Source organism: Halomonas sp. KAO (genome assembly GCF_015595025.1).
GTDB lineage: Bacteria > Pseudomonadota > Gammaproteobacteria > Pseudomonadales > Halomonadaceae > Halomonas.
Genome location: NZ_JADNRL010000019.1, coordinates 148,225 through 263,567, shown reverse-complemented (window position 1 = coordinate 263,567; position 115,343 = coordinate 148,225). Strand labels below are relative to the sequence as shown.

The following is a 115,343-nucleotide window of genomic DNA, read 5'->3' as shown; positions in this document are numbered from 1 at the left end:
GGACGTTCCGCCGCTCAAGGATGCCTTCGACCTCGACGCGCTCAAAGCGCTGGATGTGGTCGTCACCTGTCAGGGCGGCGATTACACCAAGAAGGTCTATGCCGATCTTCGTCAGGGTGGCTGGAAGGGCTACTGGATCGATGCCGCCAGCACCCTGCGCATGGAGGGCGAGGCCACCGTCGTGCTCGACCCGGTCAACCGTGGCGTCATCGACGCACAGCTGGCCAAGGGCGCCAAGACCTTCGTCGGCGGCAACTGCACCGTCAGCCTGATGCTGATGGGCCTCGGCGGGCTGTTCGAGGCCGACCTGATCGAGTGGATGACCTCCATGACCTATCAGGCGGCGTCCGGCTCCGGTGCCAAGCATATGCGTGAACTGCTCAACCAGATGGGCAGTCTGCGTGACAGCGTGTCCGGCGAGCTGGCCGACCCGGCCAGTGCCATCCTCGATATCGATCGCAAGGTCACCGCGGCCATGCGTTCCGGCGACTTCCCCACCGATAACTTCGGCGCGCCGCTGGCCGGCAGCCTGCTGCCGTGGATCGACAGCAAGCTCGACAACGGCCAGAGCCGCGAGGAGTGGAAGGGCTCCGTGGAGACCAACAAGATCCTCGGCCTCCAGGACAACCCCATTCCCATCGATGGGCTCTGCGTGCGTATCGGCGCGATGCGCTCCCACAGTCAGGCCTTCACCATCAAGCTGAAGAAGGATGTGCCCCTCGACGAGATCGAGGACCGTCTCGCCAGGCATAATGAGTGGGTCAAGGTGGTGCCCAACGAGAAGGAGGCGACCATTCGTGACCTGACGCCGGCCGCCGCCACCGGCACCCTGAGCGTGCCGGTGGGGCGCCTGCGCAAGCTGGCCATGGGCGGTGAGTATCTTTCCGCCTTCAGCGTCGGGGACCAGCTGCTGTGGGGGGCCGCCGAGCCGCTCAAGCGGATGCTGATGATCCTCAAGCAACAGTAACGCCTCGCGGTACCGCACTTGTGCGATGCGGGGAGTCTCGAGAGAGACTCCCCGCTTTTCTTGGTTCTTTGCCGGTGGCTTGTCAAGGCCCAAAGGTTGATGCGGCGGGACGCATAGGTATCAGGTTTGTGGTACACAGACAGTAATGGTATCTGGCATAACGGCTCTGCCTCACTGATACGACGCATTCGATTCTGCCGTCGTTGGTAAGGGAAGCACATGAAACGCAAGCTGACACTCGCCATGCTGCTATCGCTCTCCGCCACCAGCCCCATGGCGCTGGCGCTTGGGCTGGGAGAGGTAGTCGTGCGTTCGACTCTCAATACGCCGTTGCGAGCCTCGGTGCCTCTGGTGGATGCCGTCGGCATCCAGCCAGGATTGCTCAATGTCTCCGTGGCCGGCGAGCGGGCCTATGATGCGGCAGGCCTGGCTCGTACCTCACTTGCCGCCAGTGTGGGGCTCAGCGTCGAGCGTCGTCAGGGACGGCTGTATGTCGACTTCACTACCGAACGCCCGGTGCGTGAACCCTGGCTGGACCTGCTGCTGCAGCTGGAGTGGCCGTCGGGTCAGATGGTGCGTGAGGTGACGATGCTGCTCGACCCCCCCAACTACGCCGAGATGCCGGCACTGGTGACCGGTAACTCGCGCAGCGTGGCGGCTTCCACGCCGACCCCGGGAGATCGCCGGCCGGAGTCCTCGACTCCATCTTCGGGGGTAGCCCGGTCGGCCGCTTCCACAAGCAGGGAGCCTGCCTGGGTACGCAGCGGCGATACCCTCTGGGGGGTGGCGGGTCGCCTGAGGCCGGACAGCGGCATCAGCATGAAGCAGATGATGGTGGCGCTGGTGGCGGCGAACCCCGAGGCCTTCCCTTCAGGCAATATCAACGCGATGCGCGCGGGTGTCACCCTGTCGGTGCCCGGTCGCGCCGCGATCGTTTCACGCTCACCGGCGGAGGCGGAGCGTGTCGTCAGTGCCATGAATCAGGCCTGGGCCAATCGCGGCAGGGGAGCCCCGGCGCGGGTGCCTCTGGACGCCACCCGAGGCGTCGCCGAGCGTGCCGTCGCCGCCACCCAGGAGGCACCCCGTCAGACCGAGGTCTCCTCTGTGGAGGGGGGTGAGTCAGCGGCGAACGCTGATGTGTCTGCCACCGATGCGCCTGCCACCGATGCTTCTGCCACTGACGTCGCCCAGGCTGAACCCACAGCAGCCGAAGAGAGCGCTTCGGTCGACGAGAGCGCCGAGCCTCGCCTGACCCTGCTCACCGACGCCCAGGTGGCGGCGGAGCAGGGCGCCAGCGAGACGGACGACACGGCAGTATCGACCGAGAACGGTGGCGACGGTGCGGCCGAAAACCCGGCACCGGCCCTGGCCGAGGCTGACGCCTCGTCGCCGTTCGATATCGACCCCGAGCTCTCCGAGGCGCTCCATGCCGAGGGGGGGCTTACCGAGGATCAACGCCTGGTGCGCCTGGAAGAGCGTTGGCGGCAGAGCCAGGCTCAGCTGGAAGCGGTACAGGCGGAGCGTAATGCGCTGGAGGATGAGCTCGGCGACATGCGTGACGAGCTGGCGACGTTGCGCGATCAGCTGGCCGCGTTGACGGCCGATGGAACGGGCGTTCAGGGGCCGGGCGCCGTAGGAGGCCTGGATGCTGCCTCCGTCAATGAACAGGAGATGCCCTGGTGGGGTGGTTTCTACCCGGGCGAGTGGGATCGCAACCTGGTGCTGGGTGGGGCCGGCCTGGCCGCTCTTCTGGCGCTGTGGCTAGTGCTGCGACGCCGGCGCGCCGGTGGAGAGGGGCGCTCTTCGGAAGCCGGCGTGATTCGTGTTGCCACCCCGGGTGCCGCCTCTCCAACCCAGGCGACCTCGCCGACGATAGCCGCGGCCAATGAAAGCACGATGAGCGCCAATCTTCTCCAGGCCGAGGCCGTCAACGAGGCCGATATCTATATTGCCTATGGTCGTTATGATCAGGCCCGTGAGCTGCTGGAGGACAATCTCGAGCGTGAGCCCGAGCGCGATGACCTGCGCTTCAAGCTGCTGGGGGTCTATCTGGAGCTCGGCAGTTATCAGGCGGCCGAGCGCCAGGCAGAAAAGCTGATGGTGGTCGGCACCCCCGCGATGGCCGAGGAGGCCGAGCGCCTGATGGCGCAATATGGCCTTGCCGCGGCATCGAGGGGCGAGGTGCCGGCTGGCGAGGATCGAGGGGAGCCCGCCGACTTCGGTGAGGCGGCGGCGTTGCCGCCGAGGCTCTTCGACCAGCCGCCCGGCGATGGGGCGGCGGAGACCGAGACACCGCCCCTGGCGACCGATAATGAATCGCCCCCACCGGTCAGCGAGTCCCTGCCCGATGAACGCCCGGAAAGCACTGGCAGTCCTGGGCCCGCAGGGGCAGGGATGGCGTCCCCGGTCGGGGAGGAGGCGCCTTCAGAGCCCGCGGCTGAGCCTGAGAAAGGCCCTGGCCCGGAATCCGAGCGTCAGTCAGGGGCCGAGCGAGCGCCCGTAGCCGGGAGAGGGCAGGAGACAGAGCCAGAGTCCGTATCGAAGCCTGTTGCCGCCGAGCCCGAGGAGTCATCGTCGTCGCTCGGTGTGACCAGCCGTCGCCTCGATAACGACCACGAGATGCTCGACTACCGTCCGCCGGCCCTCGACTCGCCAGCCCCCTCTCGCGAGGAGACCTCCATGCAGCCCAGCGTCGAGTTCACTACCGAGGGGCTTGGTGTAGCCGAAAAGGACTCGGGCTTCGAGAGGGGGGAGAACCTGGGCCGTGGTGATGTCGGGACGCCGGCCGATCGGGCATTTGCCGATAATTGGGAGGTGGAAGAGGTTTCCTTCCCGCCGCTTCAGACGGATAATAGTCAATTTTCCATCAGCGCCGCCCAGCGCCTGCTCGATACCGGTGAAGCGGGTCGGGCCCGTGAGCTGCTCGACGAGCTGAGTCGCAATGGCGACCCGGCGACCCGTGCAGATGCCCTGGCGCTGCTTAGACGACTGGATGCCTGATCACCGCATGACCCTCTTCCAACGCCTCGACGAACGTATCCCCATGACCGGACGCCTGGCCATGGGGGTCGAATATGACGGTAGCGCCTACTGTGGCTGGCAACGCCTCAAGCACGCTGCCTCGGTGCAGGCCTCGCTCGAGGATGCGCTGGGCAGGGTCGCAAGCCACCGGGTCAAGGTGCATGCCAGCGGGCGCACCGACTCGGGCGTCCATGCCACCCGTCAGATTATCCACTTTGATGCGCCGGTGCCGCGCTCCCAGAAGGCCTGGGTGTTCGGCACCAATGCCAACCTGCCGCGAGACATCGCCGTGCGTTGGGTCACCGAAGTGCCCGATGAGTTTCATTCACGCTTCAAGGCCTTGGCGCGCCGCTATCGCTACGTGCTGCTCAATCAGCCGAGCCGCCCGGTGCTGGAGCGTGCCAACGTGACCTGGTGCCGCGACCCGCTGGATGCCGATGCCATGCATCGTGCCGCCCAGGCTCTGGTGGGCGAGCATGACTTCTCGAGCTTTCGTGCCGCCGGCTGTCAGTCCAAGACCCCCTGGCGGCATCTGCATTTTATCGAGGTACACCGCCACGGCCCCCTGGTGGTGGTCGATGTCCAGGGCAACGCCTTCCTGCATCATATGATCCGCAATATCGTCGGTGCCCTGGTGACGGTGGGGCGTGGCGAACGTGGCGATGACTACCTGGCCGAGCTGATGGCGCTGAAGGATCGCAGCCTTGCCGATGTGACGGCGCCGGCCTGCGGCCTGCACTTCGTGGACTCGCTCTATGACGAGCAGTGGGGGCTGCCCAGGGAGCCGCTGGGGCCGAACCTGCTGGCCTTTCTTGGGGAGTGGAGCGGCGAACGTGCGCTTCCGGACTGCCCCATGGTGGCGTTTCGTCGCGGCCGCCCCCTGGCGCTCGAACAGGAGGCGACATGATGCATCGGACCCGGGTGAAGTTCTGCGGCATGACTCGCATCGAGGATGTGGAAGCCGCGGTGGCGGCGGGTGCCGATGCCCTCGGCTTCGTGCTCTGGCCCGGCAGCAGGCGTGCCATCGATGAGAGTCGTCTGGGCGAGCTCGCCGCTCGGGTGCCGGCCTTCGTCACCCGAGTGGGGCTGTTCGTCGATGCCGAGCCCGAGTGGGTCGCGCGCTGTGCCCCCCATCTCGACCTGCTGCAGTTCCATGGCAATGAAACGCCCGAGCAGTGTGCCGCCGCGCCGCTGCCCTGGATCAAGGCGCTGCGCATGCGCGAGGACCTCGATCTGGTCGCTGCCGCCGAGGCCTACGCCGGGGCGCGGGCGCTGCTGCTCGATGCCTATCGACCGGGTGTGCCGGGGGGAACCGGGGAGACCTTCGACTGGTCGCGGATCCCCTCAAGCCTGGCAAAACCTGTTATTCTCGCCGGAGGCTTGAGTGCCGCCAATGCCGCCGAGGCGATCGCGGCGGTCGCCCCCTTCGCGCTGGATGTTTCCGGCGGTATCGAGGCCGCTCCGGGCGTCAAGGAGGTGTCGCGCATGGCGGCCTTCATGGGCGCGGTCCTCGATGGCGACGGCCGATGCTGAGTGCCGCGAGCTCGATTTGCCGACAATCGATTTTCTGTAACCTCAAGCTTCTGTAATCCCAAGTCCCTATAACCCCAAGCCCCTATAAACCTAAGCCCAATGGCGACCTGTGAGGTGTCTTTCGTGAGCAAGTTCAGTGACCTGACCCGACTGCCGGATGCCCGTGGCCACTTTGGCCCCTATGGCGGCCGGTTCGTCTCGGAGACCCTGAGCTTCGCCCTGGATGAGCTGGAGAAGACCTACCTGAGTCTTCGTGATGATCCGGCGTTCCTGGCGGAATTCGACTACGACCTGGCCCACTATGTAGGCCGGCCCTCTCCGCTCTATCATGCCGAGCGGTGGTCGAAGCAGCTCGGTGGGGCACAGATCTGGCTCAAGCGTGAAGACCTCAACCACACCGGCGCCCACAAGGTGAACAACACCATCGGTCAGGCGCTGCTCGCCAAGAAGAGCGGCAAGCCGCGGGTCATCGCCGAGACCGGTGCCGGTCAGCACGGCGTGGCCACCGCGACCGTGGCGGCTCGTCTGGGGCTCGAGTGCGATGTCTACATGGGGGCCGAGGACGTGCAGCGTCAGAAGCTCAATGTCTATCGCATGCGCCTGCTGGGGGCCAATGTCATCTCGGTGGAGTCCGGCACGCGCACCCTCAAGGACGCCATGAACGAGGCGCTGCGGGACTGGGTCACCAACGTCGACAATACCTTCTATATCATCGGCACCGTGGCCGGCCCGCACCCCTATCCGATGCTGGTCCGCGACTTCAATGCCGTGGTCGGTCGCGAGGCGCGCCGCCAATCCTTCGAGGAGTTCGGCGCCCTGCCCGATGCCCTGATCGCCTGCGTGGGCGGTGGCTCCAATGCCATGGGGCTGTTCTATCCCTTCGTGGAGGATGATGGCGTCGTCATGTATGGCGTGGAGGCCGGTGGGGATGGTGTCGAGACCGGGCGTCACGCGGCACCGCTCTCTTCCGGGGCGCCACGCGGGGTGCTCCATGGCAATCGTACCTATCTGATGTCCGACGAGGGCGGGCAGGTCTCGGACACCCACTCCGTCTCGGCGGGCCTGGACTATCCGGGCGTCGGCCCCGAGCATGCGCTCTGGAAGGACGTCGGGCGCGTCAACTACGTGGCCGCCAACGACAACGAGGTGCTCGAGGCGTTTCGCGAGCTGACCCACGTCGAGGGCATCATGCCGGCCCTGGAGTCGGCCCACGCCCTGGCCTATGCCAAGAAACTCGCCCCCACCCTGCGCCCCGACCAGCATATTGTCGTCAACCTCTCGGGGCGCGGCGACAAGGACATCATGACGGTGGCAAACCTCGACGGGATTGAATTCTAGATGACGGGCCAGACCATGAATCGTATCGACCAACGCTTCGCCGAACTCAAGTCCCAGGGGCGCCGTGCGCTGATTCCCTTTATCACCGCCGGCGACCCCGGTCCCGAGCACACCCTGGGCTTCATGCATGCCCTGGTGGAGGCGGGGGCCGATATCATCGAGCTGGGGGTGCCGTTCTCCGACCCCATGGCCGACGGGCCGGTGATCCAGAAGGCCTGTGAGCGCGCGCTCAAGCGTGGCGTGCGTCTCTCTCACCTCTTCGAGATCGTGCAGGAGTTTCGCCAGAGCGACACCACGACCCCGGTCGTGTTGATGGGCTACCTGAATCCCATGGAGCGTATCGGTCTGGAAGCCTTCGCCGACCAGGCCGCCGCGGCTGGCATCGATGGCGTGCTGACGGTGGACATGCCGCCGGAGGAGGCCGAGGAGCTGGGGCCGCTGTTGAAATCTCGCGGCCTCGCCTCGATTTTCCTGGTCGCACCTACCACTTCCGAGGAGCGGGCCGCTACAATATGCGCCCATGGGGAGGGATATCTCTACTACGTCTCCCTCAAGGGCGTTACCGGGTCTGCCATCCTCAATGCCACGGATGTGGCCGACCATCTGGCGCCGCTGCGCCGCATGACCGATCTGCCGCTGTGCGTGGGCTTCGGTATCCGTGACGGCGCCTCCGCGGCCGAGGTGGGCAAGGTGGCCGACGGGGTCATCGTCGGTTCGGCACTGGTCAGCCGCATCGCCGCGAATGCCGACACCCCCGAGGCGATTCCCGCCGAGCTCAAGGCGGTACTCGGCGAGATGCGTCAGGCCCTGGACGCCCTGAGCGCCTAATTAAGTAGTGGCAACACGAATCGATTCACGCGCCTGGGGCCTTCCCGGGCGCCGACACGAACACGGACCCTTTCTGACATGAGCTGGCTAGACAAGATCGTGCCCTCCATTGGGCGTATCCAGCGCCAAGACCGCCGTGCAAGCGTGCCCGACGGGCTGTGGCGCAAGTGTCCCAAGTGCGAGTCGGTGCTTTACCTTCCCGAACTCGAGAAACAGCACAACGTCTGCCCCAAGTGTGATCATCACCTGCGGTTGACCGCCCGCAAGCGCCTCGACTGGTTCCTCGACAAGGAGGGACGAGAGGAGATCGCCGCGGAGGTCGAGCCCGTCGACCGCCTCAAGTTCCGTGACTCCAAGAAGTATCGGGACCGCCTGGCGGCGGCCCAGAAGGAGACCGGCGAGAAGGATGCCCTGATCGCCATGCGCGGTACCCTGGATGGCTTGCCGGTGGTAACCGTGGCCTTCGAGTTCTCCTTTATGGGGGGCTCCATGGGGGCGGTGGTCGGCGAGAAGTTTGTACGCGCCGCGACCCTGGCTCGAGAGGAGGAGATCCCGCTGATCTGTTTCTCCGCCTCCGGCGGCGCCCGCATGCAGGAGGCGCTGTTCTCGCTGATGCAGATGGCCAAGACATCGGCGGCGCTGGAGAAGCTCAAGGAAGCCGGGGTGCCCTATATCTCGGTGCTGACCGATCCGGTCTTCGGCGGGGTCTCGGCATCCCTGGCCATGCTCGGCGACCTCAACGTGGCCGAACCCAACGCCCTTATCGGCTTCGCCGGTCCGCGGGTCATCGAACAGACGGTACGCGAGAAGCTGCCGGAAGGCTTCCAGCGCAGCGAGTTCCTGCTCGAGCACGGCACCGTGGACATGATCGTTCACCGTCGTGATATCCGTCATCGCCTGGGCCGGGTGCTGCGCAAGCTGACCCATCAGCCCGCCATCGGAGAGCCCGAGCTGGCGGTCGGTCCGACCCCCGACCTGCTGGAAGAGGCCGGGCAGGGCGAGTCTCTCGCTGACGCCGAATCGGCGGTCGTCGACACTCAGGCCGAGGTGCCGGAAACCGGTGCCGATGACGCCTCGTCAGCGAGTGATGATGCACCCGCCGACGAGCGGCGCTGACACCCCATGAGCGAGGCGCTGCCCACCACTCTGGACGCCTGGCTGGCGCGTCTCGAGGCCGCCCACCCCGTGGGGATCGATCTTGGCCTCGAGCGCGTGGCCGAGGTCGCCCGACGCCTGCATCTGCTGGATGGCCCCCTGGCCAGGCGTGTGATCACCGTGGCCGGCACCAATGGCAAGGGCTCCACGGTGGCCATGCTGGAGGCCCTGGCACGCGCCCATGGCCTGACCACGGCGACCTACACCTCCCCTCATCTGGTTCGCTACAACGAGCGGCTGCGTCTCGATGGCGAGGAGGCGGATGACGCGACACTGATCGCGGGGTTCGAGGCGGTGGAACAGGCGCGTCAGGCGGGGGAGCCGATCAGCCTGACCTACTTCGAGGTGGGGACGCTGGGGGCCCTATGGGCCATCTCCCGTCGCCCCCCCGATCTTGCCATTCTCGAGGTGGGCCTCGGAGGACGGCTCGATGCGGTCAATATCATCGACCCCGATGTGGCGGTGGTGACCACCGTGGCTCAGGATCATGCCGCCTTTCTCGGCACCGATCTCGAGCAGATCGGCCGTGAGAAGGCCGGGATCATGCGTACCGGACGCCCCGCGGTGCTGGGCAGTCGCACCCTGCCGTCCAGCGTGCGCGAGACCGCCGACCGGATCGGTGCCCCTATTCACGCGCTGGGTGAGTCGTTTGTCCGCGAGGGTGAGGGCGAGGGGTGGTGCTGGAGGGGAGTGCCAGTCGGGTTGCCAGCGGGGTCAGACCCCAGGGGCTCTGGGTCTGACCCCGCCGCCTTCCTGAGTGATCTCCCGGATCCTGGCCTGCCCCTGGATAACGCCGCCACCGCGCTACAGGCCCTCGGCCTGGCCGACGTGACCCTGGAGCCCGATGCATGCCGCCAGGCACTGGCGAGCGTTCGATTGCCCGGGCGCATGCAGTGGTGGGGCCGGTGGTGCCTGGATGTGGGCCATAATCCGCATGCCGCCACCTATCTGGCCAGGCGGCTCCAGGCTCGCCCCTGTGGTGGGCGTACCCTGGCGCTGCTGGCGATGCTGGGCGACAAGGATGCCGATGGCGTGATCGCCGCCCTGGCGCCGGTGGTGGATGGCTGGGTGCCGGCGAGCCTCGAGGGGGAGCGCGCCCGCAGTGCCGATGAACTGGCCAAACGGCTCGCCGCCCAGGGCGAATCCGTGCTGCATCGCGCCCTGTCTCCCGGCGAGGCCGTGGAGTGGCTGTCGACGCGGCTGGGTGACGAGGACCGTGTGCTGGTATGTGGCTCCTTCCTGACGGTAGGTGAGGTGTTGCAGCGGCTGGCGAGTCTCGAGCAATCGGTACAGACAGACACGGACCAGAGCTCCAGGGAGGTAGCCCCGTGAAGTATGGTATGCGTGAGCGCCTGAGTGGCGCGGTGATCCTGATCGCCCTGGCGGTAATCTTCGTGCCCATGCTGTTCGATGAGCCGGCGCCGCGTGACGGACGCCCCGAGCCGTCGATTAGCATCGAGGCACCCATCGAGGTCGAACGCCACGATGTGGCCGACCCCAAGCCGCCGGCCAGCCTGTCGGGCGGCGAGACCTCTATCGAGATTCCAGCTCCCACCCCCCGTCTCCTGCCCGACGACGGTACGCCTTCCTCCCGAATCGCCTCGACAGAGGCGTCGGGGCAGAACGAGGCGGCATCCAGCGAACAGGTCCCCGGCGGGCAGGCCTCTAGCGAGCCGTCGTCCGCCGAGCAGGCCTCTACTCAGGAGCCGACCGATACCGCGCCTGCCGTCGACCCCATCGCCGAACTGGCGCGGGCGGCCGACCAACGCATGGCCGAGCGCCCCTCGACCTCCAGCGAGTCGGTGGAGCAGGCCGTGGCGCAGGGCGAGTGGGCCGTTCAGGTCGGCAGCTTCGGCAAGCAATCCAACGTCGAGAGGCTGCTGGCCCAGCTGCGTGACGAGGGCTTCAATGCCTACAGCCGCCCACGGGGCAACGATCTCACGACCGTCTATGTGGGCCCCTTTGCCACCTCGGAAGCCGGTGAGCGAGCGGTCACCGAGGTCAAGTCGCGGGTCAACCTACAGGGCCTGCTGGTCCGGGTGAAGGAGTGACATGACCCTGACCTGGCTCGACTGGATCTTTATCGCGCTGCTTGCGGTGACCGGCATTACCGGCCTGCTGCGTGGCCTGGTGCGTGAAGCGCTGGGCCTGGGGGCCTGGGTCGTGGCGCTGCTGGCGGCACGGATGTTCGCACAGCCGGTGGCCGATCTGCTGGCGGGTGTCATCGACAGTCCCGATGGTCGCCTGGTGCTGGCCTTCGTGCTGGTCATCCTCGGTGTTGTCCTGGCCTGCGGCATCATCATTCGTTTGGTGCAGGCCGCCGTGGAGTGGGTCGGCATGGGTCTGGTCAACCGTCTGCTGGGGGCGGCCTTCGGGGTGGCCAAGGGGGCCGCTATCCTGGTGCTGGTGACCATCGTGATCGGCCTGACCCCACTGGCCAGGCTCGAGGCCTGGCAGGACGCGGTATTGCGCCCCCATCTCGAGCAGTTGCGCGACTGGGCGGTGAGCCACTTCGAGGCCTGGGATGGCCGCATCCCCGAAGCGCCGACATCGCTCGATGAGCTGTCCCTGCCGGGTGGTGACGCCACCACGCAGAGAGTCACGACGTCCCCCGAGAGTTAATTTTTCCGCGGCGCCCTCAGGGCCTTCCGCGGTTCTAAATAGCAGTTACCCATCCAGGACTATTGCAGTTACACAAAGCAAGGGGCGCTGGGGGTAAGCCGAAGAGGAGGTCCTACGCCATGGATGGCGTCGGTAGCGCCCAGGGAAGGGTTCACAGCGCCTCCTCGTCGGTCCGGCGCTCCGGGGCTTGCCACCAGACCAAGCCCCGAGCTACATGCGATAGCCTGGCTACCAGTCAAGGCAAGTTCCAGGAAAGCGAGGTAAGGTGGAATGTGCGGTATTGTGGGCCTGATGGCCAAGCAGGCGGTGAACCAGGGCATCTATGATGCCCTGACGGTGCTACAGCATCGCGGACAGGACGCCGCCGGCATGATGACCTGGCACGAGGGCCGCTTCCTGTTGCGCAAGAGCAATGGACTGGTACGCGATGTCTTCCATACCCGCCATATGGCGCGTCTGAAGGGCAACCTCGGCATCGGCCATGTTCGCTACCCCACCGCAGGCTCCTCCAGCGAGGCGGAGTCCCAGCCGTTCTACGTGAACTCCCCCTACGGCATCGCGCTTGCCCATAACGGCAACCTGACCAACTCCGACCAGCTCAAGCAGGAGCTGTTCTCCTCCGATCTGCGCCATATCAATACCAGCTCCGACTCCGAGGTGCTGCTCAACGTCTTCGCCCATGAACTGGGCAAGCAGGGGCTGCACCTGGGGGCGGGTGATGTCTTCGACGCGGTGCGCCGCGTCCATCGACGCTGTCGGGGTGGCTATGCGGCGGTATCGATCATCAATGGCGTGGGCCTGGTGGCCTTCCGCGATCCCCATGGCATCCGCCCGGTGGTGTTCGGTACCCGTGACGAGGGGGCCGGCCAGGAGGTGATGATCGCCTCCGAGTCGGTGGCACTGGACGTGGGGGGCTTCGAGCTGCAACGGGACCTGGCCCCGGGCGAGGCGATCTTCGTCGACATGCAGGGCAAGATCTATACCCAGCAGTGCGCGGATGCTCCCCAGCTGACCTCCTGCATCTTCGAGCATGTCTATCTGGCGCGTCCCGACTCGATCCTCGACGGCGCCTATGTCTACGGTACCCGCATGCATATGGGCCGCAAGCTGGGGGATCGCATCCAGAGCGAGTGGCCGGAGCATGATATCGATGTGGTGATCCCGATTCCGGACACCTCACGCACCTCGGCGCTGGAGCTCGCCCAGCACCTGGGGGTGACCTACCGCGAGGGCTTCATGAAGAACCGCTATATCGGGCGGACCTTCATCATGCCGGGCCAGACCCAGCGACGTAAGTCGGTGCGACAGAAGCTCAATGCCATCGGCGTCGAGTTCAAGGACAAGAACGTGCTGCTGGTGGATGACTCCATCGTGCGGGGGACCACCTGCAAGCAGATCATCCAGATGGCGCGTGAGGCCGGCGCCCGCAAGGTCTACTTCGCCTCCGCGGCGCCGCCGGTGCGCTATCCCAATGTCTACGGCATCGATATGCCCTCGGCCGGTGAGCTGATCGCCCATGGGCGCAGCGAGGCCGAAGTGGGAGAGCTGATCGGCGCCGATCGCATCTTCTACCAGAACCTGGACGATCTGAAGGCCGCCTGCCGCGAGGCCAACCCGGCCCTGGATGCCTTCGACTGTTCGGTGTTCGATGGCAACTACGTGACCGGTGATATCGACGATGTCTACCTGGCCGCGCTCGAGGCCTCGCGCAACGATGATGCCAAGCAGCAGAGCGCGGGTGACCACGCCCTGGTCGGTACCCACAACCTCGACGATGACATCGACGACTGAGGCTGATCCGCATGCATGACGAACACGATAGCGCCTCACCCTGGGCGCTGGAGACCCTGGCGATCCGTACCGGCCACGACCGTACCGGCGAGCAGGAACACAGCGAGCCGATCTTCCCTACCTCGAGCTTCGTCTATGGCAGCGCCGCCGAGGCGGCGCGCAAGTTCGGAGGCGAGGAGCCCGGCAATATCTATTCGCGCTTCACCAACCCCACGGTGCGTACCTTCGAGCGCCGCCTGGCGGCACTGGAGGGGGGGGAGCGCTGCGTGGCGACCAGTTCCGGCATGGCGGCGATCCTCTCCACGGCCCTGGCGCTGCTCTCGGCCGGTGACGAGATCGTTGCCTCGCGCTCACTGTTCGGCTCGTCGGTGAGCCTGTTCGACAAGTACCTGGGCAAGCTGGGTATCACCACCCACTATGTGGAGCTGTCGAACCTCGAGGCCTGGGAGGCGGCGATGACGCCCGCGACTAGGCTGCTGTTCGCCGAGACCCCCTCCAACCCGCTCTCCGAGGTGGTGGATATCGCCGCGCTGGCCGAGATCGCCCATCGTCACGGGGCCCTGCTGGCCATCGACAACTGCTTCCTGACTCCGGCGCTGCAGCGTCCCCTGACCCTGGGGGCCGATCTGGTGATCCACTCCGCCACCAAGTACCTGGACGGACAGGGCAGGGCGGTCGGTGGCGCCGTGGTGGGGCGTGATCAGGAACTGGAGGAGGTATTCGGAGTGGTGCGGACCTGCGGTCCCTGCCTGAGTCCGTTCAATGCCTGGATCTTCACCAAGGGGCTCGAGACCCTGGAGCTGCGCATGCGGGCCCACTGCCAGAGCGCTCAGCTCCTGGCCGAGTGGCTGGCATCGCACCCGGCGGTGAGTCGCGTGCATTACAGCGGCCTCGCCAGTCATGCCCAGCATGCCCTGGCCGCACGCCAGCAGCGGGGCTTCGGCGCCGTGCTTGGGTTCGAGGTCGCGGGGGGGAGGGAGGCCGCCTGGTCGGTGATCGATGCGACCCGTCTGCTCTCCATCACCGGTAACCTGGGGGATGTAAAGAGCACCATCACCCATCCCGCCACCACCACTCATGCTCGCCTCAGCGACGCCCAGAAGTCGGCGGCGGGTATCGCCGAAGGGTTGATTCGGGTCGCGGTGGGGCTCGAGGCCCTCGATGATATTCGGGCCGATCTGTCCCGTGGGCTCGACGCCTTGGTCTGATTCCGACTGTCGTTCTGACGCCCGTGCCGGGAGATTCGGCACGGGCGTCTTCGTCTACGCCATACGCCAAAGCAACACTTTTTTCGAATGCAGCATTTGGGTTTATTCAGCGGACTCGAACGATTGCCTCGGGTAAGCTGTCTCATATCAAGTATGGGGCGGAGGGGCCATGTGGCGTAATACCAATGATGGCTGGGGGATGGTCAGCATCCTGCTGCACTGGACGCTGGCCATCCTCATCATCGGACTCTTTATCCTGGGGTGGTGGATGACCGGCCTGGGTTACTACGATCCCTGGTACAACCTGGGCCCCTGGTGGCATCGTTCGCTGGGCATGTTGGTGCTCTTTGCCACCCTGCTGCGCCTGGGGTGGCGTCTGGTAAATCCGACGCCTCGCGCACCGGGTGGGCCGCTGGAGCGGGCGATAGCCCATCTGGGGCACCTGGGCCTCTATGTGCTGATGTTGGTGGTGCTGGTCAGTGGTTATCTGATCTCCACCGCCGATGGCAAGGGCATCGCCATATTCGACTGGTTCACGGTGCCGGCGGTGATCAGTGGTCTGCCCAACCAGGCCAGCGTGGCCGGTGAGGTGCACTGGTATGCCGCCTTGGCGTTGATGATCCTGTCCGCCGGTCACGCCGCCGCGGCCCTCAAGCACCACCTGGTCGACCGCAACGCGGTGCTTCGCCGGATGATCGACCCCCGGCTGGGGCGGCGCTGATCGATTTCGTTTCGTGAGAAGTATTCCTCAACGTGTCTTGTACCAACAGGAGTGAATATCAATGTTCAAGAAGAGTGCCATTGCCGCCGCGCTGAGCGCTACCGCCCTGATGGGTGTCAGTCAGGCCCAGGCCGCCGACTACGCCATCGACAGCGAAGGGCAGCATGCCTTTATCCAGTTCAAGATCAGCCATCTGGGCTACTCCTATATCCTCGGCAGCTTCGAGGAGTTCAGCGGCAGCTTCCAGTACGACCCCGAGAATCTCGAGTCCGCGAGTGCTCAGCTCGAGGTGCAGGTTGCCAGCCTGAACAGCAATCACGCCGAGCGTGACAAGCATATCAAGAGCGATGATTTCCTGAATGTCGGTGAGTACCCCACCGCCACCTTCAGCTCCACCGGCTTCGAGCCGAGCGGTGAGGGTGAAGGGGTGCTGACTGGCGAGCTGACCCTGCATGGCGAGACACGAGAGATCGAGATGCCGGTCACCCTGCTGGGTGAGGGAGAGGATCCCTGGGGCGGCTACCGTGCCGGTTTCGAGGGCAGCACCACCCTGGAGCTTGCCGATTATGGCATCGATATGGGGGACTTCCCCGAGGTGATGCATGAGCTCGAGCTCTACGTCACCTTCGAGGGCGTGCGCCAGTGAGCCGCATTTTGCCGTCCTGCGTGAGACAGTTGCGTTAGCTAGCAGCGCGAGACATACCGCGTGGAAAGGAACCGCCCCCGGCCTCGGCCGGGGGCGGTTCTTGCGTCAAGGGGAAGCGAGTTCCCCTGCGGGATAGGCCGCTCGGCCTGCTCTCGGCTACTCCTTCTTCCAGCTACTATCCGCGCGGCGAATGCAGCACCGCCTCGGGGAAGTGACGCCGCAGGATGCGATTCTGGAACTCATCCACGAAGCGACTGTTGATGATGATGATGAAACGCTCGAAGGGGCGCGTCTCATCGAGCTGGCGGATGCCATCCACGCTGTGATAGATGCGATCATCTCGCAGATGCAGCACTTCGCCAGGGGCCAGAGTGGTATGCGCGATCGGGTGTTGGCCGGCCTTGTCGAGATAGAGATGATTCTCGGCTCCGGTGACGTTCTCGCGGTTGACCACCATGATGCTCAGCGCCTTGCAGCCATCGGCGTGGATCCCCTGGCCCTGCAGGGGGTCAACCTGACCCTTGCCGCGTACGCCGGTGATCTGCATCAGGATGGGCTCGCCCGCCCCTAGGTTCCAGAGTCCCGCCCAGCCGCGGACAAAGGCCTTGACGTCCGGTCGTGAGAGGAACGCGTCGGTCAGCGGCGCATAGTAGCGCAGTTTGTCGGCCATGCTCTCGGCATCATTGAACGCGCCGCCCTGGGCCATGGGACATTCACCCAGGCTTGTCACGTCTCCGGATGCTGTCAGGGCCAGCCATGACATGCGCTTCCAGCGTTGGTTGACATAGGGGTCCCGTGGCAGGTCATCAACGAACCCCTGCCAGGCCGCCAGGTCGATCTGCTCGCTGATGTCGGCCTGGCACCAGTCCTGCTGGGCAAGCGACTCATGCACTGCACGGGACCAGAAGTCGGCCTGCGCGGGGTGAGGGTGTGTGCCGGTGATGTGGCTGGACTTGAGGATGTCATGTTTCATGTTGTCTCTCCTGAGATATTTGGCTCTATGGCCTGAAATGCCGGTCATGCTGCCGGCGGACGTGAATCGCCGCGGGTCGTGCGTACTCTCTCGAGTGGCGCGGCCACCGCGACGAGCGGGCAGTGTAAGTTTGTCCGTCTGCGGCCGGTGAAGCTGGCATTGGGCAGGAGGGTGGGGATGAGATATTCTCATTCTGAAATGAGAGGACCTCCCCGATACCGCCCTGACCGTCTAGTGTCAGGGGCAACGCGATAACGAGAGCCGGAATGAGTGGACTCCAATCACGCCTCAAGCAATGGTTGAGACGCCGGCGAGCAGCTCGTCACCACCGGGGCTCTCGCTTGGCAGACCAGGTCGCGGCCTCGGTGGATGAGGCCAGCCGGGTCCGTCGTCAGTATCTGGAGAGTGAGCAGCGCTTTCGTGCCCTGCTGGAGAGCCTTCCCAAGGTGGCGGTACAGGGTTATGACCGACATCGCCGAGTGATCTACTGGAATGAGGCCAGCACTCATCTGTATGGCTATACCGCCGAGGAAGTCTGCGGGCGGGCCCTGGAGGAGCTGATCATTCCCGACGACATGCGCGATGGCCTGATCGCGGCCCATCGCGCCTGGATCGAGGAGGGACAGGAGATTCCCGCCGAAGAGCTGGAGCTTCGTCACCGCAGTGGTGAGCTCGTGCCCGTCTTCTCGCACCATGTGATGCTCAACGAGCACACCGATGAGCCGTTGATGTTCTGTGTCGACGTGGACCTGTCGGAGCAGAAGCAGGCCCACCGTGAGCTGGACTTCGCCAGACGCTTCGATCGCCTGACTCAGCTGCCCAACCGCGAATATTTCGAGGAGCAGCTGGCCGCGGCGGTGAAGGACGCCCAGGCACAAGGCATGCTGTTGGTGCTGGTCTATCTCGATATTGACCGGTTCGTGGAGGTCAACGACACCCTGGGTTACCAGGAGGGCGACCGGCTGCTGCTGCAGCTGGCCACCCGGCTCGACCAGGGGCTACGTTGCACGGACCTCATGTCTCGCGCCTCCGGCGATGAGTTCCTGCTGGCATTCCCCGGTATTGCCGGCGAAGAGGATATCCCGCGGCTGGTGCTCAAGGTCCAGCAGGTGCTGCGCTCCCCCTTTGCGCTGGAGGAGGCATCGCGCAAGTTGACCGCCTGTCTGGGGGTGAGTGTCTTCCCCACCAATGGCGAGAGTGCCGCTGAACTGATCCGCAGCGCCGATGTGGCCAAGAACCGCGCCAAGCTGAAGGGGCGCGGAGAGGTGGTCTACTTCGACCAACGCCTTCACGACGAGCTGCTCTACCAGCACCGTCTCTCCGATCGGCTCGAGCGGGCTGTGGAGGCAGGCGAGCTGATGCTGCACTACCAGCCTCAGGTCTCGGCGGCGAGTGGTCGGCTCGAGAACCTCGAGGCGTTGCTGCGCTGGTACCCCGCCGATGGGCCGCCGGTATCACCGACCGAGTTCATCCCTCTGGCGGAGCGGTCCGGCTTGATTCACCGTATCGGTGACTGGGTCATGGAGGAGGCTTGTCGTCAACGCGCGGCATGGCGTAAGGCCGGCCTGGAGGTGGGGCGCATCGATATCAACTTCTCCGGCAGCCAGATGAACAGCCCGGATCTGTTCGCGCGGCTGGATGAGTGTCTCGAGCGCTTCGCCCTTGGCCCCCGGGACATAGGCCTGGAGTTGACGGAGAATGTGTTGATCGACGCCGATCAGCGCGTTCTCGAGGGGTTGCAGCGGCTCTACCATCGTGGCTTTCGTATCGCCATCGATGACTTCGGCACCGGCTACTCATCGCTCAGCTATCTCAAGCGTTTTCCGGTGACGGCACTGAAGATCGATCGTGCCTTCGTGCGTGACGCTCCGACCCAGCCCGAGGATCGTGCCATCATGGAGGCCACCGTTTTCATCGGCCATCGGCTGGGCCTCGAGGTGGTCGCCGAGGGGGTCGAGGATCTCGAGCAGCTGACCCTGATCCGCGAGATGCGCTGCGACCTGGTGCAGGGCTTCTATTTCTTCGCACCGATGGCGCCAGGGGAGATAGAGCGCCTGGTGATCGGCATGTCCGCTACTCCCTCGGGCCTTTCCAGCTGAGGGGCAAGCCATTCTGGCGTAGAATCCTGCCCCCCATCCCTCGATCCGGAGCCCGTGTGACTCGAACCGACTCTTCCCCATCTTCTGTCTCTTCTGGCTCTCCTAACTCGCTCGGCGTGACCCTGTGGCGCCAGACCTGGCCCATGGCCATCGGTGCGCTCTCGCTACTCGGCTTCCAGTTGGTCGACAGCGCCTTTATCGCGCGGCTGGGTACCGCGCCGCTGGCGGCTCAGTCCTTCACCTTCCCGCTCAGTTTCTTGATCATCGGTGTTCAGGTGGGCATGGGGATCGCGATCGCCGCACAGATCTCGCGCTCCCTCGGCGCCGGCGACGCCGCCCGTGCACGACGCCTGGGGAGCCTGGTGCTGGTGGTCGGCACGGTGGTCATCGGGCTGCTGGCGCTGGCCTTGTGGACCCTTCAGGAGCCGATATTCCTGCGGCTGGGAGCCGATGCCTCAGCGCTCGAGCTGATTCGCGACTACTGGGCGCCTCAGTTGCTGGCCGCCTGGCTGGGGGCGGCCATCTATTTCGGCTATAGCCTGTTTCGGGCCCACGGCAATACGCGCCTGCCGGGCAGCATGATGGTGATGACCAGCCTGGTGAACCTGCTCCTCGACCCCTTGCTGATCTTTGGCATCGGCTCCTGGGAGGGGCTGGGGCTGCCGGGTGCCGCCTGGGCCACGGTGATCGCCTTCGGCACCGGCCTGCTGGTGCTGGGGTGGCAGGTTGGCCGCACGGACTGGCTGAGCCGGGAGGGTCTTCTCGAGGAGCTGCGTGTCTCGGCGAGACCCTTCGCCGGCATCGCCGGGCCGGCCATGGTCAGCCAGCTGATGCCGCCACTGGCGGCAATGCTGGCGATCGCCGTGGTGGCGAGCCAGGGGGAGGCTCAGGTGGCCGCCTGGGGCCTGGCCAGCCGCCTGGAGACCCTGTCGCTGATGGTGGTGCTGGCCATGACCATGTCGCTGCCGCCCTGGCTGGGGCGTTGCTATGGTGCCGGGGACTGGTGCCAGATACACCGTCTGATGCGTCTGGCGCTGCGGGTCATTGTCGTCTGGCAGCTGGTGCTTGGCCTGCTGATGGCCGCGGCCGCCCCCTGGGTGGCGCTGGCCCTGTCCGGCAACCCCGAGGTGCGCGATGACCTGGCGTTGCTGATCCGCTTCCTGCTGCCCAGCTATGCGGCCCTTGGCGTCTGCATGATCGTGGTCTCGGCGGGCAATGCCCTGGGCTGGCCGCTGCGTGCCATGCTGATGTCGGGGGCGCGGCTGTTCGTCTTCTATCTGCCCTGCCTGGCGCTGGGGGCCTGGCTGGGTGGGTTCCTCGGGCTTGCCGCCGGGGCCGCCATCGGCAATCTGATGGCTGGCTTCGCCGCCTGGTGCGTACTAAGGCGCGTCCTGGCCAGCCCCCGGCGTCGCCCACGGGCGGCGTAAGCCTTATGCGTGGTGTACTTCATACATGATGGGTTTCCTGGCCGCCATCCGAGAAGCCGGGCGGGGTGTTGGCGCTGACGATCACGCACTCCTCCTCGCTCAGGTTGCGGAAACGGTGGGGGAGACGGGACTCGAAATAGTAGCCGTCGCCCGCCCCGAGAACCCTGCTCTCACCATTGACGGTGATCTCGATTTCGCCCGAGATGATAACGCCCCCCTCCTCACCTTCATGCTCCAGCATCTCCTCACCTGTATCGGCCCCCGGGGGGTAGCGCTCATGGATGATCGAGAGCTGTCGCTCGGGTCGGCGTGCCGCGACCAGGCGGAATGACAGGTGGCCGTCACCGATCTCGGTAAGCTCCTCGGCGCGGTAGAACATCTGGGTGGCACCAGGCTCGTCGCCGGCGAAGAAGGTACTGATCGATACCGGCAGGGCGTCTAGTATTTTCTTCAGTGAACTGACCGAGGGGCTAACGCTGTTCTGCTCGATCAATGAGATGGTGCTGTTGGTCACGCCGGCACGCTTGGCCAGTTCACGTTGCGAGAGGCCGTTTACCAGTCGTAGCTGGCGAAGGCGTCCGCCCACATCGAATCCGCTTTCCGCTTGCATGAGGCATCCTGTCAAGAAAACTGCACATATGATAGCGGTTAACGCCCTCGTCGATAAGGGGCGTCCGACGATGCTGACCCAGGCGCAGTGAGGTGATTTTGATGCCCGTCAAGACAATGACTTGCGCCACGCTTCGACATGGCGTCCGGGTCCGGGGTCAGGCATCATGGTGGATGGATGAGGAGGCCTTCGATGACCCCGTTACACGACCTTACCGGATTGATCCTGGCCGGTGGCCAGGGACGCCGCATGGGTGGCGTCGACAAGGGATTGGTGCCTTTCGCCGGTCGACCGCTGGTCGCCCATGTGCGCGATCGCCTGGCGGGCCGGGTGGCCGAGCTGCTGGTCAATGCCAACCGCAGCCTTGCTGACTATGACGACTTCGCCGACCGCGTTATCGAGGACGCCGAGGATGGCTATCAGGGGCCATTGATGGGCATCTACAGTGGCCTGCGGGCGGCGCGTACCCCCTGGCTGCTGGTGGTGCCCTGCGATACTCCGAGACTGCCCGATGATCTGGTGGACCGCCTGGTGACCGGTATCGGCGAGGCCGATATCGCCGTGGCCGGCGATGGCCAGCGCCTGCACCCCGTGGTGGCGCTGATACGCACATCCCTGGCCGACGACCTGGCCGCGGCACTGGCTGCCGGCGAGCGCAAGATCGACCGCTGGTATGCTCGCCATGATTGGGTGCAGGTGGATTTCGCCGAGGGGGCAGAAGCGTTCGCCAATCTGAATACCCAAGAGGAAAAGCGCCGCCTGGAGCTGGCGCTTGTCGAGGAGCCGGCCAAGCGATGAGCGAGCCTGTTGACACCCTGATCCTGGACGAACATCTGCCGCTGCTGGGCATCGCCGCCTGGAGCGGTACCGGCAAGACCACCCTGCTCGAGGCGCTGCTGCCACGCCTGAGTGAGCGGGGGCTGCGCGTGGCGGTGGTCAAGCACGCGCATCACACCTTTGATGTCGACCAGCCCGGCAAGGACAGCCACCGGCTGCGCCAGGCCGGTGCCAGCCCGATGCTGGTGGCCTCCAGGGAGCGACTGGCGCTGATGATGGAAACCCCGAACCAGGAGGAGGCGGATCTTCAGGCGCTGCTCGCCATGGTGGCAACCCAGCGGCCCGACCTGGTGCTGGTGGAGGGCTTCAAGGCCTGGCCGCTGCCCAAGCTTGAGCTGCATCGCCCGGCCCTGGGAAAGTCCTTGCGGGTGAACGAGGATCCCTGGGTGCGTGCCGTGGCCACGGATGCCCCGCTGGCGTTGCCCGATGGAGTCGAGCAGCTCGACCTCAACGACCTACCAGCCCTGACCGAGTGGATCGCCGCCTGGCCGGCGCGCTGGCCCGCCGAGCGCGAGCCGCGGACGCTGGGGGAGGTAACGCCGACATGACCCTTTCCTGCTTCGAGCTGGGCGAGCGCATGCTGGCCGCGGAGGAGGCCCGTGAGGCGGTAGTGGCGCTGGCTTCGGGACCGCTGCCCGCCGAGCGAGTGGCGCTCGCGTCACTGCGTGGCCGGGTGCTGGCCGAGTCGCTGCTGGCCCCCATCGATGTGCCCCAGAACACCAACGCCGCCATGGATGGCGTGGCCCTGGCCTGGCGGCCGGAGGCACTGCCCTCCAGCGGCTTTCGACGGGTCGCCGAGGTGCTTGCGGGACACTCGCTCGAGCGGCCCCTCGCGCCCGGCGAGTGTGCCGGGATCACCACCGGCGCGCCGCTGCCACCCGGTGCCGATACCGTGATCATGCGCGAGCAGTTGAGTGTCGACACGGAAAGCGATGGCGAGGTGCGCGTCCGGGTCGAGCTCCCCGAGCGCGTGCGCCGTGGCCAGAACGTACGCCAGGCCGGCGAGGACATTCCCCGAGGCACGCAAGCGCTGGCGGCCGGAACTCGCCTGGGGGCCGGCGAGCTGGGACTGATCGCCTCCCTGGGGTTCGGCGAGGCGAGGGTGGTGCGCCGGCCGCGGGTCGCGGTGTTCTCCACCGGCGATGAGGTGATGGCGCCGGGCGAGGCGCTGCCGAGCGCCGGGATCTTCGATGCCAACCGCTTTGCCCTGATGGCGCTGGTGGAGGAGCATGGTGGCGAGGTGATCGACCTGGGCATCCTCCCCGACACCCGTGACGCCATTGCCGACGGGCTGTCGCGTGCCGCACGCGACGCCGACCTGGTGCTCTCCAGCGGTGGTGTCTCGGTCGGGGATGCCGACCATACCCGGGCGGCGCTGCTCGAGCAGGGCGAGCTCGGTTTCTGGAAGATCGCCATTCGACCCGGACGCCCGCTGGCCTGCGGGCGACTGGGCCCGCGTGGCGTGCCCTTCCTGGGGCTGCCGGGCAACCCCGTGGCCAGCATGGTGACCTTCCTGCAGTTCGCCGCGCCGCTGCTGGCCCGGCTGCAGGGACGTGACGATACCTGCCCGCCGCGGCTGACGGCGGTGGCCGAGCAGTCGTTGAGGAGCCGCGAGGGGCGTGTCGACTACCTGCGTGGCCACTATGCCAGTGCCAGCGACGGCCGTCTGATGGTGAGCGATATCGGTGCACAGGGGTCCGGTATCCTCTCCTCCATGGTGCGGGCCAACTGCCTGATCGAGATTGACGCGGCCCGCGGCAGTGTGGCCGCGGGCGAAAGCGTCACCATTCAACCCCTGTTCCGACTTCCATGAGGTGTCGATCCATGTCTTTGACCCATCTCAATGCGCGCGGCGAGGCCCATATGGTCGATGTTGCCGACAAGCCGGAGAGTCGCCGCGAAGCCTCGGCCTCGGGACGCATCCGCATGCGCCCCGAGACCCTGACGCTGCTCGCCGATGGCGGACTCCCCAAGGGGGATGTGCTGGCCACGGCACGCATCGCCGGGATTCAGGCGGCCAAGCGTACCCATGAGCTGATCCCGCTGTGCCACGCCCTGTCGCTGTCGAAGGTGGCGGTCGACTTCCACCTCGACGAGGCCGAGAGCTGCGTCACCGTGACGGCCACCTGCCGTCTCAACGGCCGCACCGGCGTGGAGATGGAGGCACTTACCGCGGTATCGGTGGCTTGCCTGACGCTCTATGACATGTGCAAGGCGGTAGACAAGTCGATGGAGATCGGTGCCATCCAGCTCGACACCAAGCGGGGCGGAAAGTCCGGCGACTACCGGCGTGATGCCGCCGCGCCGCGGCCGGCCCCCATCGTTACCGGCGAGGGGCAGGCCGGCGAGGTCAGTCTCGGTAGCCGCTGTGATGTCGCCACGCCGTGCATCCGCGTCAAGTGTCTGGCCGAGCTGCGCGAGCGCCTCGGCGTGGGCGAGGTTGCCGTGGAGCTGGATAGCCTGGAAAGCTTCGACGTCGCCGGTCTCAAGGCGGCCCTCAAGGCGCTCGATCCGCGCTTCTCGCGGCTCGATGAGGGGCGGGTGCTGTGCGCCGTCAACCAGGTGATGGCCTCGGACACCACGCCGGTGACCAACGAGGATGAGGTCGCCTTCTTCCCACCGGTTACCGGAGGCTGAGCCATGATTCGAGTACAGGAGGCCCCCTTCGATGCCGGCACCGAGCAGCAGGCGCTGCTGGCCGGGCGTACCGATATCGGGGCCGTGGTCAGCTTTACCGGCCTGGTGCGTGACTTCAACGAGCACCCCGAGGTGTCGGCACTGACCCTGGAGCACTATCCCGGGATGACCGAGTCGGCACTGGAGGCGATTGTCGAGGACGCGCGTGGGCGCTGGTCCCTGGATGCGGTCACGGTGATTCACCGGGTTGGACGCCTGACCCCGGGAGACCCTATCGTGTTGGTAGTTGTCGCCAGCGCCCACCGCCGTGCCGCCTTCGAGGCCTGTGACTTCATCATGGACTACCTCAAGACGCGGGCCCACTTCTGGAAGAAGGAACACGCCGGCGACGGTGACTACTGGGTATCGGAGCGGGATTCCGATCACTCGGATGCCCGCCGTTGGGAAGCTTGAATCGGGAGATTGCACCATGACCACTCTGCCCCGCGAATTGATCGACGACTTTGGCCGGCGCGTCAACTATGTGCGCATCTCGGTCACCGATCGCTGTGACTTTCGCTGCGTCTACTGCATGAGCGAGGAGATGACCTTCCTGCCTCGCGCCCAGGTGCTTACCCTGGAGGAACTGGCGATGGTGGCGCGTGCCTTTGTCGAGCTGGGTGTGGAGAAGATACGCCTGACCGGGGGAGAACCGCTGGTTAGGCGGGATATCGGCTCACTGGTCGAGCAGGTCGGCGAGCTGCCGGGGCTCAATGACTTCGCCATGACCACCAATGGAGCCAGCCTGCGCAAGCATGCCAGGCAGCTTCGCGAAGGGGGGCTGAAGCGACTCAATATCAGCCTCGACTCCCTGGATGCCGAACGCTTCCGTCGCCTGACGCGCACCGGTGATCTCGAGCGGGTCATCGATGGCATTCGTGCCGCCCGTGAGGCGGGATTCGAGCGCATCAAGCTCAATGCGGTCATCCTCAAGGGGCGCAACGATGACGAGGTGCTCGACCTGGTCGAGTTCGCTCGCCACGAGAAGCTCGATATCAGCTTTATCGAGGAGATGCCGCTGGGCGATGTCTCCGACCACAGCCGTGCCGAGACCTTCTGTTCCAGTGACGAGGTGCAGGAGATCATCGAGAGCCGTTATCCGCTGATTCCGACCACCGAGTCGACCCCGGGGCCGTCACGCTACTTCCGCATGGGTGACAGTGATTCGCGGATCGGTTTCATCTCGCCCCATAGCCACAACTTCTGCTCGACCTGCAACCGTGTCCGGGTGACGGTAGAGGGGCGGCTGCTGCTGTGTCTCGGCAATGAACACTCGGTCGACCTGCGCCGTGTGCTGCGCTCCCACCCAGGCGACATGGATGCCCTCAAGCATGCCATTGTCGCCGCCATGCCACTCAAGCCCGAGCGCCATCACTTCACTACCGATGGTGATGTGCAGGTGGTCCGCTTCATGAACATGACCGGAGGTTGAGGTTTAAGCGAGCGTTTTCCCGCTTCCTGCCTTCCCGCGAGCGGCGCCCCAGGGCGCCGCTTTTTGATAGTGTTATTCGCCAATGCATCGTCGTATTTTGTGTTCAAGACGTTAGAAAATCCCTCGATATTTCTTGCGACTTTTCTTGCCAAGCGGTGGCAACTGCATATACTTTTCATTGCGTAAGGTAATGTCACCGTCTCATTTATTCGGCTCAGGAGGGACTGATGTCCAGCGAAACCCTGGAACGCATCGCTCGCAACAAGAACGTGGCACGCGCCGCGGCACGCCAGCTCAGCATGGAGCAGCTGCACAAGCTCGCCGAGGTGATCGAGGAGGTCATCGAACAGAAAAAGGATGAGGAGCAGCAGCGTCAGCAGGAGGAGGCCGAGAAGGAACGCAAGCGTTCCGAGATCCTCGAGGCGATCAACGAGGCGGGGCTTTCCGTGGATGATCTGGTGGTGGAACCGCCGCGTCGCAAGCGGGGACGTCCGCCCAAGAATGCCAGCAAGGAGTAGCCATCCCGGGAAGCATCGTCGGGGCTACTGGATTCCCATCAGAGAGAAGAACGAAGCCGCTCACGATGAGCGGCTTTCGACTATCAGAGCGAAGGGTTACTCAGAATGGCCAGCCGTCGGGGCCTCCATGGCGAGAATCTGCAGGTGAATCACCGGCAGGCGTCTCAACCGGTCGGCAAACCAGCCCATCAGGCGTGGCTGCAGGGCCAGGCGGAGATCGGCCAGTGTTTCGGCACGCAGTGAGGCCAGGAGGTCATCGAGCCATTCGCACAGGTCGGTCTCGTCGAAGGCCTGGCTCTCGCTGGCATCAAGCATCAGCCGTCCGATGCGTGTCCAGCCGCCCTCGTCGGTGGCGGCCACCGATAGCGCCAGATAGAGGCTGCCGTGGCGGCTCTCCCTGCCTTGCTGGCCGCCCAGGCCGGGGAGTGGTGCCACGGCATTCTGATCGACGATGCAGGGGGGCTGCGGGTGGCGGCTCTCCAGGGTAAGGCCATCGGCATCGAGGCGGATCATGTCGCCGTTCAGGGGCGACAATGGCGCCTGGATACCGAGTGCCTCGGCGAGCTCACGGTGGGCCTGTTGATGGCGGGGTTCGCCATGAACCGGCAGCAGATGGCGGGGCTTCACCCAGCCATAGAGGGTGCGCAACTCCTCCTGGGCCGGGTGGCCTGAGGCGTGCAGCTCGGGATGGTTGAACTCATCGAGTACCTCGACCCCCAGCTGACGCAGTCCTCTCTTGAGGCGTTCGATCAGCAGCTCGTTGCCGGGAATCGCCTTGGCCGAGAAGATCACGCTGTCGCCGGAGCCCAGCTCCAGGGAGCGATGCCGGCCCCTGGCCAGTCGCTGCAGGGCGGCGCGCGGCTCCCCCTGGCTGCCGGTGGCGATCACCAGTACTTCCTCGGGGGGCAGGTAGCCGAGATCGCTGGTGGGCACCAGGGGTGGAAAGTCATCCAGATAGCCGAGTCCCCGAGCGATGGCCACCATGCGCTCCATGGAGCGCCCCATCAGGCTGACCCGGCGACCGCAGCGCTCGGCGGCGCGGCCGATGGCCAGCACCCGGGCCAGATTGCTGGCGAAGCAGGTCACCACCACGCGGCCCTCGCAGCGGGCGATGGTGTGATCCAGCGCCTTGGCCACCTCGCCTTCGCTGCGTGATTCGCCGGGCAGCGGGGCGTTGGTGGAGTCGCCGACCACCAGGTCCACCGGGGCCAGGGCGCGGAAGGTGGCCGGTGATATCGGGGCGCCGAGCAGCGGATCGGGATCGAGCTTCCAGTCACCGGTGTGCAGCACGCGGTGCTCGCCGGCGGCGATCAGCAGCGAACAGCTCTCGGGAATCGAGTGGGGCACCGGCAGGAAGCGCAGGGTAAAGGGGCCCGTCTCCATGGCCTCGCCGGGTTCGATCACCCGAATGGCGTCGCTGGCGAGCCCGCGCTCATGGAACTTGGCACGCAGCAGGCCGGCCGCCAGCGGAGTGGCGTAGATGGGGCAACCCCATTTCGGCCACAGCCAGGCCGCGGCACCGATATGGTCCTCGTGGCCATGGGTGATGATCAGCGCCCCGGGCGCGATGCCGAGAGCCTCCAGGCTGGCCAGGTTGGGCACCTGGAGCGGCGAGTCGGGAAGATCCTGGCGAATCATCATGCCGCAGTCCACCGCGATCCAGGCGGCATCCTGACCCTCACCATGGCCATAGAGGCTGAGGTTCATGCCGATTTCGCCACAGCCGCCCAGCGGCAGAAAGCGCAGGGGAGGGCGGCGGCGAGGACGGATCTGGACTCGAGACTTGAGCATCACGAAGGAGGCTTCCTGGTATATGACGGTTTCACTATACGGGAAGGCCCCCAGAGGCCACAACGCGCCTCGGGTATCGGCGAGGGTAATCGCTGTTTCCGCCAGACTGATAGTGAAAGGCGCCGGGGACAGGTCGGAGAGGGGGTCCGAGGACCAGGGATGGCCGAGGTAGCCTACAGGGAAGTACTCGTAGCGCCCCCTCGGAGGCCTGTCGCCGGAACAGCCTTGAACGTTACTGCCATCTGCGATAGCCCCGGGGTATAGGCGTCAACTCGGGGCGTCCAGCGGTGCTTGACTGGGACCTTGGCTGGCGAGCACCTTGCGCAGGAAATTACGGGTACGCGGGTCCCTAGGCGAGGCGAACAGCTGGTCGGGGGGTCCCTGTTCGACGATGCGCCCCCCTTCCATGAAGATCACTCGGTCCGCCACATCCCGGGCAAAGCTCATCTCGTGGGTGACCACCAGCATGGTCTGGCGCTCTGTGGCCAACTGTTTCATCAAGCCGAGGACCTCCTCGACCCACTCGGGGTCCAGCGATGAGGTCGGTTCGTCGAAGAGTATCACCTCGGCCTGGGCCGCCATGGCGCGGCCGATGCCGACACGCTGCTGTTGACCCCCGGACAGCGAGGCGGGGTAGGCGTCGGCCTTGTCGGCCAGCCCGATGCGCTCCAGGATCTCCCTGCCGCGCGCCAGCGCCTTCTCCTTCGGCCAGCGGTTGACCACGATCAGCCCCTCGGCGATGTTCTGAAGCGCCGTCTTGTTGGCGAACAGCGCATAGTTCTGGAACACGAAGGCGGTTCGCCGGCGTGCCGTGAGGATATCGGCACGGCTGGCCCGGGTGACATCGACATCGAGGTCACCGATGGTCAACCGGCCGGCATCCGGCCTCTCGAGGAAGTTGAGGCAGCGCAGCAGCGTCGACTTGCCGGTTCCGGAGGGGCCGATGACCACGATGATCTCGCCCTGCTCGATGGCGAGGTCGATGCCGTCGAGCACGGCGACCCCGCCGAAGCGCTTGATGAGTCCCTCTACCTTGATCATCGCCGATATGCCTCGTTGAGTCGGGTCTCCAGGCGCCGCTGGAACCAGGCCAGCAGCTCGACGATGATCCAGTAGAAGAGAGCCACGGTGATAAAGGCCTCGAAGTAGAGGAAGCTGCCGGCGGCCTCCTTCTGGGTGGCGCCCATCAGCTCGGTCACCCCAAGCGTAAATGCCAGGGATGTGGCCTTGATCATGTCGATGAAGTAGTTCATCAGGGTGGGCACCGCGACGCGGGTCGCCTGAGGCAGCACGATGCGTCGCATCAGCTGGCCATTGGTCATGCCGATGGAGAGTGCCGCCTCGGTCTGGCTGCGGTCCACCCCGACGATGGCGGCACGGATGGACTCCGCCATATAGGCCGAGAAGTGCAGGGTCAGGCCCATGATGGTAGCGGTAATGCCATTGATCTGGGTCAGGAAGGCCAGCAGCTGGGGCAGGCCGTAGTAGAACAGGAACAGCTGCACCAGCAGTGGCGTGCCGCGAAAGAAGGAGATGAACAGCAGGGTGGCCGCGTTGAGCCCCGGGATCCGCAGGACGCGGATCACGGCGAGGCCACAGGCGAGCACCAGGGCCAGCGCCATGCCCGCGGCGGCCATCTGCAGGGTCAGTGGCAGATAGCGCAGCAGAACGGGGACCAGCCCCAGCATGTAGTCGAGATCGAGTACGGACATGGGCGCGGCTCAGCGCCTCACGGGCTGGTGATGTCGGTCGCGAACCACGCTTCCGAGATCGTGCGCAGCTCGCCCGATTCGCGCAGGGTGGTCAGGGCCTCATCGACCCGGTCACGCAGGGCGCGGTCCTCGTCGGTGTCCCGGAAGGGCAGGGCATTGCGAATCTGCGAGAAGGGCTTGCCGGCCAGTGCCAGGGGCATCGGCTTCTCCTTGATCACCTGGCTGGCGCTTACCCGGTCCATGACAAAGGCGTCGACGCGGCCCAGGGCGGTATCCTGCTCGATATTGCTCTCATAGGTGCGGATGTCGATCTCGTCGGCGTAGGGCAGCTCGCGCAGCAACGCCTCATAGTTGGAGCCGAGATTGACGGCCACGGTCTTGCCCTTCAGGTCCTCGATGGACTGGATCGTGTCATTGCCCTCCTTGACCACGACCTGGGCACCGTCGTAGACGTAAGGCTCGGTAAAGGCGTACTTGGCGGCACGCTCTTCGGTAATGGTGATCTGGTTGGCGATGGTGTCGATGCGGCCGGACTCGAGCATGCCGAACAGGCCCGAGAAGTTCGCCGTGATGAACTCGACCTCGACTCCCATCTCCTCCGCCACGGCTTCCATGACATCGACCTCGAAGCCCTGAAGCTTGTCCTGCTCGACGAAGGTGAAGGGGAAGTAGCCACCGGACATGCCGACCTTGATCGTTTCATCGATAGTTTCATCGTCGGCCTGAGCCAGGCCGGCGGCGGAGACGATACCTGCGGCCAGGGTGGTAAGGACAATGCGCTTGAGCATGATGTACTCCCGTATGGTGTATGGAGTAGCGCTAAGACGACGTAGCCTAATGGCATTTCAGGATGCCCAAAGTAGAGAATATAGCGGCTAAGTTCCAATAGCGCTTGGTTATATATTGGTAATGCAGGCACCACCCATCAATGTCCGGGTGCTCTTCTGGCATGTGCCTGTGCGTGCCGGAAAGCGCTGCATTCGCTACACTGTCGCGCCCGTTACGCCCAGTCTGGAGCCTGTGATGTCACATTACTATCGTCTGGTGGTTTCCTGTCCCGATCGAGTGGGAATCGTTTCCCGCGTCTCCGGCTTTATCGCCGGACATGGTGGTTCGATCACCGAGGCCAGCCAGCACTCCGATCTCGAGTCGGGGCGTTTCTTCATGCGCTACGAGATCCTGGCCGACTCCATCGGCATGCCACCCGAGACGCTGCGCGAGGCATTTCGTCCCGTCGCCGAGGAGTTCGACATGACCTGGGCGCTGGCCGATACCCGTCAGCGGCGGCGCGTGGTGCTGATGGTATCGAAGGAGTCGCACTGCCTGGTCGATCTGCTCTACCGCTGGACCGCCGGCGAGATCGACTGCGAGATCGCGGCGGTGATCTCCAATCACGAGACCATGCGTGGCCTGGTCGAGTGGCACGGGATCCCCTATTACCATGTGCCGGTACCGTCGGATGAGAAGCAGGCCGCCTTCGAGGAGGTGGAGAGCATCGTCGAGGAGGTGCGTGCGGATTGTGTGGTGCTGGCTCGCTATATGCAGATCCTGCCGCCGACGCTCTGTGAGCGCTATGCCGGTAGGGTGATCAATATCCACCACAGCTTTCTGCCCAGCTTCGCCGGCGCCAAGCCCTATCACCAGGCTCATCAGCGCGGGGTGAAGCTGATCGGTGCCACCTGCCACTATGTCACCGCGGAGCTCGATGCGGGCCCCATCATCGAGCAGGATATCCATCGGGTCAGCCACTGCCATACCCCCGACGACCTGGTGCGCTTCGGTCGCGACGTGGAGAAGGCGGTGCTGGCGCGAGGGCTGCGCTGGCATCTCGAGGATCGCGTGTTGATCCACGGTAACAAGACCGTGGTCTTCGCCTGACCAGGAGGCCTCATGTCCTTCTCCGAACCGGTGCTGGCTCCCTGGCTGCTGGTGAGTGCCAGCCTGGTCGCCTTCGTGCTGCTGGGGTTGGCGCTGGCTCAGCGCCCCTGGCGGATGCTGCTGGCCGATAGCGGGTTGCAGCATCGCTGGCTGGCCGCCACCGTGGCGGTGCTGCTGATGTGGCAGCTGCGCGCCCAGGCGGTGGACTGGTTGACCCTGCACCTGATGTTTACCGCGCTGCTGGTGCTGGTCTTCAAGGCGCCGCTGGCGCTGCTCTCCCTGCTGCTGGTCAATCTGGCGATGGTGGTGACCGGCCGGGTGGACTGGACCCTGCTGGGAGTCAATCTGCTGGTGACCGGCGTCATGCCGGCGCTGACCATGGTGATCATCTGGCGGCTGGTGGATCGTTACCTGCCCGATAACCTGATGGTGTTTCTGTTCGTCTGCGGTTTCTTCGGCGCCGCGCTGTCGTCGCTGGCCGCCGGTCTCTCCGCGGTAGGGCTGATGCTACTCGGTGCCAGCGATGCCCACGCCCTCTATCAGGCCCTGGAGTACGCGCGCTTCCTGCCACTGCTCATGCCCTCGGAGGCGTTTATCACCGGCATGCTGATGAGCATACTGCTGGTCTACCACCCGCACTGGGTGGCGACCTTCAACGATCACCGTTACATCGATACCAAGTAGGTCCCATGAGCCCTCCCTCCACCGCATCGCCACGCCGGCCGGCTCGACGCGAACTGCTGGAAGGCCCCATCGCCGCCACGCTGCTGAGAAAGACCCTGCCGGTGATCGGCGGCATGGTTGCCATGCTCAGCTTCAACCTGGTGGACACCTGGTTTATCTCGCGGCTGGGTACCGAACCCCTGGCGGCGGTGTCGTTCACCTTTCCGGTGGTCTTCACCGTGATCAGCCTGGCTATCGGGCTGGGCATCGGTACCTCCGCCGTGGTGGCGCGGCGCCTGGGGCGCGGCGAGTTCGAGGTGGTGCGTCGCCGTGCCACCGATGCCGCGCTGCTGGGGCTGATGGTCGGCCTGATCATGACCCTGCTCGGGCTTGCAAGTCTCGAGCCGCTGTTTCGGCTGCTGGGGGCCGATGACCTCCTGATGCCGCATATTCGTGACTATATGGGCGTCTGGTACTTCGGCGCCGCGGCGATGATCGTGCCACGCGTGCTCAACAGCCTGCTGCGCGCCCACGGCAATACCGCGACCCAGGGCCTGATGATGGCCCTGGCCGCCGTGATCAATGTGGTGCTGGACTGGTGGCTGATCTTTGGCGCCGGGCCGTTGCCCGCCATGGGGGTCTCCGGCGCGGCCCTGGCCACGGTGCTGAGCTGGGGGCTGATGGCGGTGGCCCTACTCTTCCAGCGTGAGCTGCGCGGCCTCGTCGACATCCGCGGGATGACGCGTGGGGGAGTGCTCGAGTCGTGGCGGGAGCTGGGGCGCATCGCCGGCCCCGCGGCGGTGACCAGTGTCTTCACTCCGCTGGCCATGGGATTGCTGACGCGCATCGTCGCCGGCCACGGTCATGATGCGGTGGCTGGCTTCGGAGTCGGCACGCGCCTCGAGGCATTCTCCCAGATCGCCGTGCTGGGCCTCTCCATGACTCTCTCGCCCCTGGTCAGCCAGAACGCCGGTGCCGGTCAGTATGTTCGGGTGCGCCATGCCATCTTCGGCTGCTTCATGTTCGTGCTCGCCTGGCAGCTGCTGGTCTGGGGGGTATTGCAGGCGCTGGCCCCCTGGTTGGTAAGCGCCTATGCCGAAAGCCAGGCCGTGGGCGAGGTGCTGCGCCACTTCCTGTGGCTGGTGCCGCTGGGATTGGGCGCCCAGGGTGTGGTGATCCTGGCGGTCTCCTCGTGCAACGCCCTGCATCGCCCGTCCCGGGCCATGCGGCTCTCGGTGGTGCGGCTGTTCGTGCTCAGCGTGCCCCTGGCCTGGCTGGGAGGGCGCCTTGCCGGCACCACCGGCGTATTTGCCGGCATGCTCATGGCCAACCTGCTGATGGCCGGAATCGCCTGGTGGCAGACACGGGTGGTCCTCTCCCGTTACCGGTAGATTTTTTATCGCCAAGGGGCTTGGCAGGCTCGCGGTTCTGCACTACATTTGATGAAAATGTAGACATTAAAGTCCAGCCACGCCACCGAGGATACCCCATGAGCCAGATCACCCCCGTCACCTGGGACGACCCCTTCCGCCTCGTCGACCAGCTCTCGGAAGAGGAGCGCATGGTCCAGCAGACCGCCCAGGGCTACTGCCAGGAGAAGCTCCTGCCACGGGTGCTGGAGGCCAACCGCCACGAGATCTTCCATCGCGAGATCATGAGCGAGATGGGTGAACTGGGCCTGCTCGGTGCGACCATCGATGGCTACGGCTGTGCCGGTCTCAACTACGTCAGCTACGGGCTGATCGCCCGCGAGGTGGAGCGGGTCGACTCCGGCTATCGCAGCGCCATGAGTGTACAGTCGAGCCTGGTGATGTATCCGATTCACGCCTTCGGCAGCGAGGAGCAGCGCGAGAAGTACCTGCCCAAGCTGGCGACCGGCGAGTGGGTCGGCTGCTTCGGCCTGACCGAGCCTGACCACGGCTCGGACCCGGGTGGCATGTCGACGCGTGCCGTTCGCACCGAGAATGGCTGGCGCCTCAACGGGACCAAGACCTGGATCACCAACTCGCCCATCGCCGATGTCTTCGTGGTCTGGGCCAGGGACGAGGAGGGGGTGATCAACGGCTTTATCCTCGAGAAGGACATGCCGGGTCTGACGGCGCCCAAGATCGAGGGCAAGTTCAGCCTGCGTGCCTCCATCACCGGCCAGATCGCCATGCAGGACGTGGAGGTCTCCGACGCGCAGCGCCTGCCCCACGTCAAGGGGCTGAAGGGCCCCTTCTCCTGCCTCAACCGGGCCCGCTACGGCATCGCCTGGGGCGCCATGGGTGCCGCCGAGGCGTGCTGGCACGCCGGCCGTGACTACACCCTGGAGCGCAAGCAGTTCGGCCGTCCCCTGGCCGCCAACCAGCTGATCCAGAAGAAGCTCGCCGATATGCAGACCGAGATCACCCTGGGCCTGCAGGCGGCGCTGCGAGTGGGCCGCATGATCGATGATGGCCAGCTGGTGCCCGAGACCATCTCGCTGATCAAGCGCAACAACTGCGGCAAGGCCCTGGATATCGCCCGGGTGGCCCGCGATATGCACGGCGGCAACGGCATCAGCGATGAGTATCATGTGATACGCCATGTGATGAATCTCGAGGCGGTCAACACCTACGAAGGCACCCACGACGTCCACGCCCTGATCCTGGGCCGTGCCCAGACCGGTCTACAGGCCTTTACCGGTTAAGCCGGTAGGTCACATGACATGCGTCTGACGAGGGCGCCGGGAACCAGCTGAAGGGGAGGTCCTACGCCAGGGGTGAGGAGCACTGCTCCGAACGGGCGGGCCAAGGATGGCCCGCACCGGCCCTTCAAGCGGCGCAGGATGCGAGAGCGCCGCAGGGCGTCGGTAGCTACAGGGACGTATTCACAGCGCCTCCCCGCAAGCTGGTTGCCGGATCACCCCGAGTGAGCTGAGAGCGAGCAAGGAGCTGCAGATGAGTGGACCGCTTGAGGGCATCACGGTGCTCGATATGTCACGGGTGCTGGCGGGCCCCTGGGCGGGCCAACTGCTGGCCGACCTGGGTGCCCGGGTGATCAAGGTCGAGCACCCCGAGCGGGGCGACGACACCCGCGGCTGGGGACCGCCCTGGCTGGCCGAGGAGAGCGAGCGCGACCGAGTCGCCGCCTACTACCTCTGTGCCAACCGCGGCAAGCACTCCCTGGCCGTGGATATCGCCTCCGAGGAGGGCCAGGCGCTGGTGCGCAGGCTGGCGGAAGGCGCCGACATCCTGCTGGAGAACTTCAAGGTCGGTGGCCTTGCCAAGTACGGCCTCGACTATGCCAGCCTGCACACGCTCAATCCGCGCCTGATCGGCTGCTCCATCACCGGCTTCGGTCAGGATGGCCCCTATGCTCATCGCGCCGGCTACGACTTCATGATCCAGGCCATGGGTGGGCTGATGAGTCTGACCGGGGAGGCCGATGGCCTGCCCATGAAGACCGGGGTGGCGATCACCGATGTAATGACCGGTCTCTACGCCACTGTGGGTGTCCTGGCCGCGCTGCAGGAGCGTGAGCGCACCGGCGTGGGGCGCCATGTGGATGTGGCGCTGCTCGATGTCCAGGTGGCCACCCTGGCCAACCAGGCGCTCAACGTTCTCGTCAGCGGGCAGAACCCGGAGCGTCACGGCAATGCCCATCCCAATATCGTTCCCTACCAGGCCTTCGCCTGCGCCGACGGCTATCTGGCCTTGACCGTCGGGAACGATACCCAGTTTGGCCGCCTGGCCGCATTGCTGGAGCGCCCGGAGTGGGCGCGGGACCCGGCCTATGCCACCAACGCCGCCCGGGTGGGCAATCGTGAGGTGCTGGTGTCGATGATCCAGGCGATTCTCGTCACCCGCTCTCGGGATGAATGGCTCACCGAGCTGGAGGCCCGCGGCATCCCGGCCGGGCCCATCAATACCCTCAGCGAGGTGTTCGAGGACCCTCAGGTGCAGCATCGCGAGATGTATCGCACCCTGAAGCGTGGTGAACTCGAGGTGCCCCAGGTGGCCAATCCGTTGCGCTTCGATGGTGCCTCTGCCACCAGCGAACTGGCCCCGCCGCGCCTGGGCCAGGACAGCGACGCCCTGCTTAGCGAGATGGGGCTCACCGCCGATGATATTGCCAGGCTCAGAAAGGCAGGAGTGGTGAGGTAGGGCGAGGTTCGAGGGACGAGATTCGAGGGGCGCCGGCCCCTCGAACCTTGTTTCTTGTTTCTCAGCGCGGCGAGAACCGCCGTACCAGTCCCATTTCGGCGATCATTCGGGTGGAGATCTCCTCTACCGAGAAGCGGGTGGTGTCGATAAAGGGGATATGCAGCTGGCGGTAGACTCCCTCGGCCTGACTCACCTCCTGAACACACTGATCCATGGAGCTGTAGCGGCTGTTGGGCCGGCGCTCGTGGCGGATTGCCGCCAGCCGCCTGGGATCGATGGTCAGGCCGAACAGCTTGCGCTGGTAGGGGGCCAGCACCCTGGGCAGCTTGAGGGTGCCGTCCTCATCGAGGTCATCCTCGGTGAGCGGGTAGTTGGCCGCGCGGATGCCGAACTGTAGCGCCAGATAGAGTGAGGTAGGGGTCTTGCCGCAGCGCGACACGCCGATCAGGATCACATCGGCCTTGTCGTACTGATGGGTGCGCGCGCCATCGTCATTGTCCAGGGCGAAGTGCACCGACTGGATACGATCCATGTAGGCCTCATCCTTGCCGATGGAGTGGGTGCGCCCCACCGTATAGCTGGAGTGGGTCTTGAGCTCCTGCTCCAGGGGCTCGAGGAAGGTCGAGAAGATGTCGATGTTGAAGCCGTCGGAATCGCTGATGATCTGACGGATATTGCTGTCGACGATGGTGTCGATGATGATCGGTGACTCGCCGTCGCGTACCGCCACCCCGTTGATGACCTCCACCAGTTCGTGCGCCTTCTCGAGGGTGTCGATATAGGGCTTGGTGATCATGCGGATCTCGAGGTTCTCGAACTGCGCCAGCAGGCTGCGGCCCAGGCTTTCGGCGGTGATGCCGGTGCCGTCGGAGATAAAGAAGGCGGTACGGGTCATGGTGGAATCGCTTGGTCGATAAAAGATTCATTGTCGGCCTCCATGCCTTCCACGACAAGCCGCTCCTAATGCTATCGCGGTTACCGACAGGGTGATAGTGAAAGGCGCCGGGGACAGGTCGGAGAGGGGGTCCGAGGACCAGGGACGGCCGAGGTAGCCTACAGGGAAGTACTCGTAGCGCCCCCTCGACGGTCCGGCGCTCCGGGGCCTGTCGCCGGAACAGCCTTGAGCGGTACGGCCATCTGCGAAATCCCTACAGTGCCACCGTGATTTTTGCAGCAGACTACAGAATCACGGGGAAAGTGGGCGGTGTTGTAAAAATCCTCCAGTGACTTCGCTATTAGACCAATGGCGAATATTGCCATCGCTTGGTAGAGTCGCCAGCATTCCGTCATGCCCACTGGCATGACGACTCTTCGTCGCTAGCCAAGGGGGTCCCGTGGACGATTACATTCTGTGGTTCGATGAGCTGGGCATGGACGATGTGGAACGCGTGGGGGGCAAGAACGCTTCCCTCGGCGAGATGATCTCCAACCTGGCCGGCGCGGGGGTCACCGTACCCGGTGGCTTCGCCACCACCGCCCACGCCTACCGCGAATTCCTGTCCCACGAGGGCCTCAACGAGCGGATCAACCAGGCACTGGCCACCCTCGACGTGGATGATGTGGCCGAGCTGGCACGCGTTGGCGCCCAGATCCGTCAATGGATCATCGACACCCCTCTGCCCCCGACCTTCGAGCAGCACCTGCGTAGCGCCTACGATACGCTGCTTGCCCGGCATCCCAACCTCAAGGCGGCGGTGCGCTCCTCGGCCACCGCCGAGGACCTGCCCGATGCCTCCTTCGCCGGCCAGCAGGAGACCTTCCTCAATATCGAGGGCTTCGACAATATCAAGCGCGCCGTGCATGAGGTGTTTGCCTCGCTGTTCAACGACCGCGCCATCTCCTATCGCGTGCATCGTGGCTACGCCCACGAGAACGTGGCGCTCTCCGCCGGCGTCCAGAAGATGGTGCGCTCCGAGACCGGTGCCTCCGGCGTGATGTTCACCCTCGATACCGAGTCCGGCTATCGCGATGCGGTCTTCGTCACCGCCTCCTGGGGCCTCGGTGAGACCGTCGTGCAGGGGGCGGTGAACCCCGACGAGTTCTACGTGCACAAGCCGACCCTGGCCGCCGGCCGGCCGGCCGTGCTGCGCCGCAATCTGGGCTCCAAGCTGATCAAGATGGTCTACGGCCAGGAGGCCAGTGCCGGCAAGTCGGTGGAGACCGTGGATGTGCCGCTCAAGGAGCGCGGCCGCTTCTGTATCGATGATGAGCAGGTGATGGCGCTGGCTCGTCAGGCGGTGACCATCGAGCAGCACTATCAGCGCCCCATGGATATCGAGTGGGCGCTGGATGGCGATGACGGCAAGCTCTATATCGTCCAGGCGCGTCCCGAGACCGTGGTCTCCCAGCAGCAGGGTGGCAAGCTCGAGCGTTTCCAGCTCAAGGAGAAGGGGCGCAACCTGGTCAGCGGCCGAGCCATCGGTCAGCGCATCGGCAGCGGTACCGTCAAGGTGGTCTTCTCGCCGGATGACATGGAGAAGGTCAACGCCGGCGACGTGCTGGTCACCGACATGACCGATCCCGACTGGGAGCCGATCATGAAGCGTGCCTCGGCCATCGTCACCAATCGCGGCGGACGGACCTGCCACGCGGCGATCATCGCCCGTGAGCTGGGCATCCCGGCGGTCGTGGGCTGCGGTGATGCCACCGAGATACTCGCCGATGGTCGCGATGTCACCGTCTCCTGTGCCGAGGGCGATGCGGGGCATGTCTACGAGGGATTGCTGGCGTTCGACCGCCAGGTCACCAGCGTCGATGCCATGCCCGAGATCCCCTTCAAGATCATGATGAACGTCGGCAACCCCGACCGTGCCTTCGGCTTCGCCAGCCTGCCCAATGCCGGCGTGGGCCTGGCGCGCCTGGAGTTCATCATCAACCGCATGATCGGCGTGCACCCCAAGGCGCTGCTCGATTTCGACACCCTGCCCGAGGAGCTGCAGCAGACCATCGAGCTGCGCACCGCCGGCTACAACAGCCCGGTGGAGTTCTACGTCGACAAGCTGGTGGAGGGTATCTCCACCCTGGCCGCGGCCTTCTACCCGGAACGGGTCATCGTGCGCCTGTCGGACTTCAAGTCCAACGAGTACGAGAACCTGATCGGTGGCAAGCTCTATGAGCCGGGGGAGGAGAACCCGATGCTCGGCTTCCGCGGCGCCTCGCGCTATATCTCCGACAGCTTCCGCGAGTGCTTCGAGCTGGAGTGCCGCGCCCTCAAGCGGGTCCGCGAGGTGATGGGCCTGGACAACGTCGAGATCATGGTGCCCTTCGTGCGTACCACCGAGGAGGCCAGCGAGGTGATCGACCTGCTCGCCGCCAACGGCCTCAAGCGTGGCGACAATGGCCTGAAGGTCATCATGATGTGCGAGCTGCCGGCCAACGCCCTGCTTGCCGAGGAGTTCCTGGAGTACTTCGATGGCTTCTCGATCGGCTCCAACGACCTGACCCAGCTCACCCTGGGGCTGGACCGTGACTCCGGTATCGTGGCGCACCTGTTCGAGGAGCGGAACCCGGCGGTGAAGAAGCTGCTGGCCATGGCCATCCAGGCCTGCAAGGCTCAGGGCAAGTATATCGGCATCTGCGGCCAGGGCCCCTCGGACCACCCCGATCTCGCCAAGTGGCTGATGGAGCAGGGCATCGACTCGGTATCGCTCAACCCCGACGCCGTGCTCGAAACCTGGTTCATGCTGGCCGGGGAAACCATCGGCTAGGTTTTGAGAAGGAATAAGTGTTAGTTACGACAATGCCCGGCTATTGGCCGGGCATTGTCGTGTGGGCTGCCTTAACCTTGCGTAAGGTCAAGCGTGATCAGTCGTCCTTGCCCAGCCACTCAGCGACAAGCTCGGGGTGTGCCTCGACCCAGGCGCGGGCGTTGGCCTCGTACTCGCCGTTGGCCTGGTTGGCCTCCATCAGATCCTGAACGTCATCGGCGCTCCAGGCGAAGCGGTCCAGGATGGCGGCGATCTCCGGCTTCTCCTCGGCGAGGCCCAGGCGCGTGATGGTGTGGATGCTCTCTTCCTGGGAGTAGAGGCCCTGGGGGTCCTCGAGATACCGCAGCGACTGACCCGCGAAGACCGGGTGCGGGGCCCAGGCGGTGACGACGATGGAATCCTGACGCTTCGTCGCGGCCTCCAGGGTCTTGCTCATGGCCGCATCGCTGCCGGCGACCAGCTGCCACTCCTCGAGGCCATAGGCCTCCATGGCCTGCTCGGTCAGGGCCATGATGCCGGCACCCGGGTCGATGCCGTGGATGCGTCGATCGAAGGTGTCGCCGGCCTCGGCCAGGTCCGCAATGGAGGTCGCCTCGACATAGCTCGGCACGGCCAGGCCGACCCGGGCATCGCTGAGGTTGGGGCCGAGATCCTCGACCTTGTCGCCCACGGAATCGTGGTAGCTGGCCTGGGTCACCGGCAGCCAGGCGCCGGTGAAGGCATCCAGCTCGCCCACGGAGAGCCCCTGCCAGATGGCGGCCAGGCTCACCGAGCGGATATCCACCTCATGGCCGGCATCCTCGAGTACCGCCTTGAGCACATAGGTGCTGGCCTGGCCGGTGGCCCATTCGCCGATGCCCAGGCGCAGGGTGTCGGCCTGGGCCATCGGGCTGATGGCGCCGAGCAGCAGGCCGGTGGAAGCGAGCAGCGAACGCAGAGTCATTACAAACATCTCCAGCAGGGGACAGGGGAAAACGGTCGTCGGCCCCTATGATACCTGTTCTCGCGCGATGACGAATCCGCCGCACGGCCTGGAGTGGCATCTCGGCAGCGGCAGGGGCGTTGCATGGACCACCTTCGGCTATGCTGACAGACTCTTGCCTGCATCCGATGACAAGGAGCCGTCCCATGGCCACTTCAGCAGCCACGCCCTTCCGCCGCCGACTGCTGGTTCGGCTTGCCGTCTCGCTGCTGGTCGGTCTGCCGCTCACCGTCCTGGGTGAGACGGAGTTCGAGTATCAGCGTCCCGAGATCGCGCCGGAGACCGGCTCGGGAAGCGAGGAGAAGCCCGGCTGGGAGACCCGTAACGTCGCCGTGGCCGCCGCCAACCCGCTGGCCGCCGACGCCGGCTACCAGATTCTCGAGGCCGGGGGCTCGGCCATCGACGCCGCCATCGCGGTGCAGATGGTGCTGACCCTGGTGGAGCCCCAGTCCAGCGGCATCGGCGGCGGCGCCTTCCTGATGTATCACGATGGCGAAGAGGTCATGGCCTATGACGGGCGCGAGAGCGCCCCAGCCGCGGTGGACGAGACGCTGTTCCTGGATGGGGAGGGTGAACCCCTGGCGTTCGCGGAGGCGGTGGCCAGCGGCCGCTCGGTCGGTGTCCCCGGGACCCTGCGCATGCTGGAGATGGCCCACAAGGCCCATGGCAAGTTGCCCTGGGCCGAACTCTTCGAGCCGGCGATTACCCTGGCCGATGAGGGCTTTGACGTGAGTCCGCGACTGCATCGAAGCATCGCCGACACCGACGGCCTGCGCGACGACGACCGGGCGGCGGAGTTCTACTACACCGAGGAGGGCGAGCCGCTGCCGTCGGGACACCGGCTCAGGAATCCGGCCCTGGCCGTGACGCTCGAGAAGGTCGCCGCCGAGATGAGCTCGGCGCTGCATACCGGCAGGGTCGCCGAGGATATCGTGGCGCGGGTCGAGCATCACCCCGATATACCCGGCACCCTGAGTCTCGAGGACATGGCCACCTACTCGGCGCTGGAACGCGAGCCGCTCTGTACCGACTGGCAGGCCTACCGGGTTTGCGGGTTTCCACCCCCCTCGTCGGGTCATCTGACCGTGATGCAGATCCTCGGCATCATGGAGCAGCTGCCTGCCCTCGAGGTCGGTCTGGACGACGGGCTTCCCGATGCCGAGTGGCTACACCGCTTCCTCGAGGCATCGCGGCTGGCCTTCGCCGATCGTGGACGCTATATCGCCGACCCGGATTTCGTCGAGGCGCCCGGGGAGGATTGGTCGCTGATGCTGGCGCCTGACTACCTGGAGAAGCGTGCCGAGCTGATCAGGGCGGAGCAGAGCATGGGCAGCGGCGGGGCGAGCCCGGGCAATCCCGGTAGCCTGGCCACCGCCTGGGCGGTGCAGCCGACCCAGCCCGAACATGGCACCAGCCATATCAGCATCATCGACGCCCATGGCAATGCCCTGGCCATGACCGGCTCCATCGAGCAGGCCTTCGGGGCGCGCATCCTCTCCGATGGGGGCAGCGGCATGCCGGGAGGATTTTTGCTCAACAATGAGCTGACCGACTTCTCCTTCGCCCCCACGGATGATGAAGGCACCCCCATCGCCAATCGGGTAGAGCCCGGCAAGCGCCCACGCTCGAGCATGAGCCCGACCCTGGTCTTCGACCGCGAGAGTGGTGAGCTGGTGGCGAGCCTGGGCTCCTCCGGGGGGGCGGCTATCATCCACTACACCGCCCGCTCGCTGGTGGCGATGCTCGACTGGGGGCTGAATGCCCAGCAGGCGCTGGACCTGCCCCATGCCATCACCCTCGGCGGGCCGGTCTATCTGGAGGCGGGGCGCTTCCCGGCGGCCATACAGCAGGCGCTGCGCGAGCGCGGTCATGAGCTTCAGGAGCGGGAGCTGAACAGCGGCCTGCAGGCGATCCAGCGCACCGAGGAGGGGCTGTTCGGCGGCGCCGACCCGCGCCGTGAAGGTGTGGTGATGGGGGATTAGGGTCGAGGTTCGAGGAGCGAGGTTCGTCCCTATTGCCTGAGCCAGTTATGCAGCTTGATCAGCAGCAGGGCGCCATCGCCGAGCTCCCGGCGCTCGGCGATCAGCTCCGCGAGCAGGGCGGGGCGGTCGGTGATAATGGCATCCACCCCCATGTCGATCAGCTGCGACATGCGTGAGCGCTTGTTGGTCGTCCAGGCGTGGAGTTCGTAGCCGTAGCGTTTCGCCAGGCTGACCTCCTGCTCGTCGATGCGGTTATGGCGCAGGCCCAGGGCATCCAGGCGTCGGCGCTCCAGGCTGCCGGGCAGGATCAGCTGGGCCAGCAGGGTCACCCGTTGTTCGGGATAGCGGGACTGTATCGTCCGAGCCAGCCTCGGCGAGGTGGTGGCCAGGCGGGTCTCGGCGGTGACGTCGGGATTCCCGCAGGCCTGCACCGCTGTAGCCTGTGTCGTCGTGTCCGCTACCGCTACCGCTTCCGTCAGGCAGCGGTGGCGCGCTGCCTGCTCCTCCTGCAGTGCCGCAACCACCGCATCGACCAGGGCCTCCTCCCGGCCAGGGTCGGTCTTCAGGTCGATCATCAGGCCGCTGCGGCCGCGTACCGCGGCCAGCGCCTCATCCAGCCCGGGAATCGGCTCGCCCACGAAGGGGTCGCCGAACCAGCTGCCCACATCGACATTGGCCAGGGTCTCGCGCTCGAGCTCGCCGATCCGCCGAGGGTCGCCGGTCAGGCGCTGCAGGCTGCTGTCGTGATAGAGGACCACCTGGTGATCGCGGGTCAGGCGCACATCTAGTTCGACCATATCGGCGCCGTCGTCCAGGGCGCGATGTATCGCCGGCAGGGTGTTCTCGGGGGCGTCCAGGGAGCTGCCGCGATGGGCGATCACGGTCACCTCGTCCTGCAGCGTGAAGCTGTTGACGATCAGCCAGGCCTGCCACACGGCGAAGAGCACCACGCCCAGCTCCACCATCCAGGCCAGGCGGCCGGGGTGGGCATCGGCGGGGGGCGGTGCCGGACGCGCCTCGCGGTGGGTCAGACGCAGATAGAGACAAGTCGAGAGCAGCGCGTTGGCGGCGATACCGGCGAAGGTGATCGCCAGGGTCACCAGCACATAGGCGGTCAGGTAGGCGAGGGTGGCCGGAATCAGCACGGCATTGCGCTCCGGCAGCCACCACAGCAATGGGGTGATCAGCCAGTCGAAGGCGAGGGTGACCAGGATCGGCAGGATCAGGATCAGCGCCAGCAGGACGAGGGAGATCGCGGCAATGGAGCGCCGCTTCCCCCGCGTGATCCGGGAGCTGTGCAGCAGGGCACGCCTTGGCGAGAGGGTTTCCAGTGCCACCAGCGGCAGGGCCAGAATCCAGCGCACGTAGAGGGAGGCGGCGAGCCCTGCCCAGGCCGCTACCAGGGGCAAAGCCAGGGCGAGGAACTGCCAAAGCGCCGGCGGTCGCACACGCTGCACATAATAGGGGTCGAGGCCGCCAAGCAGGGCGCCATGCAGCCAGACCAGGGTGAGGGCGACCGGCAGAACCAGCAGCAGGTGGGTCCCTACCTGAATGACGACCAGTCCGGCCAGTGCCGGCAGGCGATGCAGGGACCACCACAGCGCCTCGAAGGCCAGGCGCACATGGCGGTCGCGGGGGCGGGCCGCCACCAGGATCATCCCCGCCTGCTGCAGGTAGAGCACCAGGAAGGTGAGCCCGATGGCCGCCAGCAGCCATAGGATACCCGCCGGGCTCAGCAGCAGGTCGAGCAGCTCGGCGCCGCTGATCACCGTGCGCCCGAATCGACCCACGAGCCCGGCCAGGCTCCAGGCCACCGCCGGCAGCAGCAGGCTGGAGGCCAGCACGGTAAAGAACAGGTGGTAGGCCACCAGCGGGCGCAGATGGTCTCTCAGGCTTCGCAGGAGGTCTCGGCTCAGGCTGGTGAGCGCCAGCATGTCAGGCTCCAGGCATTGGTTGACAGGGTGTCAGTCGAGGGACAGGCGCTCGTCGGCGACCAGGATGCCGTTGTTGTCGGCATAGAGCCACTGGCCGGGGGTGAGGGTGACGCCGGCGAAGGTCACCGGCACATCGCGCCGTCCTTCACCGTGTTTTTCGCTTCTGCGCGGGTGGGCACCGAGGGCCTGCACGCCGAGGTCGATCTCAGCCAGCACATCGACATCACGCACGCAACCATACAGGATCACGCCGCTCCAGCCGTTACCGGCCGCCTGTTCGGCCAGCATATCGCCGAGCATGGCGCAGCGCTGAGAGCCGCCGCCATCCACCACCAGCACGGCGCCTTCGCCGGGCTCGGCCACGGCCTGCTTGACCAGGGAGTTGTCCTCGAAGCACTTGACGGTACGAATCGGGCCACAGAAGGCCTCGCGGCCACCGAAGTTGATAAACAGCGGGTCGAGGGCGCGCACCTCGGGATGGGCGTCGCAGATATCCGGTGTGACGATCTGGCTCATGGCTGGGCTCCTTGCTTGATGAGGGAGTCCCGATGATGCCATACCGACCGCCCGAAGATCATCGCTCGAAAGAGTGGCCGTTGCAGGGCTTTCGCAGTAGTAGGAATCAAGGGGCGCTGGGGGCAAGCCGATGAGGAGGTCCGAGGACCAGGGACGGCCGAGGTAGCGTACAGGGAGGTATTTACAGCGCCTCCTCGGAGGCTTGTCGCCAGATCAGCCCCGGGCTACCGAGCTGCCAAGCTATCTGCGTTAGCCCTGGGACGCATGGTGTTATCGGCTATGACACAATAAGAGAATAAACGAGGCCAGGCTGAGAGCGTCGAAGGGAGAGGAGGGTGATCATGGGTGACAAGGTGAGGGATGAACAACGGATTCCGGTGGGGATCAGCGCCTGCCTGACAGGGGAGGAGGTGCGCTACAACGGGGGTCACAAGCGATCACGCTACTGCCTGGAGGTGCTCGGTGAGCGTTTCGCGTTCGAGCCCTTCTGCCCTGAGCTCGAGGCGGGGCTGGGCGTGCCACGTGAGCCCATCCGCATGGTTGGCCTCGAGGGAGAGGAGCCGCGGGTGGTGGGCACCCGTAACCCCGAACTGGATGTCTCCGAGCGGCTCTCAACGGTGAGTCGTGAGTTTATCGCCCGCCACCGTCATCTGCGCGGCTTTATCCTGATGAAGGGCTCGCCGAGCTGCGGCCTGGAGCGGGTCAAGGTCTACCGCCCCGACAATGGCATGCCCAGCCACTCGGATGCCGGTGCCTTCGTGCGCGAACTGCGCCGCCACTTCCCGGAATTGCCTCTGGAGGAGGAGGCGCGCATGAACGACGCCGTACTGCGCGAGAACTTCATCACCCGGGTATATGCCTATGATGACTGGAAGCGCCATCTGGAGGGCGCGCCCAGCTATCACGAGCTGCTGCAGTTCCATAGCCGTCAGAAGTACCTGTTGATGGCCCACGACGTGGAGGCCTATCGGGAACTGGGGCGCTATCTGGCCGAATCCGCCAAGCAGCCTCTCGAGGAGTCCATGGCGCACTATCTGGAGCGTTTCATGGCGGCCCTGGCCAAACCCGCCACCCGCAAGACTCACGCCAATGCCCTGATGCATGTCTTCGGCTATCTCAAGACGGCCCTGGACGGTGAGACCAAGCAGGACCTGCTGGCCGCCATCGATGACTACCGACAGGGACATGTGCATCTGGCGGTGCCGATTCGCCTGCTCAGCCACTATCTGAAGCGCCATGGCTCCGACTATATCTGTGCCCAGACCTACCTCGACCCGCACCCCTACGAGCTGGGGTTGCGCAATACCATCTGATCCTCGATCTGCCCCGGGAGAGCCTGTGTCCGATCCATGGAGTCCGGCCCGGCGCCTCGAGCGCCTGACCGAGCTGCTCGCCACCTGGCGACCGCTATGGCACCCCCTGCCGTTTCAGTACCCCCGGCTACCCTGGTCAGCCGAGTGGTCCGCCATGGCCGAGGCGTTGCTGTCACTCTCCGATGCCGAGGCGGAGCGCCTGCAGGAGACGCCCTTCATTGATTCGCCGCTGGCCGACTGGCTGCCGGTGGCGGAGCTCGAGGCGCTGACTCGCCTGCCGCGGCTGTCGGGAGAGGGGGAGCCTCTGCCGGAGCGCTGGGCGGCGCATATGGGGGGACGCAAGTGGCGCCAGGTTCAGGCCTTCCTGCCCAGGGTGTGTCTGCGCCAGGAGGAGTCGCCGCTGGAGTGGTGCGCCGGCAAGGGACACCTGGCCCGCACCCTGGCGCGTCACCACGGCGTCGAGGTCGCGGCGCTGGAGTGGGATGCCACCCTGTGCAGTAGCGGCGCCGCGCTTGCCGAGGCCCAGGATGCGCCGGTGGTGCTGGCCCGCCAGGATGTCATGGCGCCGGGCGTCGAGCGCTGGCTGGCGCCGGGTTCCCACGCCTGTGCGCTGCACGCCTGCGGGGACCTGCATCGCCGCCTGCTGGAGCGGGTCGTGGACGCCGGATGTGCGGTGACCCTGGCGCCATGCTGCTATCAGCGCACCGCCGATGCCTGGTATCGACCGCTCTCGCGTCTCGCTGCCGACGGCATGGCGCGCTTCCGGCTTGAACTCTCCCGGGATGACCTGTCCATGGCGGTTCAGGAGACGGTCACCGCACCGCGGCATGACCGGCGCCATCGCCAGCGGGCGGGGGCCTGGCGGCTCGGCTTCGACCGCTTGCAGCGCGAGGTGCGGGGCGTCGACGACTATCTGCCGGTGCCGAGCCTGGCCTATGGTCGCATGCCGGCGACCTTCGAGGCGTTCTGTCGCTGGGCCGCTGCCCGCAAGGGCATCACGCTGCCCGGTGGCATCGACTGGGCCGGCCATGAGGCATGGGGTCAGCGCCGCCAGCGGGACGTGACGCGCCTGGAACTGGTGCGCCACCTGTTTCGTCGCCCCCTGGAGGTCTGGCTGGGGCTGGACCGCCTGGTCTTCCTCGAGGAGGCCGGCTATGACGCCGAGCTCGGTACCTTCTGCGAGCGCGAGCTTACCCCGCGGAATCTGCTGATTCGGGGGCGGCGCGGCGGTCCGCCTTGAGGCGGTGGTCGACGCGGCGTTCTAACTCACGGGGTCTTCTGGCGTTGGGTATCCCCGGCGGCGCTTTCCGATGCGGCCGGGCTCGGCCCGGCAGCGGCCGGAAAAGTGTCGCCCCGAGCCTCCAACCAGGCCGCGAAGTAGTCGTTCATGCGCGTCAGGGTGCGCGCATACCAGGCCTCGTCCTTGGTGATGGCGTGTTCGGCGTTGAGCGGATGCGTGGGGATATGCAGGCGCATATCCACGCCGCTCACCGGGTGGCGACCGACCCGGACGGCGGCAGACTCACGCGCCGGCCCGTAGGGAATTCGCCGGGCCAGGGCGGCGAGCCGCTCGGTGGAGGTGGCGAAGCGGATAAAGTCGCGGGCGGCCCGGGGATGGCGGGCATGGCGGGGAATCACCCAGGTCTCGTGCTCCTGAACCTGACCGTCCCAGAGAATCTCGAGGGGCGCGCCTCGCTGGACCATGGCATCGAAGAAGCGCCCGTTGTAGCCCGATGCCATGACCACCTGGCCATGGGTGAGCAGCTCCACGGGCGCCTCGCCCTCTTCCCACCAGCGGATGGTATCCAGCTGGTCCAGGCGCTTGAGGGCAAGGCTCAGCCCCCGCGGGGTGCTGAGCAGTCGATAGAGCTCCTGGCGGGGGACACCGCTGGCGAGCAGTGCCCACTCGAGATTGACCGCCGGGGTGCGCTGCAGGGCCCGGGGGCCCGGAAAGCGCTGCTGGTCGAAGAGGTCGGCGATGCGAGAGGGGCGCCGCCCCGGGAAGGCGTCGGGACGATAGGCCACCACCGTGGCAAACAGTGTATGGGTGAGGGCGCAGGCGCCGATGGCCCCCAGGATAAAGTCCCGCTCGGCGGGGGTGCCGTCCGGGGCCGGGGCAGCCAGATCCGGCGGCAGAGGCTGCAGCAGCCCCTCGTCACAGGCGGCCATGGCCTCGCTGCGGGTCATGTCGATCACATCCCAGGGCACCTCGCCGGCGGCGATGGCGTGGCGCAGTTCGTCCAGGCCACCGGCGTAGCGCGCCACCTCGATCTCGATCCCGGTCTGCTCGGTGAAAGGGGTGAACAGGGCCTCGCGCTGGGCGCGCTCGTAGGCACCGCCCCAGCTAAGCACCCGCAGGGGCTCGGCCGAGACCACAGGGCCCGAGGCCATCAGCACCCATAGCGCCAATAGCACCACCAGCAGGTCAGGAGTCGGCCTACCCATGGCCATGCTCCTCGCGGCGCAGGGCATCGCTCTGGTCCAGGTAGGCATGGGCGATCGTGATCTCGTAGACCACACCACAGAAGATGCCGTCGTCGATCACGGCCAGGGCCTCGCCGGAGACCTCCTCGAGCAGGGTCATCGCCGCCCACAGGGTGGTGTCGGGACGCAGCGTCGGCCGGGTTGTATCCCGGCACTCCCCGGCCCGTCGGGGTGGGCTCGCCGCCTGCCGCGCCGCCTCCAGGTCGGCCAGTGTCACGCAGCCATGAAAGCGCCCCCGGGCATCCACCAGGTAGGCCTCGGCATGGTGCTGCCGGGCGATGCCGACGATGGCCTCGTCCAGCGACGCCTCGGGGGAGAGGGTGACACACTCTCGGGTTAGGTAATCGGTCACGCGGGTGCCCATCAGCAGGGCCTGGTCACGCCCGGAGGAGAGATCCAGCCCCCGCTCGCGCAGCTGAATATCGAACAGCGAGCGCCCGAACAGCTGAGCGGCGATGGGGCTGGCCAGGGTCACGCTGGCCAGGGCCGCGGTGGTCAGGGCGTAGTTGCCGGTCAGCTCGAAGACGATCAGCAGGCTGGTCAGCGGGGCGCCGATGACCGGAGCGGTGACGGCGACCATGCCACAGACCGCATAGAAGACGAAGGTCTCCTGGGAGATGCCGGTCACGCCGGCCGCCAGGGTGCCGCAGAGCGCGCCGAACAGCATGCCGACCACCAGGGCGGGGCTGAACACGCCGCCGCTGAAGCCCATGCCCAGACACAGGGCGGTGGCCGCCACCTTCAGGCCCAGCACCAGCAGCAGCTCGCCGCTGCCGAAGGCTCCGGCGATGGTGGCGAAGCGCAGGGTCTCCTGGCCCATGCCGAGGATATCGGGCACCCAGAGTGCCGCCACGCCCAGCAGGGCACCCGCCAGGGCCGGCTGCAGTGCCGAGCGTAGCGGGAGTTGCCTGGCGAGGCGGCCGACGCCGAGAATGGCATGCATGTAGCCCCCGGCCAGCAGGGCGCCCAGCCCGCCGATGGCGACGAACAGGGCGAACTCCCAGGCCTGGGGGACCACGGTCTCGGCGACATGAAAGAGGGCGCCCTGGGCCAGTGCCTGGGTGGCGATCACATGGCCGACCAGGGCCGCGGCGGCGAGGGGAGCGAAGGCACGCAGTGCGTAGTGACGCAGCACCACCTCATGGGCGAAGACAATACCCGCCAACGGCGCATTGAAGGCGGTGGCAATCGCCGCGGCCACCCCACAGGCGATGGTGATATTGTCGTCGGAACGACTCAGGCGCAGCAGTCGTGCGCCCAGGGAGCCGAGGCTGGCTCCCAGATGCACCAGCGGGCCGTACTGGCCTACCGAGGCGCCGGCACCCAGGGAGAGCAGGGCGGTAAAGGCGGAGACGACCCCGGCCTTGAGCGGCAGCCGGCCGCGGCGCGTCTGGACGGCGGCGATGGCATCGGTAGGCGTATGGGGGCGCCGTTCGGGAAGGAGCTGGTGCAGGTGGCCGACGATCAGTCCGCCCAGGGCGGGCACGGCCACGGTGGTCAGTATCAGCCATTCCGGCCAGGCAAACATCATGCGGCTGCGTGGCGAGATCAGCAGTATCTCGTTGAGCCACAGCACGCCGCGCACGAAACCGGCGGCAAACAGCGCCGCCACGCCACCCACCGTGGCGCCCAGTACCACCAGTCCCAGGAAGCGTAGCAGCGTCACAAGGCCGCGCGGCGTGGGTGGGTCATGGATCTCCATAACCAAGGTGTAGGCGCCAGGGCCATGGAGGTCCAGCCGGGGTTATGGCCGGATCGGCCCCGGGCGACCGAGCTGCCAAGCTAGCTGCGTTAGCCCCGGGATAGATCCCTTATGGTGGGACGGTCACGCCGTGGCGAAGCGCTGGTGCAGCCAGGCGTTGATATCGTCGGACTCGTAGAGCCACTCGACCTCGCCGTCGGCGTGGGCGATACGCAGGCAGGGAACCTTGACGCGGCCACCGTTCTCGGCGAGCTCGCGGCGATGCTGCTGGTCGAACTGGGCGTCGCGGGCCTCGATGGGCAGAGCCAGGCGGGCGAGCTCCTTGCGCACCTTGACGCAGAAGGGGCAGGTGCGGAACTGGTAGAGGGCGAGGTCTTCACAGGCGCGATCGACCTCGGCCTGCTCCTCCGGTGAGCGCTCCACGGCCCTGGGGGTCGTGAGCTTTTCGGAAATCAGCACGATCGGTGCCAGCACCAGGCGCAGGCCGCGGAAGAACAGGCGAATCAGGGGACGCATTGGGTCTCGATATCCTCGTGGGTTCTCTGGGGGGCGGCCATGATGCCATGCCCCCCGGTGAGCGGCCACCCGGGGTCAGGGCATATCAACGGGGAAGCGGGCGAGGATCTCGCGGACCTCACCGTCGCGCACGATCTCCAGTGGCAACAGGGTGCCAGGGGGCTGGCGCCGGATGATCGCGACCAGCTGCCCCACGGTATCCAGCGGGCGGCCGGCGGCGAGGACGATGACGTCATCTTCGCTTAGGCCGCTCGCCGCGGCCACGCTCTCCGGGGCCACCCGGTCGATCCTGATCCCGGCCTCGTTCGGGACCAGCAGCACGCCCAGTCGTGGCGGTGCCTCTGGCTCATGGCGTGACTCGTCCCCCAGGCCGAACAGCACATCGGCGACCGCCTCGGGGGGCGGGCACTCGCGCTGTGCCGACCAGGCCAGCAGCGTGCGATGGGCGCGGAGCCCGAGGTCCTCGAGCTGGTGAGGAACCCCGTGGCCATGCCTGAGGTGTCCCTCTCCCATCAGACCGACGACCAGCGGCACCCGCTCGGCGGCGCTGGCGAGGCCTTCGGCCATGGCACGATCCCACACCAGCTGGGCCTCGATAAAGCGCTCGAGCCCTCCCGGGGCATCGGTTTCGCTGGGGTGTCTGCCATACAGCTCGGTGAGGAGGCCGACGTAGTCGGGGGGTGGCGCCGCGGGTGGCGTCAGGCCATGTCGTTCCTCCGGCGCTACCTTCTCCCAGCCCTGTGTGCTTAGTCGCCGGCGCAACTCGGGGGTAACGTTCAGCGCTACCAGCGGGATACGGTTCATGCGCGCGAAGTGCAGGATCGGCAGGTAGAGCTCTGGGTCATAGCCCCAGGCTTCGTGCCAGTCGCTGGAGGAGAGGAAGGCCGCCTCATCGAGCTCTCCTGCCACCCAGGCATCCAGCGCCGGCTGGGCCTTGCGCGGCAGCATCTCGAGACCGATCGCCATCGCGGGCTGGTGGGCGTGCAGCGCCGCCAGGGTGTGCAGCTGCCAGCGGTGGTGGGCCTGACGCTCGTGCTGTTCGCCGAGCAGCACGACCCGCTGGGAAGCGAGCTCGCGCATCAGGGTGTCGGCGGGTATCGCATCGGAGCCGCGCTGCCACTCCCCCGGTCGAGGACATTCGTCGGCCAGGCCAATGGCAGGCAGGCCGCTCAGGGTCAAGGCAAGAAGGGGGGCAGCAAGCAGATGACGGCGCGGCATGGCGTCTCCTCGGGGAGGCAGTGACCTTTCGAGGGGTTACCATACCCCAGGCGGTGAGGCGTCGCGATCTTGCTCGGTGAGCGCTTACGAGCGGGCTGCCTTGAAGGATAAGTTGAACGACTGGTAATCGTAGTAATTCCCGTTATCCTGTGTGGTTGTTGCAGCGTACCCCCGGCCTTTTGCCTTGAAACCTGTCCAGGAGCCCTCCGTGCCGAAACTCTCTCGACGACTCGCCTCTCTACTGGGACTCATCTTGATGCTGGTGGTCGCCCCCGCACTCGCCGACTCGCGATTGAACGTGGTGGCCACCACCGGCATGATCGCCGATGTCGTGCGCGAAATAGGCGGCGATCGGGTCGAGGTAAAAGGGCTGATGGGACCCGGGGTCGACCCGCACCTCTACCGTCAGACGCGCAGCGATGTGGTGGCCATGAGTCGCGCCGACGCGGTGTTCTGGAACGGCCTCAATCTCGAGGTGCAGCTGACCGATCTGCTGGATCGCCTGGCCCAGCGAAGCCCGGTCTATGCCGTGGGCGAGGCGGTGCCGCGGGAGAGGCTGCTCGCCGACGAGGATTACGCCGACCAGCCCGACCCCCATATCTGGATGGATCCCGGTCGCTGGCGCCATGCGGTCGTTGCCGTGCGCGATGCGCTGATCGAACTGGACCCCGAAGCCACCGAGGAGTTCGAGGCCCGCACCGAGGCGTACCTGGAGAATCTCGAGGCGCTGGATGCCTATGCGCATGAGGTGCTGGACACCATTCCGGCCTCATCCCGTGTGCTGGTCACCGCCCACGATGCCTTCGGCTATTTTGGCGAGGCCTATGAACTGGAGGTGATGGGCATTCAAGGCTTCTCCACCGAGAGTGAGGCGGGGCTCTCGCGTATCGAGAACCTGGTCGATCTGCTGGTCGAGCGCGAGATCGGTGCCGTCTTCGTCGAGACCTCGGTGTCGGAGCGCAGTGTCCGCGCCTTGAGCGAGGGCAGTGCCGCGGTGGGTCACGAGGTGCGTATCGGTGGTGAGCTGTTTTCCGACGCCATGGGCCCCGAGGGAACCTATGAAGGGAGCTGGTTGGGCATGTTCGACCACAACGTGACGACCATCGCCCGCGCCCTGGGAGGCAGTGCGCCGGAGCAGGGCTGGCAGGGCCGCCTGGGCATGGATGCGTCCCATACCGACGAGGAGGAGTAACCCATGCCCGATTCACGCCTCGGCAAGGAAGTGATCGCCAGTCCCCTGGCGATCCAGGGGCTCACGGTCAGCTATGACCACCGCCCGGTCGTCCACTCGGTGGACTTCGTCACCCCGCCGGGCAGCATGAGCGCCATCATCGGCCCCAATGGCGCCGGCAAGTCGACGCTGCTCAAGGCGGCGCTGGGCATCACTCGGCGCCTCTCCGGCGAGGTGCGGGTCTTTGGCCGCCCGCTCGTTCAGGAGACCCGCCACCTGGCCTTCGTGCCTCAGCGCTCCAGTGTCGACTGGGACTTCCCTGCACGCGTCATCGACGTGGTGGGCATGGGGCTCTACCGGGACCTGCGCTGGTGGCAGTTCGGTTCCCGGCAGCTGCGCCAGCGCGCCATGGAGAGCCTGGCACGGGTCGGCATGGAAGGCTTTGCCGACCGCCAGATCGGCCAGCTCTCCGGCGGTCAGCAGCAGCGGGTGTTTCTGGCTCGGGCACTGATCCAGGAGGCCGATCTCACCATCCTCGATGAGCCCTTCGCCGGGGTCGATGCCGCGACCGAGGCGGCCATCATCCAGGTACTCAAGTCGTTGCGCGACGAGGGCCGAACCCTGCTCTGCGTGCATCATGACCTGGCCACGGTGCGTGACTACTTCGATCATGTGCTGCTGATGAATGTGCGGCGCATCGCAGCTGGCTCGGTCGACGAGGCCTTCACCGAAGAGAACCTGCAGGCCACCTACGGCGGCCGACTCAGCCCGGTTCAGCTGGCGCGACTCACCGAGTCCCCGAGTGGCAGGCGCCAGGAGGAGGAGAGGAGATGGTGATGGAGACCTGGTGGCGGGCACTTACCTTCACCCTGGGTTACAACACGAGTCTGGTCACCGTGGGTGCCATGCTGCTGGCCGCCGCGGCGGGCATGGTGGGTAGTTATATCCTGCTGCGCAAGCGTGCCCTGGTCAGCGATGCCATCAGCCACGCCACCCTGCCGGGGCTGGCCCTGGCCTTCCTGGTCATGGGGATTTGGCAGGGCGATGGGCGGGTACTGCCGGTGCTGCTCGCCGGTGCCGCGGGGAGCGCCGCCCTGGGGTTGTGGCTGGTGCAACGCATCGCGGAGCGCACTCGACTGGGCGAGGATGCCGCCATCGGTGCCGTGCTATCGACCTTCTTCGCCTTCGGGGTGGTGCTGATCACCGTGATCCAGACCCTTTCGGTGCGCGGCCAGTCAGGCTTGAACAGCTACCTGGTAGGGGCGACCGCCGGCATGCTCTACTCCGAAGCGCTGCTGATCGCCGCCTGTGCCCTGGGACTGCTGGTGGCGCTGCTGGTGTGGCGACGCGACTTCTTGCTGCTCTGCTTCGACCCGGCCTTCGCCCGCACCCAGGGTTACAATACCAGCAGGCTCGATCTGCTGCTTCTGCTGCTGCTGATGGCGGTCGTGGTGATCGGCCTCAAGGTCACCGGACTGATCCTGATCGTGGCGCTGACCATCATTCCTCCGGTGGCGGCGCGGTTCTGGACCGATCAACCCATGCGCATGGTGGCCCTGGCCGCTCTGCTCGGGGCCCTGGCGGGCTATCTCGGCGTGACGCTCTCCAGCGTGCGTGAGGGTCTGCCCACCGGACCACTGATCGTGCTTTCCGCCTTCGGCCTGTTCCTGATCTCCTTTCTGTTCTCGCCGCGCCGCGGCGTGCTGGCCTCTCTACTCGCCTACCAGCGCCTGCGCCGGCGCGTGCATCTGCGTCAGGGGTTGCTGGCCCTGGGTCGCAACGAGCCGATCTTCGATGGCCTGACGCTGAGGCTGCTGCGCCGTCGCGGCCTGGTGCGCCGCGATGGGGTCGCCACCCCGGCGGGCGAGGCGGCGGCGCGCGACGCCGAGCATGAGGAGCGACTCTGGGCGCACTATCGGCGACGCTACCCGGATGATGCCCTGCATCGCGAGCATGCCGGTCTGACCCCGATCGGTCAGGTGCTGTCGGCGGATGCCATCATGGCCCTGGAGGCGGAGCTGCCCCCCGCGGAGGTGACACGATGAACGAGTTCATGATGTTCAGCCTGGTGCCGTTGACGATCGCGATCATCATCTCGATGACCTGTGCGCTGCTCGGCAACTTCCTGGTGCTGCGTCGCCAGAGCCTGATCGGCGACGCCATCAGTCATGTGGCGCTGCCCGGGATCGTGGTCAGCTTCCTGATTACCGGCACCCTGGCCTCGCTGGCCATGATGCTCGGCGCCGGGGTGGCCGCCCTGGTGACGGTGGCGCTGATCGAGCTGGTTCGCCGCCTGGGGCGGGTGGAGGGGACTGCCGCCATGGGCGTGGTCTTCACCAGCCTGTTCGCCGTCGGCGTGTTGCTGCTGGAGTGGCATGGCGCCTCCGGGGTGCACCTGGACGTCGAGCATGCCCTCTACGGCAACCTGGAGAGCCTGATCTGGTTCGATGGGGTTAGCCTTGCCTCGCTGTTCGACCCCCAGGCGCTGGCCGACCTTCCCCCCCAGCTGGGCCGGGCCGCCTGGGTCGGCCTGGTGGTGGTAGCCTTTGTGGTGGTGATGCGGCGTCCACTGGTGCTGGCCAGCTTCGACCCCGACTTCGCCGCCAGCATGCGCACCCGTCCGGCGCTGGTCGACCTGATGCTGGTGACCCTGGTGGCGGTGGCCGCCATCGCCGCCTTCGAGGCGGTAGGCTCGATCATCGTGATCGCCATGTTCATCTGCCCGGCCGCCGCCGCGCGGCTGATGACCAACCGCCTTGGCGTGCAGATCGTCTGGAGTCAGGTATTCGCCCTGCTGGCCGCGGTAGGGGGCTATCTGTTGGCCGGTGAGGCGCCGCGCTGGCTGGGCTTCGATACGTCGCTCAGCGCCGCCGGCATGATCGCCAGCCTGGCAGGTTTGATCCTGCTTGCCGCCTGCCTGTTCGGCCCCTGCCGCGCCCGCACGGGGGCGGCGCATCAGGACTGAATCGACCGCGGAGGGGGTAGACGGTACGGCAAGCATCGCGTGTACTGCCAGGAGCGGAGCCCGGCCGCGGATGGCCGGGTAGGGGAGGCTAACGACGGGTAGGGAGGGACCGACATGAAGCGCTATCTCTCGCGCTGCTTGCCCCAATGGCGCCGGGTATTGCCGACGCCGACGCCGACGCCGACGCCGACGCCGACGCCGACGCCGATGCCGGTGCTTTCTTGGGTATTCGTGTTGCTGGCACTGCTGCTGGCGTGTCCGGTCGCGGTTCAGTCCTCTCAGCATGAGGATGGCCCCTGGTTCACCCTCGAGACGCTCAACAGCGGCCTCGGCGAGCCGCCCGAGAAGGTGCGGCGCCAGACACCCCGTGAGGCGCTGCGCAGCTTCCTTACCCTGAGCGGCAAGGGAGATTTCGAGGCGGCGGCGCATCTGCTCAATCTCACCGAACTGCCGGCCGAGGAGCAGGCCACCCGGGGTGGCGAGCTGGCACGCCAGCTTGCGTCGGTGCTGCAGCGGGGCGACTGGCTGCAACCCTCGGACCTCTCCAGTCGACGCGATGCCATGGTCGAGGACATGTCGGGGCAGCACCCCTTGACGGGGCAGCCGCGCCGTAACCTTCTGTTGACCTCGCTGGAGGCCGACGGCGAGTCCCACGCGATTCGCATCGCCCGCTATCGGGCCGGCGATCAGGAGCCGGTGTGGTTGATAACTCCCGACACCCTGGCATTTATCCCCGTCCTCTATAAGGCCTACGGGCCCTCCTGGCTCGAGCAGCGCATACCCGAGCGACTCCAGCGTTCGCTGGGCATGCTGCGGTTATGGGAGTGGCTGGCGATTCCGCTCTTCTTGACGTTGATCGGTCTGCTGGGGTGGGCCGTGTATCGTTTCACCTCGGCCATGGCGGGCTGGTTGCCGGCCGGCACCCTGGCCAAACGTTTCGTTGCCCGAATACCGGTACCCGTGACCTTTATCGCCATGTCGCTGATGGCCCAGGTGCTGCTGGGCACCGTGGTCTCCTTCTCCGGTGTGGCGACAGCCGGCTTCCGGATCCTGCTTATCGTGATCATGGCCTGGGGCATGGGGCTTGCCGCCCTGCGCCTGGTCGACGCCTTCCTGCACAGGATGACCCAGCGTCTGGTGGGCGAGATCGATGACACCCGTCACCGAGACGAACGCAAGCTGCTGACCTCTCTCTATGCCCTCAGGCGCGGCATCATCCTGGTCACGATCATCGCGGTTACGATCTATATCCTGGCGGAGATCAATCTGTTCGGTACCCTCGGTCTTTCGCTGCTGGCGTCGGCCAGTGTCCTGACGGTGCTGGTGGGTATCGCCGGCCAGGCCGTGCTGGGCAATATCCTCTCCTCCTTCCAGCTGTCGCTGGCCAAGCCGATTCGGATGGGGGATCTGGTGGTGTTCGAGGGGCAGTGGTGCTATGTCGAAGGCATCTTCTATACCTTTATCCGCCTGCGGGGCTGGGACGAGCGGCGCCTGATCGTGCCGGTCAAGCACTTCGTCTCTCAACCCTTCTATAACCTCTCCGCCAAGGATGCACGTCTCTATCGCCAGCTGGCGCTTACCCTGCACATCAGCGCCGATATCGAGTGCCTGCGGCAACGCTTTCACGAGCTCGCCGAGCAGGAGCCCGATGTGATCGAGCCGGACAAGTTGTGCTGCTACGCGACGGCCCAGACCGAGGCAACGGTCGAGGTGCGCTGCTACATGATGACCCGTGAACCCATGGGGGGGTGGGTCGCCGAGGCCCGCCTGCGCGAGAAATTGCTGGCCTTTATTCGCGACGAGCATCCCGAGTGGTGGCCTCGGGAGGTGGTGGCCGTCAGCCGCCGTGATGTGACCATTGCCGAGGGCGCCGAGCTCTCATCCGACCCGAGCCAGGCGGGTGAGGGGCACCCTGGATCATCATGAATCCTCATATCGATAGGGCCCCACATCAGTAACGCCACTAAATCAATAACGCCACTAAGCGATAAGGAGAGTCTGGTCGACATGAGTCACCCTGAGCGAACCCCGCGGGTGCGTCCCGCCGCTACCCTGGCGCTGGTGCGCGATGGCCTGGCGGGCCTGGAAGTCCTGCTGCTGCAGCGTACCTGGCAGGCCGCCTTTCTGCCCGGCTATCACGTCTTTCCCGGTGGCGCCGTGGATGTGGAGGATCTCGAGTCTCGGGCCCTGGTGCGGGGACGCGATGATGCCGATATCAGTCAGGTGATGAGCCTGGAGGAGGGCGGGACCGACTACATGATCGCCGCCCTGCGCGAGTGCCTGGAGGAGGCGGGGCTGCTGCCGGCCATGGGTGTCGATGGCACACCGCTATCGGGGGAACACCCGATCCTCGTCGAGGGGCGTGAGGCGCTGCGAGGCGAGCAGGTGGGCTTCCGGGCGCTGTGTGAGCAGTATGACCTGTGCCTGCCGCTGGATCGGCTGGCCTATCTGGGGCGCTGGGTGACACCACCGGGAGCGCCGCGGCGCTTCGACACTCACTTCTTCGTGACCCTGGCGCCCCCGGGACAGCGTGCCGTCCCCGACGGCAGCGAGACGATCGCCCACACCTGGTTGACCGTGAAGGAGGCGTTGCAGGCCCATCGGCGTGGGGAGATGGGGCTGAGCTATCCGACCCTGCGTACTCTTCGCCTGATCGGTGACTTTGCCAGCGCCGAAGCGCTGCTACGCCATGCCCATGCCAACCCGCCGACGGCGCATCCCGGTCGACCCTGGCCGGCCCGGCGCCAGGGGAAGCGCTGCCAGGTGGAACCGGATTCACCGGCCTATGCCGAGGTGCGCCGCCTGGATCCCCAGCGGCACGCCAGCGCCATGGCCGAGATCGTGCCCGGCCGGGCGGTCAGCCTGGCGCCTGGGGTGACCCGGGTGACCGCCCCCAACGCGGGCAGCATGACCGGCCCCGGCACCAACAGCTATCTACTTGGCGACGGAGGCGATCATCTGGTGATCGATCCCGGCCCCGCCGACGCCGACCATCTGGAGCGGTTGCTCGAGCTTGCCGAGGGAAGGATCTCCCGGGTGCTGGTGACCCACACCCATATCGACCACTCGCCGGGAGCGATGTGGCTCAAGGCGCGCACCGGTGCCCGGCTGGTCGGGTTGCCACCCCCAGCCGGCGACAGCCAGGACGCCGACTTCATTCCGGACCACTGCCCGCGACACGGGGAGCGCCTCGAGACGCCGGCCGGCACCCTCAAGGTGCTGCATACTCCGGGGCACGCCTCCAATCATCTCTGCTATCTGCTGGAGGATAAGCGACTGCTCTTCTCCGGCGACCAGGTCATGCAGGGCTCCACCGTGGTGATCAACCCCCCGGACGGCGATATGGCCGCCTATATCGCGGCCCTGCATGCCCTGGGCGAGGAGGCGTTCGACACCATCGCCCCGGGCCACGGCTTCCTGATCGGCGAGGCCCATGGTGCCATCGACTTCCTGATCACCCATCGCCTGGCTCGCGAGCACAAGGTTCGCCTGGCGCTGTCGCGCCGCGGCCCGGCAAGCCTGGAGGCGTTGACACGCCAAGCCTATGACGATGTGCCGGAAGCGAAGCAGGGAGTGGCGACACGCTCGGCGCTGGCCCACCTGCTCAAGCTGGAAGAGGAGGGGCGAGCGGTGCAGCGCGAGGGCATCTGGGACAGCCCGGGCCGTTCATCAAGACGATAAGCCCGATAAGGACTTAGTCGTCCATGCTTAGGCCCAGCGCTCGTCGGCGGTAAAGGCCACGGTAAACCAGCGCCGCTCCGGTGGAGGGCTGAGGCGTTCGGCGATCTGCTCGCGAATCTCGTCCATCAGTGCCACGCCACGCTCGGCGGCGAAGTCGGTCGTGGTGACGATATGGATCTCGATATAGTGGCCACGCCCCGCCTTGGCCACATGGCTGTAGTAGGTCAGTAGCCCCTCGCGTGTCATCACCGGGGTCATGGCGGCATGGACCTCCGCGTCCAGTGCGCTTGGTGCAATCAGAAAGATCTCCTTGAGCGCACGGCGCACGATGCCGATGGGGACCGGCATGAAACCGGCCGTCAGCAGCATCAGCAGCACCGAATCCACATAGGGCGTGAGATGGGCCCAGGCCGTCCCCTGCAGCAGCCGCGCGATGATGAATGCCACCAGCAGCGCGGTGGTGATCAGCGCGGCCATCAGCCAGCCCTGCATGTCGATGCGCACGAACTCGGAGTCCGCCGTGCGATTGATCTTTCGCTGATAGGCGGTCATCACAAAGCAGGCGATGGCCACCACCACGGCATAGGCGATGGCCAGATCGAAGGCCAGCTCGCGACCGCCCTCGCGCAGGTCGAGCAGTGCGGTCAGGAAGGCGTAGAAACACAGCAGCATCAGGATGCTGCCGTTGAGGGCCGCTACCAGTGGCTCCAGATGCCAGTAGCCGTGCTGGAAGCGCTGGCTGGCCTCGCGCACGGCCAGCCTTGCCACCAGCAGTGCCAGCCCCGACATGGCGGCATCGATGGTGGAGAAGACGCCATCGAAGAGGATCGACTGGGAACCGGCCAGCAGGCCGACGGCGACCCCCAGGCTCGAGACCACCAGGGTCATGATGATGGAGAGTTTCAGCGCGCGCTGCTCGAGGGTGGCTTGCATGGGGGAGCTCGTGGTCAGGGACGTCTCATGTTAGCGAAACGGTCAGGAGTGGGGAACCTGCCCGCTCGATACCGCAAGCGTGCCGGCAAGCCCCGCCAGGGAGGAGGGGCTTGCCGGCACGTCAGTTCAGGGGAGATGTGAGGGTGGGCCGGGAGGAGTCTCAGCCGTTGGCCTTGAGTCGAGCCGCGACCTTGGCCACCGTCTCACCCTGGTAGCGAGCAATCGTCAGCTCACGCTCGTCAGGCTGGCGAGAGCCGTCGCCTCCCGCGATCGTGGATGCCCCGTAGGGGGTACCGCCACCAACCTGGGAGATATCGAACAGCTCCGGGGTGCCATAGCCGATCGGCACGATGATCATCCCGTGGTGCGCCAGGGTGGTCCAGGTCGAGGTAATGGTCATCTCCTCGCCGCCACCTGTGCCGGTCGAGGTGAAGACACTGGCCACCTTGCCTACCAGGCCGCCACCGGCCCACAAGCCACCGGTCTGGTCGAGGAAGGTGCGCATCTGCCCCGACATGTTGCCGAATCGCGTGGGTGTACCGAAGATGATGGCGTCGTAGTCGGCGAGCTCCTTGGGAGAGGCCTCAGGGGCCGCCTGATCCGTCTTGCCGCCGGCGGCCTTCAGCGCCTCGGGGGCCATGGTCTCGGGCACGCGCTTTACCGTTACCTCAACGCCTTCCACCTGGCGTGCGCCCTCGGCAATAGTGTTGGCCATCGTCTCGATGTGGCCATACATGGAGTAGTAAAGAACCAGTACCTTGGTCATGGGCTGTATCTCCCGGCTGTGGTTGTGAGCTTTTGATTTTCCTAACAAGCGGGCAACGGCTTGGATCAATGTTGCCATGGCGTGTCCCCTGTGAAGCAGCGAGACTCGATCGACCCTTTCATGATGTTGCCTTTTTAGCCGGCGTCAGCGGATCGCCGGTCAATTCAATGTTCGTTGCCTGGCGATGCTGCGCTTTCAGCGTAGCACGTGCCTTGGCCATGGCAGTGCTGCTGCCTTCGTTCTCGATCGGTCCGGAAACACTCATCACCGTTTCCTGCGCCGGGGCTTGCTGGGTGGCCAGAGGCTCGTTGAGCTGTGAGGTAAGTGCTGGGGCCTGTCCGGCCTGGGCAGCCATCGGGATAGCGGCGATCAGCAGGGCGGATAGCATCGGCTTGAGTGACATGAAGTATCTCCTTTGTAGGGGTATCGATATGGCTTCGTTTGAAGCTCTCTGATTGGTGATGAGAATCTTAAATGGTCAATCGGATAGAACAAAAGAGGCATATTTCGGATGTACTTTTCGTAAAAATAGAATGGTTGTTGGATAAACGGGTGCCAGGGGCCGCCTCGATGGTTCGACAGTGATTGGCCGCCGGACCAGAGTTACTGCAGAATGGAAATGAGGACTTCTTGGCCTCGCGGGGCGCCTCAGCGGGCTTTTGAAGAGGGCCACAGACAAAGGAGCATCATATGAGCCAGCCGGTCATCGCCGACAACAAGCCGAAGAAGGTCACACTGGCGAAGGGCAAGGAGTACGCCTTCTGCCGCTGTGGTCGCTCCGGTGATCAACCCTTCTGTGATGGTTCTCATCAAGGCACAGGCTTCACGCCACTGATGTTCACCGCCGAGCAGGACGATGAGGTGTTCCTGTGCCGGTGCAAGCAGACGGGTGACGCCCCCTATTGCGATGGTACGCACAAGCAGTTCAGCAAGGAGCAGGTGGGCCATGAGGCACCCGAAGCCGAGTCGGGGGATGGCAGCGCCGCCCCCAAGGCCAAGGCCACCGAGGAGGAACCCACGGTCGAGCTGATTCATCGTCTGGCACGGGAGGGGCTAGACGGGGTAGGCCCCCACGGACCCATGGATGCCATGGGCGTGCCGCGTCACACCCTGCCCCAATGGGACGACCTACAGTTGATGGTGGCTCAGCTGTCGACCCAGCCGCTGCTCGATGACGCCAAGGTCGATACCCGCCTGGTGATCGGCCCCGAGGCGAAGAAGCCGTTGACCCTCGAGATGCCCCTGCTGGTCTCCGACATGAGCTTCGGGGCACTCTCCGAGGAGGCCAAGATCGCCATGGCGCGAGGCGCCGAGCGCGCCGGCACCGGCATCTGCTCCGGCGAGGGCGGCATGCTGCCCGAGGAGCAGGCCGAGAACTCCCGCTACTTCTACGAGCTGGCTAGTGCCCGTTTCGGTTATGAGGAGCGGTTGCTCGAGAAGGTCCAGGCGTTTCACTTCAAGGGTGGCCAGGCAGCGAAGACCGGTACCGGCGGGCATCTGCCAGCTGGCAAGGTGTCGGCCCGAATCGCCGAGGTGCGGGGCCTCGAAGAGGGCCAGCCAGCCGTGTCGCCGGCGACCTTCGAGGAGCTGCATACGGTCGATGACTTCCGCCGCTGTGCCGATCGCGTACGCGAAATCACCGGTGGCATCCCGATAGGCTTCAAACTCAGCGCCAACCATATCGAACACGATATCCAGTTTGCCCTCGACGCCGGCGCCGACTACCTGATCCTCGATGGTCGCGGTGGTGGCACCGGGGCGGCGCCGCTGATGTTCCGGGACCATATCAGCGTGCCCACCATTCCGGCCCTGGCGCGTGCCCGCCGCTATCTCGATGAGGAGGGAGCGAGCGGTCGGGTGACCCTGATCGTTACCGGCGGTCTGCGCCTGCCCATCGACTTCGTCAAGGCCCTGGCGCTGGGCGCCGATGGGGTCGCGATCGCCAACAGCGCCATGCAGTCGATTGGCTGTGTGGCAGCACGGATCTGCCATACCAACAACTGTCCGGCGGGCATCGCCACCCAGCGGGGCGACCTGCGCCAACGCCTCGATGTCGAAAAGTCTGCCGCCCAGCTCGAGCGCTTCCTGCGCTCCTCGGTGGAGCTGATGCAGGTTATGGCGCGTGCCTGCGGTCACGACAGCCTGGCCGGCTTCGGGCCTCGGGACCTGGCGACCTGGAAGCGTGAGATGGCCCTGCTCAGCGGTGTACGCTTCGCCGGTCTCTTGCCACCCTAGCCTGCCAACCTAGTCGAGATAATACTCGATGGTGGTGACTACCCTGACGGTCTTGATCGGCTGCTGCTCTTCGGAGGTGCCTGCCGCCTGGTCGCGAGCGCGTATTTCGAATACCCCCTGATTGGCACGACGCAGGGTACCGATATCGGCATTGGCATCTCGGGCAAATTGTTCGGCTGACTCCCGAGCCGCTGCCGTGGCTTCGGCGATCATCTCGGGCTTGATCTCGTTAAGGCGGTTGAACAGGTAGATCGGGCCGCTGGGACCGTAGTCCGATGAGAGGACCACGCCGGCGTCGAGCAGCTCGCCCACCGCCTGGGCAGTATCACGAATCTGCTCGATCTCCGTGCTGCGCACCATCAGGGTCTGATTGATGATGAAGCGCTGCTCGCCATCGTTGTTGCCATAGGGGTTGGCGGCGGTGTCGTTGACGTTGAGGCGCTGAAGCTCCACCTGCTGGGTATCAATATCGTGACGCTCGATAAAGGCGAGAATGGCCTCGCGGCTGGCGCGGGCTTCCTCGCGGGCCTGCTGCAGGGTCGTGCCGGAGGCCACGAAATGCAGCGGCCAGAGGGCGAGATCCGCCTCGACCTCGCGCTCGGCGAGTCCCTTGACGGTGACGTAGCGGTCGCCGGTACGCAGATGAGTAAGCCCCTCGCCAATCAACGAGGCCGCCACGATGGTGGCGACGGCAAGGATCAAGGCTGAGAAGATCTTCATGATGGCTCCTTCCATGTGATAACGACCAGGTCGTGAAGAGTAGGTACTACCGAGCCTATCAGAGGTTTAGCGTGCCTCACGCTGCAAAAAGAAAAAAGGAGGCACCCGGATGGGTGCCTCCCTGTCTCACTTCTCTTTCCACTTGCCGAGCGTCAGTTGTGGCTCAGTCGGCCTTGGGAATGGTCGCCACATTGGGCGTGATGACACCCTGTTCACGGGCCATGGCATAGGCCGCCTTGGGGCCAGCCCACAGCGAGGGCAGCAGTACCAGCGAGACGGGAATCGCGGTGATCACGATAAACTGCTGCAGTGCGCCGATCTGGCCCGACCCCATATAGAGCAGGATGCCGGCCATCACCGCCATGGCGAGGCCCCAGAAGGCGCGCACCAGCGAGCTGGGCTCGTCGTGGCCGGCACATACCACGGCGATGGCATAGCTCATGGAGTCGCCGGTGGTCGCCACGAAGATGCTGGTCAGCAGCAGGATGGCCAGCGCCATCAGGGTGCCGCCCGGCAGGGCCTGGGCCACGGTCAGGGTCGCCACATCGAACTGGAAGTTGTTCAGCGCCTCGGTGAGGTCGATCGCACCGATCAGCTGGTAGTGGATACCGGAACCACCCAGCAGGGTAAACCAGAGGGTGGTGGCGACCGGCGCCATCACCGCCACGGCGAGGATCATCTCGCGAATGGTGCGGCCGCGGGAGATGCGTGCCACGAAGATCGCCATCAGCGGCGCATAGCCGATAAACCAGGCGAAGAAGAAGACCGTCCACCACTGCATCCACCAGGCCGGCGCAGTCTCGGCGCTCATGGTGGCCATGCTGAAGAACGATGACAGGTACTCACCGAAGCCCTGGCTGAAGGCGTTGACCAGGTACAGTGTCGGACCGGCGACCAGGATCACCGCGGCAATCGCCAGCGCCAGGAAGACGTTGAAGCGCGACAGGATCTGGATGCCCTTGTGCACGCCGGTCATGGCCGAGGTGATATAGACACCCGCCAGCACCACGAGGATGCCGAGCTTGGTGCCATACCCCTGGCTGATGCCGAACAGCTCATGCAGGCCGAAGCTCACCTGGGTGGCGAGAAAGCCGATTGGGCCGACGGTGCCGGCAACCACCGCGATGACGCAGCAGGCGTCGACGATGCTGCCGAGCGCGCCGCGCATGACCCGCTCGCCGAAGACCGGGTAGAGCAGGGTGCGGGGCTGCAGCGGCTGTCCCTTCACGTAGTGGGCATGGGCCAGCACGATAGCGCTGAGGGTTCCCAGCACGGCCCAGGCCAGAAAGCCCCAATGCATGAACGACTGGGCGAGGGCGCCGGCGACGGCCTCGGCGGTGCCGGCCTCGGTGTCGAAGGCCGGCGGCGTCACCACGAAGTGGTAGATGGGCTCACCGGCGGCGAAGAAGACGCCTCCACCGGCCAGCAGGGTACACATGATCATCGACAGCCACTTGAAGGTGCTGATCTGTGGGCTGTCCAGCTGGCCGACCCGGGCGCTGGCCGCGGGTGAGATGGCCACGCCGATGGCGATCATGAAGGTCAGCAGCAGCAGTAGCTGGAAGTAGGTACCCAGCGTTACGGCGGTCCAGGCGAAGCCGGCACTGATGCTGTCGGCCACCATGCTGATGTCATACAGCGACAGGCCCACGAAGGCCACGATGAAGCCGACCGTAAGCAGCAGAACGATGGGATCGCCCAGACGCGAAAACGCCGAGTTCCCGGCGGATGCAGGGGCAGTGATGGGGGGCATGAGGGAATTGCTCTAGTTGCGAGAATTTGTGGCGCCGAGGGGGTGGCGCCGACTAGAACGACGGAATGCTAACAAGAGCTGACTTATAAGTCTAAAGAGGGTTGCTGTCGGCCATGCCTGCCTGGTGACTCGGGCAGTGCGGAGAGCTGTCGATAGCGGCCTGGCTCAAAGGTCATGCATGGTGCCTCAAGATGGGTGCCGCTGCGTAATAATATTCAGTTAAATCAATGAAATAATAGAAATCTGGGTTGGCATCACTGCGCCGCCAAGCGAGAGCCGTTGGCAGCTGGCGGCACAGGGGGCGAGGGCGGCTCAGCTCGCCATGGGGTAGCTGCCTGGGCGCAGGATCCGGGTGTCGACATCATGGATATCCCGCAGGCCGCATAACGCCAGGGTAGTATCCAGCTCCTTGTGGATGATCCGCAGGGATTCACTGACACCCTCCTGGCCCATCGCCCCCAGACCGTAAAGGAAGGCACGCCCGATATAGCCGCCCTTGGCACCCAGCGCCAGGGCCTTGAGCAGGTCCTGGCCGGAACGGATACCGCCGTCCAGGTGAACCTCGCAGCGATCCCCCACGGCGGCAACGATGGCGGGCAAGGCCTGGATGCTGGATGTGGCACCGTCCAGCTGGCGGCCACCGTGATTGGAGACCACGATGGCATCGGCCCCCGCTGCCACCGCTTGCTCGGCATCTTCCGGCTCGAGGATGCCCTTGATCACCAGCTTGCCGTCCCAGCGCTCCTTGATCCAGGCGACATCGTCCCAGCTCAGGCTGGTATCGAATTGGCCCGCGGTCCACTTGGCCAGTTGCCCCAGGTCTGTGGCGTCCTCGACGTGACCCGCGAGGTTGCCGAAGGTGCGCCGCCGAGTGCGTGCCATGCCCAGACACCAGCGCCACTTGGTAGCGAGGTCGAGCAGGTTGCGAGGGGTGGGGCGGGGTGGCACCGTCAGGCCGTTGATGATGTCCTTGTGGCGCTGCCCGAGGATCTGCAGATCGGCGGTCAGCACCAGGGCCGAGCATCCCGCCGCCTTGGCGCGGTCGATCAGTCGACCGATGAACTCCCGGTCGCGCATCACATAGAGCTGGAACCAGAAGGGGCGCGAGGTGTGCTCGGCGATGTCTTCGATGGAGCAGATGCTCATGGTCGACAGGGTGAAGGGCACTCCGAAGGCCTCGGCGGCGCGGGCGGCGAGGATCTCGCCATCGGCGTGCTGCATGCCGGTCAGGCCGGTGGGGGCGAGCGCCAGTGGCAGGCTCACTCGCTCGCCGAGCATCTCGCTCTCCAGACGGCGATCGCTCATATCCACCATCACGCGTTGGCGAAGTCCGATGCTGGCGAAGTCGTTGGCATTGGCCCGGTAGGTGCTTTCTGTCCAGGCGCCGGAGTCCACATAGTCGTAAAACATCCTGGGCACTCGGCGCCGTGCCAGGCGTTGTAGGTCGTCGATGCAGGTTATGGTCGGCATGCTGAGTCGTCCCTGGTCTCAGAGGGTCAGTGGATAAAGCGCACGAAGAGATACCCCAGCGAGAGCAGCACCAGGGTGGCGATGGCCAGCAGACTCCAGGCGTTGATCAGAAGCGAGGGGCGTTGCTCCAGGGGCACGCTGGCGCCGTTGGCGGTGAAATGGTTGAGCGCCGCCAGAATGGGGCTGAGCAGGAAGGCCGATACCATCACGAAGTCCATGAACAATCGAAAGTTGCCCATCAGGGTGAAGAGAATCAGGATGGCCAGCAGCGACAGGGCAAGCATGGCGATCAGATAAGCATGGCTTCCCTCGATCCTGCGCGTCTCCGCCTCGATCTCCTCGGGGCGAGTAATGGCATGGTAGGCGGCGGTCATCATGCGCGGAAAACCGTCCAGCACGGTGAGCAGCGTGGTCAGCATCACCGTAAAGGCCGAGATTCCCACCACAACGCCGCTCCACTCCCCCAGGGTCGAGGTGTAAAGGCCGACGACCTGGCTGGCGAAACCCACCGCACCGTCGGCAGGAGTGATGCCCTGACCATGCATCACCCCGGCGCCCATGATCACGAAGCATGCGGCAAGGATCGCGGCGCCAATATAGCCGATATCGAAATCGAGCTTCTCCGCCTCGGTGTCGCAGCGCTCGCCACGGGTCTTGTTACGAGCCTCCGACCACAGCGAGTTGAGGATTGCCAGAGTGATATCCGAGGGCATCAGGCCCAGCACCGCCACCAGGGTCACCAGCGTGGCGGCACTGTAGAGCGGCGAGGCGGCGGTTGCGGGATAGAGACTCCAGTCGACCATCGGCCACGCTGCCAGCGTGGCCAACAGGGTGGTCAGGGTGAGAATGACGATAAACACCTTGTTGACCCAGTCCAGCATTCGGTATCCGCCGGTATAGGTGAGCAGGCAGCCGCCGGTGATCAGCACGGTGGCGATAGCCGGGGCGCTCAGGTCCAGTGACAGCAGGGTGCCGACCAGGCCCGCCGTGGTAATGGCGATGGCGGCGATGATGATCGCCAGCATCGGCAGCTGCACCAGGGCGAACAGCGCCACCACGCTCCTGCCGAAGGTCTGGCGATAGCCCTCGATCAGTGACTTGCCGGTGACGCTGACATAGAAGGGGCCGAAGAAGAAGGTGGGGTACTTGATCAGGATCGCCAGGAGGATAAACCCCAACAGGCCGATGCCATACTCGGCTCCGGCGCGAGTCGCTTGCACCACATGGGAGGTGCCGATGGCGGCCCCGGCGAACAGGAAGCCGGGACCGAGGGCCGCCAGGTATTTGGCAGGGACGAAACGAGCGGATGCCGCGGAGGACAAGGGTTGGTTCATGGCATGGCCTGACTGCTGATTCGGGGGCAGATGTAAGGTTGTGTTGGCGGTTCAGGCACCGGGCTCGGCAACGGTGGCGCGGCTCAGACGGCCTTGGTCGCCAGACCGGCTATCGACCAGGCGGTAAACAAGACCGATTACCATACTCGATTTAGCGGTGGGCGAATATGGTTGCCTGACTAACATTCCTCGTGGTTTCGATACGTCGATGTCATCCGCCGTGGTGGGGGATATGAAACGCCTGTCTCGCGTTCCATCGTTGCTTCGGGTATCGGGTATCGGGTATCGGGTTTCGTTCCAATAACGACCTTGTCGTTATCTATCGAGGAATCATTGTGCCGGATGCCCATCTTGCTGCTTCCGAATTGACGCTTTACCGCGCCTTGAAGGATATCCATTGGCAGTCAAGTTTCGATGTGCAATCGTTTGCCCGTGGGCAGGCCTATGCGCAGCAGGGCAAGGTGCGCAAGCGCCCGCGTATTGACCATGAGGACGCGATGTTGGTGCTGCGGGCTCAGGTGGATGGCAGCGGGCGCAGCCGCTATCTCACCAGCCTGGCCGTGGATCTCGACAATCCCGAGATGGGCGTGGTCAGCGACTGCAGCTGCCCCGTAGGGCGTCAATGCAAGCATGCGGTGGCGGTGATCCAGAGTTTTATCGATGCCATGGAGGCCGAGGGCGTACCGTCGGAGGATGACACCGCCATGCTGGAGCAGCGCTGGGAGGCGTGGCTGGCCGAGCTCCAGTCGCCGTTCGGTGGCAAGCGATATGTCGAAGAGCTCGAGGAGGACCACCGCCTGGCGCTGTTCCTGGATATTGACCCGAACCCGCGCTCGCCGACGCTCCAGGTATCACCGGTCTGGGTACGGCCCACCAAGCGGCGCGCACGCGGTAACGGCTGGGTGAAGCCGCGACCCCTCAATGTGCGGTGTGGTGGGGGGCTTACGCCCAGGCCACCTCAAGGGCTGGCTCCCGACCAGTAGGAGGCCCTGGAGCTGCTGATGCTCGGCGAGCAGGGCCGCCAGCTTTCCGGCACGGGGTACGAGTATGCCTGGAGTTCGGTCACCCACGCCTTTCAGGCACGCGCGCTATGGTCGCTGCTTGCAACGGGTACGGGTATCGGGGTCACCCCAGTCGGTGCCCTGGCCCGACAGGACCGTAGCGAGGCAAGAATCATGAATCCCCATGCGACCATTCTTCGCTCGAGCGACCATGCATCGCCCCTGTCGGTCGTCGGTGTAGACGTCACCGTGCTGATATCCAAGGACCAGGCCAATGGCCGGGAAATCACCCTGCAGCGGGGTGACGAAGGTGTGGGTCCGCCACCGCACAGCCACCCCTGGGACGAAAGCTTCTGTGTGCTCAAGGGGGCCGTTCACTTCTCGGCCGGCGACCAGTCAGCGCTCTGTGATGCAGGAACTCTGGTCCACGTGCCCGCCGGCACGGTACATGCCTTCCACTTCGCCCAGGGCGGCGGAGAGATGATCGAGGTCACCGAACAAGGCCAGGCCGTGGAGGTGTTCCGCGCCGTTGATGCGCGGGTGCTCCTGGCGTGGATAGGGGCCGCTTCTTGCCGTGCCGTGACCAATGCCCTTGGCAATCTGTGGATTCGGCATGACGATGAGCACCAGAGCTGGGATAATGCGCGGTTACGCTCAACGCTCCCCCGGTGCCCCATGGAAATCAAGGTCAACTATCTCGACAACCTCCGCCTGGAGGCCAAGTTCGACGACTTCACGGTCATCTCCGACCAGCCCATCCGCTACAAGGGTGACGGCTCGGCGCCGGGGCCCTTCGACTACTTCCTGGCCTCCTCGGCGATGTGCGCGGCCTACTTCGTCAAGGTCTACTGCAACGCCCGGGATATTCCCACCGAGAACATCCGGCTGTCGCAGAACAACATCGTCGACCCGGAGAACCGCTACAAGCAGATCTTCCGGATTCAGGTCGAGCTGCCCGAGGATATCTCCGACAAGGACCGCCAGGGCATCCTGCGCTCCATCGACCGCTGCACGGTGAAGAAGGTGGTGCAGACCGGTCCGGAGTTTCAGATCGAGGTGGTCGAGAACATCGACGAGGACGCCCAGGCCCTGCTGATGGGCGGTGAAAGGAGCAAGGCGCTGGGCGATGGGGAAGGTGACGGCGGTACCTGGATCGAGGGCAAGGACCTGCCGCTGGAGCAGACCATCGCCAACATGACCGGCATCCTGGCCGATCTGGGCATGAAGATCGAGATCGCCTCCTGGCGCAATATCGTGCCCCACGTCTGGTCGCTGCATATCCGCGACGCCGCCTCGCCGATGTGCTTTACCAATGGCAAGGGCGCCACCAAGGAGAGTGCGCTCTGTTCGGCGCTGGGCGAGTTCATCGAGCGGACCAACTTCAACTTCTTCTATAACGATCAGTTCTTCGGCGAGGAGATCGCCAACGCCGAGTTCGTTCACTACCCCAACGAGAAGTGGTTCCTGCCGGGGCCCGAGGATGCCTTGCCGGAAGGCATCCTCGATGCCTACTGCCGCGAGGTCTACGACCCGGAAGGGGAGCTTTGCGCCTCGAACCTGATCGACACCAACTCCGGACGGGCGGATCGCGGCATCGTCGCGCTGCCCTTCGTGCGTCACTCCGATGGCGAGACGGTCTACTTCCCGTCGAACCTGATCGAGAACCTCTACCTCAGCAACGGCATGAGCGCCGGCAACACCCTGGCCGAGGCACAGGTGCAGTGCCTCTCCGAGATCCTCGAGAGGGCGGTGAAGAAGCAGATCATCGAAGAGGAGATGGTGCTGCCCGATATCCCCCAGGAGGTTCTGGCACGCTATCCCGAGATCGTCGAGGGCGTCGAGGCGCTGGAGGCCCAGGGCTTCCCGGTGCTGGTCAAGGACGCCTCCCTGGGTGGCCAGTTCCCGGTGACCTGCGTGACCTTGATGAACCCCAAGACCGGTGGCGTATTCGCCTGTTTCGGTGCGCATCCGAGCTTCCACGTGGCCCTGGAGCGGACCTTCACCGAGCTGCTGCAGGGTCGCAGCTTCGAGGGCTTCAACGACTTCCTGCCGCCCACCTTCAACTCCATGGCGGTCACCGAGCCCAATAACTACGTGGAGCACTTCATCGATTCGTCCGGGGTGATCTCCTGGCGCTTCTTCAGCTCCCGCTCGGAGATCGCGTTCTGCGACTGGGACTTCACCGGCGGCGGCACCTACAGCAACGAGGAGGAGAGCGCGGCCCTGTTCGGCATCCTCGAGGAGATGGGGCTGGAGTCCTATGTCGCGGTGCGCGAAGAGCTCGGCGCGCCGGTGTGCCGCATCCTGGTGCCCGGCTTCTCCGAGGTCTATCCGGTGGAGGACCTGGTGTGGGACAACACCAATATGGCCCTCGACTACCGCGAGGATATCCTCAACCTGCACCGCCTGAGCGACGGCGAGCTAGCCGATCTGCTCGAGCGCCTGGAGGAGAGCCAGCTCGACGAGCATATGACGATCATTTCGCTAATCGGCATCGAGTTCGACGAGAACACCATCTGGGGCCAGCTCACCATCCTCGAGCTCAAGTTGCTGATCCATCTGGCGTTGGGGCAGCACGAGGAGGCGCTGGAGCGGGTCGAGATGTTCCTGCAGTACAACGACAACACCGTGGAGCGCAATCTCTTCTATCAGGCGGTGCAGGCGGTGCTGGAGGTCGTGCTGGATGACGAGCTCGAGGTGAACGACTTCCGCTATAACCTAGGGCGGATGTTCGGTGAAGAGACCATCGAGGCGGTTATCGGCTCGGTGAACGGCAGCGTGCGCTTCCATGGCCTCACCCCGACCAGCATGGCGTTGGAAGGGCTGGAAAAGCATCAGCGTTTGATCGAGAGCTACAGGAAGCTGCATGCCGCCCGGGCCATCCGGGCCGGCATGCGTATGCAGGACGTCTACGGTTCTGCGGACGCCTGAGCGCTTCCGGGCCTCTTCCAGCGATGAGCCGCCGCACAGCAGCGTGCGGCCGGCTCCGCTGCCTTCCCGTCGGATCCAGCAGGGGCAGCCTGAGGTCAGCCACGCGCTGGTTTCAGGCGTCGGCCACTTGCCGGGGCCATCGGACAGCAGACCCGACCGCAGCATAGCGTTGGCCAAGGGATATATGGAGACGACCGCTCCGATGGGGACTATCCTTGAAATGATAGTCGTGCTTTGGCGAGACAACGAGCAGGTGATCGTCATGTCCATGGAGCGAGTGAAACAGTATCTCGATGATCAGAACGTCAAGTATTCGATTCTCCAGCACTCCCCGGCCTATACCGCACAGGAGATTGCCGAGTCTGTCCATGTGACGGGCAGGCACTTCGCGAAGTGCGTGATGGTGAAGATCGACGGACGGCTGGCGCAGGCAGTTCTACCGGCGTCCGATCGAGTGGACTTGAAGCAGATGGCTCACTCCGTCGGCGCCACGACCGTGGAGCTGGCCGAAGAGGGCGAGTTCAAGGACTCTTTCCCGGATTGCGAGGTCGGTGCGATGCCACCCTTTGGCCATCTTTTCGGGATGGAGGTGTTTGTTTCACCACATCTGACCGCCGCCGACCGCATCGCCTTCAATGCCGGCAATCACACGGATGTCATGCAGCTGTCCTATGGGGATTTCGAGCGGCTTGTGAATCCCATTGAAGTGGCGCTGTGAGGGTAGGTCGGGGCAGAGGGCTGGCTGAAACGGCAGTCCCGGTACAAGCGCTGACACGCCGATCACCGAGGCCATCAGCCAGTTCCCGACGGTGCTCTTTCGGTAGTGAGCTCAACGAGCAGGTGCAGGCACAGCGCGATTGCGGCGACACCGCCGAACAGGAGCCTATAGTCGGTCGGCCGTGACTGGCTGCCCGTCTTTAGATAGAGGGAGAAGGCGATCCACGACAGCCCGGCAGCCATCCCCGCCGCATAGGCGAGCGGCGGCGTGGGCACGCTTCCACTGAAAGTCAGGATCAGGGGCGTCAGCCCCGAGAATGCCACCAGCGCACCCAGCAGCGTCTCGCTGCGCGAGGCAGACCGCCCAGCGCGGGCGGTCGCGCTAATCGATACCATCGCTCTCCGGACTTCAGCACCTGACGTCAGGCAATGCACTTGACCGCGCTGGAGTGTATCGGCTTGTATAGACATGGCGGCGAATGTCGAAATCCGGATAATAATCAGGCAATACTGGGTCAACGTTAGTGGCAAGGGTCAGAGGATAAGATGGAAAATAAGAGTTTGCCGGCATATCTTTTTAATGAAGTTGTTCGGGTAGCGTAGATGTGAAGTTGAAGAATGTGCTATCCATTCTTCGCAAGCATCTTGATATGGATGTTGCCTTCATTTCAGAGTTTGTCGATGGAGAACGTGTTTTCAAGTTTGTCGACGCCGAGGATGAAAACGCTCCCGTTAGCGTTGGAGGTTCGGATCCGCTAGAAAAAAACTTATTGCAAGAGAATTGTGGATGACGAGCTTGATAATATTATTAATGATACTCAAATAAATCCTGTCACCCGCAATATGAGCGTCACTGACAAGTTATCGATAGGCGCCTATATGGGAGTGCCTATCATGCTGTCCAGCGGTGAAGTATACGGTACTTTCTGCTGCTATAAAGATGTGCCGGATGAGACGCTTAACAGCAGGGAACTATCTTTTCTGAACGCAATTTCCGAGATAGCGAGCGAGTTGATTGAAGGCGATATCAAGGCCGAAACACTTTATCGAGGCGTTTCCAGCAGGGTTCAGTCGGTACTGGATGAAGAAGGTAACGCCATCCACTATCAGCCAATATACAGCCTGAAGTCCGGTCGGGTGGTGGGCTTCGAGTCGCTTTCAAGATTTATTACTGAGCCCTACAGGGCACCCAATATCTGGTTTGACGAGGCCGCCAGCGTCAATCTGGGCAAAGCCCTCGAGGTGGTGGCTATCGGCAAGGCCATCGAAGGCATGCATGCGTTCAGTGCCGATAGTTATATTGCGGTCAACGCGTCACCGGACTCTATCTTGAACGGGGCGGTACACGCAGCGCTGAAAAATACGGATGCCAGCCGTATCGTTCTCGAGGTTACCGAGCACTCGCCAATTTATAGCTATGCGGACTTGAGAGAAGCCCTGGAGCCTCTTCGCAAGAGAGGTGTTCGCCTGGCTATCGATGATGCCGGATCAGGCTACGCCAGTTTTCATCATATTCTTGAGCTCGGGGCCGATATCATCAAGCTCGATATTACCCTGACCCAGGACATCCACTGCCACCCACAGAAATTTCTGCTCGCAAAGGCGCTGTGTGCATTTGCCAAGGCGGTAGGGTGCAACGTGATTGCCGAGGGCATCGAAAAAATCGAAGAGCTGAACGTGCTCAGAGAGCTTGGCGTGGACAAGGCGCAGGGGTACTTTCTGGGGCGCCCGGCGCCGATATCCGATGCCTTGTTCCATGAGGGCAGGACGCTAACGGAATAGGGGTGAGCCAATGGGCAGTTGGTGCCGGAATCATCTGGTATGATCGTTTCAAATAATCGTTTGAAATTCCGGGATGCCCAATGCGATATCTGCCCTTCCCACTGTTGCTGCTGGTGCTCGTGGCCGGCTGCCAGGACTCGTCGCCGCCATCGGTGGCGGACTCACCGCGCTGGGTGAAGACGGCCCCGCTGACGGCGAGCTCGGCTCCCACGCTGTCACTCACCGGGGTGCTGCGCGCCCGCTATGAAACGCCCCTGGCCTTTCGGGTCAGCGGTCAGATCGCCACGCGCCACGTCGATGCCGGCCAGCGCGTTAACCAGGGCGAGGTGCTGTTCACCCTCGACCCCAGTGATCTTGAAGAGTCACTTGCCGCCGCCCGAGCGGAGCTTGCCGCTGCCGAGGCGGCGCTGGACGTGGCCGAGGCCGATCTCTCCCGGGACCGGAAGCTGCTGGAGAAGGGGTATCTCAGCCGTCAGGCCTTCGAGCGTGCCGAGCTGGGGGTGCGCGAGAACAGGACGCGCCGCGAGGCGGCGAGTGCCCGGGTCACCCAGGCGCGTAACGCCCTGGACCATGCGAGCCTGCGTGCCGAGGCCGATGGTGTGCTGATCGATGTCAGCGGTGAACCGGGGCAGGTGGTCGGCGTTGGTCAGGCGGTCGCCAGGCTGGCGCAGGAGGGGCCGCGCGAGGTCGAAGTCAACTTCCCCGCTCGGTCGCGACCGCCCCAGACGGGCGAGCTGCTGGTGGGGGAGCGGCGCATCACCCTGACCCGCCGCGAGGTGGCGGGAGCGGCCGACCCGGCCAGCCGCACCTGGCGCGCCCGTTACCGTCTCGAGGCGCCGCTCGAGGGGCGCAGCCTGGGCGATGTGGTCCAGACACGCTTTACCCTGGCGGATGCCACAGCGCAGGCGCGCTTCCAGGTGCCGGTGGCGGCGCTGGATGAGCGCGGCGAGGGCCCCAGGCTATGGCAGGTCGTGGAGGGGGAGGCGCAGCCGCTGCCGGTGACGCTTGAACAGGTGACCCGCGAGCACGCCTGGGTCAGCGGTGACGGGCTCGAGGTCGGGCAGGCGGTGATCAGCCTGGGGACCCACCTGCTCACTGATGGCATGGCGGTGCGGCCGCTGGACGCGAAGGAGGCGCCGTGAGCTTTCCCAACCTCTCGGCGCTGGCGGTTCGCGAGCGGGCCGTCACGCTGTTCTTCCTGATACTGGCGCTGCTGGCGGGGGCCTATGCCTTCGCCTCCCTGGGGCGAGCGGAGGACCCGGACTTCACCGTACGGGTGATGATGGTCTCGGCGGCGTGGCCCGGTGCCTCGCCGGAAGAGATCCAGGAGAGCGTGGTGGACCCGCTGGAGAAGCGCATCCAGGAGGTCGACGATCTCTACCGCATCGAGACGACCATCCGCCCCGGGCGTGCCGACCTCAAGGTGGAGTTCGAGGATACCGTACCCGGCGAGGCGATAGCGCAGCGCTTCTATCAGGTGCGTCGTCGCATGCAGGATGCCGCCCCCAGTCTGCCCGAGGGCGTGATGGGGCCGATGATCAACGAGGACTTCGGTGACGCCTACTTCTCCTTGGCGGCCTTGACCGCGCCCGGCATGCCGATGCGTGAGCTGCTACGCGAGGCCGAAGGGGTTCGGGACCGGCTGCAGCGGGTCGAGGGGGTCAACAAGGCCGAGGTGCTGGGCGAGCGCCAGGAGCGCATGCATGTCGACTTCGACCTGGCGCGGCTGCAGAGCCTGGGCATCTCCCCCGAGGCCGTCTTCTCCGCCATCCAGGCACATAACCGGCTGTTGCCTGCCGGGCGTATCGACACCCGGGGGCCGCGCCTCTACTTGCGACTGACCAATGATCTGTCGGACCCCGAGGCGCTGGCCGATGTGCCGATCCGTATCGGTGAGCGGCTGATTCGCCTGGGCGATATCGCCGAGATCTCCCGCGGCTACGAGGACCCACCCAGCTATCTGGTGCGCGCCTTCGGCGAAGAGAGCCTGCTGCTGGGAGTGGTGATGGAGCAGGGCGTCAATGGCCTCGAATTTGGCGATCGCTTGGATGCCTTCTGGCGGCAGGAGCGCAAGCGGCTGCCGCTGGGCATGTCCCTCGAGGTGATGACCAACCAGGCCGATGCCATCGCCGGCGCCGTGAATCTCTTCCAGGTGAAGTTCCTGGTCGCCGTGCTGGTGGTGATGCTGGTTACCATGCTGGCGGTCGGATTGCGCGCCGGCATCGTGGTGGGAATCGCCATTCCGATCACGCTGGCGCTGACCTTCGTGACGATGCTGGCGATGGGGATCAATCTGGACCGCGTCACCCTCGGCGCCCTGATCATCGCCCTCGGTCTGCTGGTCGACGATGCCATCATCGCCCTGGAGATGATGATCGTGAAGATGGAGGCGGGGTGGAATCGGCTCGATGCGGCTACCCACGCCTGGAACGTGACCGCGGCGCCGATGCTGTTCGGAACCCTGGTCACGGTGGCAGGCTTCGTGCCGATCGGCTTTGCCCAGTCAGCCGTGGGCGAATACACCGGCAATATCTTCTGGGTGCTGTGTGTCTCGCTGCTGCTGTCGTGGATCGTGGCGGTGGTCTTCACCCCCTACCTGGGCGTCAAGCTGCTGCCCGAGCAGAAGGCGGCCCATGGCCAGCGCGAGGCCTACCAGTCGCGGGGCTATCGCCGCCTGCGCGGAATCATCAGTGGCTGCGTGCGCTACCGCAAGAGCGTGGTGGCGCTTACGGTGGTGCTGCTGGTGGCGGCTGCCGCGGGCCTTGCCGGGCCGGTAGAGAAACAGTTCTTCCCAAGCTCGGACCGTCCCGAGGTGCTGGTCAGCGTCTACCACCCCCAGGGCACGGCGATCGGCGCCACCGATGCGACCACGCGTCGCCTCGAGGCGCTGATCGGTGAGGCCGACGGGGTGGCGTCGCTCTCCGCCTACGTTGGGGCGGGGGCCCCACGCTTCTTTATCTCCGCCAACCCCGAACAGCCCAATCCGGCGTTTGCCAAGTTGATCGCGGTGACCGAGGGAGGGGAGGCGCGGGAACGGTTGATCGAAAAGCTCAACGAGCATATCGCCGCCGGTGACTTCCCCGAGGCCCGCGTCCGTGTGCAGAAGCTGCTCTACGGGCCACCGGTCGACTGGCCGGTCAGCATTCGCGTGCTGGGCGACGAACCCAACCGCCTGCGCGAGATCGGCCATCAGGTGCGTGAGGAAATGGCTGACCATGCCGCCATACGCGACCCCCATCTGGAGTGGAACGAGCGGGTCCCGCGGCTGCACCTGGCGATCGATCATCACCGGCTGCAGCTGGTCGGCCTGACCCCGGACGAGGTGGCGCGTCAGCTGCAGTTCCAGCTGGATGGCATGACCATCACCGAGCTGCGCGACGGTATTCGCCTGGTGCCCGCCGTGGGACGTGGGGCGCAGACCGACAGCGTCGATCTGCAGAGCCTGGAGATCCTCAACCGCGAGGGGCGGCGCATACCGCTGGCCCAGCTGGGCGAGCTGGAGACCGTCTTCGAGGAGCCGGTGATCCGGCGCATCGACCGCCAGCCGTTCCTTGCCGTCAACGCCGAGATCGAGGGCGCCCAGCCCAACGATGTGACCCAGGAGGTCTGGCAGGCGCTCGGCGATCTGCGTGAACGCCTGCCCGCCGGCTATCAGCTGCATATTGGCGGCTCGGTGGAGCAGTCGACCAAGGCGGAGGCCTCGATCCAGGCCCTGCAGCCGCTGATGGTGGTGTTGATGCTGATCTTCATCATGCTGCAGATGCGCTCCTTCGCCGGTACCTTTATCGTGATAGCGACGGCCCCGCTGGGGCTGATCGGAGCGGTGGCCGCACTGCTGCTGTTCAACCAGCCGTTCGGCTTCGTGGCTACCCTGGGGCTGATCGGGCTGGCGGGGATCCTGATGCGCAACACCCTCATTCTGACCCAGCAGGTGGCGGATAACGTCAGATCCGAGATGACGATGCGCGACGCCGTGGTGGAAGCCGCCGTGCAGCGGGCCCGCCCGGTGGTGTTGACTGCGCTGGCGGCGATATTCGCCTTTATCCCGCTGACCCTGGATAGCTTCTGGGGGCCGCTGGCCTATGTGCTGATCGGTGGCGTGGCCGTCGGCACCCTGATCACCCTGTTCTTCGTGCCGGCGCTCTATGCTCTGGGCTATCGCATTGCGCCGCACACCGACAAGGCGAGGTAAGATGAATCAACGAACAGCCATTGGATTGCTGACCGCCGTTACCGGCGTCGCGCTGCTTGTCGTCGTTTTGAACCACGGCACGCACCTCCCCGCTTACCGCTGGCCCTGGGAGGCGTTTCAGGGGCTGGTCTTCTCCTTCGCCTGGGGGCTTGGTGTGTCCCCGGTGCTTGCCTATCTGCTGGCTGCTCTGACGTTTGCTACCGTGTTTATCATCTGCTTTATCCCCGGCTACCAGGTGGCGCGCTGTTTCGAAAGGCGGAGCTAGTCGGTAACCTCGCCAAGGCGCCACCGCGCGGGAGAGTATCTCCATGCCATCACTACATCATCGAGGTCCAAGGCTGTTATGAAGAAGCTTACGCTCTTATCGATCGCTTCCCTTCTGCTTGTTGCTGGCTGTGCCTCCTCTCCGGAGGAGAGCGTGGACTCACGGGAGCAGCGGGCAGCCGCAGCGTCTTCCATGCATCACTATCGGTGCGAGAGCGGCACAACAATCGCCGCCGCTTATCCCGATAGCGACAGCGCGACGGTTCAGTACCAAGACGAGCGTTACCCAATGCGAATTGCGGTTTCCGCCAGCGGCGCACGCTATGTGGGCGGCGGGTTGGAGTGGTGGACCAAGGGCTCCGGGGCCGGTGCGGAGGGAATGCTGGTACGCCACCAGGAAGATGGCACCTCGGGGGAAATTCTCGAGCGCTGCACGGCGCGCTGACCACGGCCTCGGCTAGCCCGAGGCTGTAAAGACCAAGACCAGAAAGCCTCCGAGCCAATCACCTGGTTCGGGGGCTATTTCGTTCGGCGAACCTGTCGATATCGGTCTCATCACGCGTATCGCGGCGGCGTTGAACGTTGTGTCCTGCAGTCGGTGAGCGTACCGTCCGATGGGTCTCGAACACGTCGAGGCTGAGTCATCCTATGCAACCGGATTGCCGCCATGTTTCGCGCCCTCTTGCGCTATTTCGAAACCCGGGTGAACCCCTACCCCGAGGATCATCAGAGCACACCCCCCAGGGGGTTGTTCGCCTTTATCCTGCACTTCTCGCGGCCGGTGTTGCCGCTGCTGGTCGTGATGTCGCTGCTGACGGCGCTGGTCTCGGCGGCGGAGGTGTTCTTCTTCCACACCATGGGCGAACTGGTGGACTGGCTCTCCGGCGCCGAGCGTGCGGGCTTCTTCGCCGAGCATGGCTGGCGCCTGGCCGGGATGGCGGTGTTGGTGGTGATTGGCCTGCCGCTGTTGACCCTGCTGCAGTCGCTGGTGACCCAGCAGGGCATCTTCGGCAACTATCCGATGATCGGCCGCTGGCTGGCGCACCGCCATATGCTTGGCCAGAGCCTGGCCTTCTATCAGGACGAGTTCGCCGGCCGCGTCTCCCAGAAGGTGATGCAGACGGCGCTGGCGATCCGCGAGACGGTGATGAAGCTGATGGACCTGATGGTCTATGTGCTCGTCTACTTCAGCGGGGCGATGCTGCTGATGGGCAGCGCCGAGCCCTGGCTGATGTTGCCGTTGGTGGTGTGGCTGGCTGGCTATATCGCCATTATGTGGATCTTCGTACCGCGCCTGCGGGCGGTCTCCATGGCGCAGGCGGATGCCCGAGCGGTGATGACCGGGCGCATCGTCGACAGCTACAGCAATATCCAGACCATCAAGCTGTTTGCCGATACCCGTCGCGAGGAAGCGTACGCCCGGGGTGCCATGGAGGGTTTCATGGGCACCGTGTATCGGCAGATGCGCCTGGCCACCGGCCTGACCGTCAGCCTGACGGTGCTCAACTCACTGCTGTTGGCCGGGGTGGCGGCCATGGCCATCGGTGCCTGGTACCTGGAGGCGGTATCGCTGGGTGTCATCGCCGTGGCGATCGCCCTGGTGATGCGCATTCGCTTCATGTCCGACTGGATTCTCTGGGAGGTGGCCGGGCTGTTCGAGAATATCGGCACCGTGCAGGATGGCCTGAATACCATCGCCCAGGAGCCGACGGTCCGGGATGCGCCCGATGCCGGGATGCTGACGGTGCCGCGTGGCGAGATACGCTTCGAGGCCCTGCACTTCGGCTATGCGCGCCCGGATGGAGAAGACCAGCGAGTCTTCGATGGCCTCGACCTGACCATCGCCCCCGGCGAGAAAGTGGGGCTGATCGGTCGCTCCGGGGCCGGCAAGTCGACCCTGGCCAATCTTCTGCTGCGCTTCTTTGATCTGGAGGGCGGGCGCATCCTGATCGATGGCCAGCAAATCACCGATGTAACCCAGGAGTCGCTGCGCCGGCAGATCGGTATGGTGACCCAGGACACCTCGCTGCTGCACCGTTCGGTGCGCGACAACATTCGCTACGGCAGCCCCCAGGCTAGCGAGGAGCAGGTTCAGGAGGCGGTGCGTCGCGCCCATGCCGACACCTTCATCGATGAGCTGGTGGACCTTGAGGGGCGCCGCGGCCTGGATGCCCATGTGGGGGAGCGCGGGGTCAAGCTCTCCGGTGGCCAGCGTCAGCGTATCGCCATCGCCCGGGTGCTGCTCAAGAATGCCCCCATCCTGGTGCTCGACGAGGCCACCTCGGCGCTGGATTCCGAGGTGGAGGCGGCGATCCAGGAGCAGCTCTATACACTGATGGAGGGCAAGACGGTGATCGCTATCGCCCACCGGCTTTCGACCATCGCCATGCTCGACCGCCTGGTGGTGATCGACGAGGGTGAGATCGTCGAGAGCGGCAGCCACACGGAGCTGCTGGCCAAGGGCGGCCTCTATGCCGCCCTGTGGCGGCGGCAGTCCGGTGGTTTCATCGGAGTAGACGTGGAGAACGGCGATGGCACGGCCTGAGCGAGGTAGCATGACACTGGATTATCGATGGCTCCACGACATGGTTCGCAACCGCTTCGACTCTGACGAGGCCATGGAGGCCTTTCTTCCCAGGCCGCTGACGCCCGACGAGCTGAAACAGCTGGGGGATGACCGTTACCTTTCCGCCATGAGCCTGCGGGTGTTTCGGGCCGGCATGAAACACTCGGTGGTCGATGCCAGGTGGCCCGCCTTCGAGGACGCCTTCTGGGGGTTCGACCCCGAGAAGATGGTGCTGCTCACCCCGGAGCAGGTCGATGGGTACATGAACAACGAGCGCATCATCCGCCACCGGACCAAGCTGCAGACCATCCCCAGGAATGCGCAATTTATTCTGGATATTCGCCAGGAGCAGGGCACAAGCTTCGCCGAGTTCATCGCCGACTGGCCGAGTGCCGACATCATCGGGCTTTGGCGGCTACTGGCCAGGCGTGGCGCCCGCCTGGGGGGACGCTCGGCCGCCGGCTTTCTGCGCCTGATCGGCAAGGATACCTTCCTGCTGACCGGCGATGTGGTGGCGCGTCTGATCGCCGCCAATATCGTTGACCAATTCCCGACGAATCAGCGCGATCAGCAGCGGGTCCAGGAGGCCTTCAATGAGCTGCAGCAGGCTTCCGGAAGGCCGCTGTGCCAGCTCTCGGCCATGCTCTCGTTGACGATCAATCCCCGGTTCTAAGTCAGTTGGGAGCCTGATCACAACGGCTAACGATGTGGGCGTGATGCACAATGGTGCGTGATTGCTGGTATCTGCCTTGCTGGCGCGATAACGCCTGCTACGCCTATCTCAGTTGAGGCGGGCAAGTCACTAAAGCACGACAGGGGCATATGCAGCCGGGTTGAGCTACCGGCGTGCCGTTCGGCGCCTGCTGCGTTTCTAGCGCATGGGAGGAGTGAAGATGAGAACGATCGGGCTGATCGGCGGCATGAGCTGGGAATCGACCCAGACCTACTACCGGCTGATCAATCAGGGGGTGAAGGCGCAGCTGGGTGGGCTGCACTCCGCCCGGCTGGTGCTCTACAGCGTGGACTTTGCCGAGATCGAGGCGCTACAGCGCCGCGGTGACTGGGCGGCCACGGCGCAGATTCTCGGGGCGGCGGCTCGCTCTCTGGAGGCGGCCGGTGCCGACTTTCTGGTGCTCTGCACCAACACCATGCACATCGTCGCCTCCCAGATCGAACAGGCCGTGACGATTCCCTTGCTGCATATTGCCGATGCCACCGCCCAAGAACTTCACCGGCAGGGCGTGAGCCGGGTGGGGCTGCTGGGCACCCGCTTCACCATGGAACAGGCCTTCTACCGGGAGCGCCTGGAAGCGCAGGGCATTCAGGTGTTGATCCCTGATGCCGCTCAGCGCGAGCGGGTCCATGCCGTCATCTATGACGAGCTGTGTCGCGGCGAGATTCGAGAAGACTCGAAAGCCGCCTACCTGGAGGTCATTGCCTCGCTGGCCGGGCAGGGCGCCCAGGGCGTGATCCTCGGCTGCACGGAGATCGGGCTGTTGATTCAGGGCAACGACACCGAGGTTCCACTCTTCGATACCACCGAGATACACGCCGAACAGGCGGTGGAGGCAGCGCTTGCGACCAACCTCTACTTTGCAACCCCACAACAGCTCTCATAGGCTCTTCTTATGAATCCCCGGCAGGGAGCCAGGAAGGCATATCGCAGCACGCAAGGACTACCGCATGGATGGCTGCAAGTCGTCAGCATGCCCAGGTAGGGGCGGTAGCGTGCCTGGCGCCTTCGGCGCTTCATCCAAGAGGGCTGCGTACTCCAGCGAAGCCCTTGCCAGCTCTCACAGTAATAACCTGCCGCTCGAAGTCGATGTCACGCACACGTAGCCGACATGTTTCGATGAGACGCAGGCCTGAGCCGTACATCAGGGTGGCCATCAGGCATGGGGCCAGCCAGGTGGCTCAGGACTCGCATGACATCTTCATGGGAAAGCACCACAGGAAGCCGGCGAGGGCGCTTGGCACGCGAGAACTCTCCGATATCTCCCAAGGGTTGATCGAGGACGTGACGATAGAGGAATACGAGAGCATTCAGCGCCTGGTTCTGCGTGGCCGTCGCCACTCGGCGCTCCACCGCCAAATGCTCGAGAAAGGTGCGTACTTCTGCGCCACCCATGCCGGCAGGATGACGTACCCCATGGAAGCGAATGAAGAAGCGTATCCAGTAGCAATAGGTTTTCTCGGTGCGCGGGCTGTAGCGTTTCACCCGCATGGTAGTCCTGACCCGGTCCATCAGCTTCGGTGGCCTGCATTGCGTATCCACAAAACCTTCCTCTTGGGTTATGGATATGCATACAGTATTATTGATACTTGAAAAACGCGCAAGCACGCGAATTCTGCATAGGTAGCCAAATTATGCTTCAGACTTAGAAAAATCAATGATTTACCGATATAAAATCATGCTTGATAAGATTGTTGAACGCGCATGCTCGTTCAAGTCAATAAACGAGCGCGCTGTCTAATACCTGTTATATTTCAGAGGTTAAAGTTGGGAAGTCTAATGGAAGAGGATAAATATCAATTTCGAGAAAAGTCTCAGTATCTCAACTTTTTGATATTGAAGGATGAACTTCAGACCCTTGATTTGGTATTGTCTCAACACATAACTGAGTACAAAGACCTTCTGACAAAATTTCGTGCAACACGAAGCGTTTTCCTTGTACTAAATAATGTAAAAGATGCAGCGGATAGAGTGCAGTTAAAAGCCTCACGAGAGTTTATTAAGAAAACTAGAAGTCTTAAAAAGAGACTCGTTTTTGCGAATCATTTTCGTAATCGAGGTATTGGTCACCTAGATGGTACTTTGCTTAATCGCGCAGTGCAGTGGAGTCCGCAAATTTTTTATGAGAGCGCCAAAGAAAATGAGCTATACCGGCTTGTAGAATCGCACCGAGCAATAATTGAATCTTGTATTAACTCGTTTATTGATGCAGATGGCAATCAAAAAGTATTTGGTACAGAGATCGATCTAATGTATCAGCCGAATGCGAAACAGTTCTATTCATACTTGTCAGAAGTGGTGAATGAAGCGATTTCTTGGCTTTCTGCTGCTTTGACGATCACTTTAGGAGAGATAGATCACCACACTGATGAAGAGATCCAAGAGTTAGCGGCTATAGCAGGACAGACAAACTTTAATCTCAAGGAAAATGCGGAATATAGTTACTCAATAGAGGAGCATCGGGAAGTTCTCTCCAACACTATAAAGGCGTTAGAAGAACAAGGCACGGACCTGGAAACGATCGAGTTTATACGATCCAAATTTGAAATATAACAAGTCACGGAAGGCGGACGCGTGAAACGCGCCGCTTCGTTCAGCGTTATGTTTACTAGGAGTTACGATCTATGCCAGATTTTGGTGCGATATCAGCAGGGATAAGCTCAATAAAGGTCGCAATAGACATAGCTAAGGATCTCAAGGGAGCCACATCGGCGATAAAAGATGCTGAAGTAAAGCTGAAAATTGCAGAGCTTCTTGAAGCTATGTCTGAAGTTAAAGTTCAGCTAGTAGAGGCTCAAGATGAGAATCTCGAGTTAAAGCGGACCATAAAAGATCTCGAGTCAGCCTTGGCGAGGCAAGATGAAGTTGTTTTTCGAGATGGTTATTACTACCTAGCTGAAGCTCAAGAGGGAAAGCCGGAAGGCCCATTTTGCTCTAACTGCTACTCATCAAGCAATCGGCTTTCTTTACTCACTGAAGTTACTGGTACATTTCGTAGCTTTGGAAAGTACAAGTGCCCAGCGTGTGAGCAACGGTTTGGCCAATAAACATAACAATCGCAGGCACGGCGACGGCTTTTTCGTTCCGGCTTCGACTACACTACAAAACCGCGCGTGCTGCGGGCGTTAAACCAAATCACGCGACTAAGGAGTTGGTCGATTGAAACACAGTAGTCCCCCCAAATGGATTCTCGTAGTGGGTCTCGGTGCGATTATCCTGACATTCCTTTTATACGGATTATCTTTCGGTCCTCATCTCTCAAATAACCAGTCGACGTGGGCTGCATTTGGAGCATTCTTTGGTGGTCTTTTAAGCCCATTTTTAGCCTTTCTCGCTATCGTGATGCTGTACCACACACTCGTCACACAACTTTCGGAATTCAGAGCATCAGTGGCGCACTTGTCCAAGACAGCAGAAGTTGCGGCGCAAGATCTTGAGTTATCGAAAGGCCAGAACCTCGACAACGAAACACTGGCGGTATTGGCCAACGGAGAGAGGCAAGTATCAGAATTGCTAAACCAGATCGTTTCTAGGCGCGGAACCGATCCGGAAATCAGGATGTTTCACATGTGCTTGGAAGCCCGGCGCGCCGCTAATCCGTTGGCAAGAAGCGATAGCTACACTGAGTTCATCAGTATGGCCCGTGCCGAAGGTTCGGTTGTTTGGTCATACGCGTTCGCTTTGCATGAAATAGTGGATGGCATGGTTGCAGTGCTAAAGGATTATAGAGCCCGGCACTCGACACAGTTTTCACCAGCTATTCTCTATTACCAGAAGAGGCTGGTGGCTGTTGCTCAACTGCTGACTGATGCAGAGTTTATTTCCGATGATGAAAGAATAGAGATAGCTACTATGGCCGATCATCATGGGTAACTGGGCCAGTTTAACCAGGGGCTTCAGCCGACCGGTTTTCCGCTGCCGCTCCAAACCGGCGGCTGATCCCAGGCGTTAACCCCCCAAGGACGAGTATGAGCGTTAAATTAATATTCTCGGAATACTTTGAGATAGAAGAAAAAGAACTGGATGATCATGGTGCTCTGAACATATGTTTAACTTCAGACCTTCCGCTTTTTATTGACCCATTTCTGCTTTTTGCATCTGAAAAACCAGAATACAAAGAGCAGCATGACAAGATTGTATCTCACCTTATTTTGCTGAAAGGAATTGCAGTAAATGAAGGAATCAGTGCTAATGCTAATCTCTTCAAGTTTCCAGAAATAAAGCAGAACTGGCTCGGTCTCTGTAAATACGGGAATAACGGCAAAGGCCTGGGGGCCAAATTTGCCAAGGATATTATTTCTGCTTTTAATGGGTTCTATTCAAATTTTGGTGAAGAGACGATTTCATCGGCTACGCATATCGAGAAGCTAACTCTTGTTGGCGCTGGAATTGGAAAAGACTTTATTAGTGATTTTGCCACTAATTTAATGCTCGAATATCTCCTTGAGTATACTCAGGACTTTGCAAGGAAATCCTTGAAGCCTCACCAGAGAAAGGTTTTTAGCGTTAGGTGTTCTTATGACGATAACCTGATGATATGGAAACCTAAGGAATATGAGCTTCCATACTTCTATCTCGAGGAAAATGGGGATTTTATACTACTAACTCCTCTAGACATACTTACAAAAGATGAATCGTTTATATGTCATAGCGAATTGTCGGTAAATTTTAGAACAATTGCTAACTCTATTGGTAATGCAGCATTACGTAATTCTGTAAACTCCTATTTTCATAAAGCACTGCCAATATCGCCAAAGAAAAAAGATATCGAACATGCAGTATCTAAAACAATAAATGCGTTCCCAGAAATTCTAGACTATTACATAAAGCAAAAAGAAGACAAGAAAGACCAGTCTAAGAAGCTATCAAAAGAAAAGATCGACAAGATACGTAGCGAGCTAATAAATACGCTTTCACTTTTCTGCGAAAACCTACTTGAGTCGAGTGATTTCTTTGAAGTTAAACCCAATAGCTATGAGGAAGCGCTAAAAAGGGCGAATTTCTTGAAGGACAACATAGAAAATAATGATGGCTATAGGATTTTCTATCAAAAAGGAAAGCCTATTGCTTCAGAAGACACTATTCAGCGCGTTTTTAGACTAACTTGGTACGCATCACCATATGACGTGAACTCTGAAGTAAACAACGGTAGAGGTCCTGCTGATTATAAGGTTTCTTTCGGTTGTGGTGACTCAACAATAATTGAGTTTAAGCTGGCTAGATCATCATCATTGAAAAATAATCTTAAAAATCAAACCGAGATCTACAAGAAAGCTTCGAAATCCATCTCAGATATTAAAGTTATTCTTTGCTACTCAAAACCTGAGATTGCGAAAGTGGATAGAATATTAAAAGGTATGGGGCAGCAAGGGGCTGAAAATATAGTGATAATTGATGCTTCACCGAAAGCATCAGCCTCAAAGGTCATATAGGGTTAACAAGGCGCTGCTTTCGGATAAGTTTTCCGCTACGCTTCAAACTTGCCGTAGAGCGTGGCGTTATGCCATCAGAAAGGAGCAAGATATGCGAATATTAACCTATACCGCCTTTGTGTCGCTCGACGGCGTTGTCGACTCTCCTGGCGGGGGGCTTTCTGAGACTCACAGCGCTGCGGGTTGGACTCACAAGGACATCGAGTTCCTTGAGGAGGCTTACAAACTCAAAGGTCGGGAGATGAGGGAGGCCACGGCGCTTCTGTTCGGCAGGAAGAGCTACGAGAGTTTCGCGCCAGTCTGGCCGGAAGTGGCGGAGTTTGCCAGCTACAAGGAGATGCCGAAATATGTTGTCTCCTCCACGCTGAACGACAACGACCTGGTTGACAACTGGGGCGAGACCACCATTCTGCGCTCGCTTGACGAGGTCGCGAAGATTAAGGCGGCCGAAGGCGGGCCGATCTTCATCCATGGTAGTGCCAGCCTCGCACGAAACCTCGCCGACGCGGGACTGCTCGACCGCTACTATCTTCTGGTGTTTCCAGTGCTTCTCGGCGCAGGCAAGCGCATGTTCAGCGATGCCGACGAGAAGAAACAGCCGCTTAAGCTTGTTGAGAGTGAGTCCTATGCGAACGGGATTCAGAAGCTCGTGTACGAGTTCGTACGATGAGGCCGCCATCGGTCCTGGAAGAGCTCGCTATCAGGATTCGGGCCCGGCATAACTAATCGCTCAACGCGACCTCGCTTCTCGCGGCGCTTTAGCTCAGGGGTTAAGATGAGAAAGAGTAATGAATATTAGAGAAGCAACTAAAGAAGACTGGGATTCAATATGGCCAATATTCCATGAAATAATTTTGGCCGGTGAGACATATGCATACGAAATGAATACAACCAAAGAACAGGCTGAGGAAATTTGGCTAGATGCTCCGCGCAAGACCTATGTATTTGAAGAAAATGACAATATATTAGGTACGTATTATTTAAAAACGAATCAAGCCGGCCCTGGTGATCATGTTTGTAATTGTGGCTATATGGTTTCTTCGCGGGCAAGAGGCAAAGGGCTAGCTACATCTATGTGTGAGCACTCTCAAAAAATAGCACTAGAGCTGGGTTATAAAGCGATGCAGTTTAATTTTGTAGCATCAAGCAATGAAGGTGCTGTTCGTTTATGGGGAAAGTTAGGCTTCGAAATAGTTGGTCGTTTACCAAAAGCATTTAATCATCCAGCACAAGGCTATGTAGATGCATTGGTAATGTATAAATGGTTGCAAGCATAACGAGGGCAGTCAGCAGGACACGCAAAACGTGCCTCTGCTGGCGGCGTTAAATGCCAGTGATAGCCAGATCCAGTGCCCCATCAAGCCTTCAACTCAGGGGTTGGCATGCCGACAGTATCCGATACCGAGCGACTGACTCTTCGGCATTTCGCGCACGTGGATGCCGACTTTATTGTGCGGCTGCTGAATGAGCCTTCGTTCATTCGCCATATCGCCGACAAGCAGGTTCGCACCCGGGAGGAGGCCGTTCGCTACCTCGATCGTGGCCCGATGGCGAGCTACCGCACCCATGGCTTCGGTCTAAACCTGGTGCAGCTGAAAGGCGAGGGCACGCCGATCGGCATGTGTGGCCTGGTGAAACGGGACGAACTGGAGAGGCCCGATCTCGGCTATGCGTTCCTGCCCGAGTTCTGCGGTCAGGGCTACGCCTTCGAGGCCGCGACCGCTGTGCTCGAGCATGGCATGATAGCGCACGCGCTTGAGTCGGTGTTGGCGGTGACGCTGCCGGACAACGCTCGCTCCAACCGCCTGTTGCGCGCACTGGGCTTTCGTGCCCGGGGAAGCGTGTGGCTCTACGGGGCACGGAACAACCTCTACGAGTATCGTCGCTAGCCGCGGCGTGGCCCTGACGGGTGGGCGCTTTCCTCATTCGAGGCGCTGTGACACCATCGCCGCTTTCGTCGTTTGGAGTCAAAGTGTCGTGATCGTTCGTGATCGCCCCGGAGCGTTCAGGCTGATGCTGGCCTGGAAGGGCTCGGTGGTGCCCCATACCCTGCCGCATATCCTGCTGGCCGGTCTCTTCGCCGCCGCCATCACCTGGGTCGCTCGCCATCACTATCTTGAAGGCATCGTTCAGCACACGCTGCTGCCGTTTACCTTGATGGGCATCGTGCTGTCGATCCTTCTGAGCGTGCGCAACACGGCGACCTACAACCGCTGGTGGGAGGCGCGCCAGCAGTGGGGGCGCATGGTCGTCGAGATGCGCAGCCTGGTTCGGGTCGGCGGCATCTACCTGAGCTCGGAGCGTCGCCGGGAACTGATGATACGCGCGCTGGCCCATGCTCACCTGCTGCGCGGGCAGTTGCGCGAGGAGGAGGTGCGCGCAGACCTGCCGGCCTCGCTCTCCGCTGACCTTGTCGACCGGGCGCTGAGCCTGCGCAATCCCGCGGCCTTCATGCTGCAGCGGGCCGGCGACGTGGTGGCCGAGGCGCGACGAGCAGGAGAGATCGACTCGGTGGCCGCGGCCGCGATCGATGATCACCTGCACGGCATGGCCGAGATCCAGGCCGCCTCGGAGCGTATCGCTCAGACACCGCTACCGTTTGCTTATACGCTGCTCGCGCACCGTACCGCCTACGTTTACTGCTACCTGCTGCCGTTCGGATTGGTGTCGGGCGTCGGCTGGTTCACCCCGGTGTTCACCGCCATCGTCGCCTACACTTTCTTCGGGCTCGACCGCCTCTCGGAGCAGATGGAGTTTCCTTTCGGCCGCGAGGCCAATGACCTGCCGCTGGACGCCATCTGCCGAGTGCACGAGATCAGCGTGGCCGAGGCGCTGGGCGATCCGGCGCCCGAGCCGCTGCAGCCGGTGGCGTTCGAGCTGCAGTAGGTCGCGCGGGGCCTAGCCGCTAGACAGTTATCGGCTCAGGTGCCGAAATAGAGAAATTAATCTGATAAAACATATGAAAAAGCGGTGTTGTCGCCTTCGGCTGGGACAGACTGCTGTGCAGTCCGCGCCAAACCTTGGCGCAACCCACCCAAAACCGAAGCCCCCGAGCTAAATCAATGGCTCGGGGGCTTTTTCGTTCTGTTGTGTCAGTTACCTGGCGGCGAGGGCTACACCCACCTTGGAGCGGTTAGGGCGGCCGATGGTCTGGGTGATCCAGGTGCCGGTGTTGGCCAGGGCGTCGAGGTCGATGCCGGTCTCGATGCCGAGGCCGTTGAGCAGGTAGACCACGTCTTCGCTTGCCACATTGCCGGAGGCGCCCTTGGCGTAGGGGCAGCCGCCGAGGCCGGCCACGGAGCTGTCCACCACCGCAATGCCTTCCTCGAGCACGGCGTAGAGATTGGCGAGCGCCTGACCATAGGTGTCGTGGAAGTGGGCGGCGAGCTTCTCCATGGGTACGTCGCGGCTGACCGCCTCGAGCATGCGCTTGGCAGTGAGCGGGGTGCCGGTGCCGATGGTGTCGCCGAGCGAGACCTCGTAGCAGCCCATGTCATACAGTGCCTTGCTTACTTCGGCGACCTTGGCGGGGGCGATCTCACCCTCGTAGGGGCAGCCCAGCACACAGGAGACGTAGCCGCGGACCCGCACTCCGGCTTCTCGTGCGCGTTCGAGCACCGGCTCGAAGCGGGCCAGAGACTCGGCCACCGAGCAGTTGATGTTCTTCTGGGAGAAGGCCTCGGATGCGGCGCCGAATACGGCAACCTCCTCGACGCCACACTCGAGTGCCGCTTCCAGTCCCTTGAGGTTGGGGGTGAGCGCCGCGTAGGTGACGCCATTGTGGCGCTTTAGGCCGGTCATCACTTCGCGATGGTCGGCCATCTGTGGCACCCACTTGGGGGAGACGAAGCTGGCCGCCTCGATATAGCGGATGCCGGCCGCGCCCAGGCGGTCGATCAGTTCGAGCTTGGTGTCGGTCGCGATCGGCGTCGACTCGTTCTGCAGTCCATCGCGGGGGCCGACCTCGACCAGGCGTACCTGCTTGGGGAATGTCATGAATTCTCTCCTGTCTTGCCGACGTGCCGATAAGGTGCCTATGGGTCGCGGCTTGCCCGGCGACAGGTCAACGAGGGGGCGCTGTGAACCCTTCCCTGGGCGCTACCGATGCCATCCATGGCATAGGACCCCCTCTGCGACCTGTCCCCGGCGCCGCTCAGCCTGGCGGGCTGTCACTCTTCGGGTGCGAACTCGAGCAGCACGTCGCCCTGGCCGACGGTGTCACCGGCGGCGAAGTGGAAGCTCTCCACATGGCCGTCGGCAGGGGCGGCCATGGTGTGCTCCATCTTCATGGCTTCCATCACCATCAGCGGCATGCCTTTCTCGACCTTCTGGCCCGGCTCCACCAGCAGCGCCACCACGGTGCCGTGCATCGGAGCGGTGAGGGTGGACTCCGTCTCATGCTGACCATGGTCGATGGCATCGATGCGCCGCCAGAACAGGCGAGTCTCGCCGCTGCTGTCGGCCATTACCACCACGCCGTTGTCGGCCAGGCGGGCCTGCAGACGACGACGGTGCCCATCCAGAGTGACCGCCACGGCGTCGCCTTCCAGGTGCTGGATGCGTGCGGTCAGCGTGCGTTCGCCGATCACCAGCTGCCAGGGGCCGGAGGCGGCCTCGCGACGGCCCTCGACCACCACTACCTCCTCGGCATCCGGTGCCTGGGCGCGGCTGAGGTCGTGGCCGGTGGCGCACAGGGCGATGCGGATGGTGTTGGGTGCGTTCAGGCGGAAGCCGTCATGACGATCCCAGGGGGAGTCGCTCTCGCACTCCCGGGAGAGCTGCTTGAGGCCGATCAGGGCCGCCGAGGCATAGGCTTCGGTGGTGATCTCACGCGGCGCGAACAGGCTCTCCTCGTGCTTCTCGATAAAGCGTGTATCGAGATCGCAGCCCTTGAAGGCCGGGTGGGTGGCCAGGCGCTGCAGGAAGGCGCGGTTGGTCACCACCCCTTGCACGTCCAGTGCGGCCAGCGCGCGGTTGAGGGTGGCGAGTGCCTGGTCGCGGTCGCCGCCGTGCACGATCAGCTTGGCGAGCATGGGGTCGTAGTGCATGGAGATGGCATCGCCGCTCTCCACGCCGCTGTCCAGGCGCACCTTGTCGGCATCCAGCCCCGCGCCCTCGAGGTCCAGGGCGAAGCGGGTCAGGGTGCCGGTGGCGGGCAGGAAGTCCTGCTCCGGGTCCTCGGCGTAGAGGCGTGCCTCGAAGCTATGGCCGGTGAGGGTCAGCTCTTCCTGAGCGAGAGGGAGGCGCTCGCCCATGGCCACGCGCAGCTGCCACTCCACCAGGTCCTGGCCGGTGATCATCTCGGTAACCGGGTGCTCCACCTGCAGGCGGGTGTTCATCTCCATGAAGAAGAACGAGCCGTCAACGTCGAGCAGGAACTCCACAGTGCCGGCGCCCACGTAGCCAATCTCCTTGGCGGCACGCACGGCGGCCTCGCCCATCTCGCGGCGAAGCTCGGCGCTCATGCCCGGCGCGGGCGCCTCCTCGAGTACCTTCTGGTGGCGGCGCTGCACGGAGCAGTCGCGCTCGAACAGATAGACACCGTTGCCGTGGCTGTCGCAGAAGACCTGCACCTCGACGTGGCGTGGCTGGGTCAGGTATTTCTCGATCAGCATGCGCTGGTCGCCGAAGGCGGCCTGGGATTCACGGCGGCAGCCATCCAGGGCGGCCTGGAAGCCGTCGCTGGACTCGACCACTCGCATGCCCTTGCCACCACCGCCGGCGCTGGCCTTGAGCAGCACCGGATAGCCGATCTTGTCGGCCTCGGCCTTGAGCAGGGCGTCGTCCTGGTCGTCGCCGTGGTAGCCCGGCACCAGCGGTACGCCGGCGTCATGCATGCGCGCCTTGGCGGCGGACTTGTCGCCCATGGCGGCGATGGCGGAGGCGGGCGGGCCGACGAAGGTGATGCCGGCCTGGTCGAGGGCGTCCACGAAGGGGCCGTTCTCGGAGAGGAAGCCGTAGCCGGGGTGGATGGCGCCGGCGCCGGTGCGCCTGGCCGCCTCGATCACCGCTTCCACCTTGAGGTAGCTGTCGCGAGCGGCGGCCGGACCCAGGCGCACGGCCTCGTCGGCCTCACGCACATGGCGGGCATTGGCATCGGCATCGGAGTAGACGGCGACGGTGCGCAGCCCCATGGCGCGCGCGGTGCGCATCACCCGGCAGGCGATCTCGCCGCGGTTGGCGATCAGTACCGTATCGAACTTCTTCATTTCTGTGGTCATGAGCGGGGCTCCGCGGCACGGGGGTTCTGTTCTTTGGAAACAGGTTCTTCGGAAGCAGAGGGTTGCGTCCAGGCGGGGCGACGCTTCTCGAAGAAGCTGGCAAGGCCTTCCTGTCCCTCTTCGCTGACGCGCAGCTCGCTGATCACCCGGCAGGTATGTTCCCGGGTGGCATCGCTGTCGGGCTCGCGGGCGACATCGGCGAGCAGCGCCTTGGTGGCGCGCTGGGCCTGGGGCGAGCCGGCCAGCAGGATCTCGAGCATTGCCTCCACGGCCTCGTCGAGTTCGTCGTGGGGGGCGATGCGATGGGCCAGGCCGAGTGCCAGGGCAGTGGGGGCATCGATGACCTCGGCGGTCAGCGCATAGCGGCGCATCTGACGAGGGCCGATGGCACGCTGCACATAGGGGCTGATCACCGCCGGTGACAGGCCGATCTTGACCTCGGAGAGGCAGAACTTGACCTTCTCGGAGGCGACGACCAGGTCACAGCAGGCGGCCAGGCCCACGGCGCCACCGAAGGCGGCTCCCTGCATGCGGCAGAGCGTGGGGCAGGGCAGCGTGTCGAGGCCGTGCATCAACGCCGAGAGCTTGCGCGAGTCGGCGAGGTTGCCCTCGAAGTCGTACTCGACCATGCGCTTCATCCAGCCCAGGTCGGCGCCGGCGGAGAAGCTCTTGCCCTCGGAGCCCAGCACCACCACGCGCACCTCACCCTTGCTGGCGGCCTCGTGGAGACGCTCCAGGTGGGCGTTGAGCTCGGCGATCAGGCTGTCATCGAAGGCGTTGTGGATCTCGGGGCGTTCCAGCGTCAGCCAGGCGACACCGCGCTGATCGACGTCCAGTCTTGAGTAGGAGGGGGTAGCTGACATAGCAATTGTCTCTGCGTTGGGTGTAGGAGCTCGACTTGTCGGGCGAATGACGCGAAGGCGTCCAGGTTGGCCGCAGAGCGGCGGTTCGCGCGATACATCGCGCTCCTACCACCTCCCTTGCATGGCAAGGAAGATCACATCCGGAACACGCCGAACTTGGTCTCTTCGACCTCGGCATTCATGGCGGCGGCAAGTGACAGGCCGAGCACATCGCGGGTCTGGGCCGGGTCGATGACGCCGTCGTCCCACAGCCGAGCGCTGGCGTAGTAGGGGTGGCCCTGGTGCTCGTACTGCTCGCGGGTGGGCCGCTTGAACGCCTCTTCCTCTTCCGGGGACCACTGCTTGCCTTCGCGTTCGATCTGCTCGCGCTTGACCTGAGCCAGCACGCCGGCGGCCTGCTCGCCGCCCATCACGGAAATTCGCGCATTCGGCCACATGAACAGCAGGTTGGGGTCGTAGGCGCGGCCGCACATGCCGTAGTTGCCGGCGCCGAAGCTGCCGCCGATCAGCACGGTGAACTTGGGCACCTTGGCGCAGGCCACCGCGGTGACCAGCTTGGCGCCGTGCTTGGCGATACCCTCATGCTCGTACTTCGAGCCGACCATAAAGCCGGTGATATTTTGGAGGAAAATTAAGGGGATTTTCCTCTGCGCACACAGCTCGATGAAGTGGGCGCCCTTGACCGCGGACTCCGAGAAGAGCACGCCGTTGTTGGCCACGATGCCCACCGGATGGCCGTGAATATGCGCGAAGCCGGTGACCAGGGTGTCGCCGTAGTAGCGCTTGAACTCGTCGAAGTCGGAGTCGTCGACGATGCGCGCGATCACCTCACGCACGTCATAGGGCTTCTTGAGATCGGTGCCGACGATGCCGTAGAGCTCGCCGGGGTCGAGGCGCGGGGCCTTGGGCTCCTGCATCTTCAGCTGGCCGCGCTTCTGCCAGTTGAGGCGCGACACGCTGGCTCGGGCCAGCTGCAGGGCGTGAGCGTCGTTCTCGGCGTAGTGGTCGGCCACGCCGCTCTTCTTGGCGTGCACATCGGCGCCGCCCAGGTCTTCGGCGCTGATGCTCTCGCCGGTCGCGGCCTTCACCAGCGGCGGACCGCCGAGGAAGATGGTGCCCTGTTCGCGCACGATGATCGACTCATCGGCCATGGCCGGTACATAGGCGCCGCCGGCGGTGCACGAGCCCATTACCACGGCGATCTGCGGGATGCCCTCGGCGGAGAGAGTCGCCTGGTTGTAGAAGATGCGGCCGAAGTGGTCGCGATCCGGGAAGACCTCGTCCTGGCGGGGCAGGAAGGCGCCGCCGGAGTCGACCAGGTAGATGCACGGCAGACGATGCTTGCGGGCGATCTCCTGGGCGCGCAGATGCTTCTTCACGGTGAGGGGGAAGTAGGTGCCGCCCTTGACGGTGGCGTCGTTGGCGACGATCACGCACTCCACGCCGGAGACGCGGCCGATGCCGGTGACCACGCCGGCGGCGGGCACCGCGGAGTCGTAGACCTCGTGGGCGGCCAGCGCCGAGAACTCGAGGAAGGGCGAGCCCTCGTCGACCAGGTGGTCGATACGGTCGCGCACGAACAGCTTGCCGCGGCTCTCGTGACGGGCGCGAGCCTTCTCGCCGCCGCCCTGGGCGATGGCGGCGGTGAGCTCACGCAGCTTCATCACCTCATCACGCATCGCCGTCTCGTTGGCCTGGAAGCCTTCGCTGCGCGGATTGATCTGGGTTTGCAGGATGCTCATAGCGAATCCTTGAAGACGTTTACCAAGGGAGGTAGGAGCGGGATTTATCCCGCGATGTTGAGCATCGCTCGATGAACCATCGCCCGATAAATCGGGCTCCTACACAGTGTCGGCGGTGGTTAGGCAGATTCGTTGAACAGCTCGCGGCCGATCAGCATGCGGCGGATCTCGCTGGTGCCGGCGCCGATCTCGTAGAGCTTGGCGTCGCGCAGCAGGCGGCCGGTGGGGTATTCGTTGATGTAGCCGTTACCGCCGAGCAGCTGGATGGCATCCAGTGCCACCTGGGTGGCCTTCTCGGCGCAGTAGAGGATGACGCCGGCGGCGTCCTTGCGGGAGGTCTGGCCACGGTCGCAGCCAGCCGCCACGGCGTAGAGATAGGCACGGCAGGCGTTGAGGGTGGTGTACATGTCCGCCACCTTGCCCTGCACCAGCTGGAATTCGCCGATGGACTGGCCGAACTGCTTACGCTCATGGATATAGGGCACCACGATATCCATGGCGGCCTGCATGATGCCGATGGGGCCGGCGGCGAGCACGGTGCGCTCGTAGTCCAGGCCGCTCATCAGTACGCGCACGCCCTTGCCGACCTCGCCGAGCACGTTCTCTGCCGGTACCTCGCAGTCCTGGAACACCAGCTCGCAGGTGTTGGAGCCGCGCATGCCGAGCTTGTCGAGCTTCTGGGCGGTGGAGAAGCCGGGCATGTCCTTCTCGATGATAAAGGCGGTGATGCCCTTGGAGCCGGCATCCGGGTCGGTCTTGGCATACACCACCAGAACGTCGGCATCGGGGCCGTTGGTGATCCACATCTTGTTGCCGTTGAGGATGTACTTGTCGCCATCCTGGCGGGCACGCAGCTTCATGGAGACCACGTCGGAACCGGCGCCCGGCTCGGACATGGCCAGCGCGCCGATATGTTCGCCACTCATCAGCTTGGGCAGGTACTTGGCCTTCTGCTCCGCATTGGCATTGATCTTGAGCTGGTTGACGCAGAGGTTGGAGTGGGCGCCGTAGGAGAGGCCAACCGAGGCGCTGGCCCGGGAGATCTCCTCCATGGCGATGCAGTGGGCCAGGTAGCCCATGCCGGTGCCGCCATCCTCGTCCGAGACGGTGATGCCGAGCAGGCCCATGTCGCCGAACTTCTGCCAGAGATCGTTGGGGAATTCATTCTTCTCGTCGATCTCGGCGGCACGCGGGGCGATCTCGTCGCGCGCGAAGGCATTGACCTGTTCGCGCAGCATGTTGAGTTCTTCGTCGAGGCCGAAGTCGAGGGGCTTGAAGGGCGTGTGCATGGGGGAACTCCCGTTCTTGTCTGAGTTGTGGCGTCTGGCGCTGGGGTAGGGAGACGCGCACAACGGGCCATATCGGGTGATAACACCGTATATGGTCCAAGACTAGGGCAGGTTTACGTTAACGTAAAGTGCACCTTGTGGCTTGTACGACGAATGTCCAATCCAGCTTACGCGTCGCTGCGGAAGAACAGCCGCTGGCCGTTGACATCGAAATCGCCGATGGCGTTATGACCCTCCCCAGAGAGTAGCTACTCATGCCACTGTCCGGCCAGGTCGTGCCTGGAGTGGGGGTGTTGGAAGGGGTAAAGGGAGCGGCCCAAATGACATAGACCTTAGTCTAAGGTTGGTGCCATGCAAGCTTGGTGACAGCTTGGCCCTCTAGAGTCACGTTGCCGGGCGATGCCCGAGCTGAATCTAACCGGTTTTCATCTAACTGATTTTTATCTAACAACGTAGGGTACACACGCCATGTTCGATCGCTTCCTTCCCAAGCCCCTGATGGCAGGCGCCGCGGCAGCCATGCTGGCCTCTCTGGCGATGACCGCTCCGGTGGCCGCCGATGATTACCCGGACCGTCCTGTCGACCTGGTGGTGGGCTTCGGTACCGGGGGCAGTGCCGATCGCATGACCCGGGCCGTCTCCACCTATCTGGCCGAGGAGCTCGGTGTGCCGGTAAAGGTCACCAACCGCCCCGGCGCTGGCACCCAGGTATCGGCGAACTATATTCTGTCGCGCCCGGACGACGGCTATACCGTCTACGCCTCCACTTTTGCCCCCTACCTGACCAACACCATTCTTACCGGAGGGGCCCAGTACGGCATCGAGGACTTCTCCTTCATCAACTTCCAGTGGTTCGACCTGGACCTGATCGCTGCGAACAAGGACAGCGGCTTCGAGGACCTGCCGTCGTTGCTGGAGGCGATCCGCGATAACCCCGGCGAGATTCGGGCCTCGGTGGTACAGGGTTCCGCCGGCCATCTGATGGTGCGCCTGCTGCTGGATGAGGCGGGCATTCCCCAGGAGAACCTCAACCTGGTGACCTACAACAGCGGCGGCGAGGCTCGTTCCGCGGTGGCCGGCGGCCAGGTCCACTTCACCTCCATCAGTGCGCAGGGCAGCGAAGGGATCCGTGAGTTCCTGACCCCGCTGGCCATCGTCAACGATGAGCGCATCGAGCAGTGGGACGCGCCGACCATCAACGAGGCGCTCGACCCCATGGATATCGAGGTGCCGGTGTTGCAGGGCTCCATGCGCGGCTTCGCGGTGACCGCCGAGACCGAGCGTCAGTACCCGGAGCGCTACGCGATCCTCTCCGAGGCGATCCAGAATACCCTGGCTCGCAAGGAGGTTCAGGAGCAGCTTGAAGCTGGCGATATTGGTGGCGTCTGGGTGGGGCCCGAGCGCTCCAATGAGCTGATGCGTACGAACTTCGAGGTCTTCGAGGCCTACGCCGACCTGCTCAACTGATCCTTCCCGCATGATGCACCCCCGGCGATTCCGCCGGGGGTGCCTGGAGTTTTCTCATGTCCACCAACAAGCGCGACTATGGGGACCTGCTCGTCCTCATGGCCCTGGCAGCTTTTACCCTTTGGTATCTGCTGGATGCCATCCGGGTCTCCTCGGCCATCCAGAACCTGTTGCTGATCCTGCCTCTCTCCCTGGTGGTGCTGGCCATCGTGGCCCTGGAGGTAGGAGTGCGCCTGAAGAAGGGCACCCTGCTGGTCCGCGAGGAGAGCGAGGGTGAGCCGCTGCACCATACCCTGCCGGTAGTGGGGCTGTTCGCCGTCTATGTGCTGTCGCTGCAGAGCCTGGGGTTCGATGTGGCCACGGTGCTGTTTATCGCGGCCTTCCTGGTCCTCAAGGGCGAACGTAACTGGCCACTGCTGGGCGGCTATAGCCTGGCCTTCGGCTTCGGCGTGGCACTCTTCTTCTCGCAGATGCTGCCCTATCCCATGCATATGCTGATCCTTCCGGGCTAAGGGAGTCACACCATGATCGATTTTGTCGCCGTCGAGCAGGGACTGGCCCTGCTCTTCTCGAGCTTTTCCCCCTGGATGGTGGTGCTGCCCGGTATCGTTATCGGGCTGATCTTCGGCGCCACCCCGGGGCTGCAGATCTCCATGGCCATGGCGATCTTCCTTCCCATGACCCTGTACATGGATTTCGTCCAGGCGATGCTGTTCCTGACCGCCATCTTTACTGGGGGCTCATTCGGTAGTGGCATCCCGGCGATCCTGATGAATATTCCCGGCACCTCCTCGGCCATCGCCACCGCCTTCGACGGCTACCCCATGTCGCGCCAGGGCAAGCACAACCAGGCACTTGGGATTGCCCTGGTGTCGTCCGTGCTCGGTACGCTGATGGGCTATCTGATTCTCTTCGTGATGATCCAGCCGCTGTCCCTGATGGTGCTCAAGCTGGGGCCTGCGGAGATGTTCGCGGTGATCCTGTGGGGCATGACGCTGATCGCCAGCCTGAAGGGCGAGCAGGTGCTCAAGGGGTTGATGGCCGGCTTCGTGGGCCTGCTGATCGGTACGATCGGCTTCAACGAGCTGGGCATGGCGCGGGGCACCATGGGACAGACCTACCTGCTCGACGGGGTGCCGGTGATTCCGGCCATGATGGGCATGTTCGCCGCCTCCGAGCTGTTCAAGCTGGCCAACAAGGACTTTATCGTCGAATCCAAGGCTTCCCGGAAGGTCAAGGTCTCGGGAATCTTCGAGGGCTTCAAGCTGGCCGTTCGCTACCCCTGGGTGATGATCCGCGGTGGCCTGATCGGGGTCTTCGTGGGGGCGGTGCCCGGGGTAGGCTCCTCTGTCTCCAACCTGCTCTCCTACGTGGAGACCCAGCGCCGCGACGAGGACCCGGACTCCTTCGGCAAGGGCAACCCCAAGGGCGTGGTGGCCTCGGAGTCGGCCAACAGCACTTCTGAGGCGGGCTCCATGGCCACTCTGCTGGCCCTGGGCATTCCCGGTGGCGGGGCCACGGCGGTGATGCTGGCGGCCTTCGCCATGCATAACATCACCGGCGGTCCGCAGTTTATCCGCCAGCAGACCGATGTGGTCTATGCCATCATCTTCGCCAACTTCGCTCAGGTGTTCCTGCTGCTCGTCATCGGGCTGCTGTTCATCCCGCTGCTGGCCAATATCATCAAGGTGCCGATGCGCTACCTGATCCCTTCGGTGCTGGTGCTGGCGGTGATGGGCTCCTTCGGGCTCACCGGCAACATGACCGGGCCGGTAACGGTACTGGTGTTCGCGGTGGTCGGCTGGATCTTTCGCCACTACGGCTATTCGGTGCCGGCGGCGGTGATCGGCATGCTGCTGGGGGCCATGGCGGAGAAGTCCCTGCTGCACTCCTACCAGATCAGCGGTGGTGATCTGAGTTATGTGCTGGAGCGCCCGGTGACCCTGCTTATCCTGGCGCTGCTGCTGGTGTCGTTGTTCGGCAAGCGCTTGCTGGGCCTGGTCAGGGGACGCAAGCAGGCCGCGAGTGCCTGAGCCGTGCTCGAACGCACCCTGGTGACGCTGCTGATCGGCGGCCTGGGAGGCGGCCTGGCCACCCTGGCCGCCTTGCCCCTGGCGTGGATGCTGGGGCCGCTGTTCCTGGTGCTGGCGGCTTCCCTGGCCGGAGCGCGTGCGGGTATCGACCCGCGTCTGCATCGCGGCGCCATCGCCATGCTCGGCCTGTTTATCGGCAATCGCATCGACCTGAGCGAGCTGTCCCATCTGCTGGAGTGGTACCCCAGCGTGCTGGCCATGCTCGGCTACATGGGGCTCGTGCTGCTGGGCGGTCGCTGGCTCTTCACACGTAGCGGCATGAGTCGGCTCAGCGCACTGTTCTGCGCCTTTCCAGGCAGCATGAACGGGGCCGTTATCCTCGCCGACCGTCTCGGCGCCGATACACGCTGGATCGCCATCACCCATGCCATCCGCCTGGTGATGGTGGTGGCATCCGCCGCCCTGCTGACCAGCCATCTTGCTGGCGGGGTGGTTCTGGGAGAGGGCAGTGGCCTCCACTGGGCAGATCTCTACCTGCTAGCGCTGGCTCCCGCCTGTGCCTGGCTGGGGCGACAGCTGCGTCTGCCGATCCCCGAGTTCCTGGGGCCCATCGCCGTGGGCGCGGCCATGGCGAGCCTTGGCCATGGGCTACTCTTGCCGGATCCGTTGCTGATCCTGACCTTTCTGACGCTAGGCTGCTCGATAGGCTCGCGTTTCTCGGGTACTGACTGGTCGCAGCTGCTTCAGGTAGGGCGTTATGGACTGGCGTTCGGGGCCTACGCGGTGTTGATGGCCCTGATTACGGCCTGGGGAGTGTCGAGCCTGACGGAGCTCCCTTTCGCGGCGATACTGCTGGCACTATTGCCCGGCGGCGTCGGCGAAATGACCGTGATCGCCGTGGCGCTGAAGATCGACCCGGTGTATGTGGTCAGCCACCATGTGCTGCGCCTGCTGTTGCTGATTCTGCTCACTCCTCCGCTGATCGCATGGCTACGTCGGCGCCGCTCCGTGGTGGAAAGGTGACGCTCACGGTGAGTCCTTCGCCTGTCGGGCTGGAGAATTGGAGATGGGCGCCGTGGGCGCGGGCTACCTCGTCGACGATGGCCAGGCCCAGGCCGCTGCCGGGAGTCGATGGGCTGGCGCGGTAGAATCGCTCGGTAAGGTGAGGCAGGTCGTCGGCGGCCACGCCGACGCCATCATCCGCGACGCTCAGCGTCGGCGTTGCATCCTGCTGGAAAACACGCACCCGGATGGTGCCCCGATAGGGCGTCTTTCCCCCCGCATGCTGGCTGGCATTCTCGATCAGGTTCTCCACCAGCCAGCGTAGTCGTACCGGGTCGGCAAGCACCTCGCCGGTCTGCTCCTCGATAAACTCCAGCTCCTGGCCGCCCTGGTAGATCCGTGCGGCCGCCTCGGCACAGGCCTCCCGGCATACCTCGCCGAGGAGTACCGGTGTCAGAGCCTGGGTGTCCACCAACTCGTGGCGGGTCTTGGCCAGAGTCAGCAGCTGCTGCACCGTGTAGCCGGCGTCCTCGGCGATGCGCCCGATCTCTTTCAGCGAGCGGCGCAATGACGGGTCATCGCATTGCATTGTGGATACCTCCGCCAAGGCACGAATCTCCGAGACCGGAGTGCGCAACTGATGGGAGACATCGGCATTGAACTGCTGGGTATTGCGGATGCTCTGGCGCATTCGCTCCATCAATCCATTGATACTGGCCACCAGGGTGGCGACTTCCCGCGGTACCGTTGCCTCGACAGGGGCCAGGTCATTGGGAGAGCGCCTGCGTAGGGAGCGACTGATGGCGCGCAAGGGAGCCAGGCCCTGATGAATGGCCAGCAGGGCGATGCTCACGGCAAGCAGGCCGCCCACAGCCATGAGCACCGAGAGTGTCAGCAGGAAATCCTTGATCAGGCCGGCCCGTGTCTCGGTGGACTCGGCGACGATCACCTCGATCTGACCACTCCGGGTGGCGCGAACTACCGGAAAGCTGGTGGCCACGGCGCGCAATTCGTTGCCAGCGTAGCGGGTGTTGTAGAAGACCGGCATCTCACCCTCGTTCGGGGGCGGCGCCAGGCCTTCGAAGCCGGCCAGCATGTTCCCTGCATTGTCGCGAATGCGGTAGAAGATCTTGCCCTCGCCGCGACTTCCCAGGGTGCTGATGCTGAAGTAGTGCATATTGATGCGTAGCTCGCCATCCACCGAGTGGATGCGCCGCTCCAGTCGTTCGGCGGCATTCAGCAACATCGCATCGAAGGTTTCGTTGATCTGGCGAGAGAGCACCACCTGGCTGGTAACAATCGTGAGGATACTGACCAACGTAAACGGCAGACCAATCCAGAGCAGCAGACGAGCGCTGATGGAGGTCATGGTCGGGGCTCACCGGCGTCGAGGAGGTAGCCGAGGCCGCGCACGGTTCGCAGCTGAGCGGCACTGCCTAACTTCTTGCGAAGCCGGGAAATATAGGTCTCCACGGCACTATGGGTGATCGCATCATCAAGATCGGAGAGTCGGTCGATGATCTGTGCCTTGCTCACCAGTCGCCCTTGATTGATCAGCAGGTACTCGAGTACCTCACGCTCGCGCCGATGCAATGCCACTTCCTTGCCGTCGACCAGGACGGCTGGGCTGTTCGGCGGTAGCTCCAGTCCACCGCACTGGAGGTTCTTTTCGCCAAACTGCTTGGCGCGGCGCACCAGGGCTTTCGAGCGGGCCACTACTTCCACGAGAGAGAAGGGCTTGCCCAGATAGTCGTCGGCCCCTTCCTCGAGGCCCAGCACCCTCTGGTCGAGATCATCTCTGGCCGAGATGATCAGGACGGGTGTCTTGTCATGGCGAGCGCGTAGCCGGCGTAGCACATGGATGCCATCCAGGTTGGGCAGGCCCAGGTCGAGCAGGATCAGGTCGAATGAGAAATGGCGCAGCCACTGTTCTGCGGCTTGGCCATCGTCGCAGGTCTCCACCTGGAAGCCCGCCTCGCTGAGAAAGGTGGCGATGGAGTTGGCCAGGTTGGGGTTGTCTTCGACTACCAGCGCTTTCACGTGCCGTCCCGTCTCATGAGCTGTCGAAAAGGCATTGTATCGCGATAGGGCGGCTCGGGTCCTGCGTCGTTATCGGTAGGCACATGCGGCGCCCGGGAGGGCGCCGCCGTAGGAGGCTAGTCGGCAGGAGGTTAGTCGGCATTGGGGAAGAACAGTTGCTGGCCGTTGACGTCGAAATCGCCGATCGCGCTTTGCCCCTCCTCGGAGAGTAGCCACTCATGCCACTGCTCGGCCAGGTCGTGCTTGAGGTGGGGGTGGCGCTCCTTTGAAATCAGGAGGCTGCCGTACTGGTTGAAGAGCGCTTCATCACCGGCAAACAGCAACTCGAGGTTCTGGGGGTTTTCGAAGGCGACCCAGGTGGCACGGTCGCTCATCACATAGGCATCCATGCCGGCGGCGGTATTGAGAGTCGGGCCCATGCCGCTGCCCAGTTCGCGATACCAGTCGCCACCCGGCTCGACCCCGGCGGCGTCCCACAGACGAAGCTCGGCGCGGTTGGTGCCGCTGTCATCGCCGCGGGAGGCAAAGGGCGCCTCGGCCTCGGCGATCAGCCGCATCGCCTCTGCCACGGTCTCGGCATCGGCGATACCGGCCGGGTCGTCTTCGGGACCCATCAGCACGAAGTCGTTGTACATCACGTCGGCCCGCTCGGTGCCGTAGCCCTCTTCGACAAACTGCTTCTCACCGGCGGTGTCGTGCACCAGCAGGCTGTCGGCGTCACCGCGCCGCGCTATCTCGAAGGCCTGACCGGTGCCCACGGCGACGACACGGACCTCGATACCGGTCTTATCGGTGAACTGCGGGATAATGGCGTCGAAAAGCCCCGAGTTCTCCGTCGAGGTGGTCGAGGCCAGGGTGATGTACTTCTCTCCGTCCTGGGCCTGGGCGGCCAGCGAGAGGCCCATCAGGCCGATGGCGGTCAGAGCAATGCGTGCCTTGTATTGCATGGTCGCTTCCTTGTGTTGCTGATGAGTTTTGTTGCTGAGAGTCGTTGTTGTGGCTTGTTGACGACGGTTGACGATGGCGGTTGCCGGTTGGTGCGGAGAGGCCGGCTAGAGCACCAGCTCTCCACGGATAAAGGCCCTCGCCTCGTTTGAGGCGGGAGCCGTGAAGAAGGTGACGGCATCGGTGTGTTCGATCAGACGCCCCGCGTTGAGAAACAGCACCTCATCGGCCAGGCGACGAGCCTGATGAAGGTCATGGCTGCTCATAAGAATGCGGACACCCCGAGCGTGGAATTCCTGCACGGCGCTCTCCACTGCCAGGATGGCGGCGGGGTCGAGAGCGGAGGTGGGTTCGTCGAGAAACAGCACCTCGGGGTCGAGCAGCCAGGCGCGGGCCAGGGCCAGGCGCTGCTGCTCGCCGCCGGAGAGCACGCGGGCCGGCCGCCGTTCCAGGTGACTCAGGCCAAAGCGCGCCAGTGCCTCGCGGGCGCGCGCCTTGCGCTGGCGGCGCGGGGTGCCGTTGACCGCCAGGGCATAGACCAGATTGGCCAGGGCCGAGCGTTTCAGCAGTACCGGGCGCTGAAAGACCATGGCCTGGCGCGGGGTGCGCCCCTCCCAACGTAGCTGACCCTGAGTGGCGGGCAACAGGCCGTGGGCCAGACGCATCAACAGGCTCTTGCCGGCGCCGTTGGGCCCCATCACCAGGGTGCGCTTGCACCCGGTCAGGCGAAGGTCCACGGGGCCGAGAAGGCGCTGACCGCGATGAGTGAAGCTCACGCCTTTCAGGCTCTGAGCGGGGGGCTCGGTCACAAAGCGTGCCGTCAGGTCGTTCATCCCAGTCGCCTCCTGGCCGTTTCGCCGACCAAATAGGCTGCCGCATTGACCAGTGCCACCAGCCCCAACAGTACGATGCCCAGACCCAGCGCCAGCGCCAGGTTGCCCTTGCTGGTCTCCAGCACGATGGCGGTGGTCATTACCCGGGTAACGCCATCGATATTGCCCCCCACGATCATCACCGCGCCCACCTCGGCACTGGCGCGCCCGAAGCCGGCCAGGATCACCGTGACCAGGCCCAGGCGGGCATCCCACAGCAGGGTAGGGATCATGCGTAGCCGCGACAGCCCCAGGGAGGTGAGCTGTTCGTGATACTCCTGGTGCAACTCCTCCACCTGCTGGCGGGCCAGGGCGGCGATGATCGGCAATACCAGAATGACCTGGGCCACCACCATGGCGCCTGGCGTGAACAACAGCCCCAACTCCCCGAGGGGCCCGGCACGGGAGAGCAAAAGATAGACGCAGAGACCCGCCACGACCGGCGGCAGGCCCATCAGGGCATTCAGCGCCACCACCAGGGCGCCACGGCCTGGAAAGCGCCATAGTGCCAGGGCGGCGCCAAGCGGCAGCCCGATCACGGCGGCCAGCAGCACGGCAACCAGCGATACCCTCAATGACAGGGCCACGATCTCCATCAGCGTGGGGTCGAAGCCGAGGATCAGGCTGAGAGCGGTGGTCAGGGCGCTGGCGTCGCTGGACATGCAGGTCTCCGTTGGTTGACTGGCATCTTGTGCGTTCCAGTATCAAGATGCATGCAGTAGTGTAAATAGAACATTCTGAAGCAGTTATATGCAGCTCAAGTGGAGAACGGGCATGCAGACCTACTTGACCACTGCTGAGGTCGCGGACTACCTGCGCCTCAAGGAGCGCAAGGTCTATGACCTGGTACGCCAACAGGCCATCCCCTGTGTGCGGGTGACGGGCAAGTTGCTGTTTCCTCGCCACAGCATCGACCTATGGCTGATGAACCATCTGGAGGGCGATCAATCCTCGGCACGACCGGTGCCCGTGGTGCTGGCCGGTAGCCAGGACCCGCTGCTGGAGTGGGCGGTGCGGGAGAGCGGCTCCCAGCTGGCGCTACTGTGTCAGGGCAGCGGGGATGGTGTCCGGCGCCTGATGGAGGGGCGGGTGATGCTTGCCGGGTTGCATCTGCTGGATGCGACGAGTGGGGAGTACAACCGTCCCGAGGCCCTCGGGATGGGGGGCATGCGCGATCTGGTGATGGTGCGCTGGGCGAGCCGGCGTCAGGGGTTATTGCTGGCGCCGGGCAACCCGCTGGGCATTCGTCGTCTGACCGACCTGGTGCGGCCCGAGGTGCGGGTCGCCCATCGCCAGCCGGACGCCGGGGCGGGGCGGCTGCTGACCTGGCTACTGGACCGGGCGGGCGTGGAGGCCTCACGACTACGGTTCTCAGAGCACCCTTCGCTCTCGGAAGATGATCTCGCCCTGGCGATACGCCAGGGTGAGGCGGATGCGGGACTCGGGGTGGAGGCGGCGGCGAGGCGCCAGGGGCTGACCTTTCTGCCGCTGCACCGGGAGCACTTCGACCTGGCGATGCGGCGGCGCAGCTACTTCGAATCGCCGATTCAGCGGTTACTGTCGTTCGCGCAAGAGCCGCGTTTCGTCGAGCGTGCCGAGGCGCTGGGCGGCTACGACATCGGCGAGCTGGGCAGGGTGGTCCATAATGCTTGAGTGAGATGGGGACGACGCCAGCTGTTGCAATATAGCCAAGTGGCTTTAATTACTCAGATTGGGGCCTGCGCCTTTGATGCCACTCGAGGTTCGCCGAGGCCGGCTATGCGGCCTGGGGGTATTTTGGGGTCTGAAGAAGGTGGAGCTTCAGGCCTTGGATCTCGGGGCCAGGTGATATTTGTCAGACTCCTCCATGTCAGTCGTTTCGTCGATACTGCGCCGGTTGGGTGGCACCAGTGCATGCCGGCGCATGCGTCGATATACGGTAGGGCGCGAGACACCCAGGCGGCGCGCCACATCGCTGATGTTCCAGCCGGTCTCCTGTAATAAGGTGTGCAAGGCTTGGCCACTCTCGCAGACATCAGACTGTGGGGGCGACTCGATGACCTGGGAAGCATTCGCCACTCTACCCCGGCACTCCTCGGGCAGGTCGTGGACGGTGATCTCCTCACCCTCTGCCGTGGCCAGAGCAAAGCTCAGTGCATTCTTCAGCTGTCGGATATTGCCTGGCCAGGCGTAGGCCAGCAAGGCACTCATCGCGTCGGCGCGAAGACGCACGTCGCACTGCCGTTCGGCCACCAATGATCCGTAGATACTCCTGATAATGAAATGCTTGTCGGCCCGCTCGCGGAGTGCTGGAAGACGCAGCTGTGCGCCGTTCAGGCGATAGTACAGGTCCTCGCGGAATTGACCGTGGGCGATCAACTCATGCATGGCACGGTGGGTGGCAGTGATGACACGAATATCGACGCGTACAGCCTTCTCGGCGCCCAACGGCATGACTTCACTCTCGGCTAGCACGCGCAACAGACGGGTCTGCAGTGTCAGCGGCATGTCGCCGATCTCATCCAGGAACAGCGTGCCACCATCGGCCTGTTGAATCAGCCCGCGCATGCCCTTGCTACGCCCGCCGGTAAAGGCCCCGGGCAAGTAGCCAAACAGCTCACTTTCGATCAATGACTCCGGTATCGCTGCGCAGTTGACTGCCACGAAAGGCCCTTCGGCGCGCGAGCCGCTGTCGTGCAAGGCGCGCGCCAGGACTTCCTTGCCGGTCCCCGTTTCTCCGGTGATCAGTACATTCACCATCTCGTTACGCAGTCGGCGTGCCAGCTTGATTAGCCGGTGCATGGCAGGGTCGTCTGAGGCGAGGCGGTCCAATGCCGGAACCGGTGTGGGGGTGGGGGGCAGGGTGCGCTGATAGACGCGTGGCCCACGAGGTTCCATCAGTGTGATGAAGCAGATCGCTTCGCTGGCGCGCACACGAAACGCGCGGATCTGATCCTCACTTGAAGAAGGTATACCCAGCAGGTCGCTGACTTCACAGTCGAACAGCTGATTAGCGGTCGGCAGGTGGTCCGCTGACCATGGTGGCCAGCGCCGAAAATGCGCCTCGATCAGGGCGCGCCCCTCGCCATTGGCGGCAATGATGCTTCCGTCCTCTTCGATGGCGATCAGCCCCTTGCCGTTGAGGTGAACGAACGCGCGGGTGACATCGAAACGCAGAATGAGGCTGTCGCGGTAGCGATGCAGGAAGTAGGCATCTTCGATCATCCGTGCGTAGAGGGTGACCATGGGCAGACAGAAATTCTGACTTTCCGAAGCGCGTGGCGAGCGGAGGGCTGAGATATCCAGCACCGCGATGACATTCCCCTGGGGGTCGGTTATTGGCGCTGCTGTGCAGGTTAGATCGATATGCGTAGCATCAAAATGATCGTTCTGATGACAGGTAATGGCGCGCGCCTCATGTAGGCATGTGCCTACGGCACAGGTGCCCGCATGACGTTCACCCCAGTCGAGCCCGAGATGGAGGCCGGCTCGGCGCAGGTCCGCCTCCTGGTCTCGTTGACCTCGGAAGTCCACGGTAATGCCACGCTGGTCGGCAAGCAGCAGCACATAGCCCAATGGGGCCACCTGTGCGAAGAGCTGATCGACACCGGCACGAGCGACGTGCAAGAGCTCGTCTACCGGCTCGCGATGCTCCTTTAGGGCTTGCTGGGTCAAGACGCGCACCGAGCGTGGGCGAGTTGGGTCGAGACGATACTCGCCCATACAGCGCTCCCAGGAGCGCCGGATCACATCTCGGTATGTGTCCAGACCACTCATTTGATCCTCGGCGAGCCGGGTTAAAGTATGAATATGCTGGCGTTGTTCGTTACGTAGTTGCATTGCTGCCTCTCCGTACCCCCGCTGTAATTCCAGCAGCTCTTGTTGTTGTGTGGCAGTCACCCGTTCAGCCTATGCCGACCGCGCAGGGAGTCAATCGGTTGCACCTCCACCCTTCGTCGAGCATTACAGGTGTAACGCGCCGTTTCTCCCGTTACATGACAGGTGTTTCATCCGTATCCATTTCGCACATCACTTCACGCTGCTTCTTTTAATATTATTTATAATACTATCAGTTGGATAGCGGTATTTTCGGCTGGGCGGCCGGAATTGGCACACTTCCTGCTTTGGACTGGGCGTGTCACCTACGAACAAGACGGAGAACAACGATGACGACACAAACGCCTACCCAGGAAGTGCAGCTTTGGCTCGCTGATTTCGAGAACGCGCTTGAACAGCGGGATATCACAAGCGTTCTGACCCTGTTCGGCGAGGAGTGCTACTGGCGCGACCTGGTCGCCTTTACCTGGAATCTCAAGACGCTGGAAGGCAAGGACGCCATTCAGTCCATGCTCAATGCCACACTCGATCAGATTCGCCCTACGAACTGGCAGATCGACGGCGAAGCTACTGAATCCGACGGAGTTACCGAAGCATGGTTCACTTTCGAAACCGCTGTGGCGCGTGGTAAGGGCCTGGTGCGATTCAAGCATGGCCAGTGTTGGACTTTGTTGACCACCATGAAGGAGTTGAAGGATTATCCTGAACCGAGTGGTCTGCGTCGCCCCATGGGAGCCCAGCATGGGGCCAGCAAGACTCGTGAAACCTGGCTTGAGGCTCGAGAGCGCGAGGAAGAGACGCTTGGCTACAGAGAGCAACCTTACTGCGTTGTCGTCGGCGGTGGTCAGGGGGGCATTGGGCTGGCGGCTCGCCTGCGCCAGATGAACGTGCCTACGATCGTGCTCGATAAGCACCCTCGTCCCGGCGATGCCTGGCGTAATCGTTACAAGTCGCTGTGTCTACACGACCCTGTGTGGTACGACCACATGCCCTATATTCCCTTTCCCGACAACTGGCCAGTCTTCGCCCCCAAGGACAAGGTAGGCGACTGGCTGGAGATGTATACCAAGGTCATGGAACTCAACTACTGGAGCTCTACCGTGTGCGAGAGCGCCAGTTATGATGAGACTAGCGGCGAGTGGACGGTAAACGTCAATCGAGATGGAGGGCGTGTCACGCTTCGCCCCAAGCAGCTGGTCCTGGCGACTGGCATGTCGGGCATGCCCAACGTGCCGCAATTTCCCGGTGCCGAAACCTTCGAGGGGGAACAGCAACACTCGAGCCAGCATCCGGGACCTGATGCTTACCGCGGAAAGAAGGTGGTTGTCGTGGGGGCCAACAACTCAGCCCACGATATATGCGCAGCGCTGTGGGAAAACGATGCCGATGTCACCATGCTGCAGCGCTCCTCCACCCATGTCGTGAAATCTGACTCTCTTATGGAGATTGCCCTTGGGCCACTCTATTCCGAAGAGGCCGTCCGCCAAGGGATCACTCATGACAAGGCCGACCTGATCTTCGCTTCCATTCCCTACAAGCTGCTACCCGACTTTCAGCGTCCTCTCTTCAACCAGATCCGAGAGCGCGATGCCGAATTCTACAAGAGATTGGAAGATGCCGGGTTTATGCTCGATTTCGGCGATGATGACTCTGGACTGTTTCTCAAGTATCTGCGGCGGGCCTCAGGCTATTACATCGATGTGGGGGCCTGCGACTTGATCGCCGATGGTGAGATCAAGTTGCGTAGCGGCGTGAGTATTGAGCACATCAATCCGCGCTCAGTAACCCTCACCGATGGAACTGAGTTGCCCGCCGACCTGATCATCTATGCCACTGGCTACGGCTCCATGAATGGCTGGGCGGCTCGCATCATTTCGCAGGAGGTGGCCGACAAGGTAGGCAAGTGTTGGGGAATGGGCTCCGATACCACCAAGGATCCAGGCCCCTGGGAAGGCGAGCTACGGAATATGTGGAAGCCGACGCAGCAGGAAGCGCTATGGTTCCACGGCGGCAACCTGCATCAGTCTCGACACTACTCCCAGTATCTGGCCTTGCAGCTCAAGGCTCGTATGGAAGGCATCGCTACACCAGTGTACGGCTTGCAAGACGTTCACCATCTCGCCTAAGTCGCGATGGGCCGGCAGGAATGAGCCGGCCTGCCTAACAATTGTCATCAAGGAGTTCACCATGATTTATACCAACCCGGGCCAGTCCGGTGCGGTCGTCGCCTTCGAGTCGCGCTATGGCAACTATATCGGGGGCGAGTTCGTTCCGCCGGTCAAGGGGCAGTACTTCGACAACGTCAGCCCGGTCAACGGCGAGGTATTCTGCGAGATTCCCCGCTCCGGCGCCGAGGATATCGACAAGGCGCTGGATGCGGCGCATGCCGCGGCACCGGCCTGGGGCAAGACCTCGGCCGCGGAGCGCTCCAACATGCTGCTCAGGATCGCCGATCGCATCGAGCAGAATATCGAGATGCTGGCGGTCGCCGAGACCTGGGACAACGGCAAGGCGGTCCGCGAGACCCTCAACGCCGACCTGCCGCTGGCCGTCGATCACTTCCGCTACTTCGCCGGCTGCATCCGTGCCCAGGAGGGCAGCGCCGCCGATATCGACGCCAATACCGTGGCCTATCACTTCCATGAGCCGCTGGGCGTGGTGGGGCAGATCATTCCCTGGAACTTCCCGCTGCTGATGGCCGTCTGGAAGCTGGCGCCGGCCCTGGCCGCGGGCAACTGCGTGGTGCTCAAGCCCGCCGAGCAGACGCCCGCCTCGATTCTCAAGCTGATGGAGGTGATCGGTGACCTGCTGCCCCCGGGCGTGGTCAATATCGTCAACGGTTATGGCGCCGAGGCGGGCCAGGCGCTTGCCGGAAGCCCGCGCATCGCCAAGATCGCCTTCACCGGCTCGACCCCGGTAGGCGCGCATATCCTCAAGTGTGCCGCGGAAAACATCATTCCCTCCACCGTGGAGCTGGGCGGCAAGTCGCCGAACATCTATTTCGCCGACATCATGAACGCCGAGCCGGCGTTCATTGACAAGGCCGCCGAGGGGCTGGTGCTGGCCTTCTTCAACCAGGGTGAGGTGTGCACCTGCCCCTCCCGCGCCTTGATCCAGGAGTCCATGTACGACGCCTTCATGGCCAAGGTGATGGAGAAGGTCGTGCAGATCAAACGCGGCAACCCGCTGGATACCGATGTCCAGGTGGGGGCCCAGGCCTCCCAGGAGCAGTTCGACAAGATCATGTCCTATATGGATATCGCCCGGGAGGAGGGGGCGGAGGTGCTCACCGGCGGTGACAAGGCGAGCTTCGATCCGGCCTATGACAAGGGCTTCTATATCGAGCCGACGCTGCTCAAGGGCCACAACAAGATGCGCGTCTTCCAGGAGGAGATCTTCGGGCCGGTGGTGGCGGTGACCACCTTCAAGGACGAGGAGGAGGCGCTGGCGATCGCCAACGATACCGAGTTTGGCCTCGGC

Annotated in this window: 100 protein-coding genes and 1 pseudogene (1 of these 101 running past the window's edge); 66 read left to right on the top strand and 35 right to left on the bottom strand. The window is 64.0% G+C overall.

Annotation, left to right across the window (positions count from 1 at the left end):
- The 14 genes from asd to IOC61_RS07415 all read left to right on the top strand — a co-directional run.
- A protein-coding gene (asd, locus tag IOC61_RS07480) for an aspartate-semialdehyde dehydrogenase (RefSeq protein ID WP_195688232.1) crosses the window boundary here: on the top strand, positions 1-967 show its 3' portion. The gene continues 146 nt to the left of window position 1, outside the view; only the last 967 of its 1,113 coding nucleotides appear in the window; its start codon lies beyond the left edge, outside the window; it ends in the stop codon at positions 965-967.
- Between the two features lie 219 nt (positions 968-1,186).
- Positions 1,187-3,967 (top strand): FimV/HubP family polar landmark protein, encoded by a 2,781-nt coding sequence (locus IOC61_RS07475; protein ID WP_195688231.1) that lies wholly within the window; start codon positions 1,187-1,189, stop codon positions 3,965-3,967.
- A 7-nt stretch (positions 3,968-3,974) separates the two neighbouring features.
- Positions 3,975-4,895: a tRNA pseudouridine(38-40) synthase TruA gene (gene truA, locus IOC61_RS07470; RefSeq protein ID WP_195688230.1), complete on the top strand. Its 921-nt coding sequence runs from the start codon at positions 3,975-3,977 to the stop codon at positions 4,893-4,895.
- Positions 4,892-5,521: a phosphoribosylanthranilate isomerase gene (locus tag IOC61_RS07465; protein WP_195688229.1), complete on the top strand. Its 630-nt coding sequence runs from the start codon at positions 4,892-4,894 to the stop codon at positions 5,519-5,521. The genes truA and IOC61_RS07465 overlap by 4 nt, the downstream gene beginning before the upstream one ends.
- 123 nt (positions 5,522-5,644) lie before the next feature.
- On the top strand, positions 5,645-6,859 hold the full coding sequence (trpB, locus tag IOC61_RS07460) for a tryptophan synthase subunit beta (protein WP_324254701.1): 1,215 nt from the start codon (positions 5,645-5,647) through the stop codon (positions 6,857-6,859).
- 15 nt (positions 6,860-6,874) lie between these two features.
- On the top strand, positions 6,875-7,687 hold the full coding sequence (gene trpA / locus IOC61_RS07455; RefSeq protein ID WP_195688227.1) for a tryptophan synthase subunit alpha: 813 nt from the start codon (positions 6,875-6,877) through the stop codon (positions 7,685-7,687).
- 78 nt (positions 7,688-7,765) lie between these two features.
- Positions 7,766-8,803: an acetyl-CoA carboxylase, carboxyltransferase subunit beta gene (gene accD, locus IOC61_RS07450; RefSeq protein ID WP_195688226.1), complete on the top strand. Its 1,038-nt coding sequence runs from the start codon at positions 7,766-7,768 to the stop codon at positions 8,801-8,803.
- Positions 8,804-8,809: 6 nt separating this feature from the next.
- The gene (folC, locus tag IOC61_RS07445; RefSeq protein ID WP_195688225.1) at positions 8,810-10,174 is read left to right on the top strand and encodes a bifunctional tetrahydrofolate synthase/dihydrofolate synthase; all 1,365 of its coding nucleotides are present in this window, start codon (positions 8,810-8,812) and stop codon (positions 10,172-10,174) included.
- Complete coding sequence (locus IOC61_RS07440) at positions 10,171-10,893, top strand: SPOR domain-containing protein (protein WP_195688224.1); 723 nt, start codon at positions 10,171-10,173, stop codon at positions 10,891-10,893. The genes folC and IOC61_RS07440 overlap by 4 nt, the downstream gene beginning before the upstream one ends.
- Position 10,894: 1 nt before the next feature.
- A complete protein-coding gene (locus tag IOC61_RS07435; RefSeq protein ID WP_195688223.1) occupies positions 10,895-11,464 on the top strand; it encodes a CvpA family protein in 570 nt (189 codons plus the stop codon).
- Positions 11,465-11,734: 270 nt separating this feature from the next.
- The gene (purF, locus tag IOC61_RS07430) at positions 11,735-13,255 is read left to right on the top strand and encodes an amidophosphoribosyltransferase (protein ID WP_195688222.1); all 1,521 of its coding nucleotides are present in this window, start codon (positions 11,735-11,737) and stop codon (positions 13,253-13,255) included.
- 11 nt (positions 13,256-13,266) lie between these two features.
- A complete protein-coding gene (locus tag IOC61_RS07425) occupies positions 13,267-14,463 on the top strand; it encodes an O-succinylhomoserine sulfhydrylase (protein ID WP_195688221.1) in 1,197 nt (398 codons plus the stop codon).
- A gap of 169 nt (positions 14,464-14,632) precedes the next feature.
- The gene (locus tag IOC61_RS07420) at positions 14,633-15,184 is read left to right on the top strand and encodes a cytochrome b (RefSeq protein ID WP_195688220.1); all 552 of its coding nucleotides are present in this window, start codon (positions 14,633-14,635) and stop codon (positions 15,182-15,184) included.
- A 61-nt stretch (positions 15,185-15,245) separates the two neighbouring features.
- Entirely contained in the window at positions 15,246-15,830 is a 585-nt protein-coding gene (locus IOC61_RS07415; RefSeq protein WP_195688219.1) for a YceI family protein, read from the top strand.
- 175 nt (positions 15,831-16,005) lie between these two features.
- On the opposite strand, the gene IOC61_RS07410 is transcribed toward IOC61_RS07415, so the two are convergent.
- Complete coding sequence (locus tag IOC61_RS07410) at positions 16,006-16,803, bottom strand: 2OG-Fe dioxygenase family protein (protein WP_195688218.1); 798 nt, start codon at positions 16,801-16,803, stop codon at positions 16,006-16,008.
- A 341-nt stretch (positions 16,804-17,144) separates the two neighbouring features.
- Here IOC61_RS07410 and IOC61_RS07405 point away from each other — a divergent pair, with 341 nt between their 5' ends.
- Together IOC61_RS07405 and IOC61_RS07400 are read left to right on the top strand one after the other, a co-directional pair.
- Positions 17,145-18,902, top strand: a complete 1,758-nt coding sequence (locus tag IOC61_RS07405; protein ID WP_324254700.1) for a putative bifunctional diguanylate cyclase/phosphodiesterase — start codon at positions 17,145-17,147, stop codon at positions 18,900-18,902.
- Positions 18,903-19,045: 143 nt separating this feature from the next.
- Positions 19,046-20,329 (top strand): MATE family efflux transporter, encoded by a 1,284-nt coding sequence (locus IOC61_RS07400; RefSeq protein WP_195688216.1) that lies wholly within the window; start codon positions 19,046-19,048, stop codon positions 20,327-20,329.
- A 19-nt stretch (positions 20,330-20,348) separates the two neighbouring features.
- On the opposite strand, the gene IOC61_RS07395 is transcribed toward IOC61_RS07400, so the two are convergent.
- On the bottom strand, positions 20,349-20,939 hold the full coding sequence (locus IOC61_RS07395) for a cupin domain-containing protein (RefSeq protein WP_195688215.1): 591 nt from the start codon (positions 20,937-20,939) through the stop codon (positions 20,349-20,351).
- Positions 20,940-21,131: 192 nt separating this feature from the next.
- Here IOC61_RS07395 and mobA point away from each other — a divergent pair, with 192 nt between their 5' ends.
- From mobA to IOC61_RS07360, 7 genes are all read left to right on the top strand, one after another.
- Positions 21,132-21,737: a molybdenum cofactor guanylyltransferase MobA gene (mobA, locus tag IOC61_RS07390; RefSeq protein ID WP_195688214.1), complete on the top strand. Its 606-nt coding sequence runs from the start codon at positions 21,132-21,134 to the stop codon at positions 21,735-21,737.
- Entirely contained in the window at positions 21,734-22,324 is a 591-nt protein-coding gene (gene mobB / locus IOC61_RS07385; RefSeq protein ID WP_195688213.1) for a molybdopterin-guanine dinucleotide biosynthesis protein B, read from the top strand. Before mobA ends, mobB begins: the two co-directional genes overlap by 4 nt.
- Complete coding sequence (gene glp / locus IOC61_RS07380) at positions 22,321-23,589, top strand: gephyrin-like molybdotransferase Glp (protein WP_195688212.1); 1,269 nt, start codon at positions 22,321-22,323, stop codon at positions 23,587-23,589. The genes mobB and glp overlap by 4 nt, the downstream gene beginning before the upstream one ends.
- 11 nt (positions 23,590-23,600) lie before the next feature.
- Positions 23,601-24,413, top strand: coding sequence for a cyclic pyranopterin monophosphate synthase MoaC (moaC, locus tag IOC61_RS07375; protein WP_195688211.1), 813 nt, complete (start codon positions 23,601-23,603; stop codon positions 24,411-24,413).
- A 3-nt stretch (positions 24,414-24,416) separates the two neighbouring features.
- On the top strand, positions 24,417-24,866 hold the full coding sequence (gene moaE / locus IOC61_RS07370; RefSeq protein WP_195688210.1) for a molybdopterin synthase catalytic subunit MoaE: 450 nt from the start codon (positions 24,417-24,419) through the stop codon (positions 24,864-24,866).
- A gap of 25 nt (positions 24,867-24,891) precedes the next feature.
- Entirely contained in the window at positions 24,892-25,884 is a 993-nt protein-coding gene (moaA, locus tag IOC61_RS07365; RefSeq protein WP_195688840.1) for a GTP 3',8-cyclase MoaA, read from the top strand.
- Between the two features lie 227 nt (positions 25,885-26,111).
- The gene (locus IOC61_RS07360) at positions 26,112-26,402 is read left to right on the top strand and encodes a hypothetical protein (RefSeq protein WP_195688209.1); all 291 of its coding nucleotides are present in this window, start codon (positions 26,112-26,114) and stop codon (positions 26,400-26,402) included.
- Between the two features lie 96 nt (positions 26,403-26,498).
- On the opposite strand, the gene IOC61_RS07355 is transcribed toward IOC61_RS07360, so the two are convergent.
- The 4 genes from IOC61_RS07355 to IOC61_RS07340 all read right to left on the bottom strand — a co-directional run bounded on the left by IOC61_RS07355 (position 26,499) and on the right by IOC61_RS07340 (position 30,693).
- Entirely contained in the window at positions 26,499-28,109 is a 1,611-nt protein-coding gene (locus tag IOC61_RS07355; protein ID WP_195688839.1) for a ribonuclease J, read from the bottom strand.
- Positions 28,110-28,460: 351 nt separating this feature from the next.
- On the bottom strand, positions 28,461-29,234 hold the full coding sequence (locus IOC61_RS07350) for an amino acid ABC transporter ATP-binding protein (protein WP_195688208.1): 774 nt from the start codon (positions 29,232-29,234) through the stop codon (positions 28,461-28,463).
- Complete coding sequence (locus IOC61_RS07345) at positions 29,231-29,905, bottom strand: amino acid ABC transporter permease (protein ID WP_195688207.1); 675 nt, start codon at positions 29,903-29,905, stop codon at positions 29,231-29,233. The genes IOC61_RS07350 and IOC61_RS07345 overlap by 4 nt, the downstream gene beginning before the upstream one ends.
- Positions 29,906-29,922: 17 nt before the next feature.
- Positions 29,923-30,693: an amino acid ABC transporter substrate-binding protein gene (locus IOC61_RS07340; RefSeq protein ID WP_195688206.1), complete on the bottom strand. Its 771-nt coding sequence runs from the start codon at positions 30,691-30,693 to the stop codon at positions 29,923-29,925.
- 235 nt (positions 30,694-30,928) lie between these two features.
- Here IOC61_RS07340 and purU point away from each other — a divergent pair, with 235 nt between their 5' ends.
- The 5 genes from purU (at position 30,929) to IOC61_RS07315 (ending at position 36,573) form a co-directional block, all read left to right on the top strand.
- Positions 30,929-31,783: a formyltetrahydrofolate deformylase gene (gene purU, locus IOC61_RS07335; RefSeq protein ID WP_195688205.1), complete on the top strand. Its 855-nt coding sequence runs from the start codon at positions 30,929-30,931 to the stop codon at positions 31,781-31,783.
- Between the two features lie 12 nt (positions 31,784-31,795).
- Positions 31,796-32,467, top strand: a complete 672-nt coding sequence (locus IOC61_RS07330; protein ID WP_195688204.1) for an energy-coupling factor ABC transporter permease — start codon at positions 31,796-31,798, stop codon at positions 32,465-32,467.
- Positions 32,468-32,472: 5 nt separating this feature from the next.
- Positions 32,473-33,837 carry an MATE family efflux transporter gene (locus IOC61_RS07325; protein ID WP_195688203.1) on the top strand — a complete coding sequence of 455 codons (1,365 nt, stop codon included), beginning with the start codon at positions 32,473-32,475 and terminating at the stop codon, positions 33,835-33,837.
- Positions 33,838-33,935: 98 nt separating this feature from the next.
- Positions 33,936-35,117, top strand: a complete 1,182-nt coding sequence (locus tag IOC61_RS07320) for an acyl-CoA dehydrogenase (protein WP_195688202.1) — start codon at positions 33,936-33,938, stop codon at positions 35,115-35,117.
- Positions 35,118-35,367: 250 nt separating this feature from the next.
- Positions 35,368-36,573, top strand: a complete 1,206-nt coding sequence (locus IOC61_RS07315) for a CaiB/BaiF CoA transferase family protein (protein ID WP_195688201.1) — start codon at positions 35,368-35,370, stop codon at positions 36,571-36,573.
- A gap of 61 nt (positions 36,574-36,634) precedes the next feature.
- Here IOC61_RS07315 and ppsR read toward each other — a convergent pair whose 3' ends face one another.
- On the bottom strand, positions 36,635-37,468 hold the full coding sequence (gene ppsR, locus IOC61_RS07310) for a pyruvate, water dikinase regulatory protein (protein ID WP_132042592.1): 834 nt from the start codon (positions 37,466-37,468) through the stop codon (positions 36,635-36,637).
- Positions 37,469-37,907: 439 nt separating this feature from the next.
- On the opposite strand from ppsR, the gene ppsA reads away from it, so the two are divergent.
- Complete coding sequence (ppsA, locus tag IOC61_RS07305) at positions 37,908-40,280, top strand: phosphoenolpyruvate synthase (RefSeq protein WP_195688200.1); 2,373 nt, start codon at positions 37,908-37,910, stop codon at positions 40,278-40,280.
- Positions 40,281-40,377: 97 nt separating this feature from the next.
- Here ppsA and IOC61_RS07300 read toward each other — a convergent pair whose 3' ends face one another.
- The gene (locus IOC61_RS07300) at positions 40,378-41,223 is read right to left on the bottom strand and encodes a glycine betaine ABC transporter substrate-binding protein (RefSeq protein WP_229332987.1); all 846 of its coding nucleotides are present in this window, start codon (positions 41,221-41,223) and stop codon (positions 40,378-40,380) included.
- 185 nt (positions 41,224-41,408) lie between these two features.
- On the opposite strand from IOC61_RS07300, the gene IOC61_RS07295 reads away from it, so the two are divergent.
- Positions 41,409-43,244 (top strand): gamma-glutamyltransferase family protein, encoded by a 1,836-nt coding sequence (locus IOC61_RS07295; protein ID WP_195688198.1) that lies wholly within the window; start codon positions 41,409-41,411, stop codon positions 43,242-43,244.
- A gap of 29 nt (positions 43,245-43,273) precedes the next feature.
- Here the strand turns inward: IOC61_RS07295 and IOC61_RS07290 are convergent, their stop codons facing one another.
- Together IOC61_RS07290 and rraA are read right to left on the bottom strand one after the other, a co-directional pair.
- On the bottom strand, positions 43,274-45,178 hold the full coding sequence (locus tag IOC61_RS07290) for a glycerophosphodiester phosphodiesterase family protein (protein ID WP_195688197.1): 1,905 nt from the start codon (positions 45,176-45,178) through the stop codon (positions 43,274-43,276).
- Positions 45,179-45,208: 30 nt separating this feature from the next.
- Complete coding sequence (gene rraA / locus IOC61_RS07285) at positions 45,209-45,694, bottom strand: ribonuclease E activity regulator RraA (protein ID WP_195688196.1); 486 nt, start codon at positions 45,692-45,694, stop codon at positions 45,209-45,211.
- Between the two features lie 341 nt (positions 45,695-46,035).
- Here rraA and IOC61_RS07280 point away from each other — a divergent pair, with 341 nt between their 5' ends.
- Complete coding sequence (locus IOC61_RS07280; protein ID WP_195688195.1) at positions 46,036-47,007, top strand: YbgA family protein; 972 nt, start codon at positions 46,036-46,038, stop codon at positions 47,005-47,007.
- Between the two features lie 25 nt (positions 47,008-47,032).
- Positions 47,033-48,247 carry a methyltransferase gene (locus IOC61_RS07275; protein ID WP_324254699.1) on the top strand — a complete coding sequence of 405 codons (1,215 nt, stop codon included), beginning with the start codon at positions 47,033-47,035 and terminating at the stop codon, positions 48,245-48,247.
- Between the two features lie 26 nt (positions 48,248-48,273).
- On the opposite strand, the gene IOC61_RS07270 is transcribed toward IOC61_RS07275, so the two are convergent.
- The 4 genes from IOC61_RS07270 to IOC61_RS07255 all read right to left on the bottom strand — a co-directional run bounded on the left by IOC61_RS07270 (position 48,274) and on the right by IOC61_RS07255 (position 52,927).
- On the bottom strand, positions 48,274-49,452 hold the full coding sequence (locus IOC61_RS07270) for an extracellular solute-binding protein (protein WP_195688193.1): 1,179 nt from the start codon (positions 49,450-49,452) through the stop codon (positions 48,274-48,276).
- Positions 49,445-51,157, bottom strand: coding sequence for a chloride channel protein (locus tag IOC61_RS07265; RefSeq protein ID WP_324254698.1), 1,713 nt, complete (start codon positions 51,155-51,157; stop codon positions 49,445-49,447). The genes IOC61_RS07270 and IOC61_RS07265 overlap by 8 nt, the downstream gene beginning before the upstream one ends.
- A gap of 159 nt (positions 51,158-51,316) precedes the next feature.
- Positions 51,317-51,709, bottom strand: a complete 393-nt coding sequence (locus tag IOC61_RS07260; protein ID WP_195688192.1) for a glutaredoxin family protein — start codon at positions 51,707-51,709, stop codon at positions 51,317-51,319.
- Between the two features lie 75 nt (positions 51,710-51,784).
- Entirely contained in the window at positions 51,785-52,927 is a 1,143-nt protein-coding gene (locus IOC61_RS07255) for a ChaN family lipoprotein (RefSeq protein ID WP_195688191.1), read from the bottom strand.
- Positions 52,928-53,135: 208 nt separating this feature from the next.
- On the opposite strand from IOC61_RS07255, the gene IOC61_RS07250 reads away from it, so the two are divergent.
- From IOC61_RS07250 to IOC61_RS07225, 6 genes are all read left to right on the top strand, one after another.
- Positions 53,136-54,119: a metal ABC transporter solute-binding protein, Zn/Mn family gene (locus tag IOC61_RS07250; protein ID WP_324254697.1), complete on the top strand. Its 984-nt coding sequence runs from the start codon at positions 53,136-53,138 to the stop codon at positions 54,117-54,119.
- Positions 54,120-54,122: 3 nt separating this feature from the next.
- Positions 54,123-54,935 carry a metal ABC transporter ATP-binding protein gene (locus IOC61_RS07245; RefSeq protein ID WP_195688190.1) on the top strand — a complete coding sequence of 271 codons (813 nt, stop codon included), beginning with the start codon at positions 54,123-54,125 and terminating at the stop codon, positions 54,933-54,935.
- On the top strand, positions 54,929-56,143 hold the full coding sequence (locus IOC61_RS07240) for a metal ABC transporter permease (protein ID WP_229332986.1): 1,215 nt from the start codon (positions 54,929-54,931) through the stop codon (positions 56,141-56,143). Before IOC61_RS07245 ends, IOC61_RS07240 begins: the two co-directional genes overlap by 7 nt.
- The gene (locus tag IOC61_RS07235; RefSeq protein ID WP_195688189.1) at positions 56,140-57,063 is read left to right on the top strand and encodes a metal ABC transporter permease; all 924 of its coding nucleotides are present in this window, start codon (positions 56,140-56,142) and stop codon (positions 57,061-57,063) included. The genes IOC61_RS07240 and IOC61_RS07235 overlap by 4 nt, the downstream gene beginning before the upstream one ends.
- Before the next feature lie 114 nt (positions 57,064-57,177).
- Positions 57,178-58,989, top strand: a complete 1,812-nt coding sequence (locus IOC61_RS07230) for a mechanosensitive ion channel family protein (RefSeq protein ID WP_229332985.1) — start codon at positions 57,178-57,180, stop codon at positions 58,987-58,989.
- Between the two features lie 81 nt (positions 58,990-59,070).
- Positions 59,071-60,744: an MBL fold metallo-hydrolase gene (locus IOC61_RS07225; RefSeq protein ID WP_195688188.1), complete on the top strand. Its 1,674-nt coding sequence runs from the start codon at positions 59,071-59,073 to the stop codon at positions 60,742-60,744.
- A 27-nt stretch (positions 60,745-60,771) separates the two neighbouring features.
- On the opposite strand, the gene IOC61_RS07220 is transcribed toward IOC61_RS07225, so the two are convergent.
- The 3 genes from IOC61_RS07220 to IOC61_RS07210 all read right to left on the bottom strand — a co-directional run bounded on the left by IOC61_RS07220 (position 60,772) and on the right by IOC61_RS07210 (position 62,846).
- Complete coding sequence (locus IOC61_RS07220; RefSeq protein ID WP_195688187.1) at positions 60,772-61,677, bottom strand: cation diffusion facilitator family transporter; 906 nt, start codon at positions 61,675-61,677, stop codon at positions 60,772-60,774.
- 160 nt (positions 61,678-61,837) lie between these two features.
- The gene (wrbA, locus tag IOC61_RS07215) at positions 61,838-62,443 is read right to left on the bottom strand and encodes an NAD(P)H:quinone oxidoreductase (RefSeq protein ID WP_195688186.1); all 606 of its coding nucleotides are present in this window, start codon (positions 62,441-62,443) and stop codon (positions 61,838-61,840) included.
- Between the two features lie 118 nt (positions 62,444-62,561).
- Complete coding sequence (locus IOC61_RS07210) at positions 62,562-62,846, bottom strand: hypothetical protein (RefSeq protein ID WP_195688185.1); 285 nt, start codon at positions 62,844-62,846, stop codon at positions 62,562-62,564.
- A 287-nt stretch (positions 62,847-63,133) separates the two neighbouring features.
- Between IOC61_RS07210 and IOC61_RS07205 the strand changes: the two genes are divergently transcribed.
- Complete coding sequence (locus IOC61_RS07205) at positions 63,134-64,678, top strand: glutamate synthase-related protein (RefSeq protein WP_195688184.1); 1,545 nt, start codon at positions 63,134-63,136, stop codon at positions 64,676-64,678.
- A 9-nt stretch (positions 64,679-64,687) separates the two neighbouring features.
- Here IOC61_RS07205 and IOC61_RS07200 read toward each other — a convergent pair whose 3' ends face one another.
- The 4 genes from IOC61_RS07200 to IOC61_RS07185 all read right to left on the bottom strand — a co-directional run bounded on the left by IOC61_RS07200 (position 64,688) and on the right by IOC61_RS07185 (position 69,955).
- Positions 64,688-65,398, bottom strand: a complete 711-nt coding sequence (locus IOC61_RS07200) for an SIMPL domain-containing protein (RefSeq protein ID WP_195688183.1) — start codon at positions 65,396-65,398, stop codon at positions 64,688-64,690.
- A 163-nt stretch (positions 65,399-65,561) separates the two neighbouring features.
- The gene (locus IOC61_RS07195; protein WP_195688182.1) at positions 65,562-67,151 is read right to left on the bottom strand and encodes a BCCT family transporter; all 1,590 of its coding nucleotides are present in this window, start codon (positions 67,149-67,151) and stop codon (positions 65,562-65,564) included.
- A gap of 312 nt (positions 67,152-67,463) precedes the next feature.
- On the bottom strand, positions 67,464-68,621 hold the full coding sequence (locus tag IOC61_RS07190; protein ID WP_195688181.1) for an alpha-hydroxy acid oxidase: 1,158 nt from the start codon (positions 68,619-68,621) through the stop codon (positions 67,464-67,466).
- A gap of 26 nt (positions 68,622-68,647) precedes the next feature.
- A complete protein-coding gene (locus IOC61_RS07185; protein ID WP_195688180.1) occupies positions 68,648-69,955 on the bottom strand; it encodes an NRAMP family divalent metal transporter in 1,308 nt (435 codons plus the stop codon).
- Positions 69,956-70,371: 416 nt separating this feature from the next.
- Between IOC61_RS07185 and IOC61_RS07180 the strand changes: the two genes are divergently transcribed.
- The 4 genes and pseudogenes from IOC61_RS07180 (at position 70,372) to IOC61_RS07170 (ending at position 74,605) form a co-directional block, all read left to right on the top strand.
- Complete coding sequence (locus IOC61_RS07180; protein ID WP_195688179.1) at positions 70,372-70,938, top strand: SWIM zinc finger family protein; 567 nt, start codon at positions 70,372-70,374, stop codon at positions 70,936-70,938.
- A gap of 18 nt (positions 70,939-70,956) precedes the next feature.
- Positions 70,957-71,406, top strand: a pseudogene (locus IOC61_RS17895) (cupin domain-containing protein); the annotation flags it as partial.
- Between the two features lie 225 nt (positions 71,407-71,631).
- Complete coding sequence (locus IOC61_RS07175) at positions 71,632-73,887, top strand: OsmC domain/YcaO domain-containing protein (protein WP_229333037.1); 2,256 nt, start codon at positions 71,632-71,634, stop codon at positions 73,885-73,887.
- Between the two features lie 184 nt (positions 73,888-74,071).
- Positions 74,072-74,605, top strand: a complete 534-nt coding sequence (locus tag IOC61_RS07170; RefSeq protein ID WP_229332984.1) for an aminoacyl-tRNA deacylase — start codon at positions 74,072-74,074, stop codon at positions 74,603-74,605.
- 74 nt (positions 74,606-74,679) lie between these two features.
- Here the strand turns inward: IOC61_RS07170 and IOC61_RS07165 are convergent, their stop codons facing one another.
- A complete protein-coding gene (locus IOC61_RS07165; RefSeq protein ID WP_195688177.1) occupies positions 74,680-75,000 on the bottom strand; it encodes a hypothetical protein in 321 nt (106 codons plus the stop codon).
- A 387-nt stretch (positions 75,001-75,387) separates the two neighbouring features.
- Here IOC61_RS07165 and IOC61_RS07160 point away from each other — a divergent pair, with 387 nt between their 5' ends.
- The 8 genes from IOC61_RS07160 to IOC61_RS07125 all read left to right on the top strand — a co-directional run bounded on the left by IOC61_RS07160 (position 75,388) and on the right by IOC61_RS07125 (position 85,027).
- Positions 75,388-76,386, top strand: coding sequence for an EAL domain-containing protein (locus IOC61_RS07160; RefSeq protein WP_324254696.1), 999 nt, complete (start codon positions 75,388-75,390; stop codon positions 76,384-76,386).
- 80 nt (positions 76,387-76,466) lie between these two features.
- Complete coding sequence (locus IOC61_RS07155; protein ID WP_195688176.1) at positions 76,467-77,528, top strand: efflux RND transporter periplasmic adaptor subunit; 1,062 nt, start codon at positions 76,467-76,469, stop codon at positions 77,526-77,528.
- The gene (locus IOC61_RS07150) at positions 77,525-80,578 is read left to right on the top strand and encodes an efflux RND transporter permease subunit (RefSeq protein WP_195688175.1); all 3,054 of its coding nucleotides are present in this window, start codon (positions 77,525-77,527) and stop codon (positions 80,576-80,578) included. Before IOC61_RS07155 ends, IOC61_RS07150 begins: the two co-directional genes overlap by 4 nt.
- A 1-nt stretch (position 80,579) precedes the next feature.
- The gene (locus IOC61_RS07145; protein ID WP_195688174.1) at positions 80,580-80,843 is read left to right on the top strand and encodes a hypothetical protein; all 264 of its coding nucleotides are present in this window, start codon (positions 80,580-80,582) and stop codon (positions 80,841-80,843) included.
- Between the two features lie 78 nt (positions 80,844-80,921).
- A complete protein-coding gene (locus IOC61_RS07140; protein ID WP_195688173.1) occupies positions 80,922-81,287 on the top strand; it encodes an MliC family protein in 366 nt (121 codons plus the stop codon).
- 222 nt (positions 81,288-81,509) lie between these two features.
- Entirely contained in the window at positions 81,510-83,387 is a 1,878-nt protein-coding gene (locus IOC61_RS07135) for an ABC transporter ATP-binding protein (protein WP_195688172.1), read from the top strand.
- Positions 83,388-83,397: 10 nt separating this feature from the next.
- The gene (locus IOC61_RS07130) at positions 83,398-84,081 is read left to right on the top strand and encodes a DNA-3-methyladenine glycosylase I (protein ID WP_195688171.1); all 684 of its coding nucleotides are present in this window, start codon (positions 83,398-83,400) and stop codon (positions 84,079-84,081) included.
- A 220-nt stretch (positions 84,082-84,301) separates the two neighbouring features.
- Positions 84,302-85,027 (top strand): aspartate/glutamate racemase family protein, encoded by a 726-nt coding sequence (locus IOC61_RS07125; RefSeq protein ID WP_195688170.1) that lies wholly within the window; start codon positions 84,302-84,304, stop codon positions 85,025-85,027.
- A gap of 130 nt (positions 85,028-85,157) precedes the next feature.
- Here the strand turns inward: IOC61_RS07125 and IOC61_RS17935 are convergent, their stop codons facing one another.
- Positions 85,158-85,286: a tyrosine-type recombinase/integrase gene (locus tag IOC61_RS17935; RefSeq protein WP_420706335.1), complete on the bottom strand. Its 129-nt coding sequence runs from the start codon at positions 85,284-85,286 to the stop codon at positions 85,158-85,160.
- Positions 85,234-85,626 carry a phage integrase N-terminal SAM-like domain-containing protein gene (locus IOC61_RS07120; protein ID WP_324254695.1) on the bottom strand — a complete coding sequence of 131 codons (393 nt, stop codon included), beginning with the start codon at positions 85,624-85,626 and terminating at the stop codon, positions 85,234-85,236. The genes IOC61_RS17935 and IOC61_RS07120 overlap by 53 nt, the downstream gene beginning before the upstream one ends.
- Positions 85,627-85,920: 294 nt before the next feature.
- Between IOC61_RS07120 and IOC61_RS07115 the strand changes: the two genes are divergently transcribed.
- From IOC61_RS07115 to IOC61_RS07080, 8 genes are all read left to right on the top strand, one after another.
- Positions 85,921-86,694 carry a hypothetical protein gene (locus IOC61_RS07115; protein WP_195688169.1) on the top strand — a complete coding sequence of 258 codons (774 nt, stop codon included), beginning with the start codon at positions 85,921-85,923 and terminating at the stop codon, positions 86,692-86,694.
- A 71-nt stretch (positions 86,695-86,765) separates the two neighbouring features.
- Positions 86,766-87,188: a hypothetical protein gene (locus tag IOC61_RS07110; protein ID WP_195688168.1), complete on the top strand. Its 423-nt coding sequence runs from the start codon at positions 86,766-86,768 to the stop codon at positions 87,186-87,188.
- 112 nt (positions 87,189-87,300) lie between these two features.
- Positions 87,301-88,014 carry a hypothetical protein gene (locus tag IOC61_RS07105; RefSeq protein ID WP_195688167.1) on the top strand — a complete coding sequence of 238 codons (714 nt, stop codon included), beginning with the start codon at positions 87,301-87,303 and terminating at the stop codon, positions 88,012-88,014.
- Between the two features lie 95 nt (positions 88,015-88,109).
- On the top strand, positions 88,110-89,573 hold the full coding sequence (locus IOC61_RS07100; protein ID WP_195688166.1) for a hypothetical protein: 1,464 nt from the start codon (positions 88,110-88,112) through the stop codon (positions 89,571-89,573).
- A gap of 91 nt (positions 89,574-89,664) precedes the next feature.
- Positions 89,665-90,243, top strand: a complete 579-nt coding sequence (locus tag IOC61_RS07095; protein ID WP_195688165.1) for a dihydrofolate reductase family protein — start codon at positions 89,665-89,667, stop codon at positions 90,241-90,243.
- A 118-nt stretch (positions 90,244-90,361) separates the two neighbouring features.
- Positions 90,362-90,850 carry a GNAT family N-acetyltransferase gene (locus IOC61_RS07090; protein ID WP_195688164.1) on the top strand — a complete coding sequence of 163 codons (489 nt, stop codon included), beginning with the start codon at positions 90,362-90,364 and terminating at the stop codon, positions 90,848-90,850.
- A 105-nt stretch (positions 90,851-90,955) separates the two neighbouring features.
- On the top strand, positions 90,956-91,462 hold the full coding sequence (locus tag IOC61_RS07085; protein ID WP_195688163.1) for a GNAT family N-acetyltransferase: 507 nt from the start codon (positions 90,956-90,958) through the stop codon (positions 91,460-91,462).
- Positions 91,463-91,550: 88 nt separating this feature from the next.
- Positions 91,551-92,459, top strand: a complete 909-nt coding sequence (locus IOC61_RS07080) for a bestrophin family protein (protein WP_195688162.1) — start codon at positions 91,551-91,553, stop codon at positions 92,457-92,459.
- 210 nt (positions 92,460-92,669) lie between these two features.
- Here the strand turns inward: IOC61_RS07080 and IOC61_RS07075 are convergent, their stop codons facing one another.
- The 5 genes from IOC61_RS07075 to IOC61_RS07055 form a co-directional block, all read right to left on the bottom strand.
- Complete coding sequence (locus tag IOC61_RS07075; RefSeq protein ID WP_195688161.1) at positions 92,670-93,569, bottom strand: hydroxymethylglutaryl-CoA lyase; 900 nt, start codon at positions 93,567-93,569, stop codon at positions 92,670-92,672.
- A 173-nt stretch (positions 93,570-93,742) separates the two neighbouring features.
- Complete coding sequence (locus IOC61_RS07070; RefSeq protein WP_195688160.1) at positions 93,743-95,794, bottom strand: acetyl/propionyl/methylcrotonyl-CoA carboxylase subunit alpha; 2,052 nt, start codon at positions 95,792-95,794, stop codon at positions 93,743-93,745.
- Positions 95,791-96,657, bottom strand: a complete 867-nt coding sequence (locus IOC61_RS07065; protein ID WP_195688159.1) for an enoyl-CoA hydratase-related protein — start codon at positions 96,655-96,657, stop codon at positions 95,791-95,793. The genes IOC61_RS07070 and IOC61_RS07065 overlap by 4 nt, the downstream gene beginning before the upstream one ends.
- A gap of 134 nt (positions 96,658-96,791) precedes the next feature.
- Positions 96,792-98,399 (bottom strand): carboxyl transferase domain-containing protein, encoded by a 1,608-nt coding sequence (locus IOC61_RS07060; RefSeq protein ID WP_195688158.1) that lies wholly within the window; start codon positions 98,397-98,399, stop codon positions 96,792-96,794.
- Between the two features lie 119 nt (positions 98,400-98,518).
- Positions 98,519-99,688, bottom strand: coding sequence for an isovaleryl-CoA dehydrogenase (locus tag IOC61_RS07055; protein WP_195688157.1), 1,170 nt, complete (start codon positions 99,686-99,688; stop codon positions 98,519-98,521).
- A 468-nt stretch (positions 99,689-100,156) separates the two neighbouring features.
- On the opposite strand from IOC61_RS07055, the gene IOC61_RS07050 reads away from it, so the two are divergent.
- From IOC61_RS07050 to IOC61_RS07035, 4 genes are read left to right on the top strand one after another with little or no spacing between them, the layout of a single operon-like run.
- The gene (locus IOC61_RS07050; RefSeq protein ID WP_195688156.1) at positions 100,157-101,155 is read left to right on the top strand and encodes a Bug family tripartite tricarboxylate transporter substrate binding protein; all 999 of its coding nucleotides are present in this window, start codon (positions 100,157-100,159) and stop codon (positions 101,153-101,155) included.
- Positions 101,156-101,211: 56 nt separating this feature from the next.
- Entirely contained in the window at positions 101,212-101,667 is a 456-nt protein-coding gene (locus IOC61_RS07045; protein ID WP_195688155.1) for a tripartite tricarboxylate transporter TctB family protein, read from the top strand.
- Between the two features lie 12 nt (positions 101,668-101,679).
- Positions 101,680-103,188 carry a tripartite tricarboxylate transporter permease gene (locus tag IOC61_RS07040; protein ID WP_195688154.1) on the top strand — a complete coding sequence of 503 codons (1,509 nt, stop codon included), beginning with the start codon at positions 101,680-101,682 and terminating at the stop codon, positions 103,186-103,188.
- A 3-nt stretch (positions 103,189-103,191) separates the two neighbouring features.
- The gene (locus IOC61_RS07035; RefSeq protein ID WP_195688153.1) at positions 103,192-104,211 is read left to right on the top strand and encodes an AbrB family transcriptional regulator; all 1,020 of its coding nucleotides are present in this window, start codon (positions 103,192-103,194) and stop codon (positions 104,209-104,211) included.
- On the opposite strand, the gene IOC61_RS07030 is transcribed toward IOC61_RS07035, so the two are convergent.
- The 5 genes from IOC61_RS07030 to IOC61_RS07010 all read right to left on the bottom strand — a co-directional run bounded on the left by IOC61_RS07030 (position 104,156) and on the right by IOC61_RS07010 (position 108,709).
- A complete protein-coding gene (locus tag IOC61_RS07030; protein ID WP_195688152.1) occupies positions 104,156-105,559 on the bottom strand; it encodes a sensor histidine kinase in 1,404 nt (467 codons plus the stop codon). The genes IOC61_RS07035 and IOC61_RS07030 overlap by 56 nt on opposite strands.
- A complete protein-coding gene (locus tag IOC61_RS07025; protein WP_195688151.1) occupies positions 105,556-106,230 on the bottom strand; it encodes a response regulator transcription factor in 675 nt (224 codons plus the stop codon). Before IOC61_RS07025 ends, IOC61_RS07030 begins: the two co-directional genes overlap by 4 nt.
- Before the next feature lie 131 nt (positions 106,231-106,361).
- Positions 106,362-107,135 (bottom strand): substrate-binding domain-containing protein, encoded by a 774-nt coding sequence (locus tag IOC61_RS07020; protein WP_229333031.1) that lies wholly within the window; start codon positions 107,133-107,135, stop codon positions 106,362-106,364.
- A gap of 147 nt (positions 107,136-107,282) precedes the next feature.
- Positions 107,283-108,008, bottom strand: a complete 726-nt coding sequence (locus IOC61_RS07015; protein ID WP_195688149.1) for an energy-coupling factor ABC transporter ATP-binding protein — start codon at positions 108,006-108,008, stop codon at positions 107,283-107,285.
- Complete coding sequence (locus IOC61_RS07010) at positions 108,005-108,709, bottom strand: ABC transporter permease (protein WP_195688148.1); 705 nt, start codon at positions 108,707-108,709, stop codon at positions 108,005-108,007. The genes IOC61_RS07015 and IOC61_RS07010 overlap by 4 nt, the downstream gene beginning before the upstream one ends.
- Before the next feature lie 112 nt (positions 108,710-108,821).
- On the opposite strand from IOC61_RS07010, the gene IOC61_RS07005 reads away from it, so the two are divergent.
- The gene (locus IOC61_RS07005; RefSeq protein WP_195688147.1) at positions 108,822-109,700 is read left to right on the top strand and encodes a helix-turn-helix transcriptional regulator; all 879 of its coding nucleotides are present in this window, start codon (positions 108,822-108,824) and stop codon (positions 109,698-109,700) included.
- Between the two features lie 147 nt (positions 109,701-109,847).
- Here the strand turns inward: IOC61_RS07005 and IOC61_RS07000 are convergent, their stop codons facing one another.
- Positions 109,848-111,866: a sigma-54-dependent Fis family transcriptional regulator gene (locus tag IOC61_RS07000; RefSeq protein ID WP_195688146.1), complete on the bottom strand. Its 2,019-nt coding sequence runs from the start codon at positions 111,864-111,866 to the stop codon at positions 109,848-109,850.
- Between the two features lie 326 nt (positions 111,867-112,192).
- Here IOC61_RS07000 and IOC61_RS06995 point away from each other — a divergent pair, with 326 nt between their 5' ends.
- Both IOC61_RS06995 and IOC61_RS06990 read left to right on the top strand, forming a co-directional pair.
- Positions 112,193-113,989 carry an NAD(P)/FAD-dependent oxidoreductase gene (locus tag IOC61_RS06995; RefSeq protein ID WP_195688145.1) on the top strand — a complete coding sequence of 599 codons (1,797 nt, stop codon included), beginning with the start codon at positions 112,193-112,195 and terminating at the stop codon, positions 113,987-113,989.
- Between the two features lie 61 nt (positions 113,990-114,050).
- The coding region (locus tag IOC61_RS06990) for an aldehyde dehydrogenase family protein (RefSeq protein WP_195688144.1) at positions 114,051-115,343 on the top strand (1,293 nt) is incomplete at its 3' end.

Coding starts and splice junctions, on each gene's coding strand:
- IOC61_RS07475 (WP_195688231.1), top strand. CDS start 1,187: ATGAAACGCAAGCTGACACTCGCCATGCTGCTATCGCTCTCCGCCACC.
- truA (WP_195688230.1), top strand. CDS start 3,975: ATGACCCTCTTCCAACGCCTCGACGAACGTATCCCCATGACCGGACGC.
- IOC61_RS07465 (WP_195688229.1), top strand. CDS start 4,892: ATGATGCATCGGACCCGGGTGAAGTTCTGCGGCATGACTCGCATCGAG.
- trpA (WP_195688227.1), top strand. CDS start 6,875: ATGAATCGTATCGACCAACGCTTCGCCGAACTCAAGTCCCAGGGGCGC.
- accD (WP_195688226.1), top strand. CDS start 7,766: ATGAGCTGGCTAGACAAGATCGTGCCCTCCATTGGGCGTATCCAGCGC.
- folC (WP_195688225.1), top strand. CDS start 8,810: ATGAGCGAGGCGCTGCCCACCACTCTGGACGCCTGGCTGGCGCGTCTC.
- IOC61_RS07435 (WP_195688223.1), top strand. CDS start 10,895: ATGACCCTGACCTGGCTCGACTGGATCTTTATCGCGCTGCTTGCGGTG.
- purF (WP_195688222.1), top strand. CDS start 11,735: ATGTGCGGTATTGTGGGCCTGATGGCCAAGCAGGCGGTGAACCAGGGC.
- IOC61_RS07425 (WP_195688221.1), top strand. CDS start 13,267: ATGCATGACGAACACGATAGCGCCTCACCCTGGGCGCTGGAGACCCTG.
- IOC61_RS07420 (WP_195688220.1), top strand. CDS start 14,633: ATGTGGCGTAATACCAATGATGGCTGGGGGATGGTCAGCATCCTGCTG.
- IOC61_RS07415 (WP_195688219.1), top strand. CDS start 15,246: ATGTTCAAGAAGAGTGCCATTGCCGCCGCGCTGAGCGCTACCGCCCTG.
- IOC61_RS07410 (WP_195688218.1), bottom strand. CDS start 16,803: ATGAAACATGACATCCTCAAGTCCAGCCACATCACCGGCACACACCCT.
- IOC61_RS07400 (WP_195688216.1), top strand. CDS start 19,046: ATGGCCATCGGTGCGCTCTCGCTACTCGGCTTCCAGTTGGTCGACAGC.
- IOC61_RS07395 (WP_195688215.1), bottom strand. CDS start 20,939: ATGCAAGCGGAAAGCGGATTCGATGTGGGCGGACGCCTTCGCCAGCTA.
- mobA (WP_195688214.1), top strand. CDS start 21,132: ATGACCCCGTTACACGACCTTACCGGATTGATCCTGGCCGGTGGCCAG.
- mobB (WP_195688213.1), top strand. CDS start 21,734: ATGAGCGAGCCTGTTGACACCCTGATCCTGGACGAACATCTGCCGCTG.
- glp (WP_195688212.1), top strand. CDS start 22,321: ATGACCCTTTCCTGCTTCGAGCTGGGCGAGCGCATGCTGGCCGCGGAG.
- moaC (WP_195688211.1), top strand. CDS start 23,601: ATGTCTTTGACCCATCTCAATGCGCGCGGCGAGGCCCATATGGTCGAT.
- moaE (WP_195688210.1), top strand. CDS start 24,417: ATGATTCGAGTACAGGAGGCCCCCTTCGATGCCGGCACCGAGCAGCAG.
- IOC61_RS07360 (WP_195688209.1), top strand. CDS start 26,112: ATGTCCAGCGAAACCCTGGAACGCATCGCTCGCAACAAGAACGTGGCA.
- IOC61_RS07355 (WP_195688839.1), bottom strand. CDS start 28,109: ATGAACCTCAGCCTCTATGGCCATGGTGAGGGTCAGGATGCCGCCTGG.
- IOC61_RS07350 (WP_195688208.1), bottom strand. CDS start 29,234: ATGATCAAGGTAGAGGGACTCATCAAGCGCTTCGGCGGGGTCGCCGTG.
- IOC61_RS07345 (WP_195688207.1), bottom strand. CDS start 29,905: ATGTCCGTACTCGATCTCGACTACATGCTGGGGCTGGTCCCCGTTCTG.
- IOC61_RS07340 (WP_195688206.1), bottom strand. CDS start 30,693: ATGCTCAAGCGCATTGTCCTTACCACCCTGGCCGCAGGTATCGTCTCC.
- purU (WP_195688205.1), top strand. CDS start 30,929: ATGTCACATTACTATCGTCTGGTGGTTTCCTGTCCCGATCGAGTGGGA.
- IOC61_RS07330 (WP_195688204.1), top strand. CDS start 31,796: ATGTCCTTCTCCGAACCGGTGCTGGCTCCCTGGCTGCTGGTGAGTGCC.
- IOC61_RS07325 (WP_195688203.1), top strand. CDS start 32,473: ATGAGCCCTCCCTCCACCGCATCGCCACGCCGGCCGGCTCGACGCGAA.
- IOC61_RS07320 (WP_195688202.1), top strand. CDS start 33,936: ATGAGCCAGATCACCCCCGTCACCTGGGACGACCCCTTCCGCCTCGTC.
- IOC61_RS07315 (WP_195688201.1), top strand. CDS start 35,368: ATGAGTGGACCGCTTGAGGGCATCACGGTGCTCGATATGTCACGGGTG.
- ppsR (WP_132042592.1), bottom strand. CDS start 37,468: ATGACCCGTACCGCCTTCTTTATCTCCGACGGCACCGGCATCACCGCC.
- IOC61_RS07300 (WP_229332987.1), bottom strand. CDS start 41,223: ATGACTCTGCGTTCGCTGCTCGCTTCCACCGGCCTGCTGCTCGGCGCC.
- IOC61_RS07295 (WP_195688198.1), top strand. CDS start 41,409: ATGGCCACTTCAGCAGCCACGCCCTTCCGCCGCCGACTGCTGGTTCGG.
- IOC61_RS07290 (WP_195688197.1), bottom strand. CDS start 45,178: ATGCTGGCGCTCACCAGCCTGAGCCGAGACCTCCTGCGAAGCCTGAGA.
- rraA (WP_195688196.1), bottom strand. CDS start 45,694: ATGAGCCAGATCGTCACACCGGATATCTGCGACGCCCATCCCGAGGTG.
- IOC61_RS07280 (WP_195688195.1), top strand. CDS start 46,036: ATGGGTGACAAGGTGAGGGATGAACAACGGATTCCGGTGGGGATCAGC.
- IOC61_RS07270 (WP_195688193.1), bottom strand. CDS start 49,452: ATGGGTAGGCCGACTCCTGACCTGCTGGTGGTGCTATTGGCGCTATGG.
- IOC61_RS07260 (WP_195688192.1), bottom strand. CDS start 51,709: ATGCGTCCCCTGATTCGCCTGTTCTTCCGCGGCCTGCGCCTGGTGCTG.
- IOC61_RS07255 (WP_195688191.1), bottom strand. CDS start 52,927: ATGCCGCGCCGTCATCTGCTTGCTGCCCCCCTTCTTGCCTTGACCCTG.
- IOC61_RS07245 (WP_195688190.1), top strand. CDS start 54,123: ATGCCCGATTCACGCCTCGGCAAGGAAGTGATCGCCAGTCCCCTGGCG.
- IOC61_RS07240 (WP_229332986.1), top strand. CDS start 54,929: ATGGTGATGGAGACCTGGTGGCGGGCACTTACCTTCACCCTGGGTTAC.
- IOC61_RS07235 (WP_195688189.1), top strand. CDS start 56,140: ATGAACGAGTTCATGATGTTCAGCCTGGTGCCGTTGACGATCGCGATC.
- IOC61_RS07230 (WP_229332985.1), top strand. CDS start 57,178: ATGAAGCGCTATCTCTCGCGCTGCTTGCCCCAATGGCGCCGGGTATTG.
- IOC61_RS07225 (WP_195688188.1), top strand. CDS start 59,071: ATGAGTCACCCTGAGCGAACCCCGCGGGTGCGTCCCGCCGCTACCCTG.
- IOC61_RS07220 (WP_195688187.1), bottom strand. CDS start 61,677: ATGCAAGCCACCCTCGAGCAGCGCGCGCTGAAACTCTCCATCATCATG.
- wrbA (WP_195688186.1), bottom strand. CDS start 62,443: ATGACCAAGGTACTGGTTCTTTACTACTCCATGTATGGCCACATCGAG.
- IOC61_RS07210 (WP_195688185.1), bottom strand. CDS start 62,846: ATGTCACTCAAGCCGATGCTATCCGCCCTGCTGATCGCCGCTATCCCG.
- IOC61_RS07205 (WP_195688184.1), top strand. CDS start 63,134: ATGAGCCAGCCGGTCATCGCCGACAACAAGCCGAAGAAGGTCACACTG.
- IOC61_RS07200 (WP_195688183.1), bottom strand. CDS start 65,398: ATGAAGATCTTCTCAGCCTTGATCCTTGCCGTCGCCACCATCGTGGCG.
- IOC61_RS07195 (WP_195688182.1), bottom strand. CDS start 67,151: ATGCCCCCCATCACTGCCCCTGCATCCGCCGGGAACTCGGCGTTTTCG.
- IOC61_RS07190 (WP_195688181.1), bottom strand. CDS start 68,621: ATGCCGACCATAACCTGCATCGACGACCTACAACGCCTGGCACGGCGC.
- IOC61_RS07185 (WP_195688180.1), bottom strand. CDS start 69,955: ATGAACCAACCCTTGTCCTCCGCGGCATCCGCTCGTTTCGTCCCTGCC.
- IOC61_RS07175 (WP_229333037.1), top strand. CDS start 71,632: ATGGAAATCAAGGTCAACTATCTCGACAACCTCCGCCTGGAGGCCAAG.
- IOC61_RS07170 (WP_229332984.1), top strand. CDS start 74,072: ATGGAGACGACCGCTCCGATGGGGACTATCCTTGAAATGATAGTCGTG.
- IOC61_RS07165 (WP_195688177.1), bottom strand. CDS start 75,000: ATGGTATCGATTAGCGCGACCGCCCGCGCTGGGCGGTCTGCCTCGCGC.
- IOC61_RS07155 (WP_195688176.1), top strand. CDS start 76,467: ATGCGATATCTGCCCTTCCCACTGTTGCTGCTGGTGCTCGTGGCCGGC.
- IOC61_RS07145 (WP_195688174.1), top strand. CDS start 80,580: ATGAATCAACGAACAGCCATTGGATTGCTGACCGCCGTTACCGGCGTC.
- IOC61_RS07140 (WP_195688173.1), top strand. CDS start 80,922: ATGAAGAAGCTTACGCTCTTATCGATCGCTTCCCTTCTGCTTGTTGCT.
- IOC61_RS07135 (WP_195688172.1), top strand. CDS start 81,510: ATGTTTCGCGCCCTCTTGCGCTATTTCGAAACCCGGGTGAACCCCTAC.
- IOC61_RS07130 (WP_195688171.1), top strand. CDS start 83,398: ATGACACTGGATTATCGATGGCTCCACGACATGGTTCGCAACCGCTTC.
- IOC61_RS07125 (WP_195688170.1), top strand. CDS start 84,302: ATGAGAACGATCGGGCTGATCGGCGGCATGAGCTGGGAATCGACCCAG.
- IOC61_RS17935 (WP_420706335.1), bottom strand. CDS start 85,286: ATGTACGGCTCAGGCCTGCGTCTCATCGAAACATGTCGGCTACGTGTG.
- IOC61_RS07115 (WP_195688169.1), top strand. CDS start 85,921: ATGGAAGAGGATAAATATCAATTTCGAGAAAAGTCTCAGTATCTCAAC.
- IOC61_RS07110 (WP_195688168.1), top strand. CDS start 86,766: ATGCCAGATTTTGGTGCGATATCAGCAGGGATAAGCTCAATAAAGGTC.
- IOC61_RS07100 (WP_195688166.1), top strand. CDS start 88,110: ATGAGCGTTAAATTAATATTCTCGGAATACTTTGAGATAGAAGAAAAA.
- IOC61_RS07095 (WP_195688165.1), top strand. CDS start 89,665: ATGCGAATATTAACCTATACCGCCTTTGTGTCGCTCGACGGCGTTGTC.
- IOC61_RS07090 (WP_195688164.1), top strand. CDS start 90,362: ATGAATATTAGAGAAGCAACTAAAGAAGACTGGGATTCAATATGGCCA.
- IOC61_RS07085 (WP_195688163.1), top strand. CDS start 90,956: ATGCCGACAGTATCCGATACCGAGCGACTGACTCTTCGGCATTTCGCG.
- IOC61_RS07075 (WP_195688161.1), bottom strand. CDS start 93,569: ATGACATTCCCCAAGCAGGTACGCCTGGTCGAGGTCGGCCCCCGCGAT.
- IOC61_RS07070 (WP_195688160.1), bottom strand. CDS start 95,794: ATGACCACAGAAATGAAGAAGTTCGATACGGTACTGATCGCCAACCGC.
- IOC61_RS07065 (WP_195688159.1), bottom strand. CDS start 96,657: ATGTCAGCTACCCCCTCCTACTCAAGACTGGACGTCGATCAGCGCGGT.
- IOC61_RS07060 (WP_195688158.1), bottom strand. CDS start 98,399: ATGAGCATCCTGCAAACCCAGATCAATCCGCGCAGCGAAGGCTTCCAG.
- IOC61_RS07055 (WP_195688157.1), bottom strand. CDS start 99,688: ATGCACACGCCCTTCAAGCCCCTCGACTTCGGCCTCGACGAAGAACTC.
- IOC61_RS07050 (WP_195688156.1), top strand. CDS start 100,157: ATGTTCGATCGCTTCCTTCCCAAGCCCCTGATGGCAGGCGCCGCGGCA.
- IOC61_RS07045 (WP_195688155.1), top strand. CDS start 101,212: ATGTCCACCAACAAGCGCGACTATGGGGACCTGCTCGTCCTCATGGCC.
- IOC61_RS07040 (WP_195688154.1), top strand. CDS start 101,680: ATGATCGATTTTGTCGCCGTCGAGCAGGGACTGGCCCTGCTCTTCTCG.
- IOC61_RS07030 (WP_195688152.1), bottom strand. CDS start 105,559: ATGACCTCCATCAGCGCTCGTCTGCTGCTCTGGATTGGTCTGCCGTTT.
- IOC61_RS07020 (WP_229333031.1), bottom strand. CDS start 107,135: ATGGGCCTCTCGCTGGCCGCCCAGGCCCAGGACGGAGAGAAGTACATC.
- IOC61_RS07015 (WP_195688149.1), bottom strand. CDS start 108,008: ATGAACGACCTGACGGCACGCTTTGTGACCGAGCCCCCCGCTCAGAGC.
- IOC61_RS07010 (WP_195688148.1), bottom strand. CDS start 108,709: ATGTCCAGCGACGCCAGCGCCCTGACCACCGCTCTCAGCCTGATCCTC.
- IOC61_RS07005 (WP_195688147.1), top strand. CDS start 108,822: ATGCAGACCTACTTGACCACTGCTGAGGTCGCGGACTACCTGCGCCTC.
- IOC61_RS07000 (WP_195688146.1), bottom strand. CDS start 111,866: ATGCAACTACGTAACGAACAACGCCAGCATATTCATACTTTAACCCGG.
- IOC61_RS06995 (WP_195688145.1), top strand. CDS start 112,193: ATGACGACACAAACGCCTACCCAGGAAGTGCAGCTTTGGCTCGCTGAT.